Below are 112767 nucleotides of genomic sequence, written 5' to 3'. Positions count from 1 at the left end.
GCTCCGCCGTACTCGCCGCCGGTCGAAAAGCCCTGGATGATCCGCAGCAGCAGGATCGCGATCGGCGCCGCGATGCCCATGCTGTAGCTGCCCGCGTACGTCGGCAGGACGCCGACCAGGAACGTGCAGCCGGACATCAGCAGGATCGTGATGGCCAGGACCCGCTTGCGGCCGAGCTTGTCGCCGAGCGGCCCGAAGAACGCCCCGCCGAACGGCCGGACGATGAACCCGACCGCGAGCAGTGCCAGCGACTTCAGCACCGCGTTGCCTTCGCCGGGGAAGAACAGCGTGCCGATGCTGGTGGCGATCGCGCCCGAGGTGAAGACGCCGTAGTCGTACCACTCGGTGGCGTTCCCCATGGCCGACGCCCAGACGGCGCGCTTGACGGTTCTCTCGTCCACTGACGGTTTCCCCGTCGTAGCTGGTTCGCTCATGCCGGCGACGACCTCCTCCGTGCAGTGCCCATCGGGCCGTGAGAGCTCATCGGCCCAGTCTTGACCGGCTTTCGCAGGTCGGCAGCCTGAGCCGAAAAATCTCTACAGTGGGGAACTTTCCGGCTACCGAGCGAGTTCGGTTGCGGACATTCCTCGCGGGCCGGGCGCGGGCCGTGGCTACCGGCCGGTTAACGTCAGCGCATGAGTCGTGTTTCTCAACCGTGGCCGCCGGTGGCGGTGGAGCCGGCCGTCCCGCACCCGAAGGCGCCGGCGCCGGGTACCGAGCTCGGGGTGCACTTCACCGAGTGCTTCGGCTGTGGTGACGAGGCCGACGCCGGGCTGCACCTGCGCTCGACCGTCGGCGAGGGCCAGGTCGTGCACTCGCGGTTCACCGTGACCGCGGCCCACCAGGGCGCGCCCGGGCTCGCCCACGGCGGCCTGCTGGCCTGCGCGTTCGACGAGGCGCTCGGTTCGACGGTCGGCAACCTCCTGCACCGACCGGCGGTGACCGGCAAGCTCGAGACGGACTTCCGGCGTCCGGTGCCGGTGGGTTCGACGCTGTTCATCGAGGCGCGCCTGGACGGCATCGCGGGCCGCAAGATCTACGTCAGCGCGGACGGCCGGCTCGACGCGGAGGACGGCCCGATCGCGGTGAGCGCCCGCGCGCTGTTCGTCATCGTCGGCTTCGAGCACTTCAGCACCCACGGCGACCCCCAGGCGCTGGAGAAGCTGGCCGCACAGCACGCGAAGAACCAGCGCGAGCGCGACTGGGACATCAACCCGTGATCAGGTGAGCGTCCGGGGCCGGATCGCGTTCGCCCGGTCCACCAGCTCGACGCGCTGCTCGATCGTGGCCGCCAGCCGGGCCAGCGCCCGGTAGCACCGCTCCAGGCCGAACCGCAGCTCACGCTCCTCGAGAGCGCAGCCCAGCACTCGCGCCCCTGGCGTCGAGCCGCCCTGCTTGGGCGCGCGAAGCCACTCGTACGCGGCTTCGAGCACGTTCGCGCTGAGCCGCGTCCGGCGCTCGGCGTCCAGGCGGAGCCGCTCGAGCCGGGCCGACGCGTCGAGCAGGTCGTGCTCGGTGACCGGGGTCTCACGGCCGTTGGCCTTGGTCGCCGTCGTCTTGATCTTGATCGCCGCGACCTGCGCGTCGATGTAGTGGGTCGACGACGGCGGCACGGTCTCGAGCACTTCGACCGCGCCGGCCCGCGCACCCTGCGCCAGGTAGACGCGGGCGAGGCCGAAGGCGGCGCTGACGTAGCTGCGGTCGGTGCGCCAGACGAGCTCGTAGAACCGCGCGGCGGCGAAATAGTCGCCGACGCCCTCGGCGCTGACGCCCAGCGCGAGCTTCGGGGCGATCTCGCCCGGGAGGTCGTCGTACACCGCTTCGAAGGCGACGTGCGCAACCCGGGAGCGGCCGCCGGCCAGCTCGATCAGGCCGCGGTACCAGTCGATCCGCCAGTCGTGCGGGAAGCCGTTCTTGATCGCCAGGTACTGCGCCGCCTGCAGCTGCCGCTGCGCCTCCGCCAGCTCGCCCAGCTCGATCCGGGCGCGCACGATCCGAAGCCGGACCTCGATCGACTCCCGGGGCGCGCCGGCCAGCGCTTCGATGGCGCCACGCGGTTCGAGCGCCGTCGTCGTGGCGAGCACGCCCGCGGCCGGGTCGTCGGTGTCCACCTGCGGGATCGGAAGGCCGGCGACGACTTCGTCCGCACCGGGCAGCGGCACGCTGGCGCCGGCCTCCGGCACGACGAGCTGCACGCCGAACGTGCGGCTCTCCGGGCCGAACACGGTGGACGCGCCGGGCCGCGGCTTGCCGGTGCCGAGCGCCATGATCTCGCGCAGCACCCCGGTGAGCTGGTCGGACATCTCCTCCGCGGAGAGGAACCGCCGGTCCGGGTCGGCGTGCGTCGCGCGCCGCAGGAACCGGTAGTAGGAACCGAAAAGCGCGAAGAGCGGGACGGCGTCCGGGCCGGGCAGGGTCGTCTTGAACTTCGTCGTGTACCCGGTGAACTCGAAGCTCAGCACGGCGAGCGTGCGCCCGACGGTGAACAGGTCCGACGCGATCGACGCGCCCTGTGTCGGCAGTTCCGGCGCGCTGTAGCCGGTGGTGAAGAACAGCGGGCTCTCGTAGTCGTCGGTGCGGCGGACCGCGCCCAGGTCGATCAGCTTCAGCTGCTCGTTGGTCTGGATGACGTTGTCCGGCTTGAGGTCGCAGTAGAGCAGGCCCTGGCTGTGGAGATAGCCCAGCGCGGGCAGGATTTCCAGCCCGTACGCGATGACCTGGCCGATCGGCAGCGGCTCCGGACGGCGGCTTTCCCGGTGGTGCGCCAGGGCGAGCTGCCGCAGCGACTGGCCGCCGACGTACTCCATGACGATGTAGCCGACGGTCGTGCCGCTGTGCGCGTCCGGGTGCTGCACGAAGTTGTGGATCTTGACGATGTTCGGGTGCTCGACCTCGGCCAGGAACCGCTGTTCGTTGGCCGCGGCCGCCATCGCCGTCGCGTCACCGGTGTCGATCAGTCCTTTGAGGACGACCCAGCGGTCGCTGACGTTGTGGTCCTGCGCCAGGTAGATCCAGCCCAGGCCGCCGTACGCGATCGCGCCGAGCACCTCGTACTGGCCACCGACGAGCTCGTTCGGCTCCAGCTTCGGGACGAACGAGAACGGCGCGCCGCAGTTTTCGCACTTCCCTTCCGCCGTACCGGGTTTCCCGTCCTTGCCCCGGCCGACCTTCGCGCCGCAGCTGCCGCAGTACCGCTTTTCCTCCGACACCACGGGGTCCGTCAGCACGGCCGACGCGGGGTCGCGCGCGGGCACCGGCGGGACGTCGACCAGCCCGGCGCCGAGCCGTCCGCGCCGCGACCGCGACGTCCGCGACGACGTCCGCCGCGAAGTGCCGGGGAACGCGCCGGGGCCCGAGCCCGAGCCGCTGCCGGTCCCCGAGCCCGTCCCGGTTCCGGTCGGCCGTCCCTCGCTCGTGCGCTCGGGCAGGACGCTCTCCGTGCCCGGGTCCGGCAGCGGGGCCCCGGGGCCGGTGTCCGGCCGCGGCGCCGGTGGCCTGATGCTCTGCGTTTCCGGTGTCGGCGAAGCGAGCACGCTCGTCGGCTGGGGCGCGTCGGGGTCCGGGCGGACGGCCTGCGTCGGCGGCGCCACCGCCTGCGTCGGCTGGACCGGCGGCAGGACGGGATTGATGCTGCCCGGCGGGCGGGTCGGGTCCTCGGCGCCGGGGATCGGCGCACGCGCGGTGGACGGCTGCCCGCGCGGCGGCGTCGGCGGACGGCGCACGGGAGCGTGGAAGACGGTCTGTTCCCCGCCGGACGGCTCGCCGTCGTCGAGGCGGCCGGAGATCGACGGCTCCGGCGTCTCCCAGCGCACCGGGGGTGGCGGCTGCCAAGTCGGCGTGGGCACCGGCTGCTGCCCGTCGTCCGGCGCGGCGTGCCGAGGACGGCGCGGCTCCTCCGACACTGCTACCTCCCAGATCCCCGACGACGTGCGGGAACCGATCCTAGTCGCGACGCGCTCACCGGTACTGCGGCTGCGGCGGCGAAGCCTGCCCCAGCGAAGGCTCGACCCACTGGCGGTAGCTCTTCTGCCACGCGCCGCTGGTGCGGATGTTCTCGAGCACGGCGTTGACGAACTTGACCATGTCCTCGTTGTCCTTCGGCACGCCGATGCCGTAGTTCTCCTGCGAGAACTGGTCGCCGACGACCTGCAGCGTCGGGTCCTGGGCGGCCATCCCGGCGAGGATCGTGTCGTCGGTCGAGACCGCATCGACCTGGCCCTGCTGGAGCATCACCAGGCAGTCCGACCAGTTGTCCACCGAGATCGCCACCAGCTTCGCCGGGTCCGTCGCGATCTTCGCCGCCGACGTCGACTTCTTCGCCGCGCACACTTTCTTGCCGTTCAGGTCGGCCAGCTTGGTCGCCTTCGACTCCTTCGTGACCAGCAGCCGCTGACCCGCGACGTAGTACACGGAGGAGAACTGGACGTCCTTCCGGCGGGTGCAGGTGATGCTGTAGGTCCGGACCACGATGTCGACCTGGTGCTTCTTCAAGACGTCCTCGCGCTGCCCCGAACTGATCGCGCGGAACTGGACCCGTCCCTCGGGCGCGCCGAAGATCGAGCGGGCGATCTCGTTGACCATGTCGATGTCGAAGCCCTCGAGGTTGCCCGACGTCGGGTTGCGGAAGCCGAACAGGTAGGTCGTCTGGTCGACGCCGGCGATCAGCTTGCCGCGTTCCTTGATCTTCGCCATGGTCGAGCTGTCGGGGATCGACGTCCCCTTGTCCGGCGCGAGGCTGGCCAGCGGGTTGCAGCTGGTGTCGGCGCCGCCGCCGGCACTCGAGTCCGGCCCGGCGACGTGCGCGGGCTGCGGCCAGCCCGCGTCGCCGGCCGGCGCCGGGTCGACCGGTTTCCCGGGACTGCCGCAGCTCGCCACCAGCAGTGCGACGACCGCCAGCACGCCCGCCCGGCCCGTGATCCCCCGCCTGCTCACCGGTACTCCCTCAGTCGCTCCCGGATCCCCATGGTGACACCCGCCGCCGCGAGGATCGCGAGCACGGCCAGGCCCGGCGCAAGGAACGTCAGCGCGCGGTCGCCGCTGTGAGTGTCGTCGAGGAACTCCTGCCTGCCGACGTCGATCGCCGCCTGGAGGCTGTCGTCGAGCCGCCGGAACGCCGGTGCCGAGCCGTCGGTCTTGTCCTCCAGCACGGCGAAGTCGACGGCTTCCTGGTACTGGCCGGCGTCGTCCTGCGAACGCACCTGCTTGTGCGCCTTCAGCCAGTCGTTCGCGGCCTTCGTCGCGTCGGCGACCTTCCCGGCGCCGTCGCCGCCCTGGATCAGGCCCCGGGCTTCGCCGAGCAGGCCGCCCTTGCCGTCCGGGCCGACCAGCTGGGCCGCGTTGGTGCCGAAGTCCCGCTCGTAGGCCGCGCCGTCGCCGCGGGCGACCAGCGTCAGCGTCTCGTCCGCGCGGGCCTGCAGCGCGGCGATCCGCGCGCGGACCAGCACGTCGACGCGGTGCGAGCCGTCGTCCTGGCCGCTGCCGACCAGGCTGCCCTGGACGACCAGCGCGACCGCGCCCCACAGCAGCGACACCACGACGGCGGCCGTCGCGACGACGAGCCCGACGTTGAGCAGCCGGTTGGTGCGCCGGGTCAGGTAGACCTGGGCGACGACCAGCGCGGCCAGCAGCGCCACCATCAGGATCGTGGCGAGCCACGGGAACCCGGTGGCGCTGTTCTGCTCGCCGATCAGCCGCTCGGTGTCGACGCGGTAGAGGTCCTGCGCAGCGGGCAGGATCTTCGCCCGCATCAGCTCGGACGCCTCGCGCAGGTAGGACGCGCCGACCGGGTAGCCGAGCCGGTTGTTCGCCCGGGCGGTCTCGACGAGCCCGGTGTAGACCGGCAGCTGCTGGTTCAGGGTGTCGACCGGGGCGGCCGCGTCGGCGACGTCCGAGGCGTCGGAAGCGGCCTTCGCGAGCGCGGCGCCGGCTTCGGCGACGTCACGCTCGTAGCGCAGGCGGAGTTCGGGCGGCTCGGTACCGATGGAGAGGAACGCGCTCGCGGCGGTCGCGTCGGCGTCCGAGAGCGAGCGGTAGACCTGCTGCGAAGCGGCGGCGAGGGGCTCGCGGTGGTCGATGACGCCGGTGATCGTGTCGTCGCGGTCCTGCACCGACAGCGTCGCGGCCAGCCCGGCCACGAGCGAGAGCAGCACCAGCCCGACGGCGATCACGGTGAGCCGGCCGGGCGTGGTCGCGGCCGAGCGGATGATCGCGCGGATCCCCTGGCCCGGCAGGTCCAGCAGCCCCAGCAGGCCGCTGCGGCCCACGGCGCGGTCGCGGCCGTCCGGTGGCGACGGTGGGGGTCCCGGCGCGGGCGCCGTGGGACCCGGGGCCGTCGCAGTGCTGGTCATCCCCGATTCCTCCCCGAAAGCCGTACCCGCAGAAGGTAGCCGAGTGGCGGCGCGCGCAGCCACCGGCACCGCCCGCTGTCATCAGCACGTGATCTCGGCGTGGGTGTTTCCGCACACACCCGGCGATCAGGTCCGCGCTTCCGCCGGCCCGTCTTCGGCACCCGACGTCAGCATGCCGAGGGCCGCTCACGCAGGCCGGTCAAGCCGAAACCTTCACCTTTCCGGGTGAATTCGCCCGCGTACTGTCCACATTGGACTGTTCGGCGGGATCAGCCGCGGATGGCGGGGGCGAGCGAGTGCGGGAGCACGGCTTCGGGGGTCGGCGGGCGCCGGACCACCACCTCGACGTCGTCGGCGAAGCGGTACGGCTTCGCGCCGAGGATGCCGCCGAAGTGGCGCCTCAGCCGGGACATCTCCGCGCGGACGGTCACCGTGCGGCCGGCGTCGCCGAACAGGTCGGCCGACAGCTCGGACGCCGACCGGCCGTCGCGGTGGCTGGCCAGGACGTACAGCATCTCGGCGTGACGCGGGCTGAGCCGGTGCGTCCAGGTCCCGGCCGCGCTGGAAACGGTCAGCTCGGGCTCGCGCGGCGACCGGACGTCGAGGACGACACAGGTGGGCGGGGCGGCCTCGTTTTCGGTGGGCCGGATCAGCCAGCCGCCGGGCACGGGCTCGACCGCGCAGCTGCCGTACGCCGGCAGCCAGACGCGGCCGGGCGCGAGGCCGGTGGGCAACGCGATCCGGTCGACCGGCGCGAGCCCGGCGGCCGCGGCGACCCAGCCGTGTTCGTCGGCCACCACGGCGGGCCCGCCGACTTTGGCGAGCACCGGGACGGCGAAGCCCCTCAGCCTCTCGAGCTCGGTGAGGTGGGTGGTGCGCAGCTGGGACTCCGCGAGCCGCGACACGGCGTCGACCAGCGCCAACGTCGTCGCGTGGACGGTCGAGGCCGGCCCGGAGAGGTCGACGACGCCGAGCAGCCTGCCGTCCCGCGGGTCGTGCAGCGGCGCGGCCGCGCAGGTCCAGGAGTGCTGCGCCCGGACGTAGTGCTCGGCCGAGTAGACCTGCACCGGGCTGCGCGCGACCAGCGCCGTGCCGATCGCGTTGGTGCCGACGGACTCTTCCTGCCAGTCCACGCCTTCGACGAACCCGAGCCCGTCGGCGCGGCGGCGGACCGCGGCGCTGCCGTCACGCCAGAGGACCGCACCGCCCGCGTCGGCGATCACCATGATGTGCGCGGCCTGCTCGGCGAGGCTGATCAGGCCGCCGCGCAGGGTCGGCAGCGCCTCGGCCAGCCCGCTCGTGCGACGGCGTGCTTCCAGCTCTTCGAAGGTGAGGACGGGCGCGGCGGCCCGGCTGTCCGGGTCCATGCCGAGGCGGCGCATCCGCTGCCAGGACGCGCCGATGACCGCCCGCGGGCGGCTGGGCAGCGCTTTGCCGCTCAGGGCCGCTTCGTGCACTTGCGCGAGGACACGAGCGTACCGCCGGGGGTCCGCCCCAGCCGGCAACGCTGCCTCGAGGTCTCGCTGACCCAACCACCGCTCCTTGCGCTTTCGACCTCCTCAGTCTGCCTTTTCGGTCCGGTGATCGGAAGATGGCGGCCATCTCGCCGAAGGACTCTTCGCCGGTCAGGGAGGTACCGGCGAAGAGCCCTTCAGCGGCCTCCGGCGGTGATCGCGGCGACGACGGCACCGGGGGCTTCCAGATGGACCAGGTGCCCGGCGTCTTCGACGTACCGGACCTCGGGCAACGCGTTCTCCGGCGGCGGCAGCACGGCGTCCGCCCGGCCCCACTTGGGCATCGTGACGCGCCGGATCATCGCCGGTACTCCACGACCGCCTTCGCCGCGTTGAGCACCTTCTGCGCGTCCGGGATGTAGAGGTCCTCGAGCGCGTCGGAGAACGGCACCGGCGTGTGCGGCGGCGTCACCATCTCGATCGGCGCCCGAAGCGAGCCGAACGCCTCCTTCGCGACGAGCGCCGAGATGTCCGTGGCGAGGTTGCAGCGCGGCGAGGCCTCGTCGACCACGACGAGCCGTCCTGTGTTCCCGACGCCCTCCAAGATGGTTTCGGTGTCGAGCGGGCTGGTGGTGCGCGGATCGAGGATCTCGGCCTCGACACCGTTGGCGGCCAGCTCTTTCGCCGCTTCTTCGGCCATCGCGACCATGCGGCCGATGGCGACGATCGTCACGTCACCGCCGTCGCGCACGACGTTCGCTTCGCCGAACGGGATCGTGTAGCTGTCCTCCGGGACCTCGCCGCGGGTGTCGTACAACGCCTTGTGCTCGCAGAAGATCACCGGGTCGTCGTCCCGGATCGCCTGGATGAGCAGGCCTTTCGCCTCGTACGGGCTCGACGGCACGACGACCTTCAGGCCGGGGATGTGCGTGAAGACGGGGTACAGGCACTGCGAATGCTGCGCCGCGGCCCGCAGGCCGGCGCCGTACATCGTGCGGATCACCACCGGCGTCCGGGCGTTGCCGCCGAACATGTACCGGAACTTGGCCGCCTGGTTGAAGATCTGGTCGAAGCAGACGCCCATGAAGTCGATGAACATCAGTTCCGCGACCGGCCGCTGCCCGCGCGTCGCGGCGCCGATCGCCGCGCCGACGAAAGCCGACTCGGAGATCGGCGTGTCCAGCACCCGGCCGGGGAACTTGGGGAAGAGGCCTTTGGTGACACCGAGGACGCCACCCCAGGCGTCGCTCTCCCCCGGACTGCCGGCGCCGCCCGCGTTGTCCTCGCCCATCACGATGACCGACTCGTCGCGTTCCATCTCCTGCGCGAGTGCCTCGTTGATCGCCTCGCGGTAGCTGATCGTGCGCACGACGGCTCCTTCCGGTGCTCAGTACGAGACGTAGACGTCGGTTTCGAGGTCTTCCCGGGTGGGTTTCGGCGCGGCCTTCGCCTCGGAGACGGCGTCCTCGATGAGCTTCGCGACTTCGGTGTCTATGTCGTCGAGGACGTGTTCGGGCAGCTCACCGCTGTCGGCGACGCGGGCGCGGAACTGCTTGAGGCAGTCGAGGTTCTCGCGGGCGTGGGCGGCTTCGCCGGCGCGGTAGGTCTGCTGGTCGCCCTCGAAGTGCCCGAAGTAGCGGGTGAACTTGACCTCGATCAGGGTCGGGCCGCCGCCTTCGCGGGCCCGGTCGATCGCCTCGCCCGCCGCTTCGTGCACGGCGAAGAAGTCGAATCCGTCGACGATCACGCCGGGCATGCCGAACCCGGCGGCCCGGTCGGCGATGTTGTCCGACGCGACCGACCACGCACTCGACGTCGCTTCGGCGTAGCCGTTGTTCTCCGCGACGAAGATCGCCGGGAGGTTCCAGACGGACGCGAGGTTCAGCGCCTCCAGCGTCGTCCCCTGGTTGCTGGCACCGTCACCGAAGAACGCGACGCCGACACCGCCGGTGTCCTGCTGTTTCGCGGCGAGCGCGGTGCCGCAGATGAGTGGTGGGCCACCGCCGACGATCCCGTTGGCGCCGAGCATGCCCTTCGAGAGGTCGGCGATGTGCATCGAGCCACCCTTGCCGTGACAGGATCCTGTCTTGCGGCCGTAGATCTCGGCCATCATGGCCTTGACGTCGACACCCTTGGCGATGCAGTGCCCGTGGCCGCGGTGGGTGCTGGCGATGGCGTCACGGTCGTCGAGGTGGAGGCAGACGCCGGCGGCCGAAGCCTCCTCACCGGCGTAGAGGTGCACGAAACCCGGGATTTCGCCGGTCGCGAACTCGTCGTGCACCCGCTCTTCGAAGACCCGGATGGTGCGCATCAGGCGATACGCCTCCCGCAGGGTGTCCGTCATCTTCGACGCTCCTTCCCTTGTTCGGTATCCGTGCGCAACAGCCCTTTCCGCGCGGCTTCCGCCATCGCCACCCGGACGTCCACGACCCACGGGCCGTCCGGCTTGAGCTCGACGAACGCGCTTTCGCCGGTCTTCAGCTCGAGTTCGCGCTCGCCGTCGAGCGCGATGACGCCACCCGCCGCGGCCAGCTCGACGCGCACGCCGGGCCGGAGCACGCCCCAGCCTTTGACGCCGACCGGGCGGACGAGACCGGGCGCGATCGGCGCGTGCACGACATACGGCGTCTCCCCGACCGGTCCGAGCTGCAGCGCGACGCCGTCCGGGCTGGACCGCGGGCTCGGGCAGAGCTGACCGGGCACGCTCGACAGGCCGATGGCGTCCGGCTCGGCGAAGGTGCAGTACAGCTCGGTGAGCGAGGACGGGTCCCACAGCGCCCGCGCGCCGATGTGCCTGCTCAGCGACACGCAGACGTCGACGAGCGCGATCTCTCGGCGCGCCTTGGTGACGACTTCGAGCATGCTGACGCGGTGGGTGACGAGGTCGGGATCGATCTGCCCGGTGGCGATCAGCCCGGCGGCCAGGCCGGCCACGGTGGCCTCCCGCATCTGCGGGAAGACGTTGTTGGTCCCGGTGGAGAGGGCGAGAATCGGCACGTCTTCGCAGGCCGCGGCCGCGACACGGGCAGTTCCGTCGCCGCCGAGGACGACGATGACCCCGGCGCCCGCCTCGACCATCCGGCGGACCGCGTTCGTCGTGTCGGCGGCGGTGCCGGTGAGCGGGTCGTCCTCGCAGAAGTCGACTTCGGGCCAGGTACCGCCCCGGCCGAGAGCGCGCAGAACCGCGGCGGAGATACCGCCGAGGTCCGTGGAGACGAGGGCCCGGTCGAGCCCGGCCACGGCGAACGCCGCCAGCAGCCGCTGGACCATGTTCGCCTTCTCCGCGGTGGGGAACACGGACGCCTGCGCGACCAGCCGGCGGATGTCCCGCCCCGAAGCCGGGTTCGCGACGATCCCCGCCACCGTTTCGCCCACCTGACCTCCTTGACCGGAGGATCAGGAGACTCCACGATCCGGCGCGGGCGGAAGGGTTGCAGGGCGTTGCAGTCGAACGGCACCGAGGCGTCGAAGATCACACCGGCGGCGTGTCATCCGGTGGACAGTCCAACCTGGAAGATGTCGCCGGGTCGCCGAGCCGGCGTCGGCGGAGAAGAACCAACCGGAGGTGAAACCCTGGCAGGAGGCTACGAGACGAGCTTTGCCGCGCCCTCGTAGGTGAAGCCCGCCTCTTCGACAGCGGCGCGGACGTCGTCTTCCGCCAATGCGGTGTCAGCGCGAACGGTGACCCGGCCGGCCGGGACGTCGACGTCCACTTCGGTCACTCCGGGCAGCGCCGTGATTTCTTCGGCGACCGACTGCGCGCAGTGTCCGCAGCTCATCCCGGAGACGGTGTAGCCGTGCTCGATCATGGTGTGGAGCTTACGAAAAGGGCCGCCACCCCGAACGGGTGACGGCCCTTTCCCAAGATCAAAGTCAGATCAAGGTGACCGACGTGGCCTGCGGGCCCTTCTGGCCCTGGCCGATCTCGAACTCGACGCGAGCGTTCTCTTCCAGGCTCTTGAAGCCGTTACCCTGGATCTCGCTGTAGTGAACGAAGACGTCGCCGCCACCGTTGTCGGGGGTGATGAAGCCGAACCCCTTCTCGGAGTTGAACCACTTCACAGTGCCCTGAGTCATAAAAAAGTCTCCATGTGTAACACCAAAAAAACAGGAAGCCACTTCGGCGACCCGGGTCAGCACCGGGACGGTTTGCTTCCTCGGTGAGGAGACACTACGCCCGCTGAGTTCTGCGAGCGTGACTTAACACGAACACAAAAATCGAGACCTAGAACAGTAAAGCACACTTGGACCAGGGTGGACAAGCGGTCTTCACCCGTGAGGGGTGAGCTATTCGCCACTCGCCGGGCGCAGCCCCTCGCTCGCGAACGGCGACCGCCAGGTCGTGTCCCGGTCCGCGGCCACCACCGCGTCGTCGTGGGCCTCCGCGCTCGCGCTGAACAGCACCGGTACGACGCCGGAGGACTTCCGCGCTGCTTCGGATGCGTGCTGGTGATCGGTCACGTCGAAACTCCCCTCGTTCCCTGCCCGCTTCGGCGCGGGTGATGACCGTGATGGTGCCGTGCGGCACCGACAGAAACCGGCTGTCTCCCGCCGGGACCCGGCCGGGAAGGTTCAGCGGCGAACCACCACCGGAACACCGCCAGATTACCTGAGCCAACGCCCTGCTACCACACGACATTCCCAGCGTTTTCCGGAATGAAACCGAGCAAAACCCTTACTGGGCGGGAGGTTGCGGACGAGCCTGCCCGAGCAGGGCCGAAATCCGCACGTCCGGGGTCACGACGTCGGGGTCTGTGCGCACATCGATGACGCACGGACGTTGCCGCACGAGGGCGCTGGCGATGATCGGCTCGAGCTCTTCGCGATCGTCCACGGTGTACCCTGCCGCGCCGAGTCCACGCGCCCACGAAGCGAAGTCGGTCAGCGGGACGGACACCCCGGAAAGCCGGCCGTACGTGCGGGCCTGGTGCATGGCGAGCGCCCCGTGCACGCCGTTCTGGAACACGACCACCATCACCGGCGCCCGGTACCGGACGGCCGTTTCGATCTCCTGGCCGGTCATCAGCGTGCCGGCGTCCCCGACCATGGCCACGACGGTCCGCCGCGGCTCGGCCAGCTTCGCCGCCACGGCGGCCGGCACGGCATACCCCATCGCGGCGTTGCTCGGGCCGAGCTGGCTGCGCGGCGCGGTGAAGCACCAGTACCGGTGCATGAACTGCGCGAAGTTGCCGGCGTCGCTGGTCACAATGGTGTCCTCGGGCGCCAGCTTCCGCAGCGCCCGGACGACGTCGACCGGGTGCACCCGGGTGTTGCCGCTGGTGTCGGGCGGGGTCATGAAGGTGTGGACGGCCGCGTTCGCCGCCGAAGCCCGCCTCGTCCGCGGCGACGCCACCGCCCGCAGCTCCCGCAGGAACGGCTCGACCTCGGAGTCGACGCGGAAGGTCAGCCCCCGCCGTTTCGGGCTGACATCGATGCCAGTGCCGACCATGACCAGCGTCTGCTGGGCCGTCGGGTAGCGGTAGGCCTGGGTCGTCACCTCGTCGAGCTGGGTGCCGAGCGCGAGGACCAGGTCGGCGCGCTCCAGCGCGTCCAGCTGCCGGGCCGGGATGCCGAGCCCGAGGTGGCCGGCGTAACGGGCGTGGTTCTCCGGGAAGGCGTCCTGCCGACGGAAGGCGTTGTAGACGGGCAGCGCGAGCTCGTCGGCCACCGCGATCAGCTCGTCCCGCGCGGACCGCGCCCGGCCGCCGACGATGACCACGGGGTATTTGGCCTCGTCCACCAGCTGCGCCACGGCGTCCGCCGAACGGCCCAGCGTGCCGGACGCCGGCGGCCGGACCCGCGCCATCGGCTTCGCCGCGTCGTAGGGCATGCCCCAGACGTCGCAGGGCACGCCGAGCACGACCGGCCCGGGCCGTCCCTCCTGCGACGTCGTCAGCGCGTGCGCGAGCAGCCCGGGCAGGCTGTCCGGATCGGTCACCCGCAGTGTCGACTTGGCGATCGACTCGAACATGGCCGTGAGGTCCGACGTCGGCAGCTCCCCGGACGACGACGGCACCGGCGCGAGCGCCGGTGTCTCCAGGATCACGACCATCGGAGTCTCGTCCTGGTAGGCCGTTTGGACGCCGATCGCCAGGCTCGCCGCGCTCGGCCCGCGGCTGGCGAGCAGCACGGCGGGACGCTCGGTGAGCTTGCCCTCCGCCTCCGCCATGAACGCCGCGCCCGCGTCGTGACGCGCCGAAACCAGCGTGATCTCCCGCTCGCGCTGCAAGGCGTCGAGCAGTTCCAGGAAGGACTCACCGACCACCGCGTACACGCGGCGGACACGCGCCTCGGTCAGGATCCGCACGGCCGTCTGGGCGACGGTCGCTCCCAGTTGGTATCTAATGAGGAGAGCTTAGGCGGGCACCGTTCAGTGCAGTCAAGTGATCTTCGCCGAAACCCGGCAAGGATAGGCCGAATGTCCGCTTTGACCGACTGACAGCCGATCAAGGGAGCGAGGACCGCAGACTTGACCGTGACAGAACATGAAACTGTTTTTACTTATGGCGCACCAGCCTTGAAGTACGGCACCGGTGCGAGCGACGAGATCGGCTACGACCTCACGCAGTACGGCGCGCACCGCGTGCTCGTGGTGACGGACCCGCAGGTAGCCGCGACCGGCTGGCCACGCCGCATCGCCGACGGCATCGCCGGCTACGGCATCGAGACCGAGATCTTCGACGGTGTACACGTCGAACCCACCGATGTCAGCATGCAGAAGGCGGTTGACTTCGCCCGCGGAACCGGCCCGTACGACGCATTCGTCGCCGTCGGCGGCGGGTCGGCCATCGACACCGCCAAGGCGGCGAACCTGCTCACCAGCAACGACGGCGAGCTGATGGACTACGTCAACGCACCCGTCGGCGGCGGCCGCGCGCCGGACCGCCCGCTGAAGCCACTGGTCGCGGTGCCGACCACGACCGGCACCGGCTCCGAGAGCACCACGGTCTGCGTCCTGGACGTGCTGTCCCTGCGCGTCAAGAGCGGGATCAGCCACCTGCGGCTGCGCCCGGCCCTGGCCGTCGTCGACCCGCGTCTCACCGTCAGCCAGCCGGCCGGCGTGACGGCGGCCAGCGGCATGGACATCCTGTGCCACGCCGCCGAGAGCTACACCGCCAAGCCGTACACGGAGTTCGAGCGCAAACGCCCGGAGCAGCGCGTGCCGTACTGCGGCTCGAACCCGCTGGCCGACATGTTCGCCGAGCAGTCACTGCGGTTGCTGTCGTGGGCGCTCCCCGCCGCCGTGCGCGACGGTTCCGACCTCAAGGCGCGTGAAGCCATGGCCTTGGCCGCGACGTTCGCCGGCCTCGGGTTCGGCAACGCCGGTGTCCACATCCCGCACGCGAACGCGTACCCGATCGCCGGGCAGGTCAGGGATTTCCACCCGGACGGCTACCCGGGCGAAGAACCCATGGTGCCGCACGGCATGGCCGTCTCGCTGACCGCACCCGCGGCGTTCCGCTTCACGTTCGCCGCGGCACCGGACCGCCACCTCCGGGTCGCACGCCTGCTGGCGCCCGACTTCGAGTGGCCCGGCGACTTCGCCGACCACCTGCCCGCGGTGCTGATCGACCTGATGCGCCAGATCGGCATCCCGGACGGCATCGGCGCCGTCGGCTACACGGAGTCCGATGTGGACTCACTGGTGGAGGGAACCCTCAAGCAGCAACGCCTGCTGGCCACCGCACCGCGCGAGGCGTCCACAGAGGACCTGTCGGGCATCCTGCGCGAATCGGTGTCGCTGTGGTGAGCGAGTACCCGCACTGGCAGACGGTTCCGTTGCGCTGGAAGGACAACGACGTCTACGGACACGTCAACAACGTCGTGCACTACTCGCTGATGGACACCGTGATCAACACGTGGCTGATCGAGCAGGGCGGCCTCGACATCGAAGCCGGGGCGGTGATCGGGCTGTGCGTCGAATCCCGCTGCAGGTATCACTCATCGGTTTCCTTTCCTGGTTCGCTTCGGGTCGGGTTGCGGGTGGCGCACCTCGGGAAGTCCAGCGTCCGCTACGAAATCGGGATGTACGCCGCCGACGAGTCCCTGGTCGCGGAAGGGCACTTCGTGCACGTCTTCGTGGACCGCGAGTCCCGCCGGCCGACACCGGTTTCCGGCAAGCTGCGTGAGGCGCTGGAAGCACTGCAGCCCGGCTGACGCGCACCGCCGCCGGGTCACCTCCTTTCTGACGGAGCCGGTTCCGGGCTGTGTTCTTCCCGCGCTTTCGATGATGCCCCACGGCACCGACAGAAACGGCCGATCGGTCCGAGTTGTCCACAGGCCCGGCGAAGATCGGCGAGTTATCCACAGATTCGCGCCGGGGGCTTCCGCGACCCCTTGACGGCGATAAGCTGGCAGCACATGAAACCAGTCCACACTGGACGAGCAGTCAGCTCACCCGAGCGGCTCGCGGCACGGATGGCGGCCTAGGCGTCAATCCGGTCTCGGCAGAATCCGGATGGGCGGACGGCCCGGGCACGGTACCGGACTCCTCGGCGGCAGGCGCCCCGGCGGCGGTCACCGAACCCGTCCCCGCAGGTGGACTCATAGTGGTTGTGAACCCGTCTCCGGCAGGCGTCCCGCAGACGGCAGCACCACGACCCTCGGCAGAAATCGCGGGGCCGTTGCCGGAAGGCGCCCCGGCAGTGGCCCCGCGACTGCCAGCAAGCGGCCGGCCCCTGGTACCGGGGGCCGGTTCGCTGCCCACACCCGCCATCGAGGTGGCATCGACAGCTGGTTCCCCAGCCGCCGGTGTCGCCCAGGCCTGCATGAGTTCCGCGTATCGTGCCGAGCCGGCCAGGAGGTCGGCGTGGCTGCCCAACGCGGTCTCGCGGCCGTCCATGACGAGCACACGATCCGCGCGCAAGGCCGAAGACAACCGGTGCGCGATTACGACGAGAACACCACCCCGCGCGGCAAAGGCCCGCTCCGCACGGGCTTCCGACACCGGGTCGAGATGGGAGGTCGCTTCATCGAGAACCACTAGTTGCGCCGAACCGGCGTACACCCTGGCCAACGCGAGCAACTGCGCTTCGCCCGCGGAGAGACCTTCGCCGCCGTGACCGACCTCGGCGTCGAGTCCGCCCAGGCGCTCCAGCAACGCGCCCGCGCCCACCGCGTCCACGGCGGCCGACAATGCGTCGTCCGAAGCGGACGGGGCGAACATGCTCACGTTGTCCCGTACCGTTCCCGCGAAGATGTACGCCTCTTGCGGGATCAGCGCCACGAGCTCGTGCCGGAGCGCCGCGGGCACGTCCCGGACCGGGACGCCGCCCAGCAGTACCCGGCCTGCCTGCGGCGTGAGCATCCCGGTGAGCAAGCCGGCCAATGTCGACTTGCCAATGCCACTCGGCCCGACGACGGCGAGGGGCTCACCGGGCCGCAGCGCCAGGTCCAGCTCGCGGACCACAGGTTCGGCCGCCGCGCCCCAACCGAACGTCAGCCCATGCACCCGGACGTCGGTGCCGCGCGGGGTCGCCGTCCCATCGGCAACGTCGGGCAGCTCGGCCGTTTCCGCCAGCCGGCGGAGCGCGACCAGCAGGCGCAGGACGACAGTGCCGGCCGTGGCCGCTAGGCCGCGCAGCGCCGGTTGCATCGTCGTGGCCAGGTAGACCAGCGCGCCGAGGGCGGCCCCCGCAGTCAGCTCGCCGCGGCCCACCAGCGCTGGGGCCAACGCCAGCGCGAGAAGCAACGGGGCGAACCCCCCGAGCGAGACGACCAGCGCGCGGAGGGCACTTGAGCGCGCCACGCGGATGGCGGCGTCCCCCTGGGCGTCGACCGCGTCGTCCATCGCCAGTGCGGCGATCGGCTCGGCACCGCACGCCACGATGTCGCGCATCCCGGCCAGAGAAGCACCGGCCGTCGCAGCCGTCTGCTCGTCGGCCAGTGCCAGCACGCGCTGACGACGGGCGAGCGAGGGCAGGAGGCAGGCAAAGGTGATCAGCGCGGAGATCACCGGCACGGCAACCGGCACCACGAGAGCGCCGGCGACGGTCAAGAGGCCGGCGAGCGCGGCGGTCGTCGTCACCAGCATGCCGCGGGCCTGCACCAGCAAGCCGGCGGTCGCGTCGCGGACCACCTCGACGTGCTGCGTGATCCGGGCGACTCCGCTGGAGTCCGGCTGGTTGCGCGGCGGGGACTCGTTGTGCAGCACGCCGCGGACGACCGCCGTCACCAAGGCGTCGCGCAGGGGTTCGACGACCTTGCCGAGCTGGTGCCACACCATCCGGGCACCGAACGCGCCGAGCACGGCAGCCAGGCCGAACAACGCGAGCCAGCCGAGCCCGGCCGCGGGGTCGCCGACTGCGAAACCTCGGTCCACGGACTGCTCGACGAGCCGCCCCGAGAAGAAAGCCGGTACGCCTTCGAGCAGCGAACACAGGAGCAGCACGGCACCGCCACGCCACTGCCCGGCGAGCGCGGACCAGTACAAGCGGCGCAGGCTCACTGGTCGTCCTCCGTGAAGACACCCCGGAAACCCGGCTCTTGCCAGAGTGCGGTGTGGGGGGCGACCGCGCGGATCCGGCCGTCCTCGAGCCAGACCACCAGGTCCGCACGAGCCGCTGTGCTCACCCGGTGCGTCACGACGACGCGCGTGCGACCCGGCATGGCGCCCGCCACGGCTCGCTCGACCGCTGCTTCGGTGACCGTGTCCAGACTGGCCGTGGCGTCGTCGAAGATCAGGACGCGCGGGTTGCGCACGATTGCCCGGGCGAGCCCGAGCCGCTGGGCTTCGCCGCCCGAAAGCGGCGTCTCGGTCAACGGAGTGCGGTAGCCCTCGGGAAGCCGGACGACGACTTCGTCGACCTGAGCGGTCCGGCACGCGCTGCGGACGGCGGATTCGCCGGCCCACGAGCCGTAGCCGACCGCTTCGACGACCGTTGCGCCGAGAAGGGCGGGCCGTTCGAAGGCGTAGCCGAACGCCGCGCGCAGTTCCTCGGGACGGATCTGGTCGAGCGGACGACCGTCGAGGAGAACCTGGCCTTCGTCGGGCGTGATCAGGCCGCCGAGTACGCCGGCCAGCGCCGACTTCCCGGCGCCGGACCGGCCGACGACTGCGACGAAGGTGCCACCGTCGACGCACAGGTCGACTTCCGTCAGCGCGCCGGTGATGCCGACGTGGCGGAGCTCCACCGTGCCGTCGCCGGGCAGGAGCGGGAGCTTGCCGGGCATGGGTTCGGGCCGGTCGAGTACCTCGGCGAGCCGTTCGGCGCAGCCGCGCGCCCGGGACAGCATGGTGAGCAGCGGAATCTGGGTGACCAGGCCGAGGCCGAGCGCGACGTAGCCGAGGGTGGCGACGACATCGCCGACGCTCAGCCGGCCCTCGAGGACGCCGAAGCCGGCCGCGGCCAGCACGGACAGCTCGACCGCCGGCGTCAGCAGGCCGGCGCGCCAGACCATCCGGGCTTGGGTGCGCCACAAGCCGCGACCGGCGAGCGTCAGCTTCGGCAGCGGGCGCAGGACGCGCTCGGCTTCGCGTTCGGCCGTGCCGGACGCGGCGATCGTGCGGAGGCCGGCGACCGCGTCGACCATCCTGGCCGCGATTTCGCCGGAAACCCGCTGGTAGGTGAGGACGTCGTCGGCGGTGCGGCGGAGGTGGCTGCGGGCGAGCAGCAAGGCGAACGGGATGCTGCCCAGGAACACCAGCGCCAGCCGCCAGTCCAGCAGAGCGAGCAGCGCGACGGCGCCGGACGAGATCACCAGCGTCGAGCCGCACTGGATGATGATCGTGACGATGCCGCCGGCGCCGGTGCAGTCGCCGGTGAGGCGGCTGATCGCGTCGCCCTCGGCGAAGTGCGAGCGGGTGCCCAGGGCCAGGAGCTTGCCGAAAACGGTGCGGCGCAACCAGGCGGATGCCGTCGCGGTCACGCGGGTGGTCAGGATCCCGCCCACGACGTCGGCGGCGATCTCCGCGCCGCCGGCGAGCAGCAGCGAGGAGACTTCGCGTCCGCTCGGACGGCCCGCGACCACGGCGTCCACCGCGGCCGCGAGCGCGCCGGGGAGGAACAGGCCGGCCGCGGTGGCGACCAGCGCGGCGGCCACGACGGCGGCCAGCCGGAGGCGATCGAGACCGGTCGCCCTGATCAGCAGCCGATCGGCGTGCCCGCGCATCTCACTCCTTCGGAAGAGGTACCGCCGAGGCGGTGCCGGAGCCAGAATGAACGTGCGGGAGCGGCGCACTTGGCCTGTGCCGCTCCCGCACCGTTCACCTCGGGACTACTTGCCGACGATCCAGGAGGTCACCAGCAGGTCAGCAGGCTGAGGGTGCTGTGGGCGCAGCCGGCGAGCAGGCTCAGGTTCGACGTGCCGCAGCCGCCACCGCCGTGGCCGCCGTCGAGTACCTCGGGGGTCTCCATCGCCTGCAGCTCCAGAACGAGTTCCATCGGTGTCCCTTCCTTCGATTTCTGCGGATCCGCCGGTCAGCGACCGGTGGTCTGGAGGGACGGCGTGCCACCCAGGAAGGGCAGCACCTCCTTGCCGTCCAGGAGGGCGGCGAGGGCGAGGAGGATCCCCGCGCTGCCGGTCTTGACGTCCATCGACAGTCTCAGCAGCTGGTTGCCGGGGAAGGCGAGGCCGCCCTTGTACGGCACCGCGTACCAGGCGAGCCGGGCCAGGTGCAGGTCGATCGCCGTGCGGATCGGCGGCTCGGGGTCGGGGTTCGTGCCGAGGGCGGCCGCCAGACCGCACCGGCCGTAGAGCAGGCCGGGGTGGATGACGAACTCGCCGCGGCATGATTCGCGCAGGCCGGGGAGGCTCTCGCAGGCTTCGGCGGCCGGGCGGTGGCGCGCCAGTTGCTCGGCGACGAGGAGGATCCCGGCACTGCCGACGCCGGCGTAGGGCAGCGTGCGAGCCGCGCCGTCGCGGACCTGCAGCGAGCCGTCGTCGGCCTCGACGCATTCTTCGAGGTCGCGGCACAGTGCCTGGTCGGCGAAGGACAGCCAGGCCGGCTCGCCGGTGCGCTCGAAGAGCCGGACGAACAGCAGCGCGGGTCCGGACCAGCCGGACAGCAGGCCGGCGCGGGCGAAGTTGCCGGGCGGTGTCGCGGTGTCCAGCGATTCGGCCAGCCGGACGGCTGTGGTCAGGGCCTGGCGGCCGAACTCGTTGTCCTGGCGAACCGTCGCGAAGTGCAGCATGGTCAGCCCGATGCCGGCCAGTCCGCTCTCCAGGGCGTGGTCGGTCGTCTGCTCGACGAGCTGCGCGGACGACGTCAGCAGCTTGCTCGCCTCGTCGTGGTGCCCGAAGTTCTCCAGGACGTAGGCGATGCCGTAGCTGCCGTCGTAGAAACCGGGCCGGGTCGGCGGGTCACGGTGGACCGACTCGATCAGCCAGCGCTCGTGCTGGGGGAACCGGCCGACGCCGATGACGTCGAGGGCGTGCAGCACGCCCGCGGCACCGACACCGAAGCAGGCGCCCCCGAGCCGGAACTGCTCGATGTCGCCGGGGAACAGCCGGTCGTGGCGCCCGGGCGTCGCGCTGGCCAGGATCGCCTCCGCGATCTGCTTGCGGACCAGCTGCCAGTCCGGTTCGTCCTCGTCGAGCTCGGTGTGGACCGGTGCCGGCTCCGCGGACGCTGCACGCGGGGCCAGCACCGCGACCGCGGCGTCGGCATACCCCGCAGGCAGCGCGAACCGGCGTTCGACGAAGTCGGCGATGCCGCGCAGCTTCGCCGGGGCGAGCTCCGTCAGCGGGGAGAGCGGCAGGAACAGCCACAGCCGCAACGCCGCGAGCGCGTGCTCGTCGATCTCGAAACCGGTGCGGTCGGCCGGGGCGCGGAATCCCGGCGCGCCCAGTGCCGGGCGGTCGCCCGACTCGGCTTCGAACGCCATCTCGAAGTCGATCAGGGAGATCCGGCCGTCCTGGTCTTCGTCGATCAGGATGTTCAACGGGTGGAGGTCGCCGAAGACGATGCCGCGGGCGTGGATCGCCTCGATAGTCCGCTCCACCCCGGCGATGACGTCCAGCGCGCGGCGGGTGTAGGCGGCGAGGTCGGCGTCCGTCATGCCGCGCCGGGTCAACGGGTAGTTGCGGGCCAGCCAGTTGCCCAGCGAATGGCCCGGCAGGTACTCCATGGCCAGGTAGTGGTGTTCCCAGACGGTGAACCGCTCGAAGACGCGCGGCACCCCGGGGACGTCGGCCAGCCGCTCGAGCACCTTGTGTTCACGGCGCAGCCGTTCGACGGCGTCGACCCCCGCCCTGTCGAGGCCGGCGTACGGGCGGCCCTCCTTGAGGACGGCTTGGGCACCGCCCGCCTTGGGGTCGGCCAGGTACACACCGCCACCGTTGGAGAAGTGCAGGGAATTTGTCACCCGATAGGGGAACTGAGCAGGGTCACCACCTTTGCGCGCCGCGATGCTGCTCTGCAAACAGGTCGGAATCTTCACCCAATCGGGGACGGAGAACTTCGGTTCCCGCTTGTCGGGCACCAGTCTTCCGTCCGGCTTGCGGATCGCCAGGACGCGGTTGCCGTCGTGTTCGACCCACTGCTCGGCGAATCCACCGTAACGGACGTAGAGTGGTCCGTCACCGTATCGCAGGTCGCTCAAGATATACGCGCCGCGCTCGCCCTCGAGGCGTGCCGACAGGTCTTCGAGAACCCGCTCGAGTTCGCCGTCGTCGGCCGGGTAAATGGTCACCAGCTTCGCGCTGCCGTCACGCGGGGCGTATTTCGAATTCCGCGCGAGCAGAGTCAGCACCGAGCGGAGGTGCTTGTAGGAGATCCGGTGCTCGACGCAGTACTCGTGCACCTGCGCGAGCACCCGCCGGGCGTTGTCCAGACCAGCGGAAACGTGGATCTTCCAGCCCTGACCAGGCAGAACGCGACCCTCCGGGTGGAGCAGCCGCCAGACCCCGCGGTCGGCAGTGACCCAGCCGGCGCCCGGTGCCGGCAACTCGGCGGCGAAGTCGTCGACCGGCGCACCGATTTCCTGTTGTTCGTCGTAGAACAACGGGTCGGCGAAGCAGAATGCTTCGTAGCGCAGGTCCATCCGGGATACCCCTCCGTGTGCTCCCCCGGTACGCCGCGGCTCCGGGACGAGGAATATTCCCCCATGCCGAACGGCCCTGGGCCAATCCGCCAACCCGGGGGTTCAACTGGGCTATCCGAGGTGACGAAAAGGACGCTTACCACTCAGTAGCCGAACGCAGGGTGATTTTTTCGCGGCGGGCATCCACTCGGTAGTGGTGTAACACGAAGCTTTTTCCGTCATTCCCCCAGGTCCACACAAGGATCGGGCGGAATAAACCATCGAATTGACAGAATGCCATCAAGGCCGTTCCGTGATCGATTTTCCTGGTACGCGCGGATCGCGTGAGTCCTGCTGTCCTCCCAGGATCCCGACGGTGGTCCACGCCACGCTCACGCGCCTCGGCCGGCGGCCCCGCCGGTACCACGGAGTAAGTTGGCCGCACCGGAAAGGAGGAACGGGTGGTCTTCGGATTCGCCGTGACGGTCGCCGTGGCTGCCACGCTCGTCGCGCTCTGGAGTTTCCTCCAGTCGGCTCGCAACCGGCTGCCGGACAACCCGCTCCTGATCGCGCTCGGTGTCGTCGAACTGCTGCTGGTCGTCCAGCTGGTGATCGGGATCGTGCTGCTCGCCGGCGGTGACCGCCCGGACAGCCTGGCGACCTACCTGGCCTACTTGATCGGCTGCTTGATCGTGCTGCCGGTCGGCGCCGCCTGGGCGCTGGCCGAACGGAGCCGGTCGAGCACGGCGGTGCTCGGCATCGCCTGCCTGGCCATCCCGGTGATGGTGCTGCGACTGAACGAGGTGTGGAGTGGAGCAACAGCGTAGGACGGCCAGCGGCCCGGGACGGGTGCTCGTAGCCGTGTACGCGATCTTCGCGCTGGCCGCGACGTCGCGGGCCGGCGTCCAGATCAGCACGAAGTTCCACGAGGCCCCGCTCGCCTACGTGCTCTCGGCGTTCGCCGCGGCCGTCTACATCGTCGCGACGATCGCGCTGGCCCGCCGTGGTGACGGCTGGTGGCGCGTGGCCCTCGCGGCCTGCTCGATCGAGCTGCTGGGTGTGCTGTCCATCGGCACGCTGAGCCTCGTCGACGCCGCCGCCTTCCGGCACCCGACCGTCTGGTCGGTCTACGGCGAGGGCTACCTGTTCATCCCGCTGGTGCTGCCGGTGATCGGGCTGTACTGGCTGCGGAAGACGGCCCCCGCGAAGGTCGCGGCCTGAGCGTCGCCGCCCGGGTAAGTCTCTCGGACGCGGAACAGTACGGGGAACTGCACGTACCCCGTCGCGCGGAAATAAATACGGATTCGACCGGCGACTTTCGTCGGTTCCGGACATTCGCCGAAAACTCGGACACTCTTCTCGTTCGGTCCCCACCGGCTTTCCCGGGCGGGCTCTCCGCACCGAAGGAGCAAGCGTGAAATTCGGCAAATTCGTCCTGCTGGCCGCGAGCACCGCACTGGCCGTCGCCGGTCTCGGCGGTCCCGCGGCCGCCGACAGCACTCCCCAGGCCCAGCCGTCGATCATCGGCGGCAGCACCGCCTCGAGCGGCCCCTGGGCGGCCCGCCTGTTCGTCAACGGCACGCAGAACTGCACCGCGACGATCATCGCGCCGCAGTACATCCTCACCGCAAAGCACTGCGTGAGCGGCTCCGGCACCTACACGTTCCGGATCGGCAGCCTGGACCAGACCAGCGGCGGGACGCCGGCCACCGGCTCCACCATCACGCGGTACCCGGGCTCCGCCGACCTGGCGATCGTGCGGCTCACCACCTCGGTGAGCGCCACCTACTCCCCGCTCGGCAGCGTCGGCGACGTCTCGGTCGGCCAGAACGTCTCGGTCTACGGCTGGGGCGCGACCAGCCAGTGCGGCTCCGAGATCAACTGCCAGTCGCGGTACCTCAAGGTCGCGACGGTGCGGGTGAATTCGATCGGCTGCAGCGACTACACCGGCGGTGTCGCGGTGTGCGCGAACCGCGTCAACGGCATCACGGCCGGCGGCGATTCGGGCGGCCCGATGTTCGCCTCCGGCCGTCAGGTCGGCGTCGCGTCGACCAGCGACCGGTCGAACAACACCGCCTACACGAACATCACGCGTTATCGCAGCTGGATTTCCCAGGTGGCCGGCGTCTGATCCACACCAGACCGCTGGGAACGATCAGGCTGAGACGTCGCGGGGCCGGAAGAAGGCGACGAGCCGGGCGGTGGTCAGCGCGTCCCAGGGATCGGTGGTGGCGAGCAAGGCCGCCGCGCCCGTGGGGAACTTGGTCTGGACCTCGCGGGTGTCTTCGCCGATCCCGGCGAGGTGCAGCGTCAGATCGCTGACACCCGGCTCGTGCCCGACGAGCGCGAGCGTGGTGACCTCGGGCGGCGTCCTGCGGGCGGCGTTCAGGAACTCCGCGACGTCGGCGCCGTAGAGGTTTTCGTCGTACTCGACCGGCGGCTTCGCGGGGAGTTCGTCGCTGACGCGCTGCCAGGTTTCCCTGGTGCGGCGGGCCGTGGAGCAGACGACCAGTTCGGGAACGTGCCCGGCCTCGGTGAGCCACCGGCCGAGCCTGGGCGCGTCACGAATGCCCCGGGGTGCGAGGGGACGCTCGTGGTCCGGGAGGTTGTCCGACCAGTCCGACTTGGCGTGCCGGAGAACGATGAGCCATCTGGTCGCGTCCATGCCGGTCACCCTAACGGCGAAGGGGCCCTGGAGCGGTTCGCTCCAGGGCCCCTTCGCTCAGGCGAGGCTGGTCACGGCTGGATCGGCACGTCCAGCACCGAGATGCGCGGCGGCTTCACCGGCGACAGCAGGCCGCTGCCCGCCGGCCCGGCCACCACCGGAACCACCGGCACGGGGCTGTCGCTGCGCGACTCGTGCCCGGCGGCACCGGCCACGGTGGCCGGCAGGCCACCGAGGGTCTTGCCCGACACCGAGCCCAGTGCACCGGTGACTTCGCCGGCAGCCTGCGCCGACCCGTTGCCGAGCAGTTCCATCGCGCCGCCGAGGCCGTCGGCGCCGAGGCCGGGCGCGTCGGCCCGGGACGCCATGTCCTCACGCGCCAGGGGTGACACGCCACCGAGCACGCCGGTCAGGTCGAGCTCGACCGGGATCTGCGCGGCCTCGGTCCGCCCGACCACGACGTCGGTCGTGTCGGTGCCCGTGTTGAGCACCTCGGCCAGGATCGGGATCGTCACGTTCTTCACCTGCGGCACCAGGCCCACCGGGATCTGCACCGCCGGCTTCGCCGTCGGAGTGCCGCTGACCTGACTGTCGACCGTGCTGTCGACGTGGTTGTTCACCGTCGACAGCGCGCCGACGCCCCAGCGGAACACCTCGGGGTCGGCCGCGACCGGCACGTCGAGCAGGGCACCGCTGAGCTGACCGCTGCCGGCGGTGGTCTCGTCGCCGCCGTCGGTCGCGGTCAGGTCGTTCTGGACGTCGTTCGTCGCGGACCCGATGGCGGAGATGCCCAGGCCGTAGACCTGCGGCATCGCCTGCGGGTCGGCCGAGAGGATGTCGCCCGAGAGCGCTCCGGTGGTGCCGTCGGTGACGATCGGGCCGCCGGACACGAGGTCGTCGGTGTTCTCGGTGTGGTTGACCGTGCCGGCCATCAGCGAGATCGACTGACCGGTCGCCTGGACGAACGGCTGGGTCGGCGCCGCGACCGCGTCACCGGCGATCGCACCGGCCACGCCGGAGGTGTACGTCGTGCCACCTGCGTGCGAGCTGACGTCGTTGTCCGCGGCGGTGACCGCGCCACCGATCCAGGACACCGCCCAGCTGCTGACCTGGCCCGCGCCCCCGATCGGCGCCTCGACGACGTTGCCGGCCACCGCGCCCTTGTCACCGTCGGCGTAGTTCGGGCCGCCGGAGGTGAACTCGGTGTCGTTGGTGCCGATCGCCTCGGCCTGGCCGCCCCAAGTGGCACCGATCGTGGTGACCTGCACCGGCAGCGAGCTCGCCTGGTCGACGATGTTGCCGGCGACCGCGCCGCCCTTGCCGGTCGCGGAGTCGGCGCCGCCCGTGTGAACGTGGGTGATGAAGTCGCCGTGGCTGGTCGGGTTGCCGCCCCACGCACCGGCGATGTTCATCACCTGGGCGCCGATGGCCTCCGGCGCGGAGACGATGTTGCTGGAGACCACACCGCCGTCGTCGTCGGTGTTGTTGTCCCCGCCCGAGGTGAGGCACTTGTGCTCGGTCATCGTCGAGGTCGGGATGCCGCCCCACGCGTAGGCGCCGTTGAGCACCTCGACCGGCGTCGCCAGCGGCGCGTCGACGAGATTGCCCGCCGCGACGGCGTTGTTGCCCGACGTGCCCTGGAAACCGCCCGCGACCACGTTCTCGGCGTTGGAGCACGACGAGGTCGGGATGCCGCCCCACGCACCGGCGTTGCAGAGGACGTCGGCGTCGCCGGCCAGCGACGGGCCGACGATGTTGCCGCCGCCCACGGACTCGTCGCCGTGGTCGTAGGTGTTGCCGCCCACCACGGAGTCGACGGTCGTGTAGCACTCGGCGGTGGAGATGCCGCCCCAGTCGGCCGCGGTGCCGCAGACCTGGGCCGGGAGCGTGGCCGGCGCGTCGGCGACGGTGCCGCCGAGGATCGAGCTGTCGCCGTTGGTCGCCTGGCCGCCGCCCGCGTGCGCGGTGTTTTCGTGCGTGCAGTGGGTGGAGGTGATGCCGCCCCAGGCGCCGGTGTTGCAGGACGCCACGACGGGCTCGGCCACCTGCGGGTGCGCGACCGTGCCGCCGGCGAGCGAGCTGCTGCCGCCGGTGTAGACGTCACCGCCCGCCGTCGAGTCGATGAAGCTCATGCCGGTCGCGTCGGCCAGGCCGCCCCACGCGGCGGAGTTGTGGTTGCCGGTCGCCGGCAGCGCGACCGGCGCGTCGGCGACCGTGCCACTGGCGACGGAGTGGTCGCCGTTGGTCACGTCGCCGCCACCCGCCTGCGCCGTGTAGTCGTTGGCGCAGTCGGTGCCGGTGACGCCGCCCCACGGGCCGGACGTGCAGTTGACCTCGACCGGGCCGGCCACCTGCGGGTGGACGACGCTGCCGGCGGCGAGCGCGTCGGCGCCGTTGGTGACGACTTCGCCACCGGCCACCGATCCGACGTTGTTCTCGGAGGTCGCGAAGGCCTCGCCGCCCCACGCGCCCGCGGTGCCGAGCACGGTGACCGGGAGGGCCACCGGGGCCTCGGCGGCCGTGCCGCCGGCGACGGACTTGACGCCGTCGGTGACGATGCCACCACCGGTGTTCGCGTTGAGGTTGTTCACGGAGTCGGCGTGGGTGAGGCCGCCCCAGGGACCCGAGGTGCCGTTCACCGCGACCGGGCCCGCCACCTCCGGGGTGAGCGCGGTCCCGCCGGCCAGCGAGCCGTCGCCGAACGTCGTCGCGTACGGCCCGCTCTCGAGGGCGCCCCGCGAGACGGATTCAGTCGTGCCGGCCTCCGCGAGAACCGTGTTGACCGTGTTCGCGGTGGCCTTGCCTCCCCAGGCGGCCGCGGTCCCGTCGACCTGCGGAGCGACCGCCACCGGAACACCGGCGACGGTGCCGGCGGCGACGCCGTCCTTCCCGCTGGTGGTCAGCTGACCGGGCGAGTGGGCGCCCTGGGTCGTGGTGGTGTTGACCGTTCCGGTGCCACCCCAGCCCGCGGCGGTGTTGTTGACCCCGATCGGCAGCGCACCCTGGACCGCGGCGATGGTGCCCGAGACGACGCCCTTGTCGCCGTTGGTGGTCACCGGGCCGCCGACCGTGCTGTCCTGGTCGGCTAAGCCGTCGACCGTCGCGTTGGACAGCGTGCCGAACGCCAGGTTGTTGACCCCGATCGGGGTCGTCACCGGCGCGGTGACGACGTTGCCGGCGAGCGGCTTGCCCTCCCCCGTGGTGGTGATCGGGCCGCCCTGCTTGTGGACCTGCTCCGAGTCGTTCACCACGTGCGAGTCGCCGCCCGCGCCGAGCGCCCAGCCCGTGATCTGGACCGGAGCCGACACGTCGGGCTTGACGACGTTGCCCAGCAGGACACCGGCGAGCGGCTCGCTCGAGTCGTGGAGCACCGTGCCGGTGCTGACCTCGTTGTCGACGTCGAGCGGCAGCGGCGATTCACCGGCGGGGGTGCCGAGGTTGATCTTGCGGACCTGGATCGGCACGCTGGCGCCACCGTCCAGCGGCGACGGAGCCAGGTCGGGGTTGACCTGCTCCTCGGCGGACGCGATGCCGGTGCCCAGCATCAGCAGGCCGCCGGCCAACATCGCGGACTGGAGCCCGCGCTTGGCCCAAGGGTGCATTGCCTGTTTCTCCTCTTCGTGTACTTCCCGGCTGCTGCCGGGAGCGGGGTCGGAAAGCAACTGCGAGCGCGCTGTCCGCTGTGGACGATCAGGCGTTGCCGCTTTGCCGGCGGCGCCGGGTGACCCGCACGAGGACCACGCCCACGACAAGGCTGACAACGCCGAAGACGATCCACCACGTCAAGTTCGCTCCGGTCGACGCGAGAATCCCGCTGCCCCCGACGACGCCACCGATTCCAGGCCGATACACGTTTTGTTCTCCGTTTTTGACAAGACCGCGTGGCGCGCGTCGGCATACCGGACGCACGCTGCACCGCAGAACCCGAATGAATCGATCGAGACACTATCCGCAGCGGGAGAAATAGCGCAAACGGGGCGCACGGACAACACCTGATAGTGGGGTTTAAGTAGCCCGAGAGGGGTTGCCGACCCGGCTGAACACGGAGTTTGTGGGCGGCGCCCCGGACAAAGGACCCCGAGCGAGTGATCGACCCCCGCCCAGGACGTCGAAGAGCGACGGCATTATTGTCCAGCCGACACACCTCGGCAAAGGGGCCGACGACGGTGGCCGGCACCTTGATCCGGCTCGGTTCCTCACCCACGGAGCGACGCATTGAGTTTGTCATTCTTGCTGAGCTGCGCTCAGGCGTTCGCGATTGTCATGAGCGCGGCGTTCGTACTCTACGTCTGCGGGATTATCGTGCCGTACCTGCGGCACCGTCCCACCTGGCCCGGTGATCCGACGCTTTTCCAATGGCATTTCTTCGTGCCGTGCCGGGACGAAGAACTCGTCATCGGCGACACGATCCGTTACTTGCGGACCCGGTTTTCGGCCGCGCATGTGTGGGTGATCGACGACCATTCCGACGACCGCACCCTCGAAGTCGTGCTGCGGATGCAGGGTCCACCGCACCGGCGGGATCCCCGGTTGCACGTCGTGGAACGACGCCGTCCCCACGCGCGCACCGGAAAGAGCGACGCGCTCAACGCCGCCTACCGGGCCCTGCGCGCATGGGCCGGACGTCACGCGGACGCCGGGAACACGATCGTCGTCGTGGTCGACGCCGACGGGCGACCGGCCGGGAACTGCATGTACGTGTGCACGGCCGCCCACCTCTTCGGCGACCCGTCCGTCGGCGCGGTGCAGATCGACGTCCGGATGGGCAACCGCGGGACGGCGCCCCGCACCGAGAACAAGCTGCGCCGCACGCTCGGCCGGACCCTCGTGCGCATGCAGGACCTCGAGTTCCGCACCGCGATCGCCGCGATCCAGATGTCCCGCGGTCACACCGGAACGATCGCGATGGGCGGCAACGGCCAGTTCACCCGGCTCTCGGCGCTCGACTCGATAGCCGGCCCGCGACGCCGTCCGTGGCGCGGCTCGCTGCTCGAGGACTTCGAACTCGGCGTTCACCTGCTGACCGCGGGCTGGAAGACCGGGTTCACCATCGACACGCACGTCGACCAGGAGGGCCTGTACAGCATGCGCCGGTTCCTCGCCCAGCGCACCCGCTGGAGCCAGGGCACAATGCAGTGCGCCCGGTACGCCCGCCGGATCTGGCGGTCCCCGAACCTGTCGACGTTCGGTGCCGCCGAGATGCTCTACTACCTCGCGCAGCCGTGGATGCAGCTGCTGGGCAGCCTGGTCTACCCGATCCCGTTCGTGCTGCTGGCACTGCAGACAATGGACGAACCGGCGGCGGTCTGGGCCTGGTTCAGCGGCGGCGCGTGGAAGTACATGCTGGTGTACGGCATCGCCGGGCTGCTGCCGTTCCTCATCTGGGGGCCGGTGTACCGCAAGCACTGCGAACCCCGGTCCGGGCCGCTGCGCGGGATCGTCTACGGGCTCGGCTACGCGTGCTACATCTACATGTTCTACATCACGGTGTGGCGAGCGGCGTTCCGCCTGGTCCGGCGCCGCAACGGCTGGGCCAAGACCCGCCGCAACACCGAGCGCCCGAACTCGAAGGTGGTGGCCTTGGACCGGTGACCGCTGTCGTCTGCCACGGGCAACCCGGACCTGCCGATGATCGGCACACCGGTGGCGCCGGGCGTCGCGGACCGCCCCGACGGCGACCGTGTCGGCTTCGTCTGGGCTTCGCCGGCGAGCCGGTCACCCCAGGCCAGGCGCACGTGCCGTTCTTCACGCTCGACCAGAGCACGCGCTACGACGGCGGACCGCTGACTGGGCCGGCTTGGTGCTGCCGGGGGCAGAAAGTCCTGCCGTACCAAGGGTTCTGCCCGGACGGACGGCGATCCGGAGCGATCCGACCGTGCGCGACTGAGCGCGGCTCAGGGAGCGGGAAAGAATTCGGCCGCGGTCTCGAGGTCGGCGAGCCAGGCGTCGAGACCGGGCGCGAGGTGCCTGAGGGACCCAAGTCGCTGACCTGGGCTTTTGGTGGACCGCCTGGGGCTCGAACCCAGAACCTACGGATCATCTGCTCGTCACCGACCTGGATCATCCGTATTCCTCCCCTAGGTGGCTGGTGTCGAACGGGCCTTGACGTGCGTGAGCTGGGCTGTGGGCGTCGAATAGGGCGCTGCGGTTGCCTGCTCTGATCGAGGCGGATCGGCAGGTCAGGGCGCCGTCGTGGCTGGGTGTGGGCTCGGTAACGGCCGTTGCGGGCCATGATGGCCCGCCCCACGCCCGGATCAGGCGGTGGCCACTACCCATTTCCCTGCCGTGTGGGTGATTCCGTGCGTGGCGAGCCGCGCGAGGTTGACCGCGGCGGCCAGCAAGGAGAAGTCGGCGGCGACTTTCACGCGTCCTCGGACACGAGCACGGCGTCCGCCGTGACGGCGGCGCATCAGGTGACCGATCTTGCGTTCCACTTTCGGGCGGGTGGCCCGGTAGTCGGCCTTCCAGCCGGGGTCGTGTTGGCGTTCGCGGGCGGCGACCAGGGTCCTCTCGTGGGGGCCGATGGTGATCCTGCGGCCGTCTTTGGCCGTGGTGCACTGCGCGGCCAACGGGCAGGTGGCGCACAGAGCGCCGAACAGGGCCTGCCCGGTGTGACGCTCGCCGGTCCGGGCGCGGATGGGCACGGTGTTGCCGGCGGGGCAGGTCACGGTCTGACCTTCGAGGTCGATATCGAAGCGATCCTTGGGAAAGTGACCTTTCACCGCCGCGGGCGGCTGCACCTTAAGTCCATTGTGGATACCGGCGTTGTCCAGCCGCTCCAGCAGTTCCCCGGCTCCGTAGGCCGCGTCGCCGTAGGCCGCCGCCTGTTCTGCGGGCTCGACAGGCACTTCGGCTTCGGCTTCGGCTTCGGCTTCGGCTTCGGCTTCGGCTTCGGCTTCGGCTTCGGAGGGCAGGATGTCGGTCAGCAGATCCTCGGCGACCTCGGCGTCACCGCTGTTGCCGGGCGTGACCTCGGTGGCGGTGATGACCTCGGTGTCCGGATCGATCGCGATATGCCCCTTGTAGCCATCGAAACCGCGGGCGTTGGTCTTGTGGCCGTGACGAGCCTGGGGATCCACCGTCGAGATGACCCGATCCGCGGCGACCCGCCGGGCGATCCGAAACACCCCGTCGTCGTCGGTCAGATCCTGGCCCAGCACCGTGGCCACCAGACACGCGGCCTGGTCCACACCCCGCTCGAGTTCGCAGCCCGCCAGCAGCGCCAGCATCGCGAACCCGTCCCGCGCCCGGGAATCGACCAACGCCTCCCGGGCCTCCCGGTCGTCCCAGTCGATGTGCGGCTTCGCGGTGCCGGCGTAGTCATCCCCACTCCTGATCGCGCCGCGCAGCACGGCGGCCAGATCGGCGCCGGCTGCCGCGAGCAGCCCCCGGATCGCCGAGCGGATCAGGGTGATGGTGTCCATCGTGGCGACCGCGTCGTAGATCGGGGTCGAGTCCAGCACCCGCCGCCGCCCGACCAGACCCGCCTGACGGGCGACATCGAGCACGACCTGGAAGATCCGGTCCGGCCGCGGCGAGCGGGCCAGCCGGGCGCGCATGTCGACCAACACCGTGTGCACGAACCCCGGATAGTCGAAATCCAGCCCGCCGGCGGCGTACTTCCACCGCGCGTCGAACGCGAACCGGTCGACCGCTTCCCGGTCCGAGAGGCCCTCGACGCGTTGCAGGACCATCACCACCGCCACGATCATCGGCGGCACCGACCGACGCCCGATGTCGGTGAACAGGTCCGCGAACATCTCGTCCGGGAACAGCGCGAAGCACTCCCGGTGCAGGATCCCGTAGATCGAATCCGCGGCGACCCGGTCCGCGCAGTAGTCCACGGTCGAGCGCAACAGGTCGGTCTGACGGGGTGTGCGTCCCAAAGCCACGACGGTCATCCTGCCGGGCTGATCACCTGCTCAAGGCGACCGACACGCACTGATCCTTCACGACCTAAAACACCAGCCACCTAGGGACATCGGCAGCATCACCACATTAGCCGGTTGTCAATGGTCAGTTTTTCCTCCCCGCAGGCGGATTCGTTGCGGCAGCACTTTGAGTCGGACCAGTACCCTGCGAACGGACCAGTGGAGCACTCCCCGGAGTGCTCCACTGCCGAAATATCGCCCAGCATAGGGCGACAATCAACATTACTCGAAAACAAAACCTCTCTCGTTTCCACCTGCACAATCGGCATTAGGGCGACGCCACGCAACACCCACCGGCACGGCGCCTTTCTGTGTCGTGAAGTGTCGCGTGGTGCCGGGCACTAGTCCGGCAGCGGAGCCCACCGGAGACCCACTCATGCGCGACGCCTCCTCGGCCGACACCGCCATCGCCCGTGCATGCTCAAGTCGACTATGAACGCCGTCCCCTGCATGATGAGACTTCGCGACTGAGCTGAGCAGAAAGAAGCATACGCTCCGTAACCGCCAGTGTTGGTCACAGTGGCGCCTGCCTGGGCAGTGTCGCGCTGGGTTGGGTCTGGCCTACAGCGTGTCGAACCGCGATTTGCCGGTTTTCTCGGTCACTGTGAGAAGACCGACGACAGTAGCGGAGGCGCAGGTGGCGGCAACGGTAACTCGGACAAGTTCGCTGTCGACGCGGTCTCTGTTGCAGGATCGTTTGCTGGTGGCCACCTCCGCGGCGTCGGTCTCCGACGCGGTAGGCGAGGTCGTCGGCTCCGCTTTCAGCGGGCTCGTGATCGTGGACGAGCGTTGCGCTCGAGCAGCCCGCGCGGTGAAGGCGACCTATCGTTCACGTCTGATCGTCGGCAAGGACACAGCTGCATACATGCGGTACACGGCCACCCCGTCCGAGCCGATGTACCTACCGTCGATACTCGGTGGCGCGGCGCCGTCACTCGCGACCTGCATGCAAGATCAGCTCGCCGACGGCGCGGACTTCGCATTGACGCCCACTGGTCGCATCCGTGATCTCGCCTCTCTGGATGCAGCTGTCACCCAAGCCAATGCGCTCACTATTCCCGGTGTCGTGCTTGCGACCCCAGTACCGACCCGCTTATTCACTGGCAGTGAGCGGGTAAGGGCCGCCGCGATCCTGGAGCGCTCACGCCATCCCGTAGCGCTGATCGTAACTGGGCAGTTCGACCCCTTCGCTGAGGCGCAGGTCGCTGAAGGGCTGCGGGTCATCGCCTCGTCGGCAGCGGACGTATTCCTGCACCGGAGTGACTTCGCGGCGTTCGAGGCGCTCGCCCATGGCGGGCTGGGTGGGTCGATCGGGTACCTCGCCGGCCTGCGGCACACCGTCACCGGCCGTCGACCCGCCAAGACAAGGAAAGAGCCGCCGGATCGCAGTCCCATCGTGCTGCTTCCCGAGATCGACAGCTTCCGTCACCAGGCGGTGTTCGAACCATGGTTCCGCAACGCTCGTCCGCCGATCTGCTCCCGGCCCGGTTGCTGCGGACGCGATCTGACGACGCTGACGAACAAGGCTGCGGATCATGCGGTCGCGAATCGGCACAACCTGCGGGCGTGGCTCCCGCTCGGCGCGCAGCTGACGACTACCCCCGTTGCCGATCGCCGGGCGTGGCTGCACGCTTATCGCCAAGCCGTTGAGAACGCGTACGCCGACCTGCGCCGCCGGACACGGGTCAGGGCCATCACGATGGACGATAGCCAGAGGACGTGGCTCAAACTCGGATTGTGACGTCTGCTCCAGCTGTGTTCATCTGAGCGGCAAACGCCTGGTACGCCTGTTCGCGGAACAGCCATCCACCTGGCGTGAAGTAGTTTTCCCGCCAGCACTCTGGCTGCACCAGCATCTTCACGCTCGTGCCTGCCGTGACAGCCAGACCGATGCCGTACTCGGCTGCCTCATCGACGACGAGCGGTAGCTCAGCTGGCTCTCTGTCCAGAACCAGGACGCGCGTGGCGACCGGAGCGAACCGGCTCGCCGTGTTGAGGCCACGATCCCAGTCATCGTCATGAACGACCGCGAGTACCGCCGACAACGGAGGTCCGACAAGCCGTGTCACCGCACCAGCCTCGATGTTGAGGCAGCCGTGCGGTGCCCGCGACACAACGCGTCGTTCACGCGCTGACAGTGTCCGCAGCGGCATCGGCTCCCAGCGCGGAAGATTCGCCAGAACGCTCACGACTTCGAGATCACCCAGGCTTCCCGCGCGTGCCGCGACACGCCGACGGCGTTCCTGCTCGTCCGCGACCACCAGCACATCGACCTCGGCGTCCAGAAGACGCACGCCAGTGACCGGCGCGCCACCGTGCCCGACGACGCGGCCGACCGCCAGCAGCAGGTCGTTGCGTCCGGCATCGTGACCGGTCCCAGCTAGGTCTGTCACCTGACCAGAGTACGACCCTTGAGCGTCGCTTTTCGACGTTGACACGTCGAAAAGCGACGCGGATTCTGAGCTAGTGGCAGCTCCGGAGGGCAGTTCTCTCCCTGAGGGGTTCGGATGGTCCGCGGTTCGCTGGCGGCCTTCCGCTCATCACGATCCGGTGGAGGTCGCCACGCTGCACCTGCAGCACCTGCTCCTCCTCGCGGCGCGGGAGGCGTGGCAGCGGCGATCGCCAGACAAGCGTTTCACCGGTTCGGCGTTGGCTGAGCTGCTAGGAACACCGGACTCGCTCCGACCGGCGGAGAAACGCCTGGCCGGGACCCAGCGATTGCAGCTCGACGACATCGTCCGACTCGGCCTGTTGCTCGGCGACGACGTCCTCGGAGCTGTACCCGCGGCTGCGTCCGACCTGCTGCCCGAGCCGTACCAGCGGCTACTCGACGGATGGCAACCCGGCACCGGCACGCTGCCACACTTCCGGCAGCCCGGCCTCGGCGGCCTCGATTGGGTGAGCGTCGGCATCGCGCTCACCGCGTACCTCGACGCGGAGAGCGCCGCAGGCCGCGACCATCTGCTCGCCACCGACGCAGTCGCCTACGCCCTCGTGCAGTGCCTCACCGAGTGCGGCACTGACGCCAGCCGCATCGAACTCTCGGAAGACCTGACGAATGACGCCACAGTGCGAGCACTGCAGCTGGCATCACCCACGGTTACGATCTCGGTCGCGCTGGCCTACCTGCCGGATCGCATCGACCAACCGACCGCCCTGTGGCAGCGCACCGCGAACATCCTCCGCGCCGTGGCTGAGCTCGAAGCCGACGAGCGTATCCTCGTACTTGTCGCCGGACCAGCAGCCACCCGCCAGCTGCGCACTCACCTATCGAACGCGGCCACCGCAGCGCCCGGAACCGAGTTCACCCTCCGAATTCAAGCAGCGATGAGGAATCAGCCGAACGCCGGACAGCACCCGGTGGGCCCAGACCTGGACATCCTCCTGCTGGATCGGCGTGAACTTGGTGGTCACGGGATCGTGCTCGTGTCGAGCCTGACGAAGCGACGCTAGTAAGCGCGCCGACCGAGGCGCGCGGGCGCGTGTAGCCAGGGTCTCGGGCCGTTATTGACGATCACGGCCACTTGTCAATTGGTGACCGCATCCTCCACACTCGATGAGTACTGAACGTGTTCGAGGGGGCTGGTTTCAGTAGTGGACGGTCCTGGGTTCCACGTCGAGGTCGGCAAGGTCGAGGAAGCGGCGAACGGCATCAAGCACAGCGTGACCGACCAGTCGAGCTTCGAGCTGCGCGACCTGTGCGGCGACACCCGCCTGTACGGACACGACGGCATCCACAACGCGCTGATGAACTTCTGCGTCCGCTGGAGCGATGGTCTCGACATCTTGACCGACGACGCGGACGCGATCGGCAATGTGCTGACCAGGGCAGCTGCCGCGTACCGGGCCACGGACTCCGCTGCTGCCGGCTCGCTCACCGCTGACCCGGGTCAGGGACCGGTGGACGATGGCTGAACTCGGAGACACCACCGACCCGGCAACCCTCGTCCCAGGCAAGCCCGAAGCGATCGAGGAGAACGCCCGCGTACTGAAGGCCCGAGGCGATCTCGCCGGCCAGGCCGCCGACGGACTCAAAGCCATCGACTCTGGAGCCTGGGAAGGCCCCGCCGCCCGCGCGTTCCACGACAAGTTCAGCTACGAACCGAACAAGTGGTTCGACGCCGCCGACGCCCTGCACCGCGGCGAATCACTGCTGACCGACTACGCGCGCACTCTCCGCTGGGCCCAAACCCAAGCCGGCGAAGCCATCGCCCAGTGGAACAACGCCCAAGCCGCCACTCAACAGGCCAAAACCCGGCACGACGCCGCCACAGCCGAGGCTCAGGCCAACAACCAGCCGCCGCCAACGTTCACCGATCCGGGTGAAGCTGGACGGCAAGCTGCCCGTGACACGCTGAGCCGGGCCCGAGCACAGCTGACGGAGGCCGGGGATTCCATCGCCGGCATGCTCGACACCGAAGCGGACGTCGCGCCACAAGAGTCCAGCTGGCTCGATGACGCTGGCAACTTCCTCGCCGACCTCGGCACCCACGCGGCAAACAGCCTCGCCTCGTTCGGTAACGCCATGCTCAACCACCCGGTCGACACCGCCGCCGCAGTCGGCGGAATCGCGCTGACCACGATCAGCTCAGCGGGAGAAGGCGCCGGCATCGCCCTCGACGCCACCGGCGTCGGCGCCATCGCCGGCGTACCCCTCAACGCAGTGTCTGCAGCCGGCATCGCCGCCGGCGGAACGATGACCGTCGGCGCGGTCGGCGACCTCGCCCGACACGCCATGACCGACGACCACGTCGAACCCGTCAAGCCCCGCGCCAACCCGACCAAGCCCACCAAGACGGACCGGCTCAAGGAACACCTCACCGACAAGGACCTCGACGGAGCCCGCCGCGAGCTGAACGGCGAAGTCGTAGCCCGAAAGGGCGACGGCACACCTTGGGACCACGTCACCGAAGTCAGAGAGGCCCAAAACGGCCTCTCGAACCAGATCAACCGGCTAAAACGCCAGCTCAGCGACTCCCGACTGGCGCCCGAAAACCGGCCCGCCATCGAGGCCGAGCTGTCCGAGGCCAGCCGACTGCTCGACTACAGTGAGCAGTGGGTACCACGCGGATAGCAGCCCCAAGCACGACCACCACAGCTGACACGAGGAGCCATGGGGACCAGTCCTGACGTCGACGAATCGCTCACCCTCGAGCAGATCGAAGACCACCGCTGGGGCAACCCACCAGCCGACGCAACCCGGCTGATCAAAACCGTCTACGAGCTGCGCCACAAGCCGATCAGTGCGATGGACATCGAAGACCTTCGCCTGCTCCTGCTCCAGCAGGAGAGCCTCGACGTGCTGGTCCCCGTCGCGCTGAACCACCTCGAGCAGAACCCACTCGCCGAAGGCGACTTCTACCCCGGCGACCTGCTTACAGCCGTGCTAAAGAGCCCGCACGCGTACTGGCAGCAGCACCCCGACCAGTATCGCCGCGCTTCAGCCGTGATCACAGCAGTCGAGGCCCTTGGCAACCTCGACGACAAGGACGCGCCACACGACACCATCTGGCAACAGATCCATATATTCCGCGGCTAACGTCCGCTGGGTACTTCCAGCCTCTGTTTACATCGGGGTGGCGTTTCATGCCATCGCTACCGCGACCCCACTATTCGGCATTCCGGTCAGGTACAGGGACCCGACCTCTGCGGTTCACCTCGAGCGATAGACGAGGGTTACGAGGGTTCAGGCGGCCGCTTGGAGTGACTACTTGAACTTCTCAGGACGGTGGCCGGCGAACGCGAAGGACTCACCAAGGTCGTCAACACCCCTAGCTGGACAATAGACGCCCCGGCTCCGTGTACGACACCGAATGCCACCGCCTACCCAACGTGACCCGCGATGTACAGGACGGCGCCCTCTAGTTCGGCTCGCCCAAGACACCCATATCCACAGTTCGTCGAACGAGAGCACCAAGCCTGTCGAGCGCCCCGCCTCCACAAAGTGCAGTCTACGTGAGCCGCATGCAAAGGACCGGGCGCAAGGAGACCGGCACGGTTCTATCGCCCCTCACGGCTAAGGTTGCAGGATGTAGCTCCGCCTGAGCCGCCTCGGGCTCAGAAGCGAGGGCTGCCACGCGACAGGAAGGATGAGCTACCGGATGCCTCGCTTGACTTTGCCGCAGCTGGAGCGGCATCTGTTCGCCGCTGCCGACGTGCTGCGCGGCTCCATGGAGGCCTCAGCCTACAAGGAGTACATCTTCGGGATGCTATTCCTGAAATATGCCTCCGACCAGTTCGAGTCGGAGCGGCAGCAGGTCATCTCGGAGCAGCGGGCCAGGGGACGTAGTCAGGCCGAGGCCGAGCAGCGGGCCGAGTCGCCTTCCTTCTATCGCACGTTCTACGTCCCGCACCGGGCACGCTGGGACCAGATTCGCGATCATCTCCACAAGTCTGTCGGCAGTGGGCTTAACAAGGCGCTGGAGGATCTTGAACACAGCAACCGGTCGCTAGACGGGGTGCTGCAGCACATCGACTTCAACCGCAAGATCGGTCAGTCGTCGATGTCCGACAAGAAGCTGCGCGAGTTGATCGCACACTTCAACAAGGTGCCGCTGCGCCAGCAGGACTTTGAGTTCCCCGACCTCCTCGGCGCCGCCTACGAGTACCTAATCCGGGACTTTGCTGACTCGGCCGGCAAGAAGGGCGGTGAGTTCTACACGCCACGCGACGTCGTCCGCCTGATGGTACAGATCGCTGACCCGCTGCCTGGCATGAGCGTATACGACCCGTGCACCGGCTCGGGTGGCATGCTGATCCTCTCCAAGGAGTACGTCGAGGAGTCGGGAGGCGACGGACGCAACCTCGCCCTCGCCGGCCAAGAGAAAGACGGCAGCGTCTGGGCAATCTCCAAGATGAACATGCTGCTCCACGGCATCCCCGATGCTGATCTCCGCAACAACGACGACGGCACGCTCGAAGACCCAGCGCACATCACCGGCGGAGAGCTACAGCGGTTCGATCGGGTGATCACCAACCCGCCCTTTTCCATGAATTACTCGGCCGACGCCATCCCATTCCCCGAGCGGTTCCGCTACGGCCACACTCCAGAGAAGGGTAAAAAAGCTGACCTGATGTTCGTCCAGCACATGCTGGCGGTCACCCGGACTGGTGGCCTTGTCACCACGGTCATGCCGCACGGCGTGCTGTTCCGCAGCGGGGATGAGGGAAAGATCCGTAGCGGCTTCCTCAACGACGACCTGATCGAGGCGGTCATCGGCCTCGGCCCCCAGCTGTTCTACGGAACCGGCATCCCGGCCTGCATCCTCGTGCTGAGGCCGGTCGGCTCGAAGCCGAAGAACCGTGCCGGCAAAGTACTCTTCATCAACGCGGACCGAGACTACCGCGAGGGTCGGGCGCAGAACTACCTGGAGCCCGAGCACATCGAGAAGATCGTCTCAGCCTATCGCACCTTTGAGGACGTCCCTGGCTTCGCGCGCGTCGTCTCCCGAGGTGAGCTGGCCGCGAACGACGACAGCCTCAACATCCGCCACTACGTCGACACCACACCCGAACCAGAGCCGCAGGACGTAAGGGCGCACCTACATGGCGGTATCCCAAAGCACGAGGTGAAGGCAAAGGCAGACCTGTTCTCGGCGCACGGGCTTGCCCCGGACCATCTCTTCGCGCCCTATAGCGACAATTACCTACAGTTTGCCGATGTCGTCTCGGAGCGCCGCGACCTCATGCGCTTGATCGAATCAGATTCGGGTGTTGTCCGCGCCGAGGAGGCTGTGACTGGCGCTATTGGGTTGTGGTGGAAGGCCGCAGAGCCCCGCTTTGACAAGCTTGAGTCAGCCGCCGACTTGGTGGACCTCCGCAAGGAATTCATCGAAACGTTCCGCATTGCGCTGGAGACCACGCCTCTGTTTGACCAGTTTGCGGTTAGTGGCGTCATAGCGTCCTGGTGGGGCGCCAACCTGCCGGACCTCAAGGCGCTGGCCACCCTCGGCTACCGCGGGCTCATCGAGGCCTGGGTCACCACAGTTCTCGATGCGCTGGAGGAAGAGAAGGCCAAGGTCAACCCACTCGACCACAAGGTAGCCTGGGCGCTGCTACCCGACTATCTCGGCCGCCTGGCCGCGCTTGAGGCTGAGGCGACGGAGTTGGATGGTGCGATCAAGGCCGCCAACACCTCAGAGGACGATGAGGACACGGCAGCCGCCGAGGAATCCCTCTCTCCAGCCGAGCTCACGAAACTAAAGGGGAAGCTGAGGGCTGCCAAGAAGCAGCTCAAGTCTGAAAAAGCAGCCTTCGCGGATCAGCTCGCGACAGCCAGCAATACCCTCGACGAGACGTCGGCCCGCCAGATCGTCCTCGAGGCGTTGGAACACGATCTTTTGACTGAGGCCGAAGACCGGATCACTAGAAACCGACGGGCCGTGATTGCAGCCTTCGAGACCTGGTGGGATAAGTATCGGACGCCACTCTCGACGCTCGAAGCCCAACGCGAAGCAGCCGCCGCGACCCTCGCAGGAATGCTGAAGGAGCTTGGCTTTGAGTGACCGAATCTTACAGAAGTATGTTCCCCATATCCCGCCCGGATGGAGCTGTCAGAAGATTGGGGACTCACTAGAGGCAGTCGACGAACCAATCTCCATGTCGGACAACGAAAAATATGACCTTGTAAGTATTCGTCGTCGCTACGGAGGCCTCTTCTACCGCGAGACCCTAAAAGGCCGTGATATCTTTACAAAAACGCTGCGTCGCATCGTTCCTGGAGCCTTCATAATCGCTCGCATGCAAGTTGTACATGGCGCCGTGGCCTATGTATCTGAAGATTTCGAGGGAATGTGCATTTCCAAGAGTTACAGCCAGTTTGTCGGACGGCCAGGTTGTAGCACTAAATATTTCTCAATGCTGGCTCAGAGCCCGATGATGGCAGAGTATTTTATGGACGCCAGCCACGGTGTTGTCATCGAAAAAATGACTTTTGATCAGGATCGATGGCTTGATTTCAATATTGTACTACCTCCAATAGACGAGCAGTGCAAGATTGTCGATACGATCGACGCAGTGGATGCGCGGATAGCTGTCGCCGAAGAGGGTGCCGCGAAGCTCGACATGCTAAAAGCAGCGCTCTATCAATCACTGTTTGACGACGACTCCCTGCCGTTCGTGCCCCTTAGCGAAGTTGCCGAGATACGAAACGGTTCGACTCCTTCTCGAATTCGCAAGGACTACTGGCAGAGAGGATCTATTGCGTGGCTCGCGAGCGGCAAGGTTAACGACTATCGAATCACTACGCCGTCCGAACCGATCACAGAAAGGGCCGTCAGCGAGTGTCACCTCCGCATCCTTCCGGCAGGCTCGGTGGTGGTTGGGATGATCGGTCAAGGCAAGACGCGAGGCATGGCTGCGCGGGTTGAGATCAACGCCGCAATAAATCAAAACCTTGCAGGGATCGTTCCGGGTCTACGTCTACGCGGCGCATATCTCCATCACTACCTCGTACACAGCTACCAGAAGTTGCGGAGCGGCGGACGCGGAAGCAACCAGGACGCCCTTACCACCGGCTTGGTCGCTCAGTTCAAAGTTCCGGTACCCACCGCCGAAGAGCAACAGCGAATTGCAAGCGTGCTTGATGCCCTGGATCAGCGAATCAGTGCAGAACGGGAGGTTGTCGCCAAACTGACGGCACAGAAGGGCGGCCTACTGGCTGACCTACTTAGGGGCCGAGTTCGGGTGCCTCTAGAGGTCATCTCATGAGCCCGGGCCCCGAGTACACCGATGTTGAAAAGCCACTGCTGGACCAGCTGGCGGGCTTCAAATGGCAAGTGATCGCGGGGTCGAATTCTGATCCGGCGATTACCGAGCGCGACTCTTTCCGGACCACGGTCCTCCAGGGCCGTCTACGGGCGGCGCTGCTAAGGATCAACCCGCGTCCAGATGGTTCGCCGTGGTTGGACGACTCACGTCTATCCGAGGCGGTCTCGTCGCTGACACGGTCTGAAGTCGGCAAGCTCATCGAACTCAATGAGAAGATGACTGAGCGCCTTCTTGCCGGCGTGTCCGTGTCGGGTCTGCCCGATTGGGACCAGGGCCGGTCACAGCGGATCCGGTTCATCGACTTCAACAATCCCGACAATAACGACTTTCTGGCGATCAGACAGTTCCGCGTCGATGAACCCGGTGGCCAAGCAAAGAAGTTCGTGGCGCCGGATGTGGTGCTATTTGTTAACGGCATCCCGCTGGTAGTCATCGAGTGCAAGAGCCCGTACATCACCGACCCGATGGCCGAGGGCATCACCCAGCTACGCCGCTACGCCAACCAGCGTCACCTCGGCTTGTCCGAGGGCAACGAGCAGTTGTTCTGGACTAACCAGTTGGTGGTCTCGACATACGGTGACCAGGCACGCGTCGCGACCTTCACCGCCGGACCGGAGCACTTCTTGGAATGGAAGGACGCCTTCCCACTCACCCGCGAAGAGCTAGCAGCTCAGCTCGGCAAGCCCGCGGCCGAGCTGACCGGGCAAGAGTTACTCACTGCCGGGATGTTGGCGCCGTCGAATCTGCTCAATCTCGTCCGGCACTTCACTCTCTTCACGGAGGTCAACGGCAAGCGGATCAAGATCGTCGCCCGCTACCAGCAGTACCGGGCCGTCGGCCGGGCGCTCATGCGCCTCCGGACCGGCACGGCGCGAGCCCAGGACGGAGAGAGCGATCGCCGTGGCGGCCTGATCTGGCACACCCAAGGCTCGGGTAAGTCCCTGACCATGGTGTTCCTGGTGCGGGCGATGCGCTCGGATCCAGTGCTGCGCGCATTCAAGGTCGTGGTCATCACTGACCGGACCGACCTCGAGAAACAGCTCTCCAAGACCGCCAAGCTATCTGGTGAGGGCGTCGTCCGGGCACGACGCACGGCTCAGCTACGCACACTCCTGGCGGAGAAGGGCCCTGCGCTCGTCTTCGCCATGATCCAGAAGTACCGAGACACAGACACCGCTGGCGCTGGCGAGGCCCGCATGGTCGCGGACGAGAAGACCGAGGCACTCGGTGTCTTGAATACCGACGAGACCGTCGTGATCCTCGTCGACGAGGCGCACCGCTCCCAAACTTCGACGCTGCACGCCAATCTCATGGCGGCGCTGCCGAATGCTGCCAAGATAGGCTTTACCGGAACGCCGATCATGCGCGAGGGCAAGAAGCGCACGGACGCCATATTCGGTTCGTTCATCGACAAGTACACGATTCGCCAGGCTGAGCATGACGGCGCCGTCGTCCCCATCTTCTACGAGGGGCGCACCGCCAAGGGGGCCGTGGCCGGCGGAAGTGACCTTGACGAACTGTTCGAGGACATGTTCGCCGAGCACACCGACGAGGAGATTGAGAAGCTCAAGGCGCGTTACGCCACGACCGGCGCGGTGCTGGAAGCGCCGAAACTCATCGCAGCCAAGGCGAAGTCAATTCTCTGGCATTACGTATCAACGGTGCTGCCCGGTGGTTTCAAGGCGCAGCTGTCAGCCACCAGCCGCCTCGCCACGGTTCGGTACCGCAGAGCGCTCGTCGCCGCCCGGGACGACCTCGTCGCTCAGATCGAGCGCCTGCCGCAGCATCTCGTGCGCGGCGCCGAGGACGGCAGCCTCGATATCGATGGCCTCGATCGACGCAAGCAGGTTCTGGTTCGGGCCTTGCCACACCTTGATCTGATCCGGATCCTGGACTTCGTCCCGATCATCTCAGGCAGCAACAATGATGACCCGACCTGGCTGCAGTGGACCGACAAGTCCCGTCAGGACGCGGCTATCGCCGAGTTCAAAGATCCGTTGGGCCTCCCGGGCAAGCAGACGAGTCCGGTCGCCTTCCTGTTGGTACGCACGATGTTGCTGACCGGCTTCGATGCCCCAGTCGAGCAGGCACTCTACCTCGACCGCTTCATCCAGGACGCCGAGCTGCTCCAGGCCATCGCGCGTGTCAACCGGACCAGCCCGGGCAAAGCCGCCGGCCTCCTTATCGACTACTTCGGCGTTGGCGCCCACCTCCAGAAGGCGTTGCAGGCCTATGCACCCGAGGACGCCGAGGATGCGATCGGGGCTCTGGCGTCGATCACCGACGAAGTGCCGAAGCTGGGCGATCGGCACGCCCGGGTGGTGGCGCTCTTCGCCCAGGCGGGTATCGAGACGTTCGATCTGGACGAGGATATCGAGGCCTGTGTCGATCTGCTTTCGGACGAGGCCCTCAGGGCCCGGTTTGGTGTGCTGCTGAAGCAGTTCCTCACCACGCTCGACACGGTCCTGCCCCGGCCAGAGGCGCTGCCCTTCGCGGCCGACGCTAAGCGGCTTGGCCTGATCCAGAGGGTCGCACGGCGACGTTACCGAGACGACGGTCTCGGAGAATTCAACGCCTCGCTGTACGGCGAGAAGGTGCGCGCTTTGATCGACGAGCACGTCACGGCACTCGACATCGCGACCAAGATCCCGCCCGTCTCGGTCACTGACCCAGACTTCCTCGCGAAGGTTAAGGGCCTCACCTCCGACAAGGCCAAAGCCTCGGAGATGGAGCACGCCCTTCGCTTCCACATCCGCAAGAACTTCGACGAGGATCCCGCTCGCTACACCAAGCTCTCCGAGCGACTCGACGAGATCCTGAAGACGTTGACCGGCAAGTGGGAGCAGCTCAGCCTCGCACTCGAGGTGCTGCTTGGCGATGTTGTCGACGAGCCGGTGTCGGGGCGTGCGCACGAGGACCCACTCATTGCCCGGTTCTACGGCCTTCTGGAGAGCGAGGTCGCCACCAGCGCGACCCTGCCCGACGAAATTCGGGTGGACATCATGCATCTCGCACAGGACGTCGTCGTCGAGGTGACGGGACACGCGGGCATCGTCAGGTTCTGGCACAACCCACATGCCCAGGATGAGCTACGTAAGGACATCATCCACCAGTTGGACAACCGTGACCTGTTTCCATTCTCCGAACAGACAGCCATTGCTGACCGCCTCATGGAGCTGGCTCGAGCTAACCAGTCTTTGATCAGGGAGCAACTGCGCACACGGAGGCGCTCATGACCTCCGTTCTCCAGCTCGACGAGTTGCGTGTGCCGGTCGAGGTCGTTGGCAGCAGCCGCAGGGCTCGGCTCACCGTTGAAGCCGACGGATCACTGCGTCTGAGGGCTGCTGAAGACGTAGCGACCGAGGAACTGCAGCAATTCCTGGCGTCAAAACGCGACTGGGTTTACCGCAAGCTCGCGGAGAAGGAGGTGCTGCAGCACGAGCCCGTCACCAAGGAACTCGTCGACGGCGAGGGCTTTCTGTACCTGGGTCGCAGCCATAGGTTGAAGATCGACGACGTGGACGGCGCCGTCCGTTTGGAACGCGGCCGGCTCGTGCTACCTCGATACCTCGTCGAAATAGGGGAAGCGAGTCTGATCGCTTGGTACCGGCGCTGCGGCGAGGCCTGGTTGCGCCCCCGCTCAAAGGCGTGGGCAGAGCGACTACGAGTCGATGCGGGGCCCATCGAAGTGGCAGACCTCGGCCAGAAGTGGGGAAGCGCCACGGCGGGACGGCGCGTGCGCCTCCACTGGGCGGCGCTCCAGCTGTCACCGCCGCTCGTTGACTACGTGTTGGCGCACGAACTCGCACATCTGCGCGAGCCTCACCACGGCCCTGTGTTCTGGCAGCTGCTCGCTCGCGTCATGCCTGACTACGAAGAACGAAAGCAGGATCTGGCCAAACGGGGCACCTGCCTTTGGTTTGGGGAACGACGTGACTGAGCTGATGTCACTTTCTGATTAGACGACACGACAGTGGCGGTCGCTTGCTCCACACAAACCACAGCGCCTCACGGCGCACGATGCCGGTGATCAACGCGTTCGGTGACCGCTGGCTGGCCGCCGAAACCTACTAATGAACAACGCCGGAAACGCCGTTACGGGATAGACCCGATGAAATCTCGCAGTGCCGACGTGCATCCTCCTGCCAGCAGAGCGGCACCTGTTCGGGGAACTCGATCGCGGCGCAGGTACAGGTAGGGCCCCGGTCGCGGAAGCTGACTGTGTTGTTCTCACGTTCTACACTGAGTGGCGATGGGTACACGAGGCGTTGAAGGTGCATATCAGGGGGCGCTCCGGGCGTTTCAGAACCCGATGCTGGCCCTGCTCCACCGGACGCACGCGCCGTTCGTGGTGACGGTGCTGGCGATGGTGTTCACTGCGGAGCGGCCGATGGTGGCCGTGGCGGACTCGCACGCGGAGATCAACGACGCCCTCGACCAGTTACGGGCCACGGGCTACGGCGACGAGGACAACCAGCCGCTGCCCGCTGGAAACGCGCGGGACCTGTGCAGGCAGTGGGTGCAGGCTGGGTGGCTGGTGCGTCAGGTATCCGATGATGACGTCGAGGTGTACCGGCTGTCCGCGTACGGCGTTGGTGCACTCGAAGTCGCCGGACGGGTCGGCGGAGCGCGGACCAGGGTGTCGGAGTCCCGGGTCAGGACGTTGCCGGAGGCGATCGAGCGGCTCGCGCAGGACGCCGATCCGGACGTTACGGCCCGGATAGCGCGCCTTCACGAGGAGATCCAGCAGCGTCAGGAGGAGCTCACCCGGCTAGAACAGGGCGGTGCCGTCGAGACGGTCGAGGACGAGCAGCTGCTTGAGGCGGCCGAACGTACTACACCTGGCGCGTGAGCTGCCCGCGGACTTCGCCCGTGTGGCGGAATCGATCAAAGCCATGCAGCGCGACGTCGTTGCCGAGTTGCGGCACGACGTGCGGCCGACTGGTGAGGTGCTCCGTGAGTACCTGGCCCGCGGCCAGCGGATCCTGGACGCGACACCGGAAGGCCGCGCGTTCGCGGGGGCGTTGCGTTTGATCGGCGACCCGGCGCAGATCGATGACCTGTGGAGCCGGCTGCGCACGGTGCTACGGCACCGGTCGCCGACCTGCTGCCGGAGCAGCAGCGGCGAGAACTCACCGACATTTCGCGACGGATCGAACAGGGCGTCAAGGAGGTGCTGACCGCGCAGCGGCAGGCATCCCATGTGATCACCACCCAGGTCCGCAACCACGATCCGATGCGCGACCGCGAGGTGGACGAACTGCTGAGAGACGTGATGTCCGGTTGCCACAAGTGGGTTCCTGGCTCACGCCGCGGCGAGGCCATCGAACCGCTCCGTCGCCTGCCGGTGGCCGACGTCGGACACCTGCGGCAACGTATGAGCGACCTGCGGCCTCGCTGTCGCTGGCTGCCGGCAACGACCTCAAAAGCGTCCAGGAGATGCTCGGACACGCCTCGATGTCCTTCACTGCTGACCACTACGTCTCGCTCTACCCCGGCACCCGCCACCAGGCCGCCGAGAAGATCAGCGCGTCCCTGTTCGCCGCACCGTCGGGCCGTACGCACCGGGCACGGCTCCCGCTCCACTGCCGACGCGTAGCGGGCGGTGCTGCCCAGCGCCGTCACATGTCGACAACTGCCGCAGAACCTGACCCTCGGACGACAAATCCGCAGGTTCGCCGCCTTCGCTAGCGCCAAATGTCGGCCTTGAACTGGGTAAACACGGTCTACGTTGCTGCGGCCGAGCACCACGGGACTCCGATGCGTCTCCGTTCGTCATGCCGTGCCGAACCGCTCCGGCACCGCCAGCAGCCTACGGGCCACACCCGCGGACACACCACGCCCGGCGAACACAAGATCAGAAAGCGACGACAAGAAGACACCGACCGCGCACCGCCGCAACGACGATTTCCCTGCAACAGCAACCAAAACTGACCGCTACCGCCAGATCGAACATTCGCCGCCAGCACGAACTCGGCAGGCCGAACCGATCACCGGAACCTGTGACCTCGGCCACACAACGGGCCACACGGATGCACCTGACCTGCGGAAAGATCGTCAAATCGAACATTTCCGCAGGTCAGAAGCATGATCGTAGTGGGCCGCCTGGGGCTCGAACCCAGAACCTACGGATTAAAAGTCCGCAGCTCTACCAATTGAGCTAACGGCCCGTACCCTCAGTTTAGCCAGGCCCCCGTCACCCGGTCGCACGCCGGGTCCGGCTGGGGGTGCGCGGGAGGTCAAAACTGGTTCTCTCCGGGTGGGTGGCCATGATGCCTGGTTCGCTGCTGATCCTCACCGAACCGCCCGGGCCGGGAAGTCGGCCGTTGCGCGATTGGTCACCAAAGACGCTCCGCGGGCGGCCGTGCAGTTGCACACCGACGACGCGGTTCGCCGGGCGCGGGCCGCGGCGTTCGCACTCTGAAACTCCTGAATGGACGGACCGCGCGGGGCCCGGCGGGCCCCGCGCGTCAGGCCGTCAGCACTGCACGTAAAGACCGGTGAAGGCGGTGCACTTCTTCGACGCCTTGTCGTTGGTCGTGTCCGGGTCGGCCGGGGTGCTCGCCGCGCGCTGGGCCGTGGCCGTGAACGGGCCCCACGCGAAGAAGCCACCCTCCGAGGTGAACTTCGCCGTGGCCGACGCGCCCGGGGCCAGGGTGCCGATCGTGCAGCTCAGGGCCGCTCCCGAGCGGGTGCAGCCGGTCATCGAGACGACCGTGCGGTTCGCACCGGGGCTGGCCGTCACGCGGACGCCGGTCGCCGTGGCCGGGCCGGTGTTCGACACCTTGATCGCGTACTCGACGCGGCCGACCAGGCCGATGCGCGGAGTGGCGGTCAGCGCGACCTTGACGTCGGCCTCGTCCGGCGGGGCGATCGTGACCGCCGGGCCGTCTTCGACGGCGAACGCGTAGTTGTCGCCGGCGAACTGGTGCTGCAGCGTGAACTGGCCGGGCTGGACGTCGTCCTTGACGCGGAAGGTGAACTTCACCGTCCGGCTCTCGCCCGCGGCCAGATCGCCGACGCCGCCGCGGAAGCTGCTGAGGTACGGCGAGCACGGCGCGACCGAACCGGTGCAGGAGACGAGGTCGACCAGGTCGACGATCGGCTTCTCCTTGGCGTAGAGCGCCGCCTTCGCGCCGGTGACCGTGAAGTCCGTCGGGTTGTACAGCTGCTCCGTGACCGAGAACGTGTCGCCGGCGTGCACGGTGGTCGCGCTGACGTCGATCGTGCTCGCTGGTGGCGCCGCGGCCGCCACGGTGGGCGCCGCGAACAGCGCCGCCATGGTCAACGCGGCCATTACTCCGGTTCGCTGCATAGTCGTGATCTCCTGGTTCCGAACCGAGGGGTGCCGCTCCGACCGGTGGGGCTGGCTTGCGCAGCAGGGTGACGATCATCAGATCGCCGCACCCGAAAATTCGTTACCGGGTTCGTGAAAGCGTGCTTGAACTGGGCTTTCCACCCGGTTGCCCGATCACCGGCCACCACGACGGCCCGAAAATTGTCGGACCCCCGTGGCACGCTCCGCACATGACCGAACACACCACCGTCCCGACCACCTACGGCCCGCGGCTGAGCGGCGAACGCAGCGACCCGGCTCCTCTGGGAGACGAGCGGCAGGCCCTCACCGAGAGCCTCGAGTACTACCGGCGCACCTTCGAGCTGAAGTGCACCGGCCTGGACCCCGGGCAGCTGTCCGAACGCTCGGTACCACCGTCGACGCTGACCCTGCACGGCCTGCTCCGGCACCTCACCGGCTGCGAACGGTGGTGGTTCCGGATCCAGTTCGCGGGCGAGGCCGTCCCGAACCTCTACTACTCCGACGACGACCCGGACCAGGACTTCACCGAGCTGGACGGTGACGTCGGCGAGGCGTTTTCGTTGTGGCACGCCGAATGCGAGCGGTCGAGGGAGATCGTCGCGGCGAGTCCCCTGGACCGGACCGGCACCCGCCTCAGCACCGGCGAACCGTTCACCCTGCGCTGGCTGATGCTGCGCATGATCGGCGAGTACGCGCGGCACATCGGCCAGGCCGACCTGCTCCGCGAGCGGATCGACGGCGCGACCGGCGAATGACGGCTCAGGCGGCCGCCGGACGGCGGCGAAGGCGGACGAGGAGGTTGCCCACGAGCGGAACGACGATCCAGCACGCGAAGGCCCAGTGCGTGAAGAACGCGACCGGGATCGACAGAGCGAAAGCGGTGATCATCGTGCCGATCCCGCGGTAGACCGAGCCGAAGAACTCCGGCGGGGTTTCCGCGCGGTAGAGGTGGTTGCGCTTGATCTGCCAGGCCATGAGGAGGAACAACGTCAACGCGATGACCTGCACGAGTGCGTAGAAGACGAAGCGGAATTCGAACCCGCCGTCTTCGGCGATCACCTTCGTGGCGAACGGCATGATCACCTGCATGAGCAGCCAGCCGAAGGTGAGCCGGATGAGCCCGCGGCGGAGCGTGGCGACGTAGTGGAACAGGCGGTGGTGGGCGCGCCAGTGGCCGCCGATCACGACGAAACTGATCAGGAAGGAGACGTATTCGGACTGGTGATGGCCGAGTGATCGCAGCAGCTCGGCGCTGGTGGCGCCCTCCGGCAGCGGCAGCTCGAGCGCGAGCAGGGTGATCGCGATGGCGACGACGGCGTCCGAGAAGAACACGAGCCGCTCGGCGGCGATTCCCCAGGGCTCCGAGCCGGCGGTGTCCGCACTGGACGTGGCTCTACTCATGGCCGGTGAGCGTGCCAGACCCGGCTGAGTGACCGCCGCCGAGGTGGGGCGCGTGCGATGCTGGCGCCATGACCGTCGACCCCGATTCGGGACTGCTGTCCCCGGTGCGGGCCGGTACGCCGGCCGAGGCGTCGACCGGCGACGAGGCGTGGCTGCGCGCCATGCTCGACGCCGAGGCTGCTCTCGCGAGAGCGCAGGCGCGGCTGGGGACGGTGCCACCGGAGGCCGCTGACGCGATCACGGAGGCCGCGGGCAGCGCGCGGATCGACGTCGTCGAGCTGGCGCGGGGGTCGCGGGCGACCGCGAACCCGGTCGTCGGGCTGGTCAAGGCGCTGACGTCGGCCGTCGGCGCGATCGCGCCCGAGGCCGCCGAGTACGTGCACCGCGGCTCGACCAGCCAGGACATCTTCGACACCGCGATGATGCTGGTCGCCGACCGGACGCTGCGGCCGCTCGCCGCCGACCTCGACGCCACCGCCGAGGCGCTGGCCGGGCTGGCCCGCGCGCACCGGGACACGACCATGGCCGGGCGGACCCTGACCGCGCACGCCGTGCCGACGACGTTCGGGCTCAAGGCCGCGGGCTGGCGACAGCTGGTGCTGGACGCGGCCGTCCGGATCCGGCACGTGCTCGACGGCGGGCTGCCGGTCTCTCTCGGTGGCGCGGCCGGGACGCTGGCGGCGTACGTCGAGTACGCGCGCCTCGCCGGCGACGCGGTCTCCGAGGGCGCAGGTCGCGAGGCCGTCGGCGGCGACTACGCGGAACGGCTGACCGCCGCGTTCGCCGAAGAGACCGGGCTGGCCGCGCCGGTGCTGCCGTGGCACTCGCTGCGGACGCCGGTCGTGGACCTCGCGGGTGCGCTCGCGTTCACTGCCGGTGCGCTGGGGAAGCTGGCCGTCGACGTCGAGACGCTCAGCCGGACCGAGCTGGGCGAGGTCGCCGAGCCGGCCGCCGGGGGGCGGGGTGGTTCCTCGGCGATGCCGCACAAGCGGAACCCGGTGCTCGCGACGTTGATCCGCTCGGCCGCGCTGCAGGTTCCGGTGCTGGCCGCGGGCGTCACGCAGTCGATGCTGGCCGAGGACGAACGCTCGGCCGGGGTGTGGCACGCCGAGTGGCAGCTGATCCGCGAATGCCTCCGGCTGACCGGGGGCGCCGCGCACACCGCGGCCGAGCTGGCGCGCGGGCTCACCGCGCAGCCCGGCCGGATGCGGGAGAACCTGGCGTCGACACACGGGCTGATCGTCTCCGAGCGGCTCTCCGCCGTGCTGGCGCCGCTGCTCGGCAAGGCGACCGCCAAGGAACTGCTGGGCGAGGCGTCCCAGCGCGCGGTACGCGAAGGCCGGCCGCTCCGAGACGTGCTCGACGAGCTGCCGGCCGTCACCGAGGTGCTGACGCCGGCCGCGCTGGACGAGCTGCTGGACCCGGCCGGCTACACCGGTGCGGCGGGTGTCCTGGTCGACCGTGCCCTCGGCAGCCGCGGAGAGCCGAAGCCGGAGCCGGACCGCGCTGCAGAGTGAACCCGTCTGCGGAGCAGCGGCCGGGCACCTCCTCAGCCATCGCGGCGACGAGAAACCGGCGGCAACCGCGCCCGCGGAGAACACCGTCGTCAGCCGCGCTGCTCAGCGACCTCGGTCAGGCCCGGCCCGGCCGACCGCCGAACGCGGCGAAAATTCTTTGAACCGCCTCCGCCGGGGGTCCGTGTAGTGGGTATCAGGCAGCCGCACCGAGCGGCGGGAAACCCAACGGACACAAGGAGATACTTCCATGCTTCGCACTCGCATCGCCGTCTCCGTCGCCGCTGCGGCAGCCGGGCTGGCAGTGCTCACCGCTTGCTCGGGTGTCGAGACTGCTCAGCCGGTTGTCGCTCCTGCGGCGGCCGGGGGCAACGGCGGCGGCCAGGTCGGCAACGGCCAGGTGGGCAACGCCGCACCGGCGTCGAACGAATCCAAACTGATCGTCGCCGACGTCGCGGACGTCGGGCAGGTGCTCACCGACCAGAACGGCATGACCCTCTACCGCTTCGACAAGGACACCGCCAAGCCGCCGAAGTCCAACTGCGACGGTGACTGCGCCAAGGCCTGGCCGCCGATGCTGGCCACCGGCGACGTGCAGGTGCAAGGCGTCGACAAGAGCCTCGTCGGGAAGGTGACGCGCACCGACGGCACCGAGCAGATCACCGTCGGCGGGTGGGCGCTCTACCGCTACGCCAAGGACACCAAGGCCGGTGACGCGACCGGTCAGGGCGTCGGCGGGGCCTGGTACGCGGCCAACGCCAAGGGCGGCAAGTCCGGGCAGGCCGCGGCGACCGGCTCCGAAGCCGGCGCCGTCAAGCTCAGCGCCAGCAACATCGACGGCCTGGGCGCGGCGGTCGTCGACCAGAACGGCATGACGCTCTACCTGTTCACGAAGGACACCAAGAAGAAGGCCTCCGCCTGCAACGGCGACTGCGCCAAGACCTGGCCGCCGGTCCTGTCGAAGGGCAAGGTCGAACTGCAGGGCATCGACTCGAAGCTGCTCGGCAGCATCAAGCGCCAGGACGGCACCGAGCAGGTCACCCTCGGCGGCTGGCCGATCTACAACTTCTCGAAGGACCTGAAGCCGGGCGACGCGAACGGCATGGGCGTCAACGGCACCTGGTTCGTCATCGAGCCCAACGGCTGCAAGGTCGGCACCACTCCCAGCTCCACCGCCAGCCAGGCCCCGGCGGCCAACAGCGGAACTGGGAGCAGCAGCAACGACTCCTCCGGTGGTACCGGCACCACCTACTGAAATCCTTCCTAGTGGGCGAGGCCCGGCGGACGCTCTTCGTGAGCGACCTCCGGGCCTCGCTCCTTGCGGTCACGACGCAGGAACGAGCGGCGGCGCGGTTCGTCGTCGACGCGGTCGGTGCGGTCCCGGTCGGTGCGGTCCCGGTCGATGACGTCGGTGCGCTGCTCGGCGACCGTCGGCTCGTCGACCGTCTCGTCCTCGGGCAGCAGGATGGTGCGACGGGCCGGCAGCACCGCGATCAACAGGCCGAGCGCGGCGACGCCGAGGTGCAGCCAGGTGTCGGCGCGCCCGAGGTCCATCGGGTTGCCGGCGTTGGCGAAGGGGTTGGTCGAGATGAGGCCGTCGATCATCAGGCCCCACACGAACAGCAGGCCGTAACCGATGAACAACAGCCAGCCGAACGCCCGGGCGCGGCCCGAGCCGAAGGCCATCAGCAGGCCGACCACGCCGGTCACGACACGGACCAGGCTCATGAGCGGGTTGCCGGAGAACCTCCAGAACCCGGCGTCGTGGTGACCGGCGAAGTTGCCGAAGCCGGTCCTTGAAAGTCCGATGATGCCGACGACGAGGAACGCGATCCCGGCCAGTCCGGCCAGCACCTGCGCCGGCTGCAGGCCTCGGACCCGGATGCGTGCGCCTTTCGCGTTAACCATGACTCCAGTCCTTCCCAGCGGGTGGTGACGATCGTCACCGCCCTCAGGTACCCCGCGGACACAGGGAGCGAAACGACGCTGCTTGCCCGCACCGCCGCCGCGCGTTCCCTGATCGGGCCGCTGGTGAGACCTATCCCACACGTTCACCCGTTTCGGGGAACGGCAGACCGGTCTCCAGGCAATCCGGATCATGCGCGAGTTGAGCGGCATCTTCCTGGTGGGCCTGTGCCTGGGCGCCATCGGCGCGGTGGTGGTGACGGCGAGCCACGGCACCTCCGCGACACCCCGGCCGGTCGCGGTCGCCGAAGCCGTGACGACCACGCCGGAACCCCCGGCGACGCCGAGCGAAACGCCGAGTGCGACGCCGAGTGCGACGCCGCCCCCGGCGCCCGGGCCCCCGGTCAAGGCCGCGGTGGACGCCGAGGACCTGGACCGGCTGGTGGCCGGCGGCCAGCTCGGCGCCGTGGTGTTCGACCGGCAGCGCGGCGCGGCGACCGTCTCCGTGCACGCGGATCGCGGGTACACCTCGGCGTCACTGGTGAAGCTGCTGATCGCGCTCTCGGCGCTCGAACAGCACGGTCCCGTCGCGCAGGTGCAGCAGATGCTGTCCCGCAGCGACGACGCTCTCGCCAGCCGGTTCTGGACGGACTACGGCGGCCCGTCGATCGTCACGCACTGGGTGACGAAGCTGAAGCTCACCGGGACCCGGCCGCCCGAGGATCCCGGCAAGTGGGGCGACACGCGGATCACGGCGAAGGACGTCGTGCGGATCTACCAGTACGTGCTGGGGCACGCGCCCGGCGCGGTCCTGACGGCGCTGCGGGGCGCGACCGAGCGGGGAGCCGACGGGTTCCGGCAGTACTTCGGGATCCCGGACGCCGCGGGCGGCCGTCCGTGGGCGGTCAAGCAGGGCTGGTCGTGCTGCAATCCGGAACGGACGCTGCACACCTCGGGGGTGGTCGGCGAAGGCGACCGCTACATCGTGGTGGTGCTGACCGAGTTCCCCAGCGAGGTCGGCTACGCGACCGGTTCGAAGCGGGTGACCGATGTCGTCGCGGCGCTGCTCGGCTGACGGGCTACTGGTCGGTGTCGGCGAGCGCCCCGTGCGCGCCGGAGCGGGGCAGCGGCCACGGCAGCACGCCGCCGGTGGTGTCCAGTTGCCGCCCGGTGGGGGCCGGACCCGCCGTGTGCGCGCCGATCCACGCGAGGACGTCCGGGATCTGGGACTTGAAGGTGTTCATGTTGTGCCCGGCGTCCCGGACGCGCCACGACGAAAACTGGATCGGCGGCCGCGCCGCGAGGCGGATCTGGTCGATCGCGTAGCTCTCGTAGTTCTCCTTCTCGCCGGAAATGGCGAGGATCTCCACCGGCGACGGGTGCAGCCGCACGTTGAGCCGGACGTTGTTGGCGTCGTTGATGTCCTGGCGGCCGTGGAAGAGGTCTTCGGTTTCGGCGTCGACCTGGGCCTTGTCGTACCCGCTGATGCTGACCGCCTGCCCGTACCACTGCGGGTGCCGGGTCACGAGGTTCATCGCGCAGTACCCGCCGGACGACCAGCCGGCGATCGTCCAGGCCCGCCGGTTCGGCGCGACGCCCAGCTTCTGCAACGCCCAGTCGCGCAGATCCGCCGTCAGGAAGGTGTCGTTCGCGGTGCCGTTGACCTCGTCGACGCACTCGGTGTCGTGGCCGACCTTGGGCACGCCGGTCGGGTCCGGCACGATCACGACGGTCGGCGGCAGCACGTGCTTGGCGATCGCCGCGTCGAGCTGCTCCGGCATGTGGTAGCCGTTGGTGAAGACCTCGGGGCCGGACGGGTAGTTCGGGATCCACTCGATGGCCGGCAGCCGCAGGTCCTTGAACGTGGCGTCGAAGTACTGCGGCGGCAGGTAGACGGTGACGTCGCGGGTGACCTTGGTGCGCCGCCCGGTCACCTTCATGTGGACGACGGTTCCCTTGCCGTCGCGAGCGTGCACGACGCCGGTGTCCCGCAGCTTTTCGAGGTCCTCGCCGTTCTGGGCGGCTTCGGCGTCGGTGCCCTGCGCGGTGTAGACGCCGGTGCCCAGCAGCGACCCGACCGTCGGGAAGAAGCCGCCGATCATGTTGCCCGCCATGCCGGTGGTGAGCACGAGGAGCACGACGCCGAGCAGGATCGTGGCGCTGCGCCACAGGCGTTTGCGCTTCCACCGGTCCCAGAACCACGGGACCGCGATGATCGCGAGCAGCGTCAGCACGACCATGACGATCATGTTGACCGGCGAATCGAGCCGGATGCTGCTCAGGTGCATGGCAACGGTCCTTCCAGGCGGGCAGAAATGCGCGCCCGGATCACGGGACTCGCGTATATATCACGTTCGAGTAGCCTGCCACGTTGCGGCTCTGTGAGTTCTGTCATAGGGCCGCAACGTGTCCAGGACTCAGCGTTCTCTCAGTTATCCGGCCAGGGCGCGCGACAGCACCGTGACGGCCTGGGTGATCGCGGCCTCGGCGGCGTGGGTTTCGCGGAGGGCGTTGACCATCACGAAGTCGTGGATGACGCCCTGGTACCGGACGGCGGTGACGGGCACGCCGGCCTGACGCAGTTTCGCCGCGTACGCCTCGCCTTCGTCGCGGAGCACGTCGGCTTCGCCGGTGATCACCAGGGCCGGCGGCAGCCCGGCCAGCTCATCGAGCGACGCGCGCAGCGGCGACGCCGTGATTTCCGCGCGCTGGGCGGGATCCGTCGTGTACTGGTCCCAGAACCACTTCATGCCCTCGCGGCCGAGGAAGTAGCCCTCGGCGAACTTCAGGTACGACTCGGTGTCGAAGTTCGCGTCGGTGACCGGGTAGAAGAGCACCTGCTGCCGGAAGGTGACGTCGCCGCGCTGCTTCGCGAGAATGGTCAGCGCCGCGGTCATGTTCCCGCCGACGGAGTCGCCGGCGATCGCGATGCGCGAGGTGTCGAGGCCCTTTTCGGCGCCGTGCTCGGCAACCCACTTCGCGACGGCGTAGTTCTCTTCGATGGCGATCGGGTAGCGCGCCTCGGGCGAGCGGCTGTACTCGGGGAAGACGACGGCCGCGCCGACGCCGGCCGCCAGTTCGCGGACCAGCCGCTCGTGGGTGTGGAAGTCGCCGAACACCCAGCCGGCGCCGTGGATGTAGACGATCACCGGCAGCGGACCGGAAACACCCGCGGGGCGGACTATCCGAGTTTCGACGTCGCCGTCCGGGCCGCCGGGGACGTTCACCACCTCGATCTCGGCGGCGGCCATGGCGACGTCACCGTCCTGGACGCCGTCGACGGCCTTCCGGCCCTCCTCCGGCGGGAGCTGGAACAGGTACGGCGGCTGGTCGGTGGCCTCGGCGAACGCCTGCGCGGCCGGCTCGAGGGCCAGGTTGTGCGGGTTGGCGGTCATGTCGTCCTCCTCGGGTGGAGCAAGCTGATGCCATGAAGTTAGCGCGCAACTGAGTTGTGCACAACTTAGTTGCCTTCAATGAGATCAAGGGCACTTAAGTTGCCGTCCACGCGGGCGTCCGGAATCATGGAGAGTTACGAGACAGGAGGACGCCATGACCGACACCGGCTCACTGCGGCTCGACGACCAGCTCTGCTTCGGCCTGTACTCGGCGTCGCGGGCGGTGACGTCGTTGTACCGGGCCGTCCTGGCGGACCTCGACCTGACCTACCCGCAGTACCTGGTGATGCTGGCGCTCTGGGAGCAGGACGACCGCCTGGTCAAGGAACTCGGCGCCGAGCTGAACCTGGACTCGGGCACGCTGTCGCCTTTGCTCAAACGGCTGGAGAGCACGGGCGTGGTCAAGCGCACCCGGCAGGCCGACGACGAACGCGCGGTCCGGGTCAGCCTCAGCGACGCCGGGAAGGCGTTGCGCGAGAAGGCTGTCGGCGTCCCGGGGGTGATCGGCGAAGCGATGGGCTTGGACGCAGCCGGGCTCGCCCGGATGCGCGGCGAACTGGACCGGTTGACGGGGTCCGTCAACGCCTATCGGGACGCCTTGTCGCCGGCATGATCGCCGCCGTGGCAGCATGGCCGGGAAGGGATGGTCATGATCAACCACGACGACGCGCTCAAGGCCGTCGAAAACAGCCTGGACCGGCCCTCGGCCGCCCGGGTCTACGACTACTTCATCGGCGGCACCACGCATTACGCGATCGACCGCGACTTCGCCGAGAAGGTCCGCGAGCGGCTGCCGCTCATCGGCCAATACTGCCTGACGAGCCGGCAGTTCCTCGGCCGCGCGATCCGCCAGTGCGTGCGCGCGGGGGTGCGGCAGTTCGTCGACATCGGCTCCGGCCTGCCGACCGCGGGCAACGTGCACGAGGTCGCAGATGACACCAGCTCGGAGCTCGACACTCGGGTGCTCTACATCGACAACGAGCCCATCGCGCTCGCGCATTCGACGCTGTTGCTCGCCGACACCGCCGATCCCGAGCGGCACCACGCCATCGCCGCGGACTTCCTGCGGCCGGAGGACCTCTGGGACCGGGTGACCGAGTCGGCCGTCATCGACGTGCGCGAGCCGATCGCGCTGGTGATCAACGCGGTCATGCACTTCGTCAAGGACGAGCAGAACCCGGATCACCTGCTCCGGTACTACCGTGCCCGGCTGGCCCCCGGCTCGCTGCTGGTGCTTTCGCAGATGACCAACGAGAACCCGGTCGACGAAGACGAGCGGCAGGCGCTGCTCGATCTCCTCGAGTACTACGAGACGACGACGAATCCGGCCTTCATGCGTTCGATGGCGGAGTTCGAGCGGTTCTTCGGCGGCTGGCCGATGCTGGAGCCCGGCCTGGTCTACGCGCCGGCTTGGCATCCGGATGATCACACCGTGTTCGCCGGCGCGCCGTCCCAGTCGCGGGTGATCGGCGGCGTCGCGCGCAAGCCTTGATCCACCCGGCTTCCACCCGCGGGTTGACGTCGTGACGCCGTCGAGCGGGCACCGTAGTGATCGGGAGATCACCACGGGAGGGAACGTTCGTGAACAGTTCGGTCAACGTCGTCGCCGGGCTCGCCGTCCTGGCCCTGCTGCTGTGGCGGCAGACGCGGAAGCGCTCGGTGCGGGAGGAGCGCCGGCCGGTCGTCCTGGTGGTTCTGCTGGTGCTCGGCATCCTCCAGCTGAGCACGTACCTCAAGGTCGTTCCCACGTCGGCCTCGGTGATCGCGCTTCTCGCGGCCACGCTCCTGCTCGGCGCGGGCTTCGGCGCGGTCCGGGCGTGGAGCGTCCGGATCTGGCGGGAAGACGGGCAGCTGTGGCGCCAGGGCAACTGGCTCACCGCCGCGTTGTGGCTGGCCGGTTTCGGTGTCCACATCGGACTGGACGCGCTGTTCGACGGTGCCGCGCCCGGCCTCGGCGCGGGGTCGATCCTGTTGTACCTGGCGGTTTCCCTCGGTGTGCAACGGCTGTTCGTGCAGTCGCGGGCCACGCGGCTAGGACGCTTCGCGTAGTCCTTCCAGGAGGCCGAGGACCGCGTTCTTGCCGAGTTCGACGGCTTTGCGCAGGACCTCGGGATCGCGCTCGAGCACCACGACGTCCGGTGCCCCGGCGGGCGGGCGGATGGTCAGGACGCGGGGGTCGGTGGTCAGGAACTCCTCGTCTTCGACGTCCCGCCGGTAGGTGTCGCGCCAGGCGGGGATCGCGCCGGGGGCTTGACGGCGCAGGAACCGCGGTACGAGGACGTCGTGCATCCGGGGCGGCGGCAGGGGTGGTTCGTCGGCGCGGCGGGTGCGCAGCACCAGGACGTCGGTCGCGTCCTGGGCGAGCGCGGTGCGGTACGGGATCGGTTCGGCCACGCCGGCGTCGACGAACCGGCGGCCCGCCATCGGGATCGGTGGGCCGGCCAGCACCGGCATGCAGGACGACGCGGCGAGGGCGATCTTGATCGCGTCGACGTCGGTCAGGAAGGGGTGCAGGTCGGTGGACTCGCCGGTGTCGGCGTCGGTGGCGACCGGGTGGAAGGTGACCGGGTTGGCGAGGATGGCCGGGAAGTCCATCGGTTCCAGCACCGAATAGACCTGGTGGACGAGGTATTCGAGGTCGATCACGGCTCGGCCGCGCAGGGTGTGCAGTGGGTTGATGATCCGGCGCATGACCACGGGGTTCCACCAGGTCCGGACGCCGGTCGACGAGCGGCCGCAGAGCAGCCAGGCGCCGTTCAGCGCGCCGGCCGACGAGCCGTAGACGGCGTCGAAGGCGGGCGTGACGCCGAGTTCGTCGAGGGCGAGGACCATGCCACTGGAGTAGGTGCCGCGGCTGCTGCCGCCCTCGATGGCGAGCGCGAGGCGCCTGCCGTCGGTGCGTTGTCCCGGGACGCTGCCCGCCGCCATCCGTTCGGAGATCAGTTCGAGTACCGGGTGCACCCGCTCCATCCTCGTCTTTTCCGCCGATTCGTCGACCCGTTTTGTGAAGGACACGGCATCCCACCCGCGGGGGTGAAGTGATGCGCGCCTCCTTGTGGTGCAACTGGGTGCATATGAAACTGGGCGCATGGCACTGGAGCACGCGATCCTCGTCTCGCTGTCCGAGCGCGCCGGTTCGGGGTACGAGCTCACGCGCCGCTTCGAGAAGTCGATCGGGCTCTTCTGGAGCGCCACCCACCAGCAGATCTACCGCGTGCTGAAGCGGATGGAAGAGGCCGGCTGGGTCGCCGTCGACGTCGTCGCGCAGTCGGGCCGCCCGGACAAGAAGGTCTACACCGTCGGCGACGCCGGACGCGCCGAGCTGGTCCGCTGGCTCGCCGAACCGGATCCGGGCGCCGGCCCGGTCGAACTGGCGGTGAAGATCCGCGGCGCGACCTTCGGCGACCCGGCGAAGGTCGCCGAGGAGATCGTCCGGCACCGCGCGAAACACGCCGAACGCCTCGACGTCTACCGCCAGATCGAGAAGCGCGACTTCCCCGCGCCGGCGGCCCTGACCGGCCGGCACCTGCACCAGTACCTGGTCCTGCGCGGCGGCATCCGCGTCGAAGAGGGCCAGGTCGAGTGGTTCGACGAAGTACTCAGCGCTATGGATGCCGCCCTCCACCCGAAGGACGCCCGATGAGCCCGTACCCGAACTTGCTGGCCCCGCTCGACCTCGGCTTCACGACGCTGCGCAACCGCGTCCTGATGGGCTCGATGCACACCGGCCTGGAGGACAAGGCCGCGCACTTCCCCGAGCTGGCCGAGTACTACGCCGAACGCGCCCGCGGCGGCGTCGGCCTGATCGTCACCGGCGGGTTCGCCCCGAACCGCACCGGTTGGCTGCTGCCGCTCGCGTCGAAGCTGACGACGTCGGCCGAAGCGCGGCAGCACCGGCAGCTCACCGCGCCGGTGCACGACGCCGGCGGCAAGATCGCGCTGCAGGTCCTGCACGCCGGCCGGTACGCCTACCACCCGCTGAGCGTGTCCGCGTCCAGCATCAAGGCGCCGATCAACCCGTTCCGGCCGCGCGCTCTCACCAATCACGGCGTGCGCCGGCAGATCCGCGCCTTCGCCGACTGCGCCGCTCTCGCGCGCGAAGCGGGCTACGACGGCGTCGAGATCATGGGTTCCGAGGGGTACCTGATCAACCAGTTCCTCGCCGAGCGCACCAACAAGCGCACCGACGCCTGGGGCGGCACGGCCGGGAACCGGCGCCGGTTCGCCGTCGAGATCGTCAAGCGCACGCGGGAAAAGGCCGGCGACGACTTCATCATCATCTACCGGCTCTCGATGCTCGACCTCGTCCCGGGCGGCCAGCGCTGGGAAGACGTCGTCGCGCTGGCCAAGGAGGTCGAGGCGGCCGGTGCCACGATCATCAACACCGGGATCGGCTGGCACGAGGCCCGCGTGCCGACGATCGTGACGTCGGTGCCACGCGCCGCCTTCACCTGGGTGACCGGGAAGCTCAAGCCGCACGTGACCATCCCGGTCGTCACGTCGAACCGGATCAACATGCCGCAGGTCGCCGAGGAAGCCCTGGCCGCCGGCCACGCCGATCTCGTGTCGATGGCGCGGCCGTTCCTCGCCGACCCCGAGTGGATCCGGAAGGCCGAAAGCGGGCGCGAGGACGAGATCAACACCTGCATCGCGTGCAACCAGGCCTGTCTCGACCACGCCTTCAAGCGGAAACTCGTATCCTGCATGGTGAACCCGCGCGCCGGCCACGAAACGACGCTGACGCTCGCGCCGGCCCGGCGGTCGAAGCACATCGCCGTCGTCGGCGCCGGGCCCGCGGGCCTGTCGGCCGCGACCGCGCTGGCCGAACGCGGGCACAGCGTCGAACTGTTCGAAGCCGACGACGAGGTCGGCGGCCAGTTCGGCATCGCGCGGAAGATCCCCGGCAAGGAGGAGTTCGCCGAGACCATCCGCTACTACCGGCGGCGCATCGAGGTGACCGGCGTGAAGCTGCACCTCGGCACCCGCGTGCGGGCGGCCGACCTGACCGGCTTCGACGAGGTCGTGCTCGCCACCGGCGTCGCGCCGCGGGTGCCGTCGCTGCCCGGGATCGACCACCCGAAGGTGCTGTCCTACGTCGATGTCGTCCGGCACGGAAAACCGGTCGGCGAGCGGGTGGCGGTGATCGGGGCCGGCGGCATCGGCGTCGACGTCAGCGAGTTCCTCACGCACGTCGGTTCGCCCACGCTGGACCTCGGCGCGTGGATGGCCGAATGGGGTGTCACGGACCCGGAACAGGCGGCGGGCGGGCTCGCCGAGCCGAAGCCGGAGCCCTCGCCGCGGCAGGTGTACCTGCTGCAGCGCAAGAAGTCCGGGATCGGTTCCGGGCTCGGCAAGACCTCGGGCTGGGTGCACCGGGCCGCCCTCAAGGCCAAGCGCGTCGAGCAGGTTCCCGGCGTCACCTACGAGCGGATCGACGACGACGGCCTGCACATCACCGTCGACGGCGTGCCCCGGCTGCTGGAAGTCGACACGGTCGTCGTCTGCGCCGGTCAGGAACCCGTGCGGGACCTCGCCGACGAGCTGCGGGCAACGGAACTGCCGGTGCACCTGATCGGCGGGGTCGACGTCGCCGCCGAACTCGACGCGAAACGCGCCATCGATCAGGGCACGAGGCTCGCGGCCGCGCTGTAGCACGAGAGGCGTCCGGCACTGGCAGGATGGGGCCCGTGCGAGATGTATGCGTGATCGGGCTCGGGCTGATCGGCGGTTCGCTGCTGCGCGCGGCGGCCGCCAGCGGCCGCACGGCGTTCGGCGCCGCGGTATCCGAAGTGGACGCCGACGCGGCGAGCAGAGCGGGCTACGACGTCACGACGGACGTCGAAGCGGCCCTGCACCGGGCCGCGGCCGAGGACGCCATGGTCGTGCTCGCCGTTCCGCTCCCCGCCGTCGAAGACCTGCTGCGCCTGGTCAACCAGCACGCGTCGCACTGCCTGCTCACCGACGTGACCAGTGTGAAAGCGCCGGTCCTCGACGCCGTCCGCCGTCGTGTGGCGTACACGCGGTACGTCGGCGGGCACCCGATGGCGGGGACGTCGAACTCCGGCTGGCTGGCCGGGGACGCCTCGCTGTTCCAGGGCGCCGCGTGGGTGGTCGGCGTCGAAGAGGACACCGACCTCGAGGCCTGGGCCGAGGTGGCTCACCTGGTGCTGGACACCGGGGCGCACATCGTGCCGCTGCCCGCGGAGTCGCACGACGAGGCCGTCGCCCGGATCTCGCACCTGCCGCACCTGCTCGCCGCGATCCTGGCGACGATCGGCGCCGAGGGCGGCCCGCTGGCCATGTCGCTGGCGGCCGGGTCCTATCGCGACGGCACGCGCGTCGCGGGGTCGAACCCGCACCTCGTGCGCGCGATGACCGAAGGCAACCGGGACGCGCTGCTGCCGATCGTCGACGAGGCACTCGGCCGGCTCGGCGCGGCGCGGGGTTCGCTCGCGTCGACCGGCGGCCTGGCGGCCACGATCAACGCGGGATACGAAGGCGCGCAAGCGCTTGCGGCCAGCCTCGACGTCGAACGCGCGGGCGTCCGGATCAGCCTGTCCGCGCCGGACGCCCGGCAGGGCCTGATCGCCCTGGGCGAGCGCGGCGGCCGGATCACCGCCCTCTCCGACGGCATCGCGACCGGCGAAGTCCAGTAGCAAGTCCGTGAATGGCACATTGAGGGACTCTAAGTCTCTCAATGTGCCATTCACGGACTTGGCGGCTACTGGGCCGGCGGGTTGTCCGGCGTGTCGTCGAACTTGTCGAGGAAGTCCTTGGCCTTCTCGACGCCGCTGTCGATCTGCTCGTCGTGGCCGGCGAACTTGGACTTGGCGAAGCCGGCCGCCTTGTCGAGGCCTTCCTCGATCTTGTCGTTGTGCTCGCGCAGGGCCTCCTCGGCCTTGCCCTTCAACGCCTCGAAGTCGATTCCCATGGGTACATCCAACCGCAGCGGCGTCAGGTGCGCCTGGGGTAGGGCAGGAACCGCCGGACGAGCCGCGGCGGACGGCGTTCCGTCAGGTCGGGGCCGCGGACGGCGTCGAACGCCGACTCCAGCTGGTCGACCACGCCGGCCAGCCGCGGCGCGTCCGGCAGGTGCATCGACCGCGGCTCGCGCTGTTCGCGGACGGCCGACGCGAGTTCCCCCAGCGCGGCCGTGAGCAGCTCGATGTCACCCGGGTCCGGTGGCGGCACGCCCCGCCCGATCGTCACGCCGACCTCGGTGACGGCGTCCGCCACCCGCTCCTGCGCCGCGATCACCGGCCACCACGCCACGGCCTGGCGGCCGTTCGCGGACGGCTCGACGACGACCTGCTGGAACGCCGTCCGCAGGTCGGCCAGCGCCCGGTAGGCGCCACGGCGGGCCCGTGACCGTGCCAGCCGGGCCTCCCCCGACGACGCCTCGACCAGCGCGTGCGACACGTACTTCGCGACGGCGTCCAGCCCGTCGGCCAGCCGCCCGCCGACCTGCGGCCGTCTGCTGCCCGGCCAGAGCAGGTAGCCGAAGACCAGGACGATCACGCAGCCCAGCGCGGTGTCGACCAGCCGCGCGAGCACCACGGACCAGTTGCCGGTGTGGGCCAGGCCCATCTGCAGGATGATCAACGGCGTCACGAAGGCGCTCTGGACGCCGTAGTTGCGCACCTTCCCGACCGCGATGCCTCCGGCGAAGACCGCGCTCAGCACCACCAGCACCCAGCCCTGCGCGCCCAGGGCGAGCACGGCGGCGCCGATCCCGACGCCGATGACCGTGCCGATCCCGCGCAGCACCGCACGGCCGAAGACCGAGCCGAAGTCGGGCTTGAGCACGATGCCGACGGTCAGGGTGATCCAGTACGACCGCTCGAACGGCACGAGCAGGCCGACGACCTCGGCGATCGCCACGCACAGCGTCAGCCGCAGCGCGGCGACCCAGGTCAGCGGGCCGGACGCGAGCGAACCCGCCCACTCCCGCAGCCGCCGGAGCCAGGGTGTCGGCGCGCGGCGCTTGCGGTCGTCGCCCTTGCCGATCCGGACCAGGCCCGCGTAGAGCGCGGTGAGCACCGGGTCGGGATCGCCGGGCGGCACCGGCGGCGGTTCCGGCAGCGGCTGGCCGGCCAGCACCGACGCCGACAACGCGGCGAAGTGGTCGATGACCGGCTGGGGCGCGTGGCGGCCGGCGTTGACCATCGCCACCGACGCCTCGACCGCGGGTGTCGTGGCCGAGAGCAGGTTGAGCAGGTGCCGGTAGGCGGCGTCGCGGCCGGACAGCCACGAGCGCGCGGTGAGCAGCTGGTCGTAGGCGGTGTTCATCGCCGTGGTCAGCCGGTGGCGGGCCACCCGGGAGACGGCTTCGTCGGTCGCCGAGAGCATCGCGGCCAGCTCGACGTAGACGTGCGCGACGGCGGTGCGTTCGGGGCTGGTCGCCCGGAAGGTCCAGCTGGCGAGCGCGACCAGGAAGCTCCAGGCCGCGCCGAGGCAGAAGCAGCCGAACAGGATTTCGACGCGCACGCCGGTCGCGTGCTGCCCGGTGGCGAGCACGCAGAACACCAGCATCTGCAGCCCGGCGACGGAGGCGTTGCTGCCGGCCGCGCTGACCAGCGCGGAGACCGCGGCGACCAGGATCACCGCGGGCACGGACAGCGCGGGGCTGCCGCCGGTGAGCAGCCCGACGAGGTAACCGGCGGTCGCGGCCAGCGTCGCGCCGCCCAGCCTGCGGGCGCGGTAGCGGTAGGGCCCGGCCGATTCGGACAGCACGGCGGGGAGCGCGCCGGTCGAGATGAGCGCGCCGACGGCGATGTCCCCCGCCGCGTAGGCCACCGCGAGCGGCACCGTCAGCGCGACGACGGCGCGGGCGACCATGTTCCACGGCACCGGCACCGGCTTGCTGCGGAGCAGCTGGACGAGCCAGTGCGGCGCGGCGAGGTCGGGACGCGGCGTGCTCACCCCCTCATCTTGACCTACGCTGCGCGAGACGATTAATTATCGGCCTGTCAACAAAGCGGGAGGTTCCGGTGGGCCGCAGGTACTCCTTCGAGGTCAACCGCACGAGCACCGCGCCGCCGGAGGCTCTGTTCGCACTCGAAGCGGACGGCCCGCGCTGGGCGGAGTGGGGAAAGCCACTGATCGTGCAGGCCCGCTGGGCGCGCCGGGGCGACGGGGAGCCGGACGGCGTCGGCGCGGTCCGCGAAGTCGGCATGTGGCCGGTGCTCATCCGCGAGGAGACGCTCGAGTACGAACCCGGCCGCAAGCACGTCTACACGTTCGCCGGCCCCAAGCCCCTCAAGGACTACCGCGCCGAGGTGCTCTTCACGCCCACCGACGGCGGTGGGACGCACCTGCGGTGGACCGGGTCGTTCACCGAGCCGGTCCGGGGCAGCGGGCCCGCGCTGGCCGCCGGGCTGAAGGCCGTGATCCGCCTGTTCTCGGCCAAGCTGGTCAAGGCGGCCGAAACCGGGCGCTGACCTGGGTGCGCCGGGCCACACCAAGATCCCCGGCGCAACGTTTCCCCTCTTTCGCACGTCACTCTTTCGGGTGGTCTTCGGGACCTCCCGCAAGAAGGGGGAACGCGAGAGATGAGACGTGTGGTAGCGATCGTGGCCGCGGCCGCGCTAACGCTCACAGCCTGTTCGGCGCACGAGCCGGACCGGCAGGAGGTCGCCACCAGCCAGCCCAACCCCGCACCCGGCAGCGGTCCCGGCCCCGGGCCCGGCGTGGCGGCGGGGCCGTACCCCTTCGGCTCGGTGCAGCAGAAGGCCCCCGCGGTGGCCAACGGCGAGGTCCCGCTCGTCCGCCGGATCACCACCGACAAGCCGTACGTCTTCCTCACCATGGACGACGGCGCCGTGCCGGACCCCGACGCGCTGAAGCTGATGCAGCAGAACGCGACCCACCCGGTGCTGTTCCTGAACCAGAAGTACGTGAAGGGCCACGAGGCCTACTTCAAGCAGATCCTCGACGCCACCGGCGCGACGCTCGGCGACCACACCGTCAACCACCCGAACCTCAAGGGCAAGCCGCTGGAATTCCAGCGCAAGGAGATCTGCGACGACGCCGACGACTTCCAGAAGGGACTCGGCGTGCGGCCGTCGATCTTCCGGCCGCCGTTCGGCAACTACGACCAGAACACGCTGCGCGCGGCGGCCGCCTGCGGGATGCGCGTCGCCGTGCTGTGGACGGCCGCGGTCAACGACGGCGTCGTCCAGTTCCAGTCCGGCGACAAGCTCAAGCCCGGCGACATCGTGCTGATGCACTTCCGCAAGACCTTCAAAGAGGACTACACGGCGTTCGTCGAGCGGGCCAAGAAGGACGGGCTCACACCCGTCCCCCTGGCCGACTTCCTGGGTTAAAGCACGACCGTCGGCGTCACGATGGTCCGGCGGCACGACACGTCACCCAGGTGCACGAGGATCTGCGTCGTCCCGCGCGGCACGTTGTCGAGCACGAACCGGCCGCCTTCGTCGGCGGTCGTGGACGTCGTGCCGTGCTCGGCGACGCGCACCTCGACGCCGTACTGGCCGGCCGGCACGAGCCAGCCGTCGATGCGGTGCAGCTTGCCGATCTTGGTCAGGTTGATCATCACCGTCAGGTCGCTGACGGTGAAGGTGATCGTGCCGGTGCCGCCGCCGCGGACCCCGGCGAGGTCGTCCATCCGCTCCCACCGGGCGACCTCGACGTCGAGGTCTTCGAGGGCGAGCGCGAACTGGACCCGCTGCACCAGGTCACCCGGTGGCGGGTCCAGTTCGTCGATGAAGCGGCCGATGCCGGCCAGGATCATTTCGTCGGAGAAGGCCTCTCCAGGCGCCCCGAGGTCGTTCATCGGCTTCCCCCTTCACTGGCGAGCAGATCTCGCATCTGGTCGAGGCAGCGCCCCCTGGTCGGCCCGACACTGCCGCGCCGCATGTGCAGCGCCTCGGCGACGAGCTGGTACTCCGCGCGGCCCGCGAGCACGGTCAGCCGGAGCAGATCCTGACAGCGGTGGGGCAGCCGGACGAAGGCGCGCCAAACCCGGCGGTCGCGGTCGGCGCGGACGGCTTCGTCTTCGGGAGCCGGTTGGGTACTCGGCATGGCCTCGGCGACTTCGTCGCTCAGCGGCACGGGCTGCATGCGGCGGCCGAACGGGTGCGTGGCCTCGCGGCGGGTGGTGGTGATGAGCCACGCGGCGAGGGCCTTGGGGTCGCGGAGCTTCCCGGCTGGCTGAACAGGGCGAGCCAGACGGTCTGGACGACGTCTTCGGCCACCGAGCGGTCGAGCCCGTTGCCCCGGGCGACGTGCCAGACGAGCGGGGTCAGTTCTTCGACGAGGCGGGCCATCGCCCGGCGATCGCCCTCCTGGGCGGCCTGCATGCACGCGGCGTGCAGCTCGGCGCCGGTCAGGCCCTCCCACGGCGGGTCTACCTCTGTGGTTTGCACGTCGGTCACCGTATCTGCCCCTCTTCGGATGGTTCTTCGAGTCGGCAATGGCAGTATCGCGGGTCCTTCGGGGGGAAGGAGCGTGCAGGTGGATCTCGGATACATCAAGTCACTTACTTCGTAGGTGGCGCACAACCGGTCAATGTCGGCAACGGGAGGTACCGGCCGGCGCATGCACCCGCACCGGCCGGTACTCCCCTCCCTCAAGGGGCCCGCTCCCCAGCGGACCCCGCCGGGCGTCCCCTCCCCCGAAGGGCACCCGGCCGACGGTGTCCGGCAGCCCCCTCGGCTCCCGGCCACCGCGTTTTTCTCCGAACGCGACACCCCCTGTCGTGTCCTTCGTGCTTGGCTGCTCCACAGGACGCAATGGGGTGACGGCCAGATACACGAATCCCCGGTTTTTTTCGAAGATCCACGGAGAGCGGCTAACTGATCACCGGGAGTGCGAGGGTGCGCGCCCAACGCGCGTAACCGGCCGGCCCCGGGTGGAAGCGGTCGGCGGCGAAGGCCGCGGGGTCGAGCAGCTCCGGGTCCATCGGCACGTGGGTGACGCCGGGGAGCCTGCCGAGGGCGGCGGCCGCCCGGTCGAGCGCCGCCGACCGCGCGGACAGGACGTCACGCAGCGGCCTGGGCAGCGCCGGGAACCGGGACATCGGCGGCACCCCGGCCAGCAGGACGTCCACCCGGCCGAGCCGCCGCCACAGGTCGAGCACCAGGCGCAGGAGGTCGCGGCGGTAGGCCGCGGCCGTGCGGAGCTCGATGGTGTCGTTGACGCCGAGGGCGATCACCACCAGATCGGCCGGGCGGACGAGCGGGACCAGCTCGGCGCACGTCACTCTGGCGTTGGCGCCGGTGCGGCCGACCGCCTGCCAGCGCACGGCCCGGCCGTCGCGGGCCAGCTCACGGGCGAGGCAGCCGGTGAGCGCTTCCCCGTGGTCGGCCGCGCCGACACCGTCCACGGTGGACTCGCCGAGCACCGCCAGCCGGAAGGGCTCGCCGTCGCCCGGCACGAGTCCTTCGGTGGGGCCGGCGGCGCCGGGCAGCCGCGGAGTCTTGCGTTTGACGTACAGAGCTTGAGCCAGGAGCACCATGGCTTGAAGTTAGCCGCGGGCGATCGAAACCTTCGCCCTGATCAGCGTGGGGCTTTAGGCGTTCTTCTCCTCGCGGAGCTTGTGCCAGCGCTCGTACATGTTGTTGAGCTCCTCCAGCATGAAGGACAGGAAGTCCCGCATCTCGGCGAGCCGCTTCCCGGCGGGGGTGTCCTCGCCGAGGGCGTCGATGCCGTTCTCGGCCGCGTCGCGCCACATGATGATCATGCGGTCGCGCTTCATGAAGGTCGCGTACCAGAGGTCGTCGTAGAGGCGGTAGTGGTCGCGGCGCTCGCCGGGCTCGCGCTCCTTGGCGACCAGGCCGATCTGCTCGAGGTAGCGCACGGCACCGGAGACGGCGGCCGGGCTGACCGACAGCTGGGAGGCCAGGTCGGCGGCGGTCAGCCGACCCTCGTCGGTGGTCATCAGCGCGGCGAACACCCGCGCGGACATGCGTTGCATCCCGATCTGCGAGAGCACGAGCCCGAGGCTCTCGACGTACCGGCGGACGGCGTCTTCATCTCGCTTCGTGTCAGGCGTCGTCATCGGCCCATCCTCCCGTACCCGTCCCCCAAGATCACTCAATCTAGACATTTTCTTAACTTCACAACTTCGTGAAGCGAGTGTAGCTTCCGAAGCATGGAAAACGCCATTTCGGTCATCGACCTGCACAAGTCGTTCGGCCGGACCAAGGCCCTCGACGGCCTGGACCTGCAGGTACCCGCTGGGGAGGTGCACGGCTTCCTCGGGCCCAACGGCGCCGGGAAGTCGACCACCGTCCGGGTCCTGCTCGGCCTGCTCCACGCGGACTCGGGAGACGTCCGGCTGCTCGGCGGCGACCCCTGGAAGGACGCCGCGAGCCTGCACCGCCGCCTGGCCTACGTGCCCGGCGACGTCAACCTCTGGCCCAACCTCTCCGGCGGCGAGGTGATCGACCTGCTCGGCCGCCTGCGCGGCGGGCTCGACGAGAAGCGCCGCGCCGACCTCATCGAGCGGTTCGATCTCGACCCGAAGAAGAAGGGGCGGACGTACTCGAAGGGCAACCGGCAGAAGGTCGCCATCGTCGCCGCGCTCGCTTCGCGCGTCGACCTGCTGATCCTCGACGAGCCGACGTCCGGTCTCGACCCGCTGATGGAGGCGACGTTCCAGTACGCCATCCAGGAGGACCGCGAGCAGGGGCGCACGGTGCTGCTCTCCAGCCACATCCTCGCCGAGGTCGAGGCGCTGTGCGACAAGGTCAGCATCATCCGCAACGGCCGCACGGTCGAGTCGGGCACGCTGGCCGAGCTGCGCCACCTGACCCGGACGTCGATCACCGCCGAACTCGCCGGGCCACCGAACGGGCTGGCGACGCTGGCCGACATCCACGACCTCAAGGTCGAGGGCAACCGCGTCCGCTTCGACGTCGAGACGCGCTCGCTCGACGAAGCCCTCCGGCAGCTGACCGAGGTCGGCGTGCGGAGCCTGGTCAGCCAGCCGCCGACGCTGGAAGAGCTGTTCCTGCGGCACTACACGGCCGAAGCGAGCGCGAAATGACCGCCACGCTCGAACGCCCGGCCGCGGTGGCGCCGGCCCACGAACTGGCCGGCACCTGGCACCTCACCCGGCTCGCGCTGCGCCGCGACCGCGTGGTCCTGCCGATCTGGATCGTGCTGCTCAGCGTCGTCCCGGCGAGCACGGTCAACACGTTCACGCAGTTCTACCCGACCGTCGCCGACCGGCTGGCGCTGCAGGCGGGCGCGAACGCCAACCCGTCCTACGCGCTGCTCTACGGGCCGCCGTTCGACCTCACCACCGCGGGCGGGTTCATCGCCTGGCGCATGGCCGGGTTCCTCGCGCTGCTCACCGGGCTGATGGTCGTCTTCACCGTCACCCGGCACACCCGCGCCGAGGAGGACACCGGCCGCGCGGAGCTGCTCGCGTCCGCGGTCGTCGGCCGGTACGCGGCGCTGACGGCGTCGCTGCTGGTGGCCGGGGGCGCGAGCGTGCTCATCGGCCTGCTCCAGGCGGGCACCATGATCGGGGCCGGCCTGCCCGCGGCGGGCTCGTTCGCCTTCGGCGCGGCGGAAGCCTTGGCGGGTCTGGTCTTCACCGCCGTCGCCGCGGTCGCCGTCCAGCTCGCGGAGTACTCCCGCACCGCCAACGGGATCGGCGCCGCCGTCGTCGGCGCCGCCTTCCTGGTGCGCGGCGCCGGAGACTCCACTGTGGACGCTCGCTGGCTGTCGTGGCTGTCGCCGATCGGCTGGGTCCAGCAGGTCCGGGCGTTCGCCGTCGAACGCTGGTGGGTGCTCCTGCTGCCGGTGGTCTTCGCGCTGGTCGCCGGCGCGGCCGGGTACTGGCTGCTCCCCCGCCGGGACGTCGGCGTCGGCATCCTGCCGCCGTCGCCGGGCCCGGCGACGGCGGCGCCGGGGCTGCGGTCGCCGTTCGCGCTCGCCTGGCGGCTGCACCGCGGCCCGCTCCTCGGCTGGACGATCGGGACGGCCGTGGTCGGCGCGGTGTTCGGCTCGATCGCCAGCGGCATCGGCGACCTCGTCGGCTCGAGCCCGCAGGCGCAGCAGATCTTCGAGCGGCTCGGCGGCAGCCACGCGCTGACCCAGGCGTTCCTCGCCGCGATGGCCGGGATGTTCGCCATGGTCGCGTCGCTGTACGGGATCCAGGCCGCCCTGCGGATGCGCGGCGAAGAGACCGCGATCCGGCTCGAACCGGTGCTGGCCACGAGCGTCGGCAGGCTGCGCTGGGCGGGCAGCCACCTCGTGTTCGCCTTCTTCGGCACGGCGGCGCTGCTGCTGGTCGGCGGGCTGTTCATGGGCCTGGCCAACGGGTTGCGCACCGGCGACGTCGGCGGCTCGATCGGCGACACGCTCGCCGGGATGGCGGTCCAGCTGCCCGCGGCCTGGGTGGTGGTCGCGCTGGCCGTGACGATCTTCGGGCTGCTGCCGGGCTTTTCGGCCGCGGCGTGGGCGGTCGGCTCGCTCGCGCTGCTGCTCAGCCTGTTCGGCCCGGTCCTGGACCTGCCGCAGGCGGTGCTGGACGTCTCGCCGTTCCAGCACCCGCCGAAGCTGCCCGGCCAGGAGTTCGCCGCCACCCCGCTGGTGTGGCTGACGGCGATCGCGGTCGTCGCCCTGGCCGCCGGCCTGCTGGGCTGGCGACGCCGGGACGTCGGTTAACCCGCTCGCAGCTCGCGGTCGGGACCGACCAGCAGCTGCGCCTGCGGCCCCACCTTCCCGCAGGCGGAGCCGTGCGGCTCGCTGTAGGCCGGAGTGATGTCGGCGGTGTGCGGCCTGCCGTCGTCGAACCGGACCGTGACCCGGACCGGTTCGGCGGGCAGGCCGGGCACCTCGGCGAACCCGCGGAGGCCGCCGGTCGGCACCATCGACGCGGCGCAGGCACTGTCCGGGCCTCCGGTGCAGGGCGACGCGACCGCGGTCGTGTCGGGCGTGAGGACGACCTCGCGCGTCACGCACTGCCCCCGCCAGCACGCATCGAGCGTCGCGCGGGAAATGCCCGCGGGCGTGGGAATCTTCAGGCTGATGCCGGTGACGTAGCCGATCGCCGGGCAGGCGACCTCCGGCCCGGCCCCGGGCCCGGCACAGCCCGCCGTGACGGCCGCGGCGAGGGCGATCCAAGGAATGCAGCGCATACCGGGCAGACGGGACCCGCGCCCGGTTGGTTGCACCGCTCAGTCACGCCATCCGCTGGTCAACGGCAACGGGACGGTCGTCGAGGTCGGCGTGGCCGAGGTCGGCGACGTCGGCGGCGCCACGGTGACCTCGACGAAGCTGGTGGTGGTCGTCGGCGGCGAGGTCTCGACCGAGGTGACGGTGGACGGCGGCACGGACGTGGTCATCGTGACGGGCACGGCGGAAACGGTCCTGGTCGGCGGCTCGGTGGGGCCGGTCGTGTCGGCGGGGTGCGGCGTGGCGCGCCCGGCGACGAGCAGCGCGGCCACCAGCAGCCCGGTGGCGAACCCCGCCAGCCCGGTGACCGCGGCGGAGCCCCAAGTAGGTCGGCCACTCATCCGGGCACCCCCTCGCCACGCCCAGCGCAAGTACGAGGAATAACTCGGCCTGATCTTACTTCTTGTTACCCGATGTGTGACATGAGTCTAGGTGACTCAACTTTCTTGCGCCGCGGTCGCTCACGTGCCAGCTTGGGCTCATGGCGTGTCCGCCGCCGCGGAAGCCGCGCGACCTGGGTCGGCTCCGGCCGGCCGAAGCCCGTCGACGACCACGCGGACCAGGTGCCGGCTCCCCGGCGAGTACCGCTCGACGGCGAGGCAGCCGACGATGAGCGCCCGCAGGTCGTCGCCGTCGATGTCCGGCCGGACGGCGCCGGCGGCCTGGGCGCGGCCGAGCAGTTCCGCCAGCGCGGTGTGGAACTCGTCGCCCGCGCCGGCCTTGAAGGTGTGCCCGCCGGACTCGGCGAGGGCGTCGCAGATGGCCCGGTTGAGTGACGCCTGCTTGATGACGCGGACGAAGTAGCCGAAGAACACCTCACCGGCATCCCCGGCGGTGGCGAGTTCGCGGGCCTCCGTGGCGAACTGCTGGATGCGTTCGAGGACGACGGCCTGGAAGAGCGCTTCCTTGCTGGGAAAGTGCCGGTAGACGGTGCCGGCCCCGACGCCCGCCAGCCGCGCGATGTCGTCGAGCGGCACAGCCAGCCCGTCGACGGCGAACGCCTCCTCGGCGGCGGCCAGCACCTTCGCCCGGTTGCGCCGCGCGTCGGCGCGCATCTTCTCCATCACGTCTCCTCGTTGACAACCGGAACGCAGGCTCCGTATCGTCGTAAGCGGGTCCATCGTTCCGATTCAACACTCAGTCTGACAGGGGAATTCCGATGACACACACCGTGTCCGAAATCGCCGAGCTCGTCCGTCGCGGAATGTCGTCGCTGGACACCGCTCCGTTCGCGGACCTCTTCGCCGCCGAAGCGGTGTTCGAGATGCCGTTCACCGGCCTGCGGATCGAAGGCCGGGAAGCGATCCAGCGGGCTCTCGAGGGAGGCGGGGCCCGGGCAAGAGCCGCGGGCCTGACGAAAGCGCAGGTCACGATCACCCTGACGGACTCGGGGTTCGTGGTGGAGCTGGTGGTCTCGGGTCCGGGATTCGAGTTGCCGTCCTCGGTGGGGATCCTGACGGTCTCGGACGGCGAGATCACGTCCTACCGCGACTACCCGAACGCGTCGGCGGCTTCGTGGTTCACGCGTTCGGTGTTCGACCGGTTCCTCGCCGCCTCGGTGGAAAACCGCTGGGACGACCTCGCCGACCTCTACGCCGAAGACGTGACCATCGAGATGCCCTTCACGCTCCCCGGCGTGCCCCGGGAGACGAAAGGCCGCGAAGAACTGCGTCGCCGGTTCAGCGCGGCCGGGCAGGTGCGGCGCCTGGTCAAGGCCGAGAACGTCGTCGTCCACGAGACCAGCGACCCGGCGGTGCTGGTGGCCGAACTCGACCTCCACGGCGAAGTCGGCGGCTCGCCGTTCGTGTCTTCGTACGTCATGGTGATGACGATCCGGGACGGACTGATCGCGCACTCGCGGGACTACACCGACACCGCCGCCGCGGCGGAACGGCTCAAGGCGTTGTCGCCCGCTGGCTCGTCGGCGGGATGAACAAGCGCTGGAACGTGTCCACTGTGTACGTCCACACCCCCGGCACCAGCAGCACCCCGAGCAGCGCGAACACCGGGAAGATCAGCCGCTTCTCGACCTTCTTGCCGGTCCGGAACCGCAGCACGCGAGGCGGCCGGATCTCGTACCACGTCTCGCCCGCGATCGGGATCGGGAAGAGGAACGGGCAGCCGGCTTCGGTCAGCGCGTCACCCAGGCAGTGGGTCAGGCACCCCGCCGCGACGGCGATCCCGAGCCAGCCCGAAATGGACGCCAGCTCACCCGCTCGGTCGGGTGGCGCGGTGAAGAACCACCACGCCACGGCCGCGCCGCTCACCGGCAGCAGCCAGTCGCCCAGTGCGCCTTCCGCCAGCATCAGGCCGAAGATCACGACGCCGACGACGGCCCACGGGCCGCCTTGGGTGGTACCCCAGGACGTCAGCACGCCCAGGCCGGCCGCGAACAGGACGGTGTGGGAGAGGTGGCGGTGCTTGCCGGTGACGTTCTCGTCGCGCGGACCCTTCGTCAGCGCGTAGAACCCCGCCGAGACCCGGCGCAGCAACCAGGACAACGCCCCGGTCAGCCAGCCGAGGAGACGGGACGCGCTGGCGCCGGGGTGGTCGAGGTCGGGCAGCAGGGCGAACCCCGCCGTCGTCGCCGCGAAGACCACCGCCTGGTGCACCGAACCCGCCCCGACCACGGGCGCCAGGGCCAGGCCCGCACACCAGCCGGTCAGGGCATGCGTCCGCCCCATCATCTTGCCGCCCCCAGGGTTCCGCGAACCGAAATCAGTCCGCGGAACCGTAGCGGGCGGTCAGGCTTGGGGGTCCTCCGACACGCTCAGGTGTTCGGCCACGCCGGTGAGTTCGATCACCCGGCTCACCGCGGGACTCGGGACGAGCTCGAGTTCGACGTCCTGCTCGCCGGCCTGGCGTTGTGCGCGGAGCACCACGTTCAGCGCGGAGGAATCGAAGAAGGTCACCCCGGTCAGATCGGCCACGACCCGCTGCGCGCGCTTGTCCGCGATCAGCCCGGCCAGGGCCTCCTGCAGCTGCGGGCTGGTCAGCAGATCGAGCTCGCCGGTGACCACCACCCGGGGCTCCGTCGCGTCGGTGTCCAGCGTGATGCCGAACCCGGGCGGGGTGGCGTTCTGGTCGGCTGCGGGCATGCAGTTTCTCCTCGTCAGGCGCTGCTCCTGCGCCGGGTACGCGCCTGCTGTCTCAAGCGGCAACCGTGTCACCGTGCCCTTCCGAAGCTCGCGCCCGGCACGGTCAAGGCAACTCCGGGGCCAACCCTAACCCAGGAAGCGACCGAGCCCGCCACGGCCGCCGTCCTTTCGCTTTCACTGCTCACGAGGGATCAAATCCTGCCTGCTCAGGGCTCTGCTCAGTGCGCACTCATCGCCTTCCGCGCCGCCCTGCGCTGGCGCAGGAAAAGCTGCCGCCGTTCGATCTCCCCGAGGCCGCCCCAGATGCCGTACGGCTCCTGTACCGTCAACGCGTGCTGACGGCACTGGGCCAGGACGGGGCAGGTCTGGCAGATGGCCTTGGCCCGCGACTCGCGCCGCTCCCGCGCCGAACCCCGCTCGTTGTCCGTGTGGAAGAAAAGGCTGCTGTCCGCACCCCGGCACGAGCCGCTCAGCTGCCATTCCCACTCTTCAGCAACCACGATGGGCAGCCGGCTCACGTCAGCCATGTCGTCCCTGCCTTTCCCAGGATCTCCCGTGTCGACCGCTACATGCCCGCCGGTGAAGCGGATCAAACCCGGGTTTGGTTTGCTCACACCACGGGCATCTCGCCGACGGGCGTGAACAGGACACCGCCGCACACCTGGAGCGCGAGCCGGAGAAAGGAACAAACGTGGAGGACAACGCCCCGCTCGTCCCGGAAGGCGCACAGGTCATCGAGGTGCGGACAGCAGCGATCCCGCACGTCGTACCCACCCTGCGGACCATCGTGGCCGACATCGCGATGCGTCAGGACTTCGACCTCGACGCCGTCGAAGACCTCCGGATGGCGGTGGACGAGGCCTGCTCGCTGCTGCTTCCCGCCAGCTCGGACGGCCGGCTGACCTGCGTCTTCTCCTGGAGCGGGCCGCGCATCGAGGTCTCGGTGTCGGTGCTGGCGGACAGCGCCGAGCACGAGGACGACGCCGGCCTGTCGTGGCAGCTGCTGACCGCGCTCGCGACGAGCGCGCAGCGCACGGTCACCCCGGAGAACGGCCGCTACCTCTCCCGGGTCGACCTCGTGCGGGAGAGCCAGGCGACGGACTCGTGACCGAACCCGCCGGGAGCAGCGGGAACGACCTCGACGTCGGCGCGCTGTTCACCCAACTCGCTGCCCTGCCGGCGGACTCGCCGGAGCGCGACCGCATCCGCGACACCCTCGTGCGCGCGCACCTGGAGCTGGCGCGCAACCTGGCCCGGAAGTTCCGCAACCGCGACGAGGCGATGGAGGACCTGGTCCAGATCGCCACGGTCGGGCTGATCCACGCCGTCGACCGGTTCGACCCCGGACAGGGAACGGATTTCCTCGCCTTCGCGGTGCCCACCATCTCCGGGGAGCTGCGGCACCACTTCCGGGACAACAGCTGGTCGGTACGGGTGCCGCGGCGGCTCAAGGAGCTGAACGCGAACATCTCCGGCGCGCGCGAAGAGCTCACCGTGCAGCTTTCCCGCGCGCCGAAGCCGAGTGAGATCGCCGCGCGGCTCGGCGTGCCCATCGAAGACGTCTACGAGGGCCTTCGCGCTGGTCAGGGCCGCTACGGCGCGTCGCTGGACCACCTGCTCGAGAACGCGGCGCACACCCGGTTCGGGGCGCCGGACGCCGAGCTCGGCCAGGCCGAGCTCCGCGAGGCGCTGCGGCCGATGCTCGAGAGCCTGCCGGAGCGGGAGCGCAAGATCGTCGCGCTGCGGTTCGGCTCGGGGATGAGCCAGTCGGACATCGCACGCCGTGTCGGGGTGTCCCAGATGCAGGTATCGCGGTTGCTGGCTGCGACGCTGAAGAAGCTGCGTTCGGGCCTGGACGAATCCGAGCTGGCGGAGGGCACCTGATTAGCCGCACCCCCGCTTGGGTACTTCGCGGGCGGACCGAACTCACTGGGAGGGGGACCCGATGACGACGTCGAGACTGCCGCAGCGCACGGCTCCGGCAGCCGCCCGGGTGAGGGTGCTCCTCCCGGCCGACGTCACGGCCCCGGCGCTGGCCCGGCACGAGGTCCGGATGGCGATGCTGCGCTTCGGCGTGCGCGAGGACCGGCTGGACGACGTCCTGCTGGCGACGTCTGAGCTGGTCACGAACGCCTTCGAGCACGGCGAACGGCCCCAGCGGCTGGAGCTGGAGTACCGCGACGGGCGGCTGACGTTGCGGGTGCACGACACCGGCCGGATGCTGCCCGAGCTGCGGGCGCCGTCCCCGGCCGAGGCCCGCAGCCGCGGGCTCGTCCTGGTCCAGGCGCTGTCCCTGGCCTGGGGCTTCGAACGCTGCCCCGGCGGCAAGTACGTCTGGGCGGTCTTCCCGCTTTGATCAGCGCAGTTCCCGGGCGGCCACGGTCTCCTCGATCCGCCGGCGGAACGGCTTGCGCTCCAAGGCTTCCATGATCGCGTCCAGCAGGGCGCGCAGCGAGTACGGCAGCTCCGCTTCCAATGCCGCCGTCGCCTCGGTCGTCGCCGTCCACTCCGCCTCGATCAGCGGCAGCAGGTCGCGCGTCTTCGCGGTGAGCGAGACGATCCGCTGCCGGGCGTCGGCACCCGGCTCGAGGTGCACGAAACCGGCGCGGCTCATCTGCGCGACGGTCTGGCTGGCCGCCGAGTGCGTCACGCGCATCTCTTCGGCGAGGTCGCGGATGGCCAGCGGGCCGCGCGCGAGCAGCGCCCGCACCACCGGCGAGTACCGCGGCCGGTAGCCGTCGAGGCCGATGTCGGCGAGGAACCTCGCGACGTCGCCGTCGAGGATCTCGAGGACGTGCCGCATCCGGGTCCCCAGCCCTTCCGGACCCGAACTCATGGCCATGACGGCCGATCATAGGCGCCGGTCGTGTGCTTGGATCGCGACATGGAGAACCGGAAGATCGCCCGCCTGGGCCGCGAGGTGTCCGTCGTCGGGCTCGGCTGCTGGCAGCTCGGGGCGGACTGGGGCGAGGTCGACGAGCACGACGCCCTGGCCGTGCTGCACGCCGCGGCGGACGCCGGCGTCACCTTCTTCGACACCGCGGACGTCTACGGCGACGGCCGCAGCGAGCGGCTGGTCGGCCGGTTCCTCGCCGAGCGCGGGGACGTCTTCGTGGCGACCAAGATGGGCCGCCGGGCCGAGCAGGTGCCGGAGAACTACGTCGCCGCGAACTTCCGCGAGTGGAACGACCGGTCGCGCCGCAACCTCGGCGTGGACACCCTCGACCTGGTCCAGCTGCACTGCCCGCCCACGCCGGTGTACTCCTCCGACGCGGTGTACGACGCGCTCGACGCGATGGTCGACGAAGGCCGGATCAAGGCGTACGGCGTGAGCGTCGAGACGTGCGAGGAAGCGCTGACCGCGCTGGCGCGGCCGAACGTCGCCTCGGTGCAGATCATCCTGAACTGCCTCCGGCTCAAGCCGCTGGAGCGCGTGCTGCCCGCGGCGGCGGAGGCGGGCGCCGGGATCATCGCGCGGGTGCCGCTGGCGTCGGGCCTGCTGTCCGGCCGCTACACGGCGGAGACGACGTTCGCCGAGAACGACCACCGCAACTACAACCGCCACGGCGAGGCGTTCGACGTCGGCGAGACGTTCTCCGGCGTGCCGTACGAGGCCGGGCTCGAGGCCGTCGAGCGGCTGCGCGGGCTCGTGCCCGCCGAGCAGACGCTCGCGCAGTTCGCGTTGCGGTGGATCATCGACCAGCCGGGCGTGAGCACGGTCATCCCGGGCGCGCGGAACGCTTCGCAGGCTTCGGCGAACACGGCGGCGGCTTTGCTTCCGCCGTTGTCTGTGTCGTCTTCGGAGGCGCTGGCGGGCGTTCGCGAGACGTACGACGAGCTGATCCGGCCGCTGGTGCACGACCGCTGGTAGGCCCGGCATGATGGGCCGATGATGACGCCCGAAGAGCTCCTGACCACCACGAGGACCGTGCGGAAGCGGCTCGACCTGGACCGGCACGTGCCACTCGAACTGGTGAAACACTGCGTGCACGTGGCACTGCAGGCGCCGAGCGGCTCGAACACGCAGCGGTGGCAGTGGCTGGTGGTCACGGACGCGGACCAGCGCGCCGCGCTCGGGCGCATCTACCGCAAGGCGTGCCAGGAGTACCTCTCGTCCGACCGGGCGGCGGGCAAGCTCTTCGCCGACGACCCGGCGCGGGCCCCGGTGCAGCAGCGGGTCGGCGACAGCGTGGCGTACCTGGCGGACCGCATGGGTGACGTGCCGGTGCTGGTCGTCCCCTGCCTGGAGACGGAGTCGGCGGAACTGCCGGCGGGCAACCAGGCGGGGCTGTGGGCGTCGCTGCTGCCGGCGGTGTGGAGCTACATGCTGGCGGCGCGCTCGGTGACGCTGGGCACGGCGTGGACGACGCTGCACCTGAAGTACGAGCAGGAGGCGGCGGAGGTGCTGGAGCTGCCGAAGAACGTGCACCAGGCGGCGCTGATCCCGACGGCGTTCTACACGGGCGAGACGTTCAAGCCCGCCGCCCGACAACCCCTGGACGAGGTCCTGCACCTCGACCGCTGGTGAAGTCCGTGAATGGCACATTGAGGGACTTGAAGTCCCTCAATGTGCCATTCACGGACTTGGGGGCTGGGGTAGCCGGCTCAGCAGCGGCGGAGCATGTCGGTCAAGGCGGTTTTCTCGGCCTGCGTGATGGTGAGCCCGTAGTAGTGCTTCACGACGATCCAGTCGGTCGCGTAGGTGCACCAGAACGCCACGAGCGGCGGCTTCCACTGGTCGGGCGCCTTGTCGCTCTTCTGCTGGTTGACGTTGTCGGTCACGGCGAACAGCTGCGGCCGGGTCAGGTCGTTGGCGAACTGCTCGCGTTTCTCGGTCGTCCACGACTTCGCGCCGCTGGCCCATGCCTGCCCGAGCGGGACCATGTGGTCGATGTCGACGTCGGTGGCCTTCGTCCAGGTCTCCTCGTCGTAGACGCTGGTCCAGGTCCCGGACGTCGGCTTGCAGTCCTTGTCGGTCTTGACGTCCTTGCCGTCGCGCTTGAGCACGACTTCGCGGGTGTCGCAGCCGGAGCCCTGGCTGTCCCAGTGCGGGAACTTCTCGCGCGAGTAGCCGTCCATCGACGTCCGCGCGGCGATGGTCAGCTCGTCGAGCTGCTTCTGCGCGTCGGCCGCGCCGACCGGAACCGGCGCCCCGGACGTCGGCGGCGTCGCGCCCGCGCCCCTGCTCGTCGCCCAGTAGCCGAAGAGGGCCACCGCCAGGACGGCGACTACCAGCAGGATCCGGTGCGTCACGCTCAGCCGAAAGCTTCGGGCCGCCACGATTTTCTCCTCTCACCTGCGCGTGCGCGCGGCGTAGTGTCACCTCTGCCGGTGCGGGAAAATCGCGCCGACACGACGACCTGGCGCGAATGTGACCTCGCACACCCCCAGCGGGACCTGTCACACCGAGCCGATCCTCTGCGACTACCGGAGCAGGACCCATCCGGGAGGGAGCAGCCGATGCCCGGTCGGCTCAAGAAGTTCGACGAGTTCTTCCAGCGCAAGGCCGCCGAGGGCGGCAACGTCGTCGCCATGGCCCGGATGGGCGCGGCGATGCGCGAGCGCGGAGAACTCGCCGAAGCCGAAGCCTGGTACCGGAAGGCCGCCATGGGCGGCGACCGCGTCTCGATGACGGCGCTGGCCCACCTCCTGGCCGACCGCGGCGTCCGGGACGAGGCCGAGCGCTGGTACCACGAAGCGGCGCTGGCCGGCGAGCCCCACGGGATGCTGAACCTGGCCCGGGCGTACGAGCGGCGGGGGAAGCGCGAAGAGGCCCAGCACTGGTACGGCGAGGCGGCCGACGCCGGCGACCTGCCCTCGATGGCCGCGCTGGGGCACCTGCTGCGGGAACAGGGTCAACCCGAAGAGGCCGAGCCGTGGCTGCGCCAGGCCGCCGACGCCGGCCTCACCGGCGCGATGATCGACCTGGGGCTGATGCTGCGCGACCGCGGCCAGGCCGCGGAGGCGGCCCGCTGGTGGCGGTCGGCGGTCCTGGCCGGCGACTACGCGGCGACCTGCCCGCTCGGCAGGCAGGCCGAGCGCAACGGCAGGCCGGGCGACGCGGAGTCGTGGTACCGCCAGGGCGCGAGCGGCGGCCACTTGGAGGCGATCGTCCGGCTGGGGCTCCTCCTGCACCGCCGCGGCGACCTGGAAGAGGCCGAGCGCTGCTACCTCGACGCGGCCGAGCGCGGCGACCCGGCGGCGATGACCAACCTGGGTGTGCTGGCCCGCAACCGCGGCGACGAGGGCGAAGCGGCGGCCTGGTACCGCAAGGCCGCCGAGCACGGCAGCGTCCCGGCGCTCACCAACCTGGGCCACCTCGCCGAGCACCGCGAGGACCTGGCCCAGGCCGAGCAGTGGTTCCGCCGGGCGGCCGAGACGGGCGACGTCCAGGGGATGCTCAGCCTGGCGCGCATGCTGCGGGCCCGGGGGTCGGCGCATGAGGCCGAACACTGGCTCGCCCGCGCGGAGCACGTCCAGGACGACCGCGAGCACCAATTCTGAGCGGCTGATCGGACTCACCCGGGGGAGCACAGACCCCATCGATCTATTGTGTGATCCAACTCACAGTTCTAGCCTGGGATGGGACTCTCACCGCCGAGTAGCAGCCCTCGAGGAAGTGCCGCGATGTCGTGGTCACCGAATCACCCGGACTCCGTCGACGCTCTTTTCGAGCGCCGCAGGGCACCCGTGCTCGCCCTGGCCGACGACGCCAGGACGGTGGCCGAGGCGTGCCACGGCATGGCGCGGCGCTTCCACCGCGGCGGCAAGCTCGTGGTGTTCGGCAACGGCGGCCCCAGCACCGACGCCCAGCACGTCGCGGTCGAGTTCGTCCACCCGGTGATCGTCGGCAAGCGCGCGCTGCCGGCGCTGTCGCTGACCGCCGACGTCGCGACGGTCACCGGCGTCGCCAACCGCGTCGGCCTCGAAGACGTCTTCGCCCACCAGCTGCGGATCATCGGCGAGCCGGCCGACATCGCGCTGGGCATCTCGGCCGACGGCGGCTGCGCCAACGTCCGCCGCGGCCTCGAAACGGCCCGGGACGCCGGCATGCTCACCATCGCGCTGACCGGCGGCGACGGCGGGGCGATCGCCGCGACGCCCGGGCTCGACCACGTCCTCGTCGCCCGCTCGGCCGACCCGCGCGTCGTCAAGGAGGTCCACGTGACCACCTACCACGTGCTGTGGGAGCTGGTGCACGTCTTCTTCGAGCAACCCGGTGTGCTGACTCCGGAGGTGGCGTCGTGAGCGCCCGTGACGCCGACAGAGAAGCCGGCCCCGTCTGCCACGACGGGGTTTGCATCACCTGCTCCGACACCGCGGTCGAGGTGACCGTGGTCGAGCTCCTCGAACACGAGCTCGCTGTCGTCGACACCGGAAGCACCCGGGAAGAGGTCAGTGTCGCGCTGGTCGAGGCCGGCGTCGGCGACCGCGTCCTCGTGCACGCCGGAGAAGCCATCGCACGCCTGGAGAAGTCCTAGCCGCGGGAGTTGAGCGCCGGATGACCCGGGAACGCCCGGTCGACGGTCTCGAAGAGCTGTACCCGTTCCTCTACTCGGGCACCAGTGACCTCGACGCCGTCCTCCGCCAGGTGGAACAGTCCACTGTGGACAAGGTGCACGAGATCGTCGCCCTGCGCGGCGACGTCCTCGCGGCCGACCGCGACCGCCTGTTCGCGTGCGCGCAGGACCTCGCGCGCGCGTTCCGCGGCGGCGGCCGGCTGCTCGCCTTCGGCAACGGCGGAAGCTCGACCGACGCGCAGGACCTCGCCAGCCTGTTCCTCAGCCCGGCGGGCGACGCGAAACCGTTGCCCGCCTTCGGGCTGACGAACGACATCGCGGTGGTGACCGCACTCTCCAACGACATCGGGTTCGACGTCGTGTTCGCCCGGCAGATCGGTGCGTTCGGGCGCCCCGGCGACATCGCGGTGGGCCTGTCCACCAGCGGGAACTCCGCGAACCTGGTGCGCGCTTTCGACGAAGCCGCCCGGCGCGGCCTGGTGACCGTCGGCATCGCCGGCTACGACGGGGGAAAGATGGCCGAGCTCGACAGCATCGACCACCTCTTCGTCGTCCCGTCACCGTCCGTGCACCGCATCCAGGAAGCCCAGACGACCCTTTACCACGCGCTGTGGGAGCTGACCCTCGGCGCGCTCGACGACCTCGCCAAGGGTGATCAGCCGTGACGCATGCCGCAGAGAAGTCCGAGACCGAAGAACAGCCCATCCACATCCTCTGGATCAACGCGGGCCTGTCCTGCGACGGCGACTCCGTCGCACTGACCGCAGCCACCCAGCCGAGCATCGAGGAAATCGTCCTCGGCGCTTTGCCCGGCCTGCCCAAGATCGCGGTCCACTGGCCGTTGATCGACTTCGAATGCGGCCCCGACAAGGGGGCCGACACGTTCATCGAATGGTTCTACAAGGCCGACCGCGGCGAGCTGGAGCCGTTCGTGCTGGTCGTCGAGGGTTCGATCCCGAACGAGGCGATCAAGGAGGAGGGGTACTGGTGCGGGTTCGGGAACAACCCCGAGACCGGCCAGCCGATGACGACCAGCGAGTGGCTGGACCGCCTGACACCCAAGGCGCTGGCCGTCATGGCCGTCGGCACCTGCGCCACCTACGGCGGCATCCACGCGATGGAGGGCAACCCGACCGGCGCCATGGGCGTGCCCGACTACCTGGGCTGGGACTGGAAGTCCGGCGCCGGCATCCCGATCGTCTGCGTGCCCGGCTGCCCGACCCACCCGGACAACCTGTCCGAGACCATCACCTACCTGCTCTACCAGGCCGCCGGGCAGGCGCCGATGATCCCGCTCGACGACCACCTGCGGCCGCAGTGGCTCTTCGGCGCGACCGTGCACGAGGGCTGTGACCGCGGCGGCTACTACGAGCAGGGTCAGTTCGCCACCGAGTACGGCTCCCCGAAGTGCCTGGTCAAGCTGGGCTGCTGGGGCCCGGTCGTGAAGTGCAACGTGCCGAAGCGCGGCTGGATCAACGGCGTCGGCGGCTGCCCGAACGTCGGCGGCATCTGCATCGGCTGCACCATGCCGGGCTTCCCGGACAAGTTCATGCCGTTCATGGACGAGCCGCCGGGGGCGAACGTGTCGTCGCTGGCCAGCGGCGCGTACGGGTCGGTGATCCGCCGGCTGCGGAAGATCACCGAGCGCAAGGCCGACACCGAGCCGAAGTGGCGGCACAAGGGCACCAAGCTCGACACCGGCTACCAGTCTTCCCAGCGCTGAAAGGGGCTCGGTCATGACGCAGACGGAAACCGGCAAGGGCATCAGCACCAAGGGCAAGACCGAACTCGTCGAAATGGCGTGGGACCCGATCACCCGGATCGTCGGCAGCCTCGGGATCTACACGAAGATCGACTGGGCGCAGAAGAAGGTCGTCGAGTGCCACAGCACGTCCTCGGTCTTCCGCGGCTACAGCATCTTCATGAAGGGCAAGGACCCGCGCGACGCGCACTTCATCACCAGCCGGATCTGCGGGATCTGCGGCGACAACCACGCGACGTGCTCGGTCTACAACCAGAACATGGCCTACGGCGTCCGCCCGCCGCACCTCGGCGAGTGGATCATCAACCTCGGCGAGGCCGCCGAGTACATGTTCGACCACAACATCTTCCAGGAGAACCTGGTCGGGGTCGACTACTGCGAACGGATGGTCGCCGAGACCAACCCCGGCGTCCTGGAGCTGGCCAACCGCACCGAGGCACCGCACGCACGTGACCACGGGTACAAGACCATCGGCGACATCATGCGCTCGCTCAACCCGCTGGAAGGCGAGTTCTACCGGGAGGCCCTGCAGGTTTCCCGGAGCACGCGCGAGATGTTCTGCCTGATGGAGGGCAGGCACGTCCATCCGTCCACTTTGTACCCGGGCGGCGTCGGCACGGTCGCGACCGTGCAGTTGTTCACCGACTACCTGACCCGGCTGATGCGCTACGTCGAGTTCATGAAGCGCTGCCTGCCGATGCACGACGACCTCTTCGACTTCTTCTACGAAGCCCTGCCCGGCTACGAAGAAGTCGGGCGGCGGCGGATCCTGCTCGGCTGCTGGGGCAGCCTGAACAACCCGGAGTACTGCGACTTCACCTACCGGAACATGGAGTCCTGGGGCCGGAAGATGTACGTGACGCCGGGCGTGGTCGTCGACGGCAAGCTCGTCACGACCAGCCTGCTCGACATCAACCTCGGCATCCGGATCCTGCTCGGCAGCTCGTTCTACGAGGACTGGGCCGACCAGCCGATGTTCGTCACGCAGGACCCGCTCGGCAACCCCGTCGACCAGCGCCACCCGTGGAACCAGCACACCATCCCGCGGCCGGCGAAGCGCGACTTCGACGGCAAGTACTCGTGGACGATGTCGCCGCGCTGGTTCGACGGCAAGGACCACCTGGCCCTCGACACCGGCGGCGGCCCGATCGCCCGGCTGTGGGTGACCGCGCTGGCCGGGCTCGTCGACACGCCGTACCTGAAGTCGACGGGCCACAGCGTCGTGATCAACCTGCCGCGCACGGCGACCAAACCCGAGGTCACCTTCGAGTGGAAGATCCCGAAGTGGAGCAACGCGCTGGAGCGCAACCGCGCCCGGACGTACTTCCAGGCGTACGCGGCCGCGCTTGCGCTGCACTTCGCCGACCAGGCCCTCGGTGAGGTCCGCAAGGGCAACACCAAGACATGGGAGCCGTTCAAGGTCCCCGACGAAGGCGTGAGCTGCGGCTTCACCGAAGCGGTCCGTGGCGTGCTCTCGCACCACATGGTGATCAAGGGCGGCAAGATCGCGAACTACCACCCGTACCCGCCGACGCCGTGGAACGGCAGCGTCCGCGACAGCTTCGGCACGCCGGGGCCGTACGAGGACGCCGTGCAGAACACGCCGATCTTCGAGGAGAACACGCAGGAGAACTTCAAGGGCATCGACATCATGCGCGCGGTCCGCAGCTTCGACCCGTGCCTGCCCTGCGGCGTCCACATGTACACCGGGTCCGGCAAGGTGATCGAACGCCTGCACACCCCGCACGCGTTCGGTGGGGAGCTCGGCTGATGACCGACGTCGACCGGGTCGGCGAGCGCATCGAGCGGCTGCTGGGCAGGTTCTCCGGCGAAGACGCCGAACTCGCCGAGGAGCTCGTCCACACGCTGCTCGAGTTCTACGGCGCCGGCCTGGCCCGGATCGTCGAGGTCGTCGGCTCGGATCGTGCGCTGCTGGACCGCCTCGCCGAGGACGACCACGTCCGCGGCCTGCTCGTGCTGCACGACCTGCATCCCCGGTCGACGCACGAGCGGGTCGCCGAGGCGCTCGACAAGGTCCGGCCGTACCTGGGTTCGCACGCCGGCGACGTCGAGTTCGTCGGGATCGACGACGGTGTCCTGCGGCTGCGGCTGCGGGGCACCTGCGACGGCTGCCCGTCGTCGACGGTCACCGCGAAGTACGCCATCGAACGCATGGTCCGGGAGGTGGCGCCGGAGATCTCCGACGTCGTCGTCGACGGGGTCGTGCCGGAAGAGACCGGTCCGGGCGGGCGGCCGCTGCTGCCGCTGGTCCCGTGTCCCGTGGAGGTTCCGTGACGGGCGGCCTGCGCAGGTTCCGCACCCTCGCCCCGCGCGCCGCGCCGGGCGAGCGGTGCGAGATGTGCGCGGAACCGGTCGGCGCGGAGCACGGGCACGTCATCGACCTCGAGTCCCGGACGATCCTGTGCACCTGCCGGGGCTGCTACCTGCTCTTCACCCACCGCGGGGCGGGCGGGAAGCGGCACCGGGCGGTGCCGGACCGGTTCCGGCACGCGCCGCGGTTCGGGCCGGGCACGGCGTTGTGGGAGTCGGCCGGGATCCCGGTGAAGACAGCGTTCCTGTTCCGCAACTCGGTGCAGGAGCGCCCGGTCGCGTTCTACCCGAGCCCGGCGGGCGCGACCGAGTCGCTGCTGCCGCTGGGCACGTGGGACGAGCTGCTGGCGGACACGCCCGCGTTCGCCGACATCGCCGACGACGTCGAAGCCCTGCTGCTGAACCGGCTCGACCTCGGCTTCGAGTGCTTCCTGGTGCCGATCGACGTCTGCTACGAGCTCGTCGGGCTGGTCCGGTCGACCTGGCGGGGCTTCGACGGCGGCACCGAGGCGCACGAGGCCATCGACGGGTTCTTCGCGCGCCTGCGGGAGCGCAGCGAGGTCGTGGCCGATGGCTGAGCTGACCTTCGACTGCATCGACGTCCGGCCGCTGAAGTACGCGGCCTCCCCGACGCTGGCGTTCAAGCTGCGGATCTCCGAGCTGACCGGGCAGCCCGTGCACGCGATGGTGCTGCGCGTCCAGATCCGCATCGAGCCGCAGCGCCGCCGGTACGCCGACGACGAGTCGGAGCTGCTCACCCACCTCTTCGGCGAGCGGTCCCGGTGGGGCGAGACGCTGAAGCCGTTCCAGTTCACTTCCGTGTCGGTGACCGTGCCCGGGTTCGCCGGTGCCACCGAGGTCGACGTCGAGGTGCCGTGCACCTACGACCTCGAAGTCGCGGCCGGCAAGTACTTCCACGCGCTGACCGAGGGCGTCGTGCCGATGGTGCTGCTGTTCAGTGGCACCGTGTTCGGCAAGGGCGGCCCGGGGTTCTGGGTCGAGCAGGTGCCGTGGCACACCCAAGCCGAGTGCCGGATGCCGGTGGCCGTCTGGGACGAGCTGATGTCCCGCTACTTCCCGAACGTCGCGTGGATCAAGCTGCCGCGGGAGACGGTGGACGCGCTGCTCAAGTACAAGGCCCGGCACGCGATCCCGACCTGGGAAGCCGCGGTCGAGCAGCTGCTGGCCGGTGGGCCGTGAACATCCTCGAGCAGGCCCGCGCGGTCGGCGACGCCGTGCTCTACGAGGGCTACCTCCTCTACCCGTACCGGGCGTCGGCGGGGAAGAACCGCGTGCGCTGGCAGTGGGGCGTGCTGATGCCGCCGTCGTACGCGTCGGCCGAGATCGGCGAGCACTCCTCCGCCCGCGTCGAGTGTCTCGTCGAACCGGCGGACCACACGATCCTGCACGTCAAGCTGCGGTTCCTCCAGGCGCGAACGCGGCCCGGCTCCACGTGGGACGAAGCCGTCGAGCACGAGATCGACTTCGAGCTGCCGCTTGCGGAACTCCCGGTCGAGACGCCGTTCCCCGTGCCGGGCGACGGGCAGCGGACGCACGAGCTGTCCGGCGTCCTCACCGCGCGGGTCGACCCGCTCGACGGGCCCTTCGGTGGCGCCCGGCTGCGGCTCGACCTGCACAACACAACGTCGTGGCCGTCCGACGGTGTCCGCGCGCACGCCCTGCGGCACGCGCTGCTCGCCGCCCACCTCGTGCTCAGCGTCGGCGCCGGCCACTTCCTGTCGATGCTGGACCCGCCGGAGTGGGCGAAACCGGCCGTCGAAGCCTGCCGGCAGGAGCGGCTGTGGCCGGTGCTGATCGGCGACACCTCGCGCAGCACGGTGATGCTCGCGTCGCCGATCATCCTCTACGACGCCCCGGCGATCGCGCCGGAAAGCCCGGGTGACCTCTTCGACGGCACCGAGATCGACGAGATCCTCACGCTGCGCACGATGACGCTGACCGACGAGGAGAAACGCGAGGCCAGGGCCACCGACCCTCGGGCGGCGGCCATCGTCGACCGCGTCGACACGATGCCGCCCGAGCTGCTGGAGCGGCTGCACGGCGCGATCCGGTCCGTGCAACCGGTCGAGCCTTCGGTGATCGTCGCCGGTGTCCGCGTCGCCGAAGGGTCTCGCGTACGCCTGCGGCCGAACCTCCGTGGCGCGGACGCCCAGGACATGTTCCTCACCGGCAAGACCGCCACCGTCCGGGCCGTGTTGTCCGATGTGGACGGTGCAACGCACGTCGCGGTGACCCTCGACGACGATCCCGGCGCCGACCTGCAGCACGCGCACGGCCGGTACCGCTACTTCTCCCCCGACGAGATCGAACCCCTGGAGGTCGCGGAATGAGGCCACGAGTCCTGGTCGCCGGCATCGGCAACATCTTCCTGCGCGACGACGGCTTCGGTGTCGAAGTCATCAAGGAGCTGGAGGGCACCGACCTGCCGCCCTGGGTGCAGATCGCCGACTACGGCATCGCCGGCATGCACCTCGCCTACGACCTGATGGGCGGCTACGACACGACGATCCTGCTCGACGCGACCCCGCACGGCCGCCCGCCCGGCACGCTGTCGCTCATCGAGGCCGATACCGAAGACCTCGCGGCCGCGGCGTCGATCGACGCGCACGGCATGCAGCCGGACGCGGTGTTCCGGCTGTTGCGCCTGCTCGGCGGCGACGCCGGGCGCGTGCTCGTCGTCGGCTGCGAACCGGCTTGCCTCGACGAAGGGATCGGGCTGTCGCCCGAGGTGACAGCGGCCATTCCGGCCGCGGTCCGCGCCGTCACCGAGCTCGCCTGGGGAACCAGTCCCGAGCTGCCGCTCAAGGAGAAGACGGAGGTCTGAGATGAAGCGTCTGCTGTTCCTCGCCGTGCTGCTCGGCGGCGCGACCTGGCTGGCCAAGCAGTTCGAGCCCGACATCCGGCGGTACCTCGAGATGAGCCGGATGTAACGGCCGTGTGCCTCGGGATCCCGGGCGAGATCATCGAAATCAGCGAGGAGCGACCGGACCTCGCGAAGGTGTCCGTGAGCGGTGTCAAGCGCACCATCAACATCGGGCTGCTGGCCGACGACCCGCCCGCGCCGGGCGAGTGGATCCTCATCCACGTCGGCTTCGCACTGTCCAAAATAGACGAAGCTGAGGCCGCGGCCGCGCTGGAGTTCCTCGAGAGCATCGGCAAGGCGTACGAGGACGAAATGGCCGCTCTTCTGGAATCCCGGATCGAGTAGGAGTCGTCATGCGTTTCGTCGACGAGTTCCGCGACGCGGAGAAGGCGCGGGCGCTGTCCGCGAAGATCACGTCGCTGTGCGAGCCGGGCCGCCACTACAAGTTCATGGAGGTCTGCGGCGGGCACACGCACACCATCTACAAGCACGGCCTCGAGGACTACCTGCCCGAGAGCATCACGCTGGTGCACGGGCCCGGCTGCCCGGTGTGCGTGATCCCGATGGGCCGCGTCGACGACGCCATCCACATCGCCCGGCAGCCCGGCGTGCTCATGACGTCGTTCGGCGACATGATGCGCGTGCCCGGGTCCGGCGGGAACTTCTTCGACTCCAACGCCGAGGGCACCAACATCCGGATGGTCTACTCGCCGCTCGACTCGCTGAAGATCGCGCGGCAGAACCCGGACCTGCGCGTGGTGTTCATGGCCATCGGGTTCGAGACGACCACGCCGTCGACCGCGATGACGCTGCTGCGCGCGGCCGCCGAGGGCATCGAGAACTTCTCGGTGTTCGGCAACCACGTCACGATCATCCCGGCGATCAAGGCCATCCTCGACTCCCCCGACCTGCGGCTCGACGGCTTCATCGGCCCGGGGCACGTCTCCACGGTGATCGGCTGCCGTCCGTACGAGTTCATCGCGCGCGACTACGGCAAGCCCGTCGTCGTCGCCGGGTTCGAGCCCCTGGACATCCTGCAGTCGATCTACATGTTGATGCTGCAGCTGTCCACCGGGAGGTCGGAGGTCGAGAACCAGTACTCGCGGGTCGTGCCGTGGAACGGGAACATCGTCGCGTTGAAGGTGATCAACGAGGTCATGCAGCTGCGGCCGTACTTCGAGTGGCGCGGCCTCGGGTTCATCACGCACTCGGCGATGGCGATCCGCGAGAAGTACGCCGCCTTCGACGCCGAGCGGATCTTCGAGATCCCCGGCCTGCGCGTCGCGGACCCGAAGGCGTGCCAGTGCGGCGAGGTGCTCAAGGGCGTGCTGAAGCCGTGGGAGTGCAAGGTGTTCGGCACCGCGTGCACCCCGGAGACGCCGATCGGGACGTGCATGGTCTCACCCGAAGGCGCCTGCGCGGCGTACTACAACTTCGGCCGGTTCAGCCGTCAGCGCGTCCGGGAGGCGAGCCGCGCATGACCACCACCGAACGCGAGCAGCAGGTCCTCGACCGCATCGAACGAGCGCGGCGGCGGCGCGCGAAGGTGCGAGAAGAGCGCATCACGCTGTCGCACGGCGCGGGCGGCAAGTCGACGCACACGCTGATCGAGGCCGTGTTCCTCGACGCGTTCCGCAACCCGTTGCTCGAGCCGCTGGAGGACGCGGCGTCGCTGACCATCGGCGACGCTCGCCTGGCCCTGACCACGGACTCCTACGTCGTCTCGCCGCTGTTCTTCCCCGGCGGGAACATCGGCGACCTCGCGGTCAACGGCACGGTCAACGACCTCGCCGTGTCCGGCGCGCGACCGCTGTACCTGACCGCGGGATTCATCCTCGAAGAGGGCTTTCCCGTCGAGGACCTGCTGAAGATCGTCGAGTCGATGAAGACCGCCGCCGAAGCGGCCGGCGTCCAGATCGTCACCGGCGACACGAAGGTCGTGCAGCGCGGCAAGGCCGACGGCGTCTACATCAACACCGCGGGGGTCGGCGTGCTCATGCACACCGGGCTCGGCGTCGCCACCGCGAAGCCCGGAGACGCCGTCCTCGTCTCCGGGCCGATCGGCGACCACGGCGTCACGATCATGCTGGCCCGCGGTGAACTCGACATCGACGCCGACCTCGAGTCCGACACCGCGCCGGTGCACGAACTGGTGGCCGGGCTGCTGGCCGCGGTGCCCGGCGTGCGCGCGATGCGGGACGCGACCCGCGGCGGCGTCGCCACCATCCTCAACGAGATCGCGAAGGCGGCGGAGGTCGCTGTGGTCGTCGACGAGAAGGCCGTCCCGGTGCGCGAGGAGGTCCGCGGCGCGTCGGAGCTGCTCGGCATCGACCCGCTGTACGTCGCTTGCGAAGGCCGGATCGTGGTCGTCGTCGACGGCTCGCAGACTGACGACGCGCTGACCGCGTTGCGCTCGCACCCGCTCGGCGCGGACGCCGCCGTGATCGGGCGCGTCGCCGTCGACCCGCCGGGGATCGTGCTGCTGAACACCGCGTTCGGTGGCACCCGGATCGTGGACCTGCTGGTCGGGGACCCGCTGCCGAGGATCTGCTAGTGCACGAAATGGCGATCACGCAGTCGGTCGTCGACGCGATCGTCGCCCGCCTCGGCGAGGCGGCGGTTTCGTGCGTCCGGCTCGAGATCGGCCGGCTGTCCGGCGTGGTGCCGGACAGCGTCCGGTTCTGCTTCGACGTCCTCTGCGCGGGGACGTCCCTCGAAGGCGCCCGGCTGGACATCGCCGAGCCGCCGGGCCAGGCGCGCTGCCGCGACTGCGGCGACGAGTTCACGCTCGACGACTTCATCCTGCTGTGCCCCTGCGGCAGCGCCGACGTCGCGGTGCTCGCGGGACGCGAACTGCGCATCACCTCGGTGGAGGTCGGCCATGTGTGACACCTGCGGCTGCTCGGATTCGGACGTCCGGATCACCGACCACGCGCACACGGTGGTCATGGAGCAGGACATCCTGGCGAAGAACGACGAACTCGCGTCGCACAACCGCACGCACCTGCGTGAATCGGAGGTCTTCGCGATCAACCTGATGAGTTCGCCCGGCGCCGGGAAGACGACCCTGCTGGAGCGGACCATCCGGTTCCTGGGCACGCCCTGCGCGGTGATCGAAGGCGACCAGGAGACGCTGCTCGACGCCGAGCGGATCAAGGCCACCGGCGCGCCGGTCGTGCAGATCAACACCGGCGCGGGCTGTCACCTGGACGCGTCCATGCTGCACCGGGCGCTGCATTCGCTGGCGCCCGCACGCGGCTCGACGCTGTTCATCGAGAACGTCGGCAACCTGGTCTGCCCGGCGTTGTTCGACCTCGGCGAGGCGGCCCGGGTCGTGGTCCTTTCGGTGACCGAGGGGCCCGGGAAGCCCCTGAAGTACCCGCACATGTTCGCCGCGACGGACCTCGTGCTGCTGAACAAGGTCGACCTGCTGCCGTACGTCGACTTCGACGTCGCCGAGTTCGAGCGGGACACGCGGCGGGTCAACCCTTCAGCGGCGATCCTCCCGGTCAGCGCGACGCGCGGCGACGGCCTCACCGAGTGGTACGACTGGCTACGGCGACCTGACCGAAGCTGATCCCGCCGTCGTTGGTGGGCACCCGCCGGTGGGTCAGGACGCGGAAGCCTTGGGTCTCGAGTTCTTCGACGGTCCGGTCGAGCAGGAGGACGTTCTGGAACACCCCGCCGGAGAGCGCCACGGTGCCGCTGAGGTCCCGGAAGCGGTCGCAGGTCCGCGCGATCGCGTCGGCCACCCCATTGTGGAAGCGGGCGGCTCTCTTCGCTCTGCTTCCGGGGTCGTCCAGGAGGGCGGCGATGAGGTCTTCGCCGTGGATTTCCTCGTCGATCCGAGCACGGTAGGCGGACTTCTCGGCCGGGTCGGCCAGCTGCTCCAGCTCGATGGCGGCCTGGCCTTCGTAGGTGACGGTGTCCCGGACGCCGAGGAGCGCGGCAGCGGCGTCGAAGAGGCGTCCGGCACTGGAGGTCAGGGGTGAGTTGAGGCCACTGCGCTTGAGCTTCACGATGTCGTCGCGCGCCGGCCGCCCGAGTTCGTCCACATAGGACGCAGCCATCCGCCAGGGCTGCCGGATGGCTTGGGCGCCACCGGGCATCCGGACTGCTTTCAGGTGGGTGAGCCGCCGGTAGGTCGTGAGGTCGGCGAGGAGGAACTCGCCGCCCCAGACGGTGCCGTCGGGACCGAAGCCGGTGCCGTCGAAGGCGACGCCGAGGACCGGGCCGTCCTCGCCGTTGTCGGCCAGGCAGGCGGCGATGTGGGCGTGGTGGTGCTGGACGCCGAGCAGCTCGACGTCCTGATCGAGCGCGTATTTCGTCGACAGGTACTCGGGGTGCAGGTCGTGCACTACGACGACGGGATCGATGGCGAAGAGGCGTTCGAAGTGGGCGATGCCTTCGGTGAAGGACTTGAACGTCTCGTAGTTCTCGAGGTCGCCGATGTGGTGCGAGACGAAGGCGTGGCGGCCCTTGGCGAGGCAGAAGGTGTTCTTGAGCTCGGCGCCGCAGCCGAGGAGGTGCTTTTTCGTTTCGAGCCGGACCGGCTCGGGCGCGTAGCCGCGTGAACGCCGCTGGAGCTGCTCTCGCCCCCGCACGATGCGCACCACGGAGTCGTCGGTCCGGACGTGGATCGGCCGGTCGTGGGTCAGGAAGGCGTCGGCGATGCCCTCGAGGCGGCCGAGGTCTTCGTCGCGGTACACGATGGGCGCGTCGGAGACGTTCGCGCTGGTCAGCACGATGGGTCCGGTGTGCTCCAGCAGCAGGTGGTGCAGCGGGGTGTAGGGCAGCATGAGCCCGATCCGCCGGTTGCCGGGCGCGACGGCGTCCGCGAGCTCGGCCTTCTTCGGCAGGAGGACGATGGGCCGCCTTCGGTTCGTCAGCACTTCTTCGGCTGCCGTGCTGACTTCGGCGAGTTCCCGGGCTTGCGTCAGGTCGGCGACCATGACGGCGAACGGCTTGTCCTCGCGGTGCTTGCGCTGCCTGAGCCGTCGCGCGGCTTCTTCGTGCCTTGCTCCGACGGCGAGGTGATAGCCACCCAGCCCTTTCACCGCGACGACCGCGCCTTGCTCCAGCGCTTCGGCGGTTTTTCGGATCGGATCGCCGCCGCCGGGCTCGAACCGCAGCGTGGGCCCGCAGGTGGGACAGCAGACGGGCTGGGCGTGGAACCGCCGGTCGGCCGGGTCCTCGTATTCCTGCTTGCACTCGGCGCACATCGCGAAGCCGGCCATGGTGGTGAGCGGCCGGTCGTAGGGCACACCCTGGACGATGGTGAACCGCGGGCCGCAGTTCGTGCAGTTCACGAAGGGGTACCGGAACCGCCGGTCAGCAGGGTCGCGGAGGTCGCGAAGGCAGTCGGCGCAGGTGGCGGAATCGGCGGAGATCAGCGTGTCGGCGTCGCCGCCGGCCGGGCTGGCCAAGATGCGGAACCCGGTCTCCCCGGTCGCCGGGATCTCTTCGACGCCGACTTCGTCGACGACGGCCAGCGGCGGCGCCTGGGACCGGAGTCCGGCCACGAAGGCTCTCACCTGCGAAGGTGGGCCCTCGACCTCGGCGAAGACCCCGTGGACGTCGTTCCCGGCGAACCCGGCGAGCGCGAGCCGCCGCGCGAGCTGGTGGACGAAGGGCCGGAACCCCACGCCCTGCACCACCCCGGCGACCCTGACCGCCACTCGCACGTGATCAGTCTGCGCCCCTGCCGGCCCATTCGGCCAGCGCAGGCAGGTCCGGCTGCTGCCGCGGAGATGGACGTGTCGCTCGACGCGGCCTTACCGTCGACGGCATGGCTGCGGAATTCTGGGCGGACGTCGACCGGCACCTCGTGCGCTACGGCGGCACCTTCACCCGCGAGATCATCGACCACGCCGAAGGCAGTTTCGTCTTCACCGAGGACGGCCGCCGGATCCTCGACTTCACCTCCGGGCAGATGAGCGCGATCCTCGGGCACTCGCACCCGGAGATCGTCGCCACCGTCCGGCGGCAGGTCGGGCAGCTCGACCACCTGTTCAGCGGCATGCTGAGCCGCCCGGTCGTCGACCTCGCGCGGCGGCTCGCCGGGACACTCCCGGCGCCGCTGGAGAAGGCGTTGCTGCTGACCACCGGGGCCGAGTCGAACGAGGCCGCCGTCCGGATGGCCAAGCTCGTCACCGGCAAGCACGAGATCGTCTCCTTCGCCCGCTCGTGGCACGGCATGACGCAGGGCGCGGCGAGCGCCACCTACAGCGCCGGCCGTCGCGGGTACGGGCCGGCCGCGCCCGGCAACTTCGCCATCCCGGCGCCGAACGCGTACCGGCCGGACTTCACCGACGCCGGCGGCCACCTCGACTGGCGGCGCCAGCTCGACTTCGGCTTCGACCTGATCGACGCGCAGTCGGTCGGCAGCCTGGCCGCGTGCCTGGTGGAGCCGATCCTCAGCTCCGGCGGCGTCATCGAGCCGCCGCCCGGCTACTTCGCCGCCCTGGCCGCGAAATGCCGTGAACGCGGGATGCTGCTGATCCTCGACGAAGCCCAGACCGGGTTGTGCCGCACGGGGAACTGGTACGCGTTCGAGCGCGACGGCGTCGTCCCCGACATCCTGACGCTGTCGAAGACACTCGGCGCCGGGTTGCCGCTGGCGGCCGTGCTGACCAGCGCCGAAATCGAGCAGGAGGCGCACGAGCGCGGATTCCTGTTCTTCACGACGCACGTGGCGGACCCGCTGCCGGCGGCGGTCGGCAACACCGTCCTCGACGTACTGGTCCGCGACCGGCTCGACGAGCGCGCGGTCGAGCTGGGCGTTCTGCTGCGGAAGGGGCTGGAGGAGATCGCTTCCCGGCACGACGTCGTCGGCGACATCCGCGGCCGCGGCCTGCTGGCCGGACTGGAACTGGTCGTGGACCGCGAAACCAAGCGCAGTTCGGACGCGCTGGGCGCGCACGTCACGCAACGCTGCCTCGAGCTGGGCCTGCACATGAACATCGTGCAGCTGCCCGGGATGGGCGGGGTGTTCCGGATCGCCCCGCCGCTGACGGCGTCCGAAGAGGAGATCGCGCTCGGCTTGGAGATCCTCGACCAGGCGATCGGGGACGCCGTCAAGACACTCTGACGACGCGAAAGGCCTCCTTGCCGGCCCGGGGAGCCGGCAAGGAGGCCTTCATTCGACTACGTCAGAAGCCCAGTCAGAAGCCTGCTGTCACCTTTGTGAAGTCCCAGTCGTTCTGCGCGATGCCACTGCAGGTCGACTGCACGCCGCCGCCGGGGCAGCCGCGGTCGCGGTTGACCGACCAGAACGCCAGGCGGGCGAGCTTGTTCGTCTTGGCCCAGTTCGTGATCTGGGTCCAGGCCGGCAAGCTCGTCAGCTCCTGCTGGTCGGACAGGCCGTTCATGCCCGAGATGCCCAGGTGGCCGTACGCCGTGGCGTCGCTCCACCCGAACGTCGATTTCAGCTTGTCCCGCAGGCCGTTCGCGGCGCTCACCGTGCTCGCGTACATGTCCGCGCCGCCGCCGAAGTCGAACGGCATGATCGTGTAGATGTCCACGTTGGCACCCAGCGCCTTCGACTGGTCGATGAGCCGGTTGCCGTAGTAGTTCGGGCCGGTCGTCGACGTGCCGAACGTCAGGATCGTCTGGATACCCGGGTTGTTCTGCTTGACGATCTTCAGCGCGCCCAGGATGCGGTCCTGCACGGCCTCGTTCTCGAACTCGTCGGAGTTCTCGATGTCGATGTCGATCGCCTTGAGCCCGTACGCGTTGATCACCTGCTGGTAGGCACCGGCGAGCGCGGCGGACGTCGAGCAGGCCGGGCCGAGCTTGGTGCCGCTCCAGCCGCCGAACGACGGGATGACCTGGCCACCCGCCGCCTTGATCTGCGCGATCGCGTTCGCGTCCGCGCTGCCCGACAGCGGACGGCTGCTGTCCCACGCCGGGTTGCAGCCACCTGAGGCGTTGACGAACGCCATGGTGAACCACTTGATCCCGGTCGCGTTCATCACCGTCTGCGGGTTCGGCGGGTTGCCCCAGCCCAGGTACAGGTACGGCGCACCGCGGCCACCCGCCGGAGGCGGTGTCGTCGTGGTCGGCGGCGTCGTCGTCACAGGCGGCGTGGTCGTGGTCGGAGGTGTCCCCCCGGCCGCACACGACCCACCGTTGAGCTTGCAGTTCGACGGCGCGACGTACGAACCGGAGTACGCCACGTTGAACCCGAAGTTCGCGCTACCGCCGTTGGCGACGTTGCCGTTCCACGTGTTCTTGACGGTGACGTGCTGACCGGACGCCGTGTAGCTGCCGTCCCACAGCGACGAGATCTTCGCGCCGCTCGGCAGATCGAATTCGACCGTCCAACTGGGCAACGTCGAACCCGAGCCGTTGGCGATCGTGTACTTGCCCTCGTAGCCGGTGCCCCAGTCGGAGCCCTTGCTGAAGGTCGCCGAGACCCCGCCGGCCGCGCTGGCCGGGGCGATCACGAGCATCGCGCCGATCGTGGCGGCCGCGGCCGCCAGCCCGAGTGCGGGCAGCCACCCGCGCCTCATGACAGGCCGTTCTTCATCGCCGTGATGAGCTCGCCGCCCGTGGTGTCACCGGTCAGCTCCCAGAAGAAGGCGCCGCCGAGACCCTGCTGCTTGGCGTAGGACATCTTCCCGCCGATGGTCGACGGGGTGTCGTAGCTCCACCAGTTGCTGCCGCACTTCGCGTACGCCGTGCCGGCGATCGTGCCGGTCGACGGGCAGGAGTTCTTCAGGACCTTGTAGTCCTCGATGCCCTGCTCGTACGTGCCCGGCGCCGGGCCGGTCGCCGTGCCACCCGGCGTGCTCTGCGTGACGCCGGTCCAGCCACGGCCGTAGAACCCGATGCCCAGCAACAGCTTGCTCGACGGGACACCCTTGCTCTTGAGTTTTTGGATCGCCGCGTCGGAGTAGAAGCCGGCCGTCGGGATGCCGGAGTACGACGTCAGCGGCGAGTGCGGAGCCGTCGGGCCCTGCGCCGCCCAAGCGCCGAAGTAGTCGTAGGACATCACGTTGTACCAGTTGACGTACTGCGCGGCGCCGCCGTAGTCGGCGACGTCGAGCTTGCCGCCGCTGCTGCCGTCCGCCGTGATGGCCGACGTGATCAGGAACGACGAGCCGAACTTCGCCCGCAGCGCGCCCATCAGGTTCTTGTAGGCCGCCGCGCCGCTGGTGTCGCAGGACAGGCCGCAGGCGTTGGGGTACTCCCAGTCGATGTCGATGCCGTCCCAGATGTCCGCCCAGCGCGGGTCCTTGAGCAGGTTGTAGCAGGACTGCGCGAACGCGGCGGCGTTCTGCGCGGCCTGGCCGAAGCCGCCGGAGTAGGTCCAGCCGCCGAACGACCAGATCACCTTCAGGCCGGGGTGCAGCTTCTTCAGCTTCCGCAGCTGGTTGAAGTTGCCGGCCACCGGCTGGTCCCAGGTGTCGGCGACGCCGTCGACGCTGCCCGCGGCGTCGTAGGTCTTCTGGTAGTCGGCGTACGGGTCGTCGTTCGCCGAGCACTGCCCGTTCGTCACGTTGCCGAACGCGTAGTTGATGTGGGTCAGCTTGCTCGCCGAGCCGGACGTCTCGATGTTCTTGACGTGGTAGTTGCGGCCGTAGACGCCCCACTGCACGAAGTAGCCGACGTTCTTCAGCCCGCCCGGCGGGGGCGGCGGAGTGGTCGTCGGGGTGGTGGGGGTCGTCGGGGTCGTGGTCGGCTGCGTCGGGGTCGTCGGCGTGGTGGTCGGTGTGCCGCCGCCGGCGTCGCAGGAGCCGCCGTTCAGCTTGCAGTTCGACGGCGCGACGTACGAACCGGAGTAGGCGACGTTGAACCCGAAGTTCGCGCTACTGCCGTTGGCGACGTTGCCGTTCCACGTGTTCTTGACGGTGACGTGCTGACCGGACGCGGTGTAGCTGCCGTCCCACAGCGACGAGATCTTCGCGCCGCTCGGCAGATCGAACTCGACGGTCCACGACGGGAGAGTCGACCCGGAGCCGTTGTTGACCGTGTACTTGCCTTCGTAGCCGGTGCCCCAGTCGGAGCCCTTGCTGAAGGCGGCGCTGACGCCACCGGCGGCGCTCGCCGGCACGGTGACGATCCCGACCGCGAGCGCGCCGACCGCGGTGAACAGACCGAGGAGGTGCCATCTCTTCCTGGACATCGCTCTCCTTTGAGCCAGGTATCGGACGGCGGAAACCCACACCACCGGCGGGGACCAGGGCGGTGTTTTGCGCCGTTTGCGCAAACGGTACGTGGTCCAGACCAATGAGGGAAGTGTCACCACGAAGAGTGATCAATGGTCAAGACCACTGCTCGGCATGGGGCCCGGGCTGGTCCAGTCCAGTTACGCTCCGGCACCGGCCGAGAGGCCCTTCCGGCGAACCGGAAGGGCCTCTCGGGGTTCGATCGCTCAGGAGCCGGGCAGCACCTTGTCGGGCCCGGGGCGCACCTGACGCGGGACGCCGCCCGGCTTCGCGGAAGACCGGGGCCGGACGTAGGCGTAGAACAGCGTGCCCACCAGGAGCGCGACACCGCCCCACATCGCCACGGTGCCGACGGTGTGCCAGGTTTCGGCCTTGGCGCACAGGGTCGAATGCGTGAGCTCGGTGCCGATCTGGCCGATCACGGTGTTGCAGACGCGCAGGCCGGTGTTCGTCACCACCCGCGTCACCAGGCCGGCGAGGGCCAGGAGGACGGCGAGGACACCGGAAAGGATGCGCAGGGCGAGAGATCCGCGGTAGGTCGTGGACATGGTCGTGGCCTTTCTGCCGGAAGGGGTTCAGTGCCGACGGCGGCGGGCGCCGGTGACCGAGCGCCCCGCCAGCAGCGAGTTCGTGACGTGCTGGTCGCCGCCGGCCGAAAGCGCCACGCCTCCGGCCGGCCGCGCCGGGCGCCGCGGTGCCCGCGCCCGCTCGGCGATCCGCTCGGCGGCGGCGTCGGCGCCGGGGATGGTGAGCCACGCCGTCACCCGGGTTTCCTTCTCCGCGACGGGCACCGGGAAGTAGCCGCGAGCCGGCCCCGGCCCGTAGCCGTGCCGGGCGGTCCCGCGGTAGAGCTCGTCGGAGATCAGGACGGCGGCCGGAGCCCCGGACGTGGTGAGCGCCTCCCGCAGCGGCGTCGCCTCGACGAGCCGGAAGACGTGGTTGACGTCGCTCCCGACGAACCCGAGCCCGTCGTGGTGGAGATCGCCGGCGTGCACGGCGATCCGCACGGGCCGCGGCCAGGAACGGCGGGCGTCGACGAGCCGGTCGAGCACGGGCCCGAGCAGGACGGGCTTCGGCACCTCCGGCGGGACGACGACGAGCACGCCGTCACCCCGGTCCTCGTGCGCGCACCCGTCCCACGGCACGCCGCCTTCGTCGAAGGAGACGGCGAGCCGCGAGTAGAGCGCGGACCGGGCCGCCAGCTGCTCGGGATTGGTCAGCGACCCGAACCCGCGCAGGTCGGCGACCAGCAGCGTCGCGGGCAGGGGGTACTGGCCGGCGGTCACTTCTTGCAGCCGATCGTGAAGCCGCCGAGCGCGCCGCAGCCATGCTGGGTTTCGAGCGCGGACATCGCCATGCCGCCGTTGTTCAGCATCAGCGCGTAGGCGGCGGGGTTCAGTTCCCACCGCTTCCCGTCCCACCGCATCGGCACGATGCCGAGCTGCGAGCCACCGGCCGAGATCGGGATCGACGCGGTGTTGCCGTCGCCGGTCGCGGTGCCGAGCCGGACGTCCGTCAGCTTGGCGCGCAGCGAGTTCCCGGAGGCGAAGGCCAGGCCCATCATGGTGTGGCAGGTCTTCGAGTCGTTCGACGACGCGAGCAGGCACCAGTTCGCCGAATCGCGGTCGATCTCCGCCTGCCGGAGCTGCTCGGCGGTGTGCTGCGCGCCGGCGAGCCCCTTCTCGTACATGGCTCCGTCGGGTCCGGTGAGCGCGTTGTAGGCGAAGACGCCCCCGCCGAACAGCAGGACCAGGACCAGGCCGCCCAAGCCGATCCGCATCCGCCGTGAATTGTCGTTGTGCGTGGTGCTGTGGTCGTTGGTGATGTCGCGGCCCGCGAGCTGGGAGTTCGAAACAGTCTGGTTGCCCCCGGCGTCGAGGCGTACGCCCACCGGGGGCTCGTCGTCCTCCACCTGCTCCGTTCGGTACTGGTCCACTGGGTCTCCTTCGCTGCGTCCGTTCGGGCGCCGAGGAGTCGACCACGGGGAGGCGATGCGGCCGAAGGGCTTGTGCCTCCGGTGTCCCACAAGACGCCGGTTTAGTGATCCAGCCGAGCGAGCTCCCGGAGCTTCGGGACGTCGTGGAGCTGGACGACACCCCGGCGGGTGCTGATCAGCTCCTTCCGGCGGAGGTCCGCCAGCACCCGGCCGACGGTCTTGCGGGACGTGCCGATGATCGAGCCGAAGTCCTCTTGGGACACGATGTGGACGGTCGCGGCGCCGGCAGCGTTTTCGCGCGCCGCGCCGACGAGCGCCCTGGCGACCTTGACCACCGGCGCGGTGTCGCTCTCGATCCGGTAGCGGTCGGACTCGACCATCCGCTCGGCGACCACACCGATCACGAAGGTGAGGAACGCGGGGAACCGGCTCATGAGCTGGTCGAGCTGCGCCGGGTGCAGGATCAGTGCGCTCACGGGCGTCACGGCGGTCACGGTGGCGGACCGCCGCTGCAGGCCGAAAGCGGCGAGCTCGCCGATCAGGTCGCCGTCGCGGCGGTGCGCGATGACCCGCTGCGAAGCGATGTCGTGCCCGCAGACCCGGACGACCCCGCGGGTGATGACGCCGATCCAGTTCGTCGCGTGGCCGGCTCGCATCAGGTCGGCCCCGGCGGCGAACTTCTGGTCACTGCCCACGCGTTCCAGGGCACGCCGGAGTGGCGGCGGGAGCCGGTGCAGGAAGGGCAGGTGCACGTCCCCATTCGCCGTTTCACCCGGCCCACGGGACAAATCGCGACCGGTATCGAAACCAGGCATGGTATTCGAGCCTCCTCCGGAAACGAGCCTCTGCGCCGCGGCGTCGTGCCACGTCAAGAGAGCAAGTCGTGCCGGAGAGCGACGGTGTTGCAGTCGAGAAGGTCCCGATTCCGCCACGCCGGGAATTCGACGGGGAAATGGGAGAAACCGATAATCGATCACCGTTGCGGTTCGCCGGAGATCCGGGGGCCGTGCGGTGGCCCACCCGGAGGAGCCGGTGAGAGCAACCGGCCCGCGAACAGAGAAGAGGCCCCTCCGGCGAACCGGAGGGGCCTCTTGCCGTCTCAACCAGACGTGCGCCCGAAGGGATTCGAACCCCTGACCTTCTGATCCGTAGTCAGATGCTCTATCCAGCTGAGCTACGGGCGCGTGTTCAGTTGTTCTCTAACCTAGCACCCGGCGAACCGGGTACCAGCGGAGGCTCCGGGATTTGAACCCGGGAGGGGGGGTTACCCCCAACCGCATTAGCAGTGCGGCGCCATAGACCAGACTAGGCGAAGCCTCCTGGGCCCAACGACCACTGCTCAGATAGGTTACACACCCTCCGATCACCCCGGAACGGCACCCCCCTCACGCACGCCGGAGCAGTCTGAGCAGGCGCGGGGATCGTCCTCCGAGTCCCTCCGCCTCGAACGTCGCGATGCCGACGCGAGGGAGTTCGCGGACCGCCGGGTACACCAAGTACCTCGGCACCCAGCGTGGCTGGAACTTCGCGTTGAAGCGGTAGAGCGTCTCGATCTGGATCCAGCGCGAGAAGAAGTGCAGCACCTTCGCCGCCGACTTGGCGACCGGGCCGGCGCCGATGCGCTGTCCTTGCTCCATCAACGCGCGGAACGCGGCGAAGTTCAGCGACACCTGCGAGACGCCGTGGCGGTCCGCCGCCAGGAGGAGCTCCGAGATCATCAGCTCGTTGACGCCGTTGTCGGCCGTGCGGTCGCGGCGCATCACGTCCAGGGAGAGGCCCGTCGCGCCCCACGGGACGAACTGGAGCACCCCGCGGACCCGGCCGCCCTGTTCGGCCGTCACCAGCACCGATCCGGGGTCGCCCATGCGGCCCAGCGCCATCGAGAAGCCGCGCTCGGTGTCCGTGCCGCGCCAGTTCGCGGCCAGGACCTCCAGCTCGGCCAGTTCACCGGGACGCAGGTCCTCGGCCCGGCGCACCAGCACCTTGTAGCCCGCGCGCTTGGTGCGGGCCGCGGCCTGGCGGACGCCGCGCATCACGCGGCCGTCCAGGGTGAAGCCGTCGACGTCGACGACCGCTTCGTCGCCGATTTCCAGGACCTCCAGGCCGAACCGGGCCCAGACCGTCGCGCCCAGCTCGGAGACGCCCATCGCCGCCGGGGTCCAGCCGTTGCGGCGGCAGATGTCCAGGTACTCCTCGATCGCGCCCGGCCACGCCTCGTGGTCGCCGAGCGGGTCGGCCGAGCACAGCGCCACCCCGGCGATCACGCGGTAGGTGACCGCGGCCTTGCCCGTCTTCGAAAACACCGCGAACTTGTCCCGGCGCAACGCGAAGTAGCCGAGCGAGTCCCGCTCGCCGTGCTCGTCCAGCAGCTTGCGGAGACGGGCGACCTCGTCGTCGGTCAGGCGCGGGGCCGGCTCGGCCGACCGCAGCAGGAAGTACGCCGCGACCAGGACCGCGGCGAGGCCGAACAGCAGGCCGACGGCCGCCGTCATGTCCTCCAGCCACATCTGCCGGAAGACCGCGGGCCCGCTGACGCCGGCCAGCGCGAGCGCGGACTCGGCGATCCGGTCCGGGAAGCTCGTCGGCTCCAGCACCGCCCGCGACGCCACGGACAGCAGGATGAGGTTGATCACGAACCCGGCCATCGCCAGCTGGACGAACACACGCATCGCCTGCCAGCGCCCGACCACCGGGTCCGGCTTCGCCACGAAGTACCGCCGGCTCGCGATCAAGCCCACCAGCAGCACCACCGACACCACGCCGGCGCCGAAGACGTGCTTCAGCCCGAGGTGCGACATCGTGAGCAGCACCGTCGCGCCGACCGCCAGCTGCCAGGCCCGGCGCTTGCGGCGCCGGAGCCCCGCGGCCAGCATCACCAGCAGGACGCCCATGGCCAGCGCCACGGTCGCCGCCGCGACCGTCGCCTCCTGCGGCAGCTCGAGCCATTCGGCCAGGTGCCCACGCAGGCTGCGGCGCCCGGCCGGCACCAGGATCGACCCCAGCGTCATCAGCCCGGCCAGACGGGTCACCCAGGTGATCACCCCCACGGTGGTGGCTCCCGCCACCTTCCAGGTGATCTGCGCGCGTGTCCCCGTCACCACCTGTGCAACCCGCGGTGGATGATCATGCTTCCCCCATCTACCCCCCGGCGAGCTCCACGAACGGCGTCAGCGCCGCCGGGTTGGCCAGCGCGTCGCGGCTGACGGCCCGGTCAGGAGCCACACCGGCGAGGATCTTCTTCACCGGTACCTCACACTTCTTACCGTTCAAGGTACGAGGTATCTCGGAAACCACGACGAACCGATCGGGTACATGCCGCGGTGACAGCGCGCTACGGAGCTCCTTCCGCAGCGCCGGTTCGACGGCTTCGAGGTCGACGCCGCCTGCGAGCACCACGAAACAGATCAGCTGACCATCTTCGTTCCCGGCGGCCGAGGTGTCCACGACCAGGGAGTCCGCGATCTCGTCGTAGCCCTCGACGACCCGGTAGAACTCCGCCGTGCCCATCCGGACGCCGCCGCGGTTGAGCGTCGAGTCGCTGCGGCCGTAGATCACCGCCGAGCCGCGGTTCGTGATCCGGATCCAGTCCCCGTGGCGCCACAGCCCGGGGTACATCTCGAAGTACGCCTCCCGCAGCCGCGAGCCGTCGGGGTCGTTCCAGAAGAACACCGGCATCGACGGCATCGGCTTCGTGATGACCAGCTCGCCGACCTCCTCGACGACGGCGTGGCCGGCCTCGTCGAACGCGGTGACCGCGGCGCCCAGTGCCGGGCACGACAACTCCCCCAGCCAGACCGGCACGTCGGGCGCCGACGCGACGAACGCCGCGCACAGGTCGGTCCCGCCGGAGACCGAGCAGATCTGTACGTTCTTCCCGACCTCGTTCACGATCCACCGGAAGCCCTCGACACTCAGCGGCGCGCCGGTCGAGCCGAGCGCGCGCAACGCCGTCAGGTCGTAGCGCTCGGCGGGCTTGATCCCGGCCTTGAGGCAGCTCTGGATGAACGGCGCCGACGTGCCGAAGTACGTGACGCGGTGCTGTTCGGCCAGGTGCCAGAGCGCGTTCAGGTCCGGGTACCCCGGGCTGCCGTCGTAGAGCACGATCGTGGTGCCGACCAGCAGGCCGGAGATGAGGAAGTTCCACATCATCCAGCCGGTGGTGCTGTACCAGAAGAACCGGTCGCCGGGCCCGAGGTCGGTCTGCAGCGCGAGGGCCTTGAGGTGCTCCAGCGTGATGCCGCCGTGGCCGTGCACGATGCCCTTCGGCAGGCCGGTCGTGCCCGAGGAGTACAGGACCCACAACGGGTGCGCGAACTCGACCGGCTCGAACAGCAGCGGCGCGCCCTCGTGCTTCGCGAGCAGCTCGGCCCAGTCGAGGGCGCCGTCCATCCGGCCCTCGCCGACGTACTCGACCAGCACGGTCGCGGCCGGCGATGGCAGCTTCGCCTGCAGGTCGGCAACCGTCGTCCGGATGTCGAACTGGCGGCCGTTGTACGCGTAGGCGTTGACCGCGAAGAGCACCTTCGGCTCGATCTGGACGAACCTGTCCGCGACCGCGCGGACGCCGAAGTCCGGCGAGCACGACGACCAGATCGCCCCGATGCTCGCCGCGGCGAGGAACGCGACCAGCGTCTGCGGGCAGTTCGGCGCCAGCGCGACGACCCGGTCACCCTTGCCGACGCCCAGTTCGAGGAAGGCCGCCCGGGCCGCGGCGACCTGCGCGCGCAACTGCCCGTACGTCAGGTGGCTCGCGAGGCCGTCTTCGCGGTGGAAGATCACCGCCGTCTCGTCGTCGCCCTTCGCGGCACCCGCGACGCCCGGAGTGAGCGCGTGCTCGGCGTAGTTGAGCGTGCCGCCGTCGAACCAGACGGCGTCCGGCATCTCGCCCGACAGCACTTCACCGGGCTGGTCGTGCCAGCGGACGCCGAGGAAGTCCGCGACCGCCGCCCAGAAGTCCGGGCCGCGCTCGACCGAGAACTCCCACAGCGAGCGGTAGTCGTCCACCTCGACGCCGCGCTCGGCGCGCAGCCACCGGCGGAAGGCTACGATCTTGGTGTCGGCAACGTGGCCCGGCTCGGGGCGCCAGAGCACTTCGGGGGCGTCGGCGGTGTGCGTCACGCTCCGAGCCTAATCCCTGCGATCAGGAAGTCACCGTAGTCGGAACCGCCATGGAACGCGAGGTGATGGTGGTGGCCGCCCACACCTACCGCAGGTGCGCGTCGAACCAGCTGAGCGTGCGCTGCCAGGCCTCCGCGGCCGCGCCGGGGTCGGCGTCGAAGCGGTGGTTCGCGCCCGGGTAGTGGACGACGTTCGTGGCGACCTTCGCCGACGCGGCGGCGTCACGCAGACGCGCCACTTCGGCGCCGCCCGCCTCGTCGCCGGCGTCGCCGTACATGCCGAGCCACGGGCTGGTGAGCCGCCCGGCGATCTCGACCAGCGCGGGCAGTTCGGCGGTCTGCTGCCCGCCGACGCTGACCGCCGCACCGAGCCTGCGGTGCGAGGCGACGACGAGGGCCGCGGTGCCGCCGAGGTCGAAGCCCATCACGCCGAGCAGGTCGGCCTGGACACCGCGCTCGACGAGCCAGGCGAGGGTGAGGTCGGTGGCGTCGAGCAGGTCCTGCTGCGTGAGCTCCTCGTTTTCCAGGTGCGGGGTGACGGTCAGCCAGCCTTCCGTGGCGAGGCTGGCGAGCAGCAGCTTCACGCCGTCGGTGACACCGTCCGCTTCGTGCAGCACGACCAATCCACCGCGTAGCGCACCCTCGGGTTCCGAGAAGGTCAGGCGCAGGGTGCCGCCGTCGGTGCGCTGGTAGTCCACGGTGCTGGTCGACGTCATTACGTCACCCAATCACTTCGAAGTGAACGGAAGGAACTCAGTGTCGCAGGTCACTGCGACGGTTACCGTCTGAAGGCAGTCGCGGGGTGGCGGGCGGAAAAGATACGGTGAGCGGATCGTCCCGCCGATTTCCAGGAGCGCCGAAGATGCCGTCCGTGTCCCCGCGTGCCGATCTCGAATCGTTGCCGAAATACGTCCCCGGCCGGACGATCGAAGGCGCGGTCAAGCTGGCGAGCAACGAGGTGCCCGGCGGCGCGCTGCCGAGCGTCGCGCAGGCGATCGCCGAGGCCGCGGCGGGCATCAACCGCTACCCCGACACCGGCTCGCAGGCACTGCGCGAGCGGCTGGCGCGCGAGCTGGACGTGCCGGTCGAGCAGGTCGCCATCGGCTGCGGATCGGTGTCGCTGTGCCAGCAGACGGTCCAGGCGGTGTGCGCGCCCGGCGACGAGGCCATCTTCGGCTGGCGCTCCTTCGAGGCGTACCCGATCGTCACGCAGGTCGCGAACGCTGTCTCGGTGAAGGTCCCGATCACCGAGGGCCAGGAGCTCGACCTCGACGCGATGCTCGCGGCGATCACCGACCGAACGCGCGTGATCTTCGTCTGCAACCCGAACAACCCCACCGGAACGGCCGTGCGCCGCGCGGAGCTGGAGCGGTTCATGGCCGCCGTGCCCGAGCACGTGCTGATCGTGCTGGACGAGGCGTACAAGGAGTTCGTCACCGACCCCGAGGTGCCCGACGGCGTCGAGTACACCCGTAGCCGGTCGAACGTGATGGTGCTTCGCACCTTCTCCAAGGCGTACGGCCTCGCGGGCCTTCGCGTTGGTTACGCCGTCGCGCCGACGCCGATCGCGGACGCGCTTCGCCAGGTGTACGTGGCCTTCTCGGTCAACATGCTCGCCCAGGTGGCCGCGCTGGCGTCGCTCGACGCGGCCGACGAGCTGCTGGCCCGCTGCCAGGAGATCGTCGTCGAGCGCGGGCGGGTGCGGGAAGCGCTGCTGGAGGCGGGTTACCGGGTGCCGGAGACGCAGGCGAACTTCGTCTGGCTGCCGCTCGGTGACCAGGCCGTCCCGTTCGCCGAGCACGCGCTGGACCGCAAGCTGGTGGTGCGCCCGTTCGCCGGCGAAGGCGTCCGCGTGACCATCGGGACCCGCGAGGAGAACGACCTGTTCCTGGCCGCGGCGCGCGAGTTCCGCGGGTAGCTTGCCGCGGTGGCAAGGCGGCGTCCGATGGGTTGATCTTGCCGTGGCGCTGAGCCGTTCCCCACCCGGAACGGCCTAGCTTTCCACGCATGAGCGAGCGAGACCGCGATTCGTCGGCGACCGGCCGCGAAATCGGCGACGAGCTGAAGCGGTTTCGCGTCGGCGCCGGGCTCTTGGCTGCGGATCTCGCGGACATGCTCGGCTGCTCGGCCAGCAAGATCTCGCGGATGGAGAGCGGGGTCCGCGGTTACTCCGAGCTGGACGTGACGATGTACCTCGCGAGCTGCCGCGCCTCGCGCGAGGACGTGGTGCGGATGCTCGATCTGGTTCGTGAGCAGGCAGACGGCTATCGCGTCCGGCCGCACCGCGAGAAACTGCCGGACGAGCTGCGGTCGTTGATCGTGGCCGAGACGCTGGCCAGTTCCATCATCGAGTTCGAGCCCCAGATCATCCCGGGCATTCTGCAGATCGAGGACTACGCACGGGCGGTTTTCCGGTGGTACGGCCAGTTCGACGAAAACGGCATCGCTGACCGGGTCAAAGCCCGGCTCAAGCGAGTGGCCGATCTTGCCCTGGATGGAGGACAATCCCGGGAGTGGCTTGCCGCCTTGGCAAGTGAATACGAGCAAGCGAAGGACGACACGCGATGACCTCCCACGACCGGGTCTGGCGCAAGAGCAGCTACAGCGGCGGCGGCAACGGAGACTGTGTCGAGGTCGCGCTGAACACCGAGCTGGTCGGTGTCCGGGACTCGAAGGCACCGGCGTCCGGGGAGCTGGCGGTCCCGTCCGCGGCGTGGACGACGTTCCTGCGCAAGCTCAGCTGAACTGCTTGACCACCAGCTGGACGACGGCGGCGACACCGATCACCACGATCACGCCGCGCAGCACCGCCGGCGGCAGCTTCCGGCCGATCTTCGCCCCGAGGAAGCCACCGGCGGTGGAGCCGACGGCCAGCCACAGCACGACCGGCCAGCTGATCGGCGCGACGAACGCGTAGATCACCCCGGCGACGATGTTGACGACGGCGGCGAGGACGTTCTTCACGCCGTTGAGCTTCTGCAGCGGCTCGGACAGCAGCATCCCCATCACGGCCATGAGCATCACGCCCTGCGCGGCGGTGAAGTACCCGCCGTAGATGCCGATGAGGAAGATGAAGAACATCAGCAGGGGGCCCGGCTTGTGCTCCTTGCCGTTCTCTTCGCGCCGCTGGGCGA

108 protein-coding genes, 3 tRNA genes and 2 pseudogenes (2 of these 113 cut by a window edge) are annotated in these 112767 nt (G+C 69.6%); 58 read left to right on the top strand and 55 right to left on the bottom strand.

The genetic code is table 11. From position 1 onward, the window contains the following. Positions 1-401 carry the start of an MFS transporter gene (locus tag A3CE_RS0125515; protein WP_020642951.1) on the bottom strand. 934 nt of this gene lie to the left of the window's left edge, so only the first 401 of its 1335 coding nucleotides appear in the window; the start codon lies at positions 399-401; the stop codon falls past the left edge of the window. A 234-nt stretch (positions 402-635) separates the two neighbouring features. Here A3CE_RS0125515 and A3CE_RS0125510 point away from each other — a divergent pair, with 234 nt between their 5' ends. Further along, positions 636-1220, top strand: a complete 585-nt coding sequence (locus tag A3CE_RS0125510) for a PaaI family thioesterase (protein ID WP_026468848.1) — start codon at positions 636-638, stop codon at positions 1218-1220. Here A3CE_RS0125510 and A3CE_RS0125505 read toward each other — a convergent pair whose 3' ends face one another. From A3CE_RS0125505 to A3CE_RS0125450, 12 genes are all read right to left on the bottom strand, one after another. Continuing rightward, entirely contained in the window at positions 1221-3902 is a 2682-nt protein-coding gene (locus A3CE_RS0125505; protein ID WP_026468847.1) for a serine/threonine-protein kinase, read from the bottom strand. Positions 3903-3957: 55 nt separating this feature from the next. Then, positions 3958-4932: a glutamate ABC transporter substrate-binding protein gene (locus tag A3CE_RS0125500; protein ID WP_020642948.1), complete on the bottom strand. Its 975-nt coding sequence runs from the start codon at positions 4930-4932 to the stop codon at positions 3958-3960. After that, positions 4929-6347: a type 2 periplasmic-binding domain-containing protein gene (locus A3CE_RS0125495; RefSeq protein WP_026468846.1), complete on the bottom strand. Its 1419-nt coding sequence runs from the start codon at positions 6345-6347 to the stop codon at positions 4929-4931. The genes A3CE_RS0125500 and A3CE_RS0125495 overlap by 4 nt, the downstream gene beginning before the upstream one ends. 269 nt (positions 6348-6616) lie before the next feature. Next, on the bottom strand, positions 6617-7879 hold the full coding sequence (locus A3CE_RS0125490) for a helix-turn-helix domain-containing protein (RefSeq protein WP_026468845.1): 1263 nt from the start codon (positions 7877-7879) through the stop codon (positions 6617-6619). Positions 7880-7998: 119 nt separating this feature from the next. Beyond that, positions 7999-8163, bottom strand: a complete 165-nt coding sequence (locus A3CE_RS56715; RefSeq protein ID WP_020642945.1) for a hypothetical protein — start codon at positions 8161-8163, stop codon at positions 7999-8001. Continuing rightward, positions 8160-9170: an alpha-ketoacid dehydrogenase subunit beta gene (locus tag A3CE_RS0125480; RefSeq protein ID WP_020642944.1), complete on the bottom strand. Its 1011-nt coding sequence runs from the start codon at positions 9168-9170 to the stop codon at positions 8160-8162. The genes A3CE_RS56715 and A3CE_RS0125480 overlap by 4 nt, the downstream gene beginning before the upstream one ends. 18 nt (positions 9171-9188) lie before the next feature. After that, positions 9189-10145: a thiamine pyrophosphate-dependent dehydrogenase E1 component subunit alpha gene (locus tag A3CE_RS0125475; RefSeq protein ID WP_020642943.1), complete on the bottom strand. Its 957-nt coding sequence runs from the start codon at positions 10143-10145 to the stop codon at positions 9189-9191. Continuing rightward, a complete protein-coding gene (locus A3CE_RS0125470) occupies positions 10142-11176 on the bottom strand; it encodes an ATP-NAD kinase family protein (protein ID WP_020642942.1) in 1035 nt (344 codons plus the stop codon). Before A3CE_RS0125470 ends, A3CE_RS0125475 begins: the two co-directional genes overlap by 4 nt. 209 nt (positions 11177-11385) lie before the next feature. Next, on the bottom strand, positions 11386-11610 hold the full coding sequence (locus A3CE_RS0125465) for a heavy-metal-associated domain-containing protein (protein WP_020642941.1): 225 nt from the start codon (positions 11608-11610) through the stop codon (positions 11386-11388). Positions 11611-11674: 64 nt separating this feature from the next. Further along, on the bottom strand, positions 11675-11878 hold the full coding sequence (locus A3CE_RS0125460; RefSeq protein ID WP_020642940.1) for a cold-shock protein: 204 nt from the start codon (positions 11876-11878) through the stop codon (positions 11675-11677). 210 nt (positions 11879-12088) lie between these two features. After that, the gene (locus tag A3CE_RS57465) at positions 12089-12262 is read right to left on the bottom strand and encodes a hypothetical protein (RefSeq protein ID WP_020642939.1); all 174 of its coding nucleotides are present in this window, start codon (positions 12260-12262) and stop codon (positions 12089-12091) included. A gap of 214 nt (positions 12263-12476) precedes the next feature. Then, a complete protein-coding gene (locus A3CE_RS0125450; RefSeq protein ID WP_084641784.1) occupies positions 12477-14135 on the bottom strand; it encodes a thiamine pyrophosphate-binding protein in 1659 nt (552 codons plus the stop codon). Positions 14136-14270: 135 nt separating this feature from the next. Between A3CE_RS0125450 and A3CE_RS0125445 the strand changes: the two genes are divergently transcribed. Both A3CE_RS0125445 and A3CE_RS0125440 read left to right on the top strand, forming a co-directional pair. Beyond that, positions 14271-15551, top strand: a complete 1281-nt coding sequence (locus tag A3CE_RS0125445) for a hydroxyacid-oxoacid transhydrogenase (RefSeq protein WP_026468844.1) — start codon at positions 14271-14273, stop codon at positions 15549-15551. Continuing rightward, the gene (locus A3CE_RS0125440) at positions 15545-15958 is read left to right on the top strand and encodes an acyl-CoA thioesterase (protein ID WP_020642936.1); all 414 of its coding nucleotides are present in this window, start codon (positions 15545-15547) and stop codon (positions 15956-15958) included. Before A3CE_RS0125445 ends, A3CE_RS0125440 begins: the two co-directional genes overlap by 7 nt. A gap of 232 nt (positions 15959-16190) precedes the next feature. Here A3CE_RS0125440 and A3CE_RS0125435 read toward each other — a convergent pair whose 3' ends face one another. The 4 genes from A3CE_RS0125435 to lanKC all read right to left on the bottom strand — a co-directional run bounded on the left by A3CE_RS0125435 (position 16191) and on the right by lanKC (position 22785). Then, positions 16191-18248, bottom strand: a complete 2058-nt coding sequence (locus A3CE_RS0125435; protein ID WP_020642935.1) for an ATP-binding cassette domain-containing protein — start codon at positions 18246-18248, stop codon at positions 16191-16193. Continuing rightward, a complete protein-coding gene (locus A3CE_RS0125430) occupies positions 18245-19912 on the bottom strand; it encodes an ABC transporter ATP-binding protein (protein ID WP_020642934.1) in 1668 nt (555 codons plus the stop codon). The genes A3CE_RS0125435 and A3CE_RS0125430 overlap by 4 nt, the downstream gene beginning before the upstream one ends. A 128-nt stretch (positions 19913-20040) precedes the next feature. Next, positions 20041-20184, bottom strand: a complete 144-nt coding sequence (locus A3CE_RS56710; protein ID WP_020642933.1) for a SapB/AmfS family lanthipeptide — start codon at positions 20182-20184, stop codon at positions 20041-20043. 36 nt (positions 20185-20220) lie between these two features. Beyond that, positions 20221-22785 (bottom strand): class III lanthionine synthetase LanKC, encoded by a 2565-nt coding sequence (gene lanKC / locus A3CE_RS0125420; protein WP_020642932.1) that lies wholly within the window; start codon positions 22783-22785, stop codon positions 20221-20223. Positions 22786-23225: 440 nt separating this feature from the next. On the opposite strand from lanKC, the gene A3CE_RS0125415 reads away from it, so the two are divergent. The 3 genes from A3CE_RS0125415 to A3CE_RS0125405 all read left to right on the top strand — a co-directional run bounded on the left by A3CE_RS0125415 (position 23226) and on the right by A3CE_RS0125405 (position 24895). Beyond that, a complete protein-coding gene (locus A3CE_RS0125415) occupies positions 23226-23591 on the top strand; it encodes a hypothetical protein (protein ID WP_020642931.1) in 366 nt (121 codons plus the stop codon). Between the two features lie 22 nt (positions 23592-23613). Beyond that, the gene (locus A3CE_RS0125410) at positions 23614-23985 is read left to right on the top strand and encodes a hypothetical protein (protein WP_020642930.1); all 372 of its coding nucleotides are present in this window, start codon (positions 23614-23616) and stop codon (positions 23983-23985) included. A gap of 193 nt (positions 23986-24178) precedes the next feature. Continuing rightward, the gene (locus A3CE_RS0125405) at positions 24179-24895 is read left to right on the top strand and encodes a S1 family peptidase (protein WP_020642929.1); all 717 of its coding nucleotides are present in this window, start codon (positions 24179-24181) and stop codon (positions 24893-24895) included. A gap of 24 nt (positions 24896-24919) precedes the next feature. Here A3CE_RS0125405 and A3CE_RS0125400 read toward each other — a convergent pair whose 3' ends face one another. Both A3CE_RS0125400 and A3CE_RS0125395 read right to left on the bottom strand, forming a co-directional pair. Beyond that, positions 24920-25429: a SixA phosphatase family protein gene (locus A3CE_RS0125400; RefSeq protein WP_026468842.1), complete on the bottom strand. Its 510-nt coding sequence runs from the start codon at positions 25427-25429 to the stop codon at positions 24920-24922. Between the two features lie 71 nt (positions 25430-25500). Continuing rightward, entirely contained in the window at positions 25501-29031 is a 3531-nt protein-coding gene (locus tag A3CE_RS0125395; RefSeq protein WP_020642927.1) for a beta strand repeat-containing protein, read from the bottom strand. Positions 29032-29644: 613 nt separating this feature from the next. On the opposite strand from A3CE_RS0125395, the gene A3CE_RS0125390 reads away from it, so the two are divergent. Further along, positions 29645-31021 carry an XrtP-associated glycosyltransferase gene (locus A3CE_RS0125390; protein ID WP_043791059.1) on the top strand — a complete coding sequence of 459 codons (1377 nt, stop codon included), beginning with the start codon at positions 29645-29647 and terminating at the stop codon, positions 31019-31021. Between the two features lie 662 nt (positions 31022-31683). On the opposite strand, the gene A3CE_RS0125385 is transcribed toward A3CE_RS0125390, so the two are convergent. Beyond that, positions 31684-33321, bottom strand: a complete 1638-nt coding sequence (locus A3CE_RS0125385) for an IS1182 family transposase (RefSeq protein WP_211231843.1) — start codon at positions 33319-33321, stop codon at positions 31684-31686. 742 nt (positions 33322-34063) lie between these two features. Between A3CE_RS0125385 and A3CE_RS0125380 the strand changes: the two genes are divergently transcribed. Continuing rightward, positions 34064-35101 carry a hypothetical protein gene (locus A3CE_RS0125380; RefSeq protein ID WP_020642925.1) on the top strand — a complete coding sequence of 346 codons (1038 nt, stop codon included), beginning with the start codon at positions 34064-34066 and terminating at the stop codon, positions 35099-35101. On the opposite strand, the gene A3CE_RS56700 is transcribed toward A3CE_RS0125380, so the two are convergent. Beyond that, complete coding sequence (locus tag A3CE_RS56700) at positions 35085-35753, bottom strand: hypothetical protein (protein ID WP_125591917.1); 669 nt, start codon at positions 35751-35753, stop codon at positions 35085-35087. The genes A3CE_RS0125380 and A3CE_RS56700 overlap by 17 nt on opposite strands. Positions 35754-35910: 157 nt before the next feature. Here A3CE_RS56700 and A3CE_RS0125370 point away from each other — a divergent pair, with 157 nt between their 5' ends. The 9 genes and pseudogenes from A3CE_RS0125370 to A3CE_RS59925 all read left to right on the top strand — a co-directional run bounded on the left by A3CE_RS0125370 (position 35911) and on the right by A3CE_RS59925 (position 48727). Continuing rightward, a complete protein-coding gene (locus tag A3CE_RS0125370; RefSeq protein ID WP_020642924.1) occupies positions 35911-36813 on the top strand; it encodes a hypothetical protein in 903 nt (300 codons plus the stop codon). A gap of 141 nt (positions 36814-36954) precedes the next feature. Continuing rightward, positions 36955-37275: a hypothetical protein gene (locus tag A3CE_RS0125365; protein ID WP_020642923.1), complete on the top strand. Its 321-nt coding sequence runs from the start codon at positions 36955-36957 to the stop codon at positions 37273-37275. Beyond that, a complete protein-coding gene (locus A3CE_RS0125360; protein WP_020642922.1) occupies positions 37268-38434 on the top strand; it encodes a putative T7SS-secreted protein in 1167 nt (388 codons plus the stop codon). Before A3CE_RS0125365 ends, A3CE_RS0125360 begins: the two co-directional genes overlap by 8 nt. A gap of 39 nt (positions 38435-38473) precedes the next feature. Further along, complete coding sequence (locus A3CE_RS0125355) at positions 38474-38899, top strand: contact-dependent growth inhibition system immunity protein (RefSeq protein WP_020642921.1); 426 nt, start codon at positions 38474-38476, stop codon at positions 38897-38899. Positions 38900-39449: 550 nt separating this feature from the next. After that, positions 39450-41864, top strand: coding sequence for an HsdM family class I SAM-dependent methyltransferase (locus tag A3CE_RS0125350; protein WP_020642920.1), 2415 nt, complete (start codon positions 39450-39452; stop codon positions 41862-41864). A gap of 94 nt (positions 41865-41958) precedes the next feature. Beyond that, the gene (locus A3CE_RS55365) at positions 41959-43068 is read left to right on the top strand and encodes a restriction endonuclease subunit S (protein ID WP_084641781.1); all 1110 of its coding nucleotides are present in this window, start codon (positions 41959-41961) and stop codon (positions 43066-43068) included. Further along, positions 43065-46364 carry a type I restriction endonuclease subunit R gene (locus tag A3CE_RS0125345; protein ID WP_020642919.1) on the top strand — a complete coding sequence of 1100 codons (3300 nt, stop codon included), beginning with the start codon at positions 43065-43067 and terminating at the stop codon, positions 46362-46364. The genes A3CE_RS55365 and A3CE_RS0125345 overlap by 4 nt, the downstream gene beginning before the upstream one ends. Next, positions 46361-47068, top strand: a complete 708-nt coding sequence (locus tag A3CE_RS0125340; protein ID WP_020642918.1) for a YgjP family zinc-dependent metalloprotease — start codon at positions 46361-46363, stop codon at positions 47066-47068. The genes A3CE_RS0125345 and A3CE_RS0125340 overlap by 4 nt, the downstream gene beginning before the upstream one ends. Before the next feature lie 312 nt (positions 47069-47380). After that, positions 47381-48727, top strand: a pseudogene (locus tag A3CE_RS59925) (DUF3375 domain-containing protein). Between the two features lie 498 nt (positions 48728-49225). On the opposite strand, the gene A3CE_RS0125325 reads toward A3CE_RS59925, so the two are convergent. Both A3CE_RS0125325 and A3CE_RS0125315 read right to left on the bottom strand, forming a co-directional pair. After that, a tRNA-Lys gene (locus A3CE_RS0125325) sits at positions 49226-49298 on the bottom strand. A gap of 308 nt (positions 49299-49606) precedes the next feature. Beyond that, positions 49607-50425 (bottom strand): COG1361 family protein, encoded by an 819-nt coding sequence (locus tag A3CE_RS0125315; RefSeq protein ID WP_020642915.1) that lies wholly within the window; start codon positions 50423-50425, stop codon positions 49607-49609. A 230-nt stretch (positions 50426-50655) separates the two neighbouring features. On the opposite strand from A3CE_RS0125315, the gene A3CE_RS0125310 reads away from it, so the two are divergent. Beyond that, positions 50656-51201, top strand: a complete 546-nt coding sequence (locus A3CE_RS0125310) for a DinB family protein (RefSeq protein ID WP_020642914.1) — start codon at positions 50656-50658, stop codon at positions 51199-51201. A 4-nt stretch (positions 51202-51205) separates the two neighbouring features. Here the strand turns inward: A3CE_RS0125310 and A3CE_RS0125305 are convergent, their stop codons facing one another. Then, entirely contained in the window at positions 51206-51847 is a 642-nt protein-coding gene (locus A3CE_RS0125305; RefSeq protein ID WP_026468838.1) for a TMEM175 family protein, read from the bottom strand. Between the two features lie 68 nt (positions 51848-51915). Here A3CE_RS0125305 and A3CE_RS0125300 point away from each other — a divergent pair, with 68 nt between their 5' ends. Both A3CE_RS0125300 and A3CE_RS0125295 read left to right on the top strand, forming a co-directional pair. Further along, positions 51916-53364: a nitrosuccinate lyase gene (locus tag A3CE_RS0125300; protein ID WP_020642912.1), complete on the top strand. Its 1449-nt coding sequence runs from the start codon at positions 51916-51918 to the stop codon at positions 53362-53364. A gap of 247 nt (positions 53365-53611) precedes the next feature. After that, positions 53612-54616: an SCO0930 family lipoprotein gene (locus A3CE_RS0125295; protein ID WP_020642911.1), complete on the top strand. Its 1005-nt coding sequence runs from the start codon at positions 53612-53614 to the stop codon at positions 54614-54616. Positions 54617-54624: 8 nt separating this feature from the next. On the opposite strand, the gene A3CE_RS0125290 is transcribed toward A3CE_RS0125295, so the two are convergent. Continuing rightward, positions 54625-55269: a DUF4383 domain-containing protein gene (locus A3CE_RS0125290; RefSeq protein WP_020642910.1), complete on the bottom strand. Its 645-nt coding sequence runs from the start codon at positions 55267-55269 to the stop codon at positions 54625-54627. Positions 55270-55459: 190 nt separating this feature from the next. Between A3CE_RS0125290 and A3CE_RS0125285 the strand changes: the two genes are divergently transcribed. Beyond that, the gene (locus A3CE_RS0125285; protein ID WP_020642909.1) at positions 55460-56341 is read left to right on the top strand and encodes a serine hydrolase; all 882 of its coding nucleotides are present in this window, start codon (positions 55460-55462) and stop codon (positions 56339-56341) included. A 4-nt stretch (positions 56342-56345) separates the two neighbouring features. On the opposite strand, the gene A3CE_RS0125280 is transcribed toward A3CE_RS0125285, so the two are convergent. Together A3CE_RS0125280 and A3CE_RS0125275 are read right to left on the bottom strand one after the other, a co-directional pair. Next, a complete protein-coding gene (locus tag A3CE_RS0125280) occupies positions 56346-57554 on the bottom strand; it encodes an alpha/beta hydrolase (RefSeq protein ID WP_020642908.1) in 1209 nt (402 codons plus the stop codon). A 144-nt stretch (positions 57555-57698) separates the two neighbouring features. Next, the gene (locus A3CE_RS0125275; protein WP_020642907.1) at positions 57699-58661 is read right to left on the bottom strand and encodes an alpha/beta hydrolase; all 963 of its coding nucleotides are present in this window, start codon (positions 58659-58661) and stop codon (positions 57699-57701) included. 154 nt (positions 58662-58815) lie between these two features. Here A3CE_RS0125275 and A3CE_RS0125270 point away from each other — a divergent pair, with 154 nt between their 5' ends. The 3 genes from A3CE_RS0125270 to A3CE_RS0125260 all read left to right on the top strand — a co-directional run bounded on the left by A3CE_RS0125270 (position 58816) and on the right by A3CE_RS0125260 (position 60710). Next, on the top strand, positions 58816-59274 hold the full coding sequence (locus A3CE_RS0125270; protein ID WP_020642906.1) for a MarR family winged helix-turn-helix transcriptional regulator: 459 nt from the start codon (positions 58816-58818) through the stop codon (positions 59272-59274). 36 nt (positions 59275-59310) lie between these two features. After that, on the top strand, positions 59311-60153 hold the full coding sequence (locus A3CE_RS0125265; protein ID WP_026468837.1) for an SAM-dependent methyltransferase: 843 nt from the start codon (positions 59311-59313) through the stop codon (positions 60151-60153). Between the two features lie 89 nt (positions 60154-60242). Continuing rightward, entirely contained in the window at positions 60243-60710 is a 468-nt protein-coding gene (locus tag A3CE_RS0125260; protein ID WP_020642904.1) for a hypothetical protein, read from the top strand. Here A3CE_RS0125260 and A3CE_RS0125255 read toward each other — a convergent pair. Next, positions 60693-61676, bottom strand: coding sequence for a patatin-like phospholipase family protein (locus tag A3CE_RS0125255; protein WP_020642903.1), 984 nt, complete (start codon positions 61674-61676; stop codon positions 60693-60695). The genes A3CE_RS0125260 and A3CE_RS0125255 overlap by 18 nt on opposite strands. A gap of 73 nt (positions 61677-61749) precedes the next feature. Between A3CE_RS0125255 and A3CE_RS0125250 the strand changes: the two genes are divergently transcribed. From A3CE_RS0125250 to A3CE_RS0125240, 3 genes are read left to right on the top strand one after another with little or no spacing between them, the layout of a single operon-like run. Further along, positions 61750-62304: a PadR family transcriptional regulator gene (locus A3CE_RS0125250; RefSeq protein WP_020642902.1), complete on the top strand. Its 555-nt coding sequence runs from the start codon at positions 61750-61752 to the stop codon at positions 62302-62304. Beyond that, positions 62301-64313 carry an NADPH-dependent 2,4-dienoyl-CoA reductase gene (locus tag A3CE_RS0125245; protein WP_020642901.1) on the top strand — a complete coding sequence of 671 codons (2013 nt, stop codon included), beginning with the start codon at positions 62301-62303 and terminating at the stop codon, positions 64311-64313. Before A3CE_RS0125250 ends, A3CE_RS0125245 begins: the two co-directional genes overlap by 4 nt. Positions 64314-64363: 50 nt before the next feature. Continuing rightward, on the top strand, positions 64364-65317 hold the full coding sequence (locus A3CE_RS0125240) for a prephenate dehydrogenase (protein ID WP_020642900.1): 954 nt from the start codon (positions 64364-64366) through the stop codon (positions 65315-65317). A 65-nt stretch (positions 65318-65382) separates the two neighbouring features. On the opposite strand, the gene A3CE_RS0125235 is transcribed toward A3CE_RS0125240, so the two are convergent. Together A3CE_RS0125235 and A3CE_RS0125230 are read right to left on the bottom strand one after the other, a co-directional pair. Beyond that, the gene (locus tag A3CE_RS0125235; RefSeq protein WP_020642899.1) at positions 65383-65592 is read right to left on the bottom strand and encodes an antitoxin; all 210 of its coding nucleotides are present in this window, start codon (positions 65590-65592) and stop codon (positions 65383-65385) included. 23 nt (positions 65593-65615) lie between these two features. Continuing rightward, positions 65616-67583 carry an FUSC family protein gene (locus A3CE_RS0125230; RefSeq protein WP_020642898.1) on the bottom strand — a complete coding sequence of 656 codons (1968 nt, stop codon included), beginning with the start codon at positions 67581-67583 and terminating at the stop codon, positions 65616-65618. A 68-nt stretch (positions 67584-67651) separates the two neighbouring features. Between A3CE_RS0125230 and A3CE_RS0125225 the strand changes: the two genes are divergently transcribed. Beyond that, on the top strand, positions 67652-68101 hold the full coding sequence (locus tag A3CE_RS0125225; RefSeq protein WP_020642897.1) for an SRPBCC family protein: 450 nt from the start codon (positions 67652-67654) through the stop codon (positions 68099-68101). Positions 68102-68212: 111 nt separating this feature from the next. After that, a complete protein-coding gene (locus tag A3CE_RS0125220) occupies positions 68213-68986 on the top strand; it encodes a polysaccharide deacetylase family protein (RefSeq protein WP_245589586.1) in 774 nt (257 codons plus the stop codon). On the opposite strand, the gene A3CE_RS0125215 is transcribed toward A3CE_RS0125220, so the two are convergent. From A3CE_RS0125215 to A3CE_RS0125200, 4 genes and pseudogenes are all read right to left on the bottom strand, one after another. Continuing rightward, positions 68983-69456 carry a hypothetical protein gene (locus tag A3CE_RS0125215; protein WP_020642895.1) on the bottom strand — a complete coding sequence of 158 codons (474 nt, stop codon included), beginning with the start codon at positions 69454-69456 and terminating at the stop codon, positions 68983-68985. The two genes, A3CE_RS0125220 and A3CE_RS0125215, sit on opposite strands and share 4 nt — an antisense overlap. After that, a pseudogene (locus tag A3CE_RS51640) lies at positions 69453-70057 on the bottom strand (RNA polymerase sigma factor). The gene A3CE_RS0125215 and the pseudogene A3CE_RS51640 overlap by 4 nt, the downstream one beginning before the upstream one ends. A gap of 416 nt (positions 70058-70473) precedes the next feature. Next, positions 70474-71139: an SGNH/GDSL hydrolase family protein gene (locus A3CE_RS0125205; RefSeq protein ID WP_020642894.1), complete on the bottom strand. Its 666-nt coding sequence runs from the start codon at positions 71137-71139 to the stop codon at positions 70474-70476. A 54-nt stretch (positions 71140-71193) separates the two neighbouring features. Then, a complete protein-coding gene (locus A3CE_RS0125200) occupies positions 71194-71682 on the bottom strand; it encodes a GbsR/MarR family transcriptional regulator (RefSeq protein WP_020642893.1) in 489 nt (162 codons plus the stop codon). A gap of 93 nt (positions 71683-71775) precedes the next feature. On the opposite strand from A3CE_RS0125200, the gene A3CE_RS0125195 reads away from it, so the two are divergent. Beyond that, positions 71776-72672 carry an ABC transporter ATP-binding protein gene (locus A3CE_RS0125195; protein ID WP_020642892.1) on the top strand — a complete coding sequence of 299 codons (897 nt, stop codon included), beginning with the start codon at positions 71776-71778 and terminating at the stop codon, positions 72670-72672. Further along, positions 72669-74303 (top strand): ABC transporter permease, encoded by a 1635-nt coding sequence (locus A3CE_RS0125190; protein WP_020642891.1) that lies wholly within the window; start codon positions 72669-72671, stop codon positions 74301-74303. Before A3CE_RS0125195 ends, A3CE_RS0125190 begins: the two co-directional genes overlap by 4 nt. Here A3CE_RS0125190 and A3CE_RS0125185 read toward each other — a convergent pair. From A3CE_RS0125185 to A3CE_RS51635, 3 genes are all read right to left on the bottom strand, one after another. Continuing rightward, on the bottom strand, positions 74300-74776 hold the full coding sequence (locus tag A3CE_RS0125185; protein ID WP_020642890.1) for a hypothetical protein: 477 nt from the start codon (positions 74774-74776) through the stop codon (positions 74300-74302). The two genes, A3CE_RS0125190 and A3CE_RS0125185, sit on opposite strands and share 4 nt — an antisense overlap. 39 nt (positions 74777-74815) lie before the next feature. Further along, a complete protein-coding gene (locus A3CE_RS58060) occupies positions 74816-75154 on the bottom strand; it encodes a hypothetical protein (protein WP_157376792.1) in 339 nt (112 codons plus the stop codon). Positions 75155-75292: 138 nt separating this feature from the next. Next, positions 75293-75877, bottom strand: coding sequence for a TetR/AcrR family transcriptional regulator (locus A3CE_RS51635; RefSeq protein ID WP_020642888.1), 585 nt, complete (start codon positions 75875-75877; stop codon positions 75293-75295). A gap of 95 nt (positions 75878-75972) precedes the next feature. On the opposite strand from A3CE_RS51635, the gene A3CE_RS53620 reads away from it, so the two are divergent. Then, positions 75973-76746 carry a nuclear transport factor 2 family protein gene (locus tag A3CE_RS53620; protein ID WP_020642887.1) on the top strand — a complete coding sequence of 258 codons (774 nt, stop codon included), beginning with the start codon at positions 75973-75975 and terminating at the stop codon, positions 76744-76746. Here the strand turns inward: A3CE_RS53620 and A3CE_RS0125165 are convergent. The 3 genes from A3CE_RS0125165 to A3CE_RS0125155 form a co-directional block, all read right to left on the bottom strand. After that, positions 76709-77497 (bottom strand): metal-dependent hydrolase, encoded by a 789-nt coding sequence (locus A3CE_RS0125165; RefSeq protein ID WP_020642886.1) that lies wholly within the window; start codon positions 77495-77497, stop codon positions 76709-76711. The two genes, A3CE_RS53620 and A3CE_RS0125165, sit on opposite strands and share 38 nt — an antisense overlap. Before the next feature lie 60 nt (positions 77498-77557). After that, positions 77558-77911 carry an STAS domain-containing protein gene (locus tag A3CE_RS0125160; RefSeq protein WP_020642885.1) on the bottom strand — a complete coding sequence of 118 codons (354 nt, stop codon included), beginning with the start codon at positions 77909-77911 and terminating at the stop codon, positions 77558-77560. 218 nt (positions 77912-78129) lie between these two features. Next, a complete protein-coding gene (locus A3CE_RS0125155; protein ID WP_020642884.1) occupies positions 78130-78438 on the bottom strand; it encodes a WhiB family transcriptional regulator in 309 nt (102 codons plus the stop codon). Positions 78439-78602: 164 nt separating this feature from the next. Between A3CE_RS0125155 and A3CE_RS0125150 the strand changes: the two genes are divergently transcribed. The 3 genes from A3CE_RS0125150 (at position 78603) to A3CE_RS0125140 (ending at position 80267) form a co-directional block, all read left to right on the top strand. After that, a complete protein-coding gene (locus A3CE_RS0125150) occupies positions 78603-79019 on the top strand; it encodes an ATP-binding protein (protein WP_020642883.1) in 417 nt (138 codons plus the stop codon). Continuing rightward, a complete protein-coding gene (locus A3CE_RS0125145) occupies positions 79016-79795 on the top strand; it encodes a SigB/SigF/SigG family RNA polymerase sigma factor (RefSeq protein WP_020642882.1) in 780 nt (259 codons plus the stop codon). Before A3CE_RS0125150 ends, A3CE_RS0125145 begins: the two co-directional genes overlap by 4 nt. A gap of 61 nt (positions 79796-79856) precedes the next feature. Beyond that, positions 79857-80267, top strand: a complete 411-nt coding sequence (locus A3CE_RS0125140) for an ATP-binding protein (protein ID WP_020642881.1) — start codon at positions 79857-79859, stop codon at positions 80265-80267. Here the strand turns inward: A3CE_RS0125140 and A3CE_RS0125135 are convergent, their stop codons facing one another. Then, on the bottom strand, positions 80268-80747 hold the full coding sequence (locus tag A3CE_RS0125135) for a MarR family winged helix-turn-helix transcriptional regulator (protein WP_376741618.1): 480 nt from the start codon (positions 80745-80747) through the stop codon (positions 80268-80270). Between the two features lie 48 nt (positions 80748-80795). Between A3CE_RS0125135 and A3CE_RS0125130 the strand changes: the two genes are divergently transcribed. Both A3CE_RS0125130 and A3CE_RS0125125 read left to right on the top strand, forming a co-directional pair. Further along, a complete protein-coding gene (locus A3CE_RS0125130; protein WP_020642879.1) occupies positions 80796-81782 on the top strand; it encodes an aldo/keto reductase in 987 nt (328 codons plus the stop codon). 18 nt (positions 81783-81800) lie between these two features. Further along, on the top strand, positions 81801-82439 hold the full coding sequence (locus A3CE_RS0125125) for a nitroreductase family protein (RefSeq protein ID WP_020642878.1): 639 nt from the start codon (positions 81801-81803) through the stop codon (positions 82437-82439). A gap of 77 nt (positions 82440-82516) precedes the next feature. On the opposite strand, the gene A3CE_RS0125120 is transcribed toward A3CE_RS0125125, so the two are convergent. Then, positions 82517-83191, bottom strand: a complete 675-nt coding sequence (locus A3CE_RS0125120; protein ID WP_026468832.1) for an HNH endonuclease family protein — start codon at positions 83189-83191, stop codon at positions 82517-82519. Positions 83192-83371: 180 nt separating this feature from the next. Between A3CE_RS0125120 and A3CE_RS0125115 the strand changes: the two genes are divergently transcribed. From A3CE_RS0125115 to hypB, 17 genes are all read left to right on the top strand, one after another. Beyond that, complete coding sequence (locus tag A3CE_RS0125115) at positions 83372-84415, top strand: tetratricopeptide repeat protein (protein WP_020642876.1); 1044 nt, start codon at positions 83372-83374, stop codon at positions 84413-84415. Positions 84416-84538: 123 nt separating this feature from the next. Next, a complete protein-coding gene (locus tag A3CE_RS0125110; RefSeq protein ID WP_020642875.1) occupies positions 84539-85159 on the top strand; it encodes a D-sedoheptulose-7-phosphate isomerase in 621 nt (206 codons plus the stop codon). Next, a complete protein-coding gene (locus A3CE_RS59620) occupies positions 85156-85392 on the top strand; it encodes a HypC/HybG/HupF family hydrogenase formation chaperone (protein WP_020642874.1) in 237 nt (78 codons plus the stop codon). Before A3CE_RS0125110 ends, A3CE_RS59620 begins: the two co-directional genes overlap by 4 nt. Before the next feature lie 20 nt (positions 85393-85412). Beyond that, complete coding sequence (locus A3CE_RS0125100; RefSeq protein ID WP_020642873.1) at positions 85413-86096, top strand: D-sedoheptulose-7-phosphate isomerase; 684 nt, start codon at positions 85413-85415, stop codon at positions 86094-86096. Next, positions 86093-87154, top strand: coding sequence for an NADH-quinone oxidoreductase subunit B family protein (locus A3CE_RS0125095; protein WP_020642872.1), 1062 nt, complete (start codon positions 86093-86095; stop codon positions 87152-87154). Before A3CE_RS0125100 ends, A3CE_RS0125095 begins: the two co-directional genes overlap by 4 nt. Positions 87155-87167: 13 nt before the next feature. After that, a complete protein-coding gene (locus tag A3CE_RS0125090; RefSeq protein ID WP_020642871.1) occupies positions 87168-88964 on the top strand; it encodes a nickel-dependent hydrogenase large subunit in 1797 nt (598 codons plus the stop codon). Next, complete coding sequence (locus tag A3CE_RS0125085) at positions 88964-89488, top strand: NifU family protein (protein ID WP_020642870.1); 525 nt, start codon at positions 88964-88966, stop codon at positions 89486-89488. The genes A3CE_RS0125090 and A3CE_RS0125085 overlap by 1 nt, the downstream gene beginning before the upstream one ends. Continuing rightward, complete coding sequence (locus A3CE_RS0125080) at positions 89485-90102, top strand: DUF5947 family protein (protein ID WP_020642869.1); 618 nt, start codon at positions 89485-89487, stop codon at positions 90100-90102. Before A3CE_RS0125085 ends, A3CE_RS0125080 begins: the two co-directional genes overlap by 4 nt. Then, positions 90095-90724 carry a DUF6084 family protein gene (locus A3CE_RS0125075; RefSeq protein WP_020642868.1) on the top strand — a complete coding sequence of 210 codons (630 nt, stop codon included), beginning with the start codon at positions 90095-90097 and terminating at the stop codon, positions 90722-90724. Before A3CE_RS0125080 ends, A3CE_RS0125075 begins: the two co-directional genes overlap by 8 nt. After that, a complete protein-coding gene (locus tag A3CE_RS0125070; protein WP_020642867.1) occupies positions 90721-91875 on the top strand; it encodes a hypothetical protein in 1155 nt (384 codons plus the stop codon). The genes A3CE_RS0125075 and A3CE_RS0125070 overlap by 4 nt, the downstream gene beginning before the upstream one ends. Beyond that, on the top strand, positions 91872-92369 hold the full coding sequence (locus tag A3CE_RS0125065; protein WP_020642866.1) for a hydrogenase maturation protease: 498 nt from the start codon (positions 91872-91874) through the stop codon (positions 92367-92369). Before A3CE_RS0125070 ends, A3CE_RS0125065 begins: the two co-directional genes overlap by 4 nt. A 1-nt stretch (position 92370) precedes the next feature. Continuing rightward, positions 92371-92475: a DUF6893 family small protein gene (locus tag A3CE_RS59920; RefSeq protein WP_020642865.1), complete on the top strand. Its 105-nt coding sequence runs from the start codon at positions 92371-92373 to the stop codon at positions 92473-92475. Between the two features lie 5 nt (positions 92476-92480). Next, on the top strand, positions 92481-92753 hold the full coding sequence (locus A3CE_RS0125055; protein WP_020642864.1) for a HypC/HybG/HupF family hydrogenase formation chaperone: 273 nt from the start codon (positions 92481-92483) through the stop codon (positions 92751-92753). A gap of 8 nt (positions 92754-92761) precedes the next feature. Continuing rightward, complete coding sequence (gene hypD / locus A3CE_RS0125050) at positions 92762-93889, top strand: hydrogenase formation protein HypD (RefSeq protein ID WP_020642863.1); 1128 nt, start codon at positions 92762-92764, stop codon at positions 93887-93889. Then, positions 93886-94962 carry a hydrogenase expression/formation protein HypE gene (gene hypE / locus A3CE_RS0125045; protein ID WP_020642862.1) on the top strand — a complete coding sequence of 359 codons (1077 nt, stop codon included), beginning with the start codon at positions 93886-93888 and terminating at the stop codon, positions 94960-94962. The genes hypD and hypE overlap by 4 nt, the downstream gene beginning before the upstream one ends. Continuing rightward, entirely contained in the window at positions 94962-95297 is a 336-nt protein-coding gene (locus A3CE_RS0125040) for a hydrogenase maturation nickel metallochaperone HypA/HybF (RefSeq protein ID WP_020642861.1), read from the top strand. Before hypE ends, A3CE_RS0125040 begins: the two co-directional genes overlap by 1 nt. Further along, positions 95290-95985: a hydrogenase nickel incorporation protein HypB gene (gene hypB, locus A3CE_RS0125035; protein ID WP_020642860.1), complete on the top strand. Its 696-nt coding sequence runs from the start codon at positions 95290-95292 to the stop codon at positions 95983-95985. The genes A3CE_RS0125040 and hypB overlap by 8 nt, the downstream gene beginning before the upstream one ends. On the opposite strand, the gene hypF is transcribed toward hypB, so the two are convergent. After that, the gene (gene hypF, locus A3CE_RS0125030; protein ID WP_026468829.1) at positions 95942-98092 is read right to left on the bottom strand and encodes a carbamoyltransferase HypF; all 2151 of its coding nucleotides are present in this window, start codon (positions 98090-98092) and stop codon (positions 95942-95944) included. The genes hypB and hypF overlap by 44 nt on opposite strands. A 104-nt stretch (positions 98093-98196) precedes the next feature. Between hypF and A3CE_RS0125025 the strand changes: the two genes are divergently transcribed. Then, entirely contained in the window at positions 98197-99498 is a 1302-nt protein-coding gene (locus A3CE_RS0125025; protein ID WP_020642858.1) for an aspartate aminotransferase family protein, read from the top strand. 73 nt (positions 99499-99571) lie between these two features. Here A3CE_RS0125025 and A3CE_RS0125020 read toward each other — a convergent pair whose 3' ends face one another. The 11 genes from A3CE_RS0125020 to A3CE_RS0124970 form a co-directional block, all read right to left on the bottom strand. Further along, entirely contained in the window at positions 99572-100921 is a 1350-nt protein-coding gene (locus tag A3CE_RS0125020) for a cellulose binding domain-containing protein (RefSeq protein ID WP_020642857.1), read from the bottom strand. After that, positions 100918-102537 carry a glycosyl hydrolase family 18 protein gene (locus A3CE_RS0125015; RefSeq protein ID WP_020642856.1) on the bottom strand — a complete coding sequence of 540 codons (1620 nt, stop codon included), beginning with the start codon at positions 102535-102537 and terminating at the stop codon, positions 100918-100920. Before A3CE_RS0125015 ends, A3CE_RS0125020 begins: the two co-directional genes overlap by 4 nt. Before the next feature lie 249 nt (positions 102538-102786). Further along, positions 102787-103128, bottom strand: a complete 342-nt coding sequence (locus A3CE_RS0125010) for a hypothetical protein (protein WP_020642855.1) — start codon at positions 103126-103128, stop codon at positions 102787-102789. A gap of 27 nt (positions 103129-103155) precedes the next feature. Then, positions 103156-103866, bottom strand: coding sequence for a hypothetical protein (locus A3CE_RS51620; RefSeq protein WP_020642854.1), 711 nt, complete (start codon positions 103864-103866; stop codon positions 103156-103158). Further along, positions 103863-104516 carry a hypothetical protein gene (locus A3CE_RS0125000; protein ID WP_020642853.1) on the bottom strand — a complete coding sequence of 218 codons (654 nt, stop codon included), beginning with the start codon at positions 104514-104516 and terminating at the stop codon, positions 103863-103865. The genes A3CE_RS51620 and A3CE_RS0125000 overlap by 4 nt, the downstream gene beginning before the upstream one ends. A gap of 101 nt (positions 104517-104617) precedes the next feature. Next, positions 104618-105268: a Crp/Fnr family transcriptional regulator gene (locus A3CE_RS53615; protein ID WP_020642852.1), complete on the bottom strand. Its 651-nt coding sequence runs from the start codon at positions 105266-105268 to the stop codon at positions 104618-104620. Positions 105269-105626: 358 nt separating this feature from the next. Then, a tRNA-Arg gene (locus A3CE_RS0124990) sits at positions 105627-105700 on the bottom strand. A gap of 46 nt (positions 105701-105746) precedes the next feature. Next, a tRNA-Ser gene (locus tag A3CE_RS0124985) sits at positions 105747-105836 on the bottom strand. A gap of 65 nt (positions 105837-105901) precedes the next feature. Continuing rightward, positions 105902-107617 carry a phosphatidylglycerol lysyltransferase domain-containing protein gene (locus A3CE_RS0124980; protein WP_020642851.1) on the bottom strand — a complete coding sequence of 572 codons (1716 nt, stop codon included), beginning with the start codon at positions 107615-107617 and terminating at the stop codon, positions 105902-105904. Between the two features lie 37 nt (positions 107618-107654). Next, complete coding sequence (locus tag A3CE_RS0124975) at positions 107655-109634, bottom strand: acetoacetate--CoA ligase (RefSeq protein WP_020642850.1); 1980 nt, start codon at positions 109632-109634, stop codon at positions 107655-107657. Between the two features lie 85 nt (positions 109635-109719). Further along, a complete protein-coding gene (locus tag A3CE_RS0124970) occupies positions 109720-110349 on the bottom strand; it encodes a dienelactone hydrolase family protein (protein WP_020642849.1) in 630 nt (209 codons plus the stop codon). 146 nt (positions 110350-110495) lie between these two features. Between A3CE_RS0124970 and hisC the strand changes: the two genes are divergently transcribed. The 3 genes from hisC to A3CE_RS0124955 all read left to right on the top strand — a co-directional run bounded on the left by hisC (position 110496) and on the right by A3CE_RS0124955 (position 112377). Then, positions 110496-111551 carry a histidinol-phosphate transaminase gene (gene hisC, locus A3CE_RS0124965; protein WP_020642848.1) on the top strand — a complete coding sequence of 352 codons (1056 nt, stop codon included), beginning with the start codon at positions 110496-110498 and terminating at the stop codon, positions 111549-111551. An 89-nt stretch (positions 111552-111640) separates the two neighbouring features. Beyond that, entirely contained in the window at positions 111641-112201 is a 561-nt protein-coding gene (locus A3CE_RS0124960; protein ID WP_020642847.1) for a Scr1 family TA system antitoxin-like transcriptional regulator, read from the top strand. Beyond that, complete coding sequence (locus A3CE_RS0124955; RefSeq protein ID WP_020642846.1) at positions 112198-112377, top strand: DUF397 domain-containing protein; 180 nt, start codon at positions 112198-112200, stop codon at positions 112375-112377. Before A3CE_RS0124960 ends, A3CE_RS0124955 begins: the two co-directional genes overlap by 4 nt. Here the strand turns inward: A3CE_RS0124955 and A3CE_RS0124950 are convergent. Continuing rightward, positions 112370-112767: the 3' portion of a sulfite exporter TauE/SafE family protein gene (locus tag A3CE_RS0124950; RefSeq protein WP_020642845.1), read on the bottom strand. 373 nt of this gene lie beyond the right edge of the window; only the last 398 of its 771 coding nucleotides appear in the window; the start codon falls outside the window, past its right edge; the stop codon is at positions 112370-112372. The genes A3CE_RS0124955 and A3CE_RS0124950 overlap by 8 nt on opposite strands.

This window comes from Amycolatopsis balhimycina FH 1894 (assembly GCF_000384295.1).
Classification (GTDB): domain Bacteria; phylum Actinomycetota; class Actinomycetes; order Mycobacteriales; family Pseudonocardiaceae; genus Amycolatopsis; species Amycolatopsis balhimycina.
Note: the sequence above shows the minus strand (reverse complement) of the source record. Positions and strands in the feature narration are given on the sequence as shown.

What these genes read in the sequence shown, in the direction of transcription:
- A3CE_RS0125510 (WP_026468848.1), top strand. Translation starts at nt 636, where the DNA reads ATGAGTCGTGTTTCTCAACCGTGGCCGCCGGTGGCGGTGGAGCCGGCC.
- A3CE_RS0125495 (WP_026468846.1), bottom strand. Translation starts at nt 6,347, where the DNA reads ATGACCAGCACTGCGACGGCCCCGGGTCCCACGGCGCCCGCGCCGGGA.
- A3CE_RS56715 (WP_020642945.1), bottom strand. Translation starts at nt 8,163, where the DNA reads ATGATCCGGCGCGTCACGATGCCCAAGTGGGGCCGGGCGGACGCCGTG.
- A3CE_RS0125475 (WP_020642943.1), bottom strand. Translation starts at nt 10,145, where the DNA reads ATGACGGACACCCTGCGGGAGGCGTATCGCCTGATGCGCACCATCCGG.
- A3CE_RS0125465 (WP_020642941.1), bottom strand. Translation starts at nt 11,610, where the DNA reads ATGATCGAGCACGGCTACACCGTCTCCGGGATGAGCTGCGGACACTGC.
- A3CE_RS0125460 (WP_020642940.1), bottom strand. Translation starts at nt 11,878, where the DNA reads ATGACTCAGGGCACTGTGAAGTGGTTCAACTCCGAGAAGGGGTTCGGC.
- A3CE_RS0125430 (WP_020642934.1), bottom strand. Translation starts at nt 19,912, where the DNA reads ATGCGCGGGCACGCCGATCGGCTGCTGATCAGGGCGACCGGTCTCGAT.
- A3CE_RS56710 (WP_020642933.1), bottom strand. Translation starts at nt 20,184, where the DNA reads ATGGAACTCGTTCTGGAGCTGCAGGCGATGGAGACCCCCGAGGTACTC.
- lanKC (WP_020642932.1), bottom strand. Translation starts at nt 22,785, where the DNA reads ATGGACCTGCGCTACGAAGCATTCTGCTTCGCCGACCCGTTGTTCTAC.
- A3CE_RS0125400 (WP_026468842.1), bottom strand. Translation starts at nt 25,429, where the DNA reads ATGGACGCGACCAGATGGCTCATCGTTCTCCGGCACGCCAAGTCGGAC.
- A3CE_RS0125395 (WP_020642927.1), bottom strand. Translation starts at nt 29,031, where the DNA reads ATGCACCCTTGGGCCAAGCGCGGGCTCCAGTCCGCGATGTTGGCCGGC.
- A3CE_RS0125360 (WP_020642922.1), top strand. Translation starts at nt 37,268, where the DNA reads ATGGCTGAACTCGGAGACACCACCGACCCGGCAACCCTCGTCCCAGGC.
- A3CE_RS0125355 (WP_020642921.1), top strand. Translation starts at nt 38,474, where the DNA reads ATGGGGACCAGTCCTGACGTCGACGAATCGCTCACCCTCGAGCAGATC.
- A3CE_RS0125350 (WP_020642920.1), top strand. Translation starts at nt 39,450, where the DNA reads ATGAGCTACCGGATGCCTCGCTTGACTTTGCCGCAGCTGGAGCGGCAT.
- A3CE_RS55365 (WP_084641781.1), top strand. Translation starts at nt 41,959, where the DNA reads ATGTCGGACAACGAAAAATATGACCTTGTAAGTATTCGTCGTCGCTAC.
- A3CE_RS0125345 (WP_020642919.1), top strand. Translation starts at nt 43,065, where the DNA reads ATGAGCCCGGGCCCCGAGTACACCGATGTTGAAAAGCCACTGCTGGAC.
- A3CE_RS0125340 (WP_020642918.1), top strand. Translation starts at nt 46,361, where the DNA reads ATGACCTCCGTTCTCCAGCTCGACGAGTTGCGTGTGCCGGTCGAGGTC.
- A3CE_RS0125315 (WP_020642915.1), bottom strand. Translation starts at nt 50,425, where the DNA reads ATGGCCGCGTTGACCATGGCGGCGCTGTTCGCGGCGCCCACCGTGGCG.
- A3CE_RS0125310 (WP_020642914.1), top strand. Translation starts at nt 50,656, where the DNA reads ATGACCGAACACACCACCGTCCCGACCACCTACGGCCCGCGGCTGAGC.
- A3CE_RS0125305 (WP_026468838.1), bottom strand. Translation starts at nt 51,847, where the DNA reads ATGAGTAGAGCCACGTCCAGTGCGGACACCGCCGGCTCGGAGCCCTGG.
- A3CE_RS0125300 (WP_020642912.1), top strand. Translation starts at nt 51,916, where the DNA reads ATGACCGTCGACCCCGATTCGGGACTGCTGTCCCCGGTGCGGGCCGGT.
- A3CE_RS0125295 (WP_020642911.1), top strand. Translation starts at nt 53,612, where the DNA reads ATGCTTCGCACTCGCATCGCCGTCTCCGTCGCCGCTGCGGCAGCCGGG.
- A3CE_RS0125290 (WP_020642910.1), bottom strand. Translation starts at nt 55,269, where the DNA reads ATGGTTAACGCGAAAGGCGCACGCATCCGGGTCCGAGGCCTGCAGCCG.
- A3CE_RS0125285 (WP_020642909.1), top strand. Translation starts at nt 55,460, where the DNA reads ATGCGCGAGTTGAGCGGCATCTTCCTGGTGGGCCTGTGCCTGGGCGCC.
- A3CE_RS0125280 (WP_020642908.1), bottom strand. Translation starts at nt 57,554, where the DNA reads ATGCACCTGAGCAGCATCCGGCTCGATTCGCCGGTCAACATGATCGTC.
- A3CE_RS0125275 (WP_020642907.1), bottom strand. Translation starts at nt 58,661, where the DNA reads ATGACCGCCAACCCGCACAACCTGGCCCTCGAGCCGGCCGCGCAGGCG.
- A3CE_RS0125270 (WP_020642906.1), top strand. Translation starts at nt 58,816, where the DNA reads ATGACCGACACCGGCTCACTGCGGCTCGACGACCAGCTCTGCTTCGGC.
- A3CE_RS0125265 (WP_026468837.1), top strand. Translation starts at nt 59,311, where the DNA reads ATGATCAACCACGACGACGCGCTCAAGGCCGTCGAAAACAGCCTGGAC.
- A3CE_RS0125250 (WP_020642902.1), top strand. Translation starts at nt 61,750, where the DNA reads ATGGCACTGGAGCACGCGATCCTCGTCTCGCTGTCCGAGCGCGCCGGT.
- A3CE_RS0125245 (WP_020642901.1), top strand. Translation starts at nt 62,301, where the DNA reads ATGAGCCCGTACCCGAACTTGCTGGCCCCGCTCGACCTCGGCTTCACG.
- A3CE_RS0125235 (WP_020642899.1), bottom strand. Translation starts at nt 65,592, where the DNA reads ATGGGAATCGACTTCGAGGCGTTGAAGGGCAAGGCCGAGGAGGCCCTG.
- A3CE_RS0125220 (WP_245589586.1), top strand. Translation starts at nt 68,213, where the DNA reads ATGAGACGTGTGGTAGCGATCGTGGCCGCGGCCGCGCTAACGCTCACA.
- A3CE_RS0125215 (WP_020642895.1), bottom strand. Translation starts at nt 69,456, where the DNA reads ATGAACGACCTCGGGGCGCCTGGAGAGGCCTTCTCCGACGAAATGATC.
- A3CE_RS0125205 (WP_020642894.1), bottom strand. Translation starts at nt 71,139, where the DNA reads ATGGTGCTCCTGGCTCAAGCTCTGTACGTCAAACGCAAGACTCCGCGG.
- A3CE_RS0125200 (WP_020642893.1), bottom strand. Translation starts at nt 71,682, where the DNA reads ATGACGACGCCTGACACGAAGCGAGATGAAGACGCCGTCCGCCGGTAC.
- A3CE_RS0125195 (WP_020642892.1), top strand. Translation starts at nt 71,776, where the DNA reads ATGGAAAACGCCATTTCGGTCATCGACCTGCACAAGTCGTTCGGCCGG.
- A3CE_RS0125190 (WP_020642891.1), top strand. Translation starts at nt 72,669, where the DNA reads ATGACCGCCACGCTCGAACGCCCGGCCGCGGTGGCGCCGGCCCACGAA.
- A3CE_RS0125185 (WP_020642890.1), bottom strand. Translation starts at nt 74,776, where the DNA reads ATGCGCTGCATTCCTTGGATCGCCCTCGCCGCGGCCGTCACGGCGGGC.
- A3CE_RS58060 (WP_157376792.1), bottom strand. Translation starts at nt 75,154, where the DNA reads ATGAGTGGCCGACCTACTTGGGGCTCCGCCGCGGTCACCGGGCTGGCG.
- A3CE_RS51635 (WP_020642888.1), bottom strand. Translation starts at nt 75,877, where the DNA reads ATGGAGAAGATGCGCGCCGACGCGCGGCGCAACCGGGCGAAGGTGCTG.
- A3CE_RS53620 (WP_020642887.1), top strand. Translation starts at nt 75,973, where the DNA reads ATGACACACACCGTGTCCGAAATCGCCGAGCTCGTCCGTCGCGGAATG.
- A3CE_RS0125165 (WP_020642886.1), bottom strand. Translation starts at nt 77,497, where the DNA reads ATGGGGCGGACGCATGCCCTGACCGGCTGGTGTGCGGGCCTGGCCCTG.
- A3CE_RS0125160 (WP_020642885.1), bottom strand. Translation starts at nt 77,911, where the DNA reads ATGCCCGCAGCCGACCAGAACGCCACCCCGCCCGGGTTCGGCATCACG.
- A3CE_RS0125155 (WP_020642884.1), bottom strand. Translation starts at nt 78,438, where the DNA reads ATGGCTGACGTGAGCCGGCTGCCCATCGTGGTTGCTGAAGAGTGGGAA.
- A3CE_RS0125140 (WP_020642881.1), top strand. Translation starts at nt 79,857, where the DNA reads ATGACGACGTCGAGACTGCCGCAGCGCACGGCTCCGGCAGCCGCCCGG.
- A3CE_RS0125135 (WP_376741618.1), bottom strand. Translation starts at nt 80,747, where the DNA reads ATGAGTTCGGGTCCGGAAGGGCTGGGGACCCGGATGCGGCACGTCCTC.
- A3CE_RS0125130 (WP_020642879.1), top strand. Translation starts at nt 80,796, where the DNA reads ATGGAGAACCGGAAGATCGCCCGCCTGGGCCGCGAGGTGTCCGTCGTC.
- A3CE_RS0125125 (WP_020642878.1), top strand. Translation starts at nt 81,801, where the DNA reads ATGATGACGCCCGAAGAGCTCCTGACCACCACGAGGACCGTGCGGAAG.
- A3CE_RS0125115 (WP_020642876.1), top strand. Translation starts at nt 83,372, where the DNA reads ATGCCCGGTCGGCTCAAGAAGTTCGACGAGTTCTTCCAGCGCAAGGCC.
- A3CE_RS0125110 (WP_020642875.1), top strand. Translation starts at nt 84,539, where the DNA reads ATGTCGTGGTCACCGAATCACCCGGACTCCGTCGACGCTCTTTTCGAG.
- A3CE_RS0125100 (WP_020642873.1), top strand. Translation starts at nt 85,413, where the DNA reads ATGACCCGGGAACGCCCGGTCGACGGTCTCGAAGAGCTGTACCCGTTC.
- A3CE_RS0125090 (WP_020642871.1), top strand. Translation starts at nt 87,168, where the DNA reads ATGACGCAGACGGAAACCGGCAAGGGCATCAGCACCAAGGGCAAGACC.
- A3CE_RS0125085 (WP_020642870.1), top strand. Translation starts at nt 88,964, where the DNA reads ATGACCGACGTCGACCGGGTCGGCGAGCGCATCGAGCGGCTGCTGGGC.
- A3CE_RS0125075 (WP_020642868.1), top strand. Translation starts at nt 90,095, where the DNA reads ATGGCTGAGCTGACCTTCGACTGCATCGACGTCCGGCCGCTGAAGTAC.
- A3CE_RS0125065 (WP_020642866.1), top strand. Translation starts at nt 91,872, where the DNA reads ATGAGGCCACGAGTCCTGGTCGCCGGCATCGGCAACATCTTCCTGCGC.
- A3CE_RS59920 (WP_020642865.1), top strand. Translation starts at nt 92,371, where the DNA reads ATGAAGCGTCTGCTGTTCCTCGCCGTGCTGCTCGGCGGCGCGACCTGG.
- hypD (WP_020642863.1), top strand. Translation starts at nt 92,762, where the DNA reads ATGCGTTTCGTCGACGAGTTCCGCGACGCGGAGAAGGCGCGGGCGCTG.
- hypE (WP_020642862.1), top strand. Translation starts at nt 93,886, where the DNA reads ATGACCACCACCGAACGCGAGCAGCAGGTCCTCGACCGCATCGAACGA.
- hypB (WP_020642860.1), top strand. Translation starts at nt 95,290, where the DNA reads ATGTGTGACACCTGCGGCTGCTCGGATTCGGACGTCCGGATCACCGAC.
- A3CE_RS0125025 (WP_020642858.1), top strand. Translation starts at nt 98,197, where the DNA reads ATGGCTGCGGAATTCTGGGCGGACGTCGACCGGCACCTCGTGCGCTAC.
- A3CE_RS0125020 (WP_020642857.1), bottom strand. Translation starts at nt 100,921, where the DNA reads ATGAGGCGCGGGTGGCTGCCCGCACTCGGGCTGGCGGCCGCGGCCGCC.
- A3CE_RS0125015 (WP_020642856.1), bottom strand. Translation starts at nt 102,537, where the DNA reads ATGTCCAGGAAGAGATGGCACCTCCTCGGTCTGTTCACCGCGGTCGGC.
- A3CE_RS0125010 (WP_020642855.1), bottom strand. Translation starts at nt 103,128, where the DNA reads ATGTCCACGACCTACCGCGGATCTCTCGCCCTGCGCATCCTTTCCGGT.
- A3CE_RS0124970 (WP_020642849.1), bottom strand. Translation starts at nt 110,349, where the DNA reads ATGACGTCGACCAGCACCGTGGACTACCAGCGCACCGACGGCGGCACC.
- hisC (WP_020642848.1), top strand. Translation starts at nt 110,496, where the DNA reads ATGCCGTCCGTGTCCCCGCGTGCCGATCTCGAATCGTTGCCGAAATAC.
- A3CE_RS0124960 (WP_020642847.1), top strand. Translation starts at nt 111,641, where the DNA reads ATGAGCGAGCGAGACCGCGATTCGTCGGCGACCGGCCGCGAAATCGGC.
- A3CE_RS0124955 (WP_020642846.1), top strand. Translation starts at nt 112,198, where the DNA reads ATGACCTCCCACGACCGGGTCTGGCGCAAGAGCAGCTACAGCGGCGGC.